Origin of the sequence: Thalassotalea algicola, from assembly GCF_012932965.1 — a bacterium.
Taxonomy (GTDB): Bacteria; Pseudomonadota; Gammaproteobacteria; order Enterobacterales; family Alteromonadaceae; genus Thalassotalea_F; species Thalassotalea_F algicola.
The window spans coordinates 1-86,283 of record NZ_JABBXH010000010.1 but is presented as its reverse complement, the minus strand read 5'-3'; the positions used below and the strand labels follow the sequence as shown (position 1 = coordinate 86,283).

Here is an 86,283-nt window from a genome sequence, read left to right as displayed (position 1 = left end):
TCTTTAACAATTTGGAAAGCTGATATATATCCCGAATATAATTACTTTATCAGTAATATATTCGAACGATGTTTATCTGGTGAGTGCGGTGTCGCGCTGTTACTCACATAACGATAAACATCACCGAGCATTTATTCTCCTCGAATAAATGTTCAACCTTGAAATAAGACTTCCTTATCTTATTTCATCTAATTCAAGTAGCTCACTATTAACACTTGTTGTTAATAAGAGTACGTGAAAATGTCAGACATGCATTTGATTGTGGATTTGTCTCCACAATACTTAAGACTACTTAGGGTTGTATGGTTAAGTGACTAAGCGTATGTGGTGGATGCCTTGGCAGTTAGAGGCGATGAAAGACGTGTTAATCTGCGATAAGCGTAGTTAAGGTGATAAAAACCGTTATAGACTACGATTTCTGAATGGGGAAACCCAGTGTCATAAGACACTATCACTGTGTGAATACATAGCACAGTGAGGCAAACCGGGAGAACTGAAACATCTAAGTACCCCGAGGAAAAGAAATCAACCGAGATTTCCTTAGTAGCGGCGAGCGAACGGGAATTAGCCCTTAAGCGGCATGGCGTCAGTGGAATGTTCTGGAAAGGACAACGATACAGGGTGATAGTCCCGTACACGAAGACAAAATGTTTGTGAAATCGAGTAGGTCGGCACACGTGAAATGTTGACTGAACATGGGGGGACCATCCTCCAAGGCTAAATACTCCTAACTGACCGATAGTGAACCAGTACCGTGAGGGAAAGGCGAAAAGAACCCCTGTGAGGGGAGTGAAATAGAACCTGAAACCGCATACGTACAAGCAGTGGAAGCCTTCGGGTGACTGCGTACCTTTTGTATAATGGGTCAGCGACTTATTTTTTGTAGCAAGGTTAACCGATTAGGGGAGCCGTAGCGAAAGCGAGTGTTAACTGCGCGTTTAGTTGCAAGGAATAGACCCGAAACCCGGCGATCTACCCATGGGCAGGTTGAAGGTTGAGTAACATCAACTGGAGGACCGAACACACGTATGTTGAAAAATGCGGTGATGACTTGTGGGTCGGAGTGAAAGGCTAATCAAGCCGGGAGATAGCTGGTTCTCCCCGAAATCTATTTAGGTAGAGCCTCGGACGAACACCATTGGGGGTAGAGCACTGTTAAGGCTAGGGGGTCATCCCGACTTACCAACCCTTTGCAAACTCCGAATACCAATGAGTGATATCCGGGAGACACACGGTGGGTGCTAACGTCCGTCGTGAAGAGGGAAACAACCCAGACCGCCAGCTAAGGTCCCAAAGTCATAGTTAAGTGGGAAACGATGTGGAAAGGCCCAGACAGCTAGGAGGTTGGCTTAGAAGCAGCCATCCTTTAAAGAAAGCGTAATAGCTCACTAGTCGAGTCGGTCTGCGCGGAAGATGTAACGGGGCTAAACTATGCACCGAAGCTGCGGATTCAAAATTTATTTTGAGTGGTAGGGGAGCGTTCTGTAAGCCGTTGAAGGTGAGTTGAGAAGCTTGCTGGAGGTATCAGAAGTGCGAATGCTGACATGAGTAACGATAATGGGGGTGAAAAACCCCCACGCCGAAAGACCAAGGTTTCCTGTCCCATGTTAATCAGGGCAGGGTAAGTCGGCCCCTAAGGCGAGGCGGAAACGCGTAGTCGATGGGAAACAGATTAATATTTCTGTACTTCTTTATATTGCGACGGAGGGACGGAGAAGGCTAAGCAAGCACGGTGTTGGTTATCCGTGTGAAAGTATGTAGGTTGAGAACTTAGGCAAATCCGGGTTCTTAAGACTGAGATACGAGACGAGACTCTACGGAGTTGAAGTTGTTGATGCCATGCTTCCAGGAAAATCTTCTAAGCTTCAGATATAAAGGAACCGTACCCCAAACCGACACAGGTGGTTAGGTAGAGAATACTAAGGCGCTTGAGAGAACTCGGGTGAAGGAACTAGGCAAAATAGTACCGTAACTTCGGGAGAAGGTACGCTGGCTCTTGTGAAGGACTTGCTCCGTAAGCATAGGTCAGTCGAAGTAACCAGGTGGCTGGAACTGTTTATTAAAAACACAGCACTGTGCAAAATCGAAAGATGACGTATACGGTGTGACGCCTGCCCGGTGCCGGAAGGTTAATTGATTGGGTTAGCTCTGCGAAGCTCATGATCGAAGCCCCGGTAAACGGCGGCCGTAACTATAACGGTCCTAAGGTAGCGAAATTCCTTGTCGGGTAAGTTCCGACCTGCACGAATGGCGTAATCATGGCCACACTGTCTCCACCCGAGACTCAGTGAAATTGAAATTGCGGTTAAGATGCCGTATACCCGCGGCTAGACGGAAAGACCCCGTGAACCTTTACTATAGCTTGACAGTGAACATTGCTCCTACATGTGTAGGATAGGTGGGAGGCTTTGAAACTTTGTCGCCAGATAGAGTGGAGCCAATCTTGAAATACCACCCTTGTATGCGTGATGTTCTAACCTAGGGCCCTTATCGGGCTTGGGGACACTGTCTGGTGGGTAGTTTGACTGGGGCGGTCTCCTCCCAAAGAGTAACGGAGGAGCACGAAGGTTGGCTAAGTACGGTCGGACATCGTACGGTTAGTGCAATGGCATAAGCCAGCTTAACTGCGAGACAGACACGTCGAGCAGGTGCGAAAGCAGGTCATAGTGATCCGGTGGTTCTGTATGGAAGGGCCATCGCTCAACGGATAAAAGGTACTCCGGGGATAACAGGCTGATACCGCCCAAGAGTTCATATCGACGGCGGTGTTTGGCACCTCGATGTCGGCTCATCACATCCTGGGGCTGAAGTCGGTCCCAAGGGTATGGCTGTTCGCCATTTAAAGTGGTACGCGAGCTGGGTTTAGAACGTCGTGAGACAGTTCGGTCCCTATCTGCCGTGGGCGTTTGAGAATTGAAGAGGGCTGCTCCTAGTACGAGAGGACCGGAGTGGACGAACCTCTGGTGTTCCGGTTGTATCGCCAGATGCATTGCCGGGTAGCTACGTTCGGAACTGATAACCGCTGAAAGCATCTAAGCGGGAAGCAGGCTTTGAGATGAGTTCTCACTGGGAATTTAATTCCCCTAAAGGGTCGTTGGAGACTACAACGTTGATAGGTCAGGTGTGTAAGGGTTGCGAGGCCTTGAGCTAACTGATACTAATTGCCCGTGAGGCTTAACCATACAACACCCAAGTGGTTTTGTTGTATGCTGACATGAATCGGTGAATAACATCGACATGAGTGCATTCATGCACGACATCACGTACTTGTGATACTTGAATTAACGGATACATCAGCCTTCTAAATTGTAATCAATTCGCCTAGCGACAATAGCGTTGTAGAACCACCTGAACCCATGCCGAACTCAGAAGTGAAATGCAACTGCGCCGATGGTAGTGTGGGAGTTCCCATGTGAGAGTAGGACATTGCTAGGCACCTATTACTGAAAAGCCCGCTCTATTGAGCGGGCTTTTTACTTTAAGCTCTTATTGCTTAGTAATTAAATACTAACCAATGACAGTTTATTGCTGGCAACCATAGCATTGTAGAACCACCTGAACCCATGCCGAACTCAGAAGTGAAATGCAATTGCGCCGATGGTAGTGTGGGAGTTCCCATGTGAGAGTAGGACATTGCCAGCAGCTCTTTTATAAGCCTAGCGTTAATGCTAGGCTTTTTTTATGTCTTTTTATAAGGGTTTATTATGAGTTGGCAGCCAAGCATGGATTGGGAAGCGGCAAAAAAGAGAGCCAAATTGCTGTCTACAATTCGACGTTTCTTTGAAGAAAGGGATGTTGTTGAGGTCGAGACACCATTGCTATCACAAGCCACAGTGACGGATGTCCATCTTGACGCTATACAAGCTAAGTATTCCTGGTCAGCCGAAGGAGAACAGCAGCTCTATCTACAAACGTCACCTGAATTCGCTATGAAGCGTCTATTAGCGGCAGGTTATCAATCGATTTATCAAATTTCAAAAGCATTTAGGGATGAAGCACAGGGCAGACTACACAATCCTGAGTTTACAATGCTCGAGTGGTACAGAATCGGTTTTACAATGGAAATGCTAATGGATGAAGTACAAGATCTCATCTGTCTAGTTTTAGGTATTAGTAAAACTGAGACTTTATCTTATCAAGCGTCCTTTATTCGCTATACACAGTTAGATCCATTAGAAGTAAAAATTGATGATTGTTTAACGTTTATTAGATGTCACGGAAAGTTAGAGCCTTGGCTTGAAGAAGTAAATGACCTTGATACTTTATTACAGTTTATATTTTGTGAGTTTGTCGAAGTAAATATAGGTAAGGAAATACCATGTTTTATTCACAGTTTTCCAGCTAGTCAGGCATCGTTAGCAGAAATTTGCGGTAATGATTCACGTGTCGCTCTGCGCTTTGAATGTTATTTTAAAGGCGTCGAGTTGGTGAACGGTTTTTATGAACTAACTGACTCAAAACAGCAAAAAACGAGATTTGAACAAGATAATTCTTCTCGTAATGCGAAAGGTTTACCGAGTAGAGAGGTGGACCATCGTTTTATAAAAGCGTTAGAAAGCGGATTGCCAAAATGTGCAGGTGTTGCTTTGGGGATAGATCGACTAATTATGTTAGCTCTGGAACAGAATACTATTGCTAATATAATGACATATACAATAGATAAAGCTTAGTTATATTTAAAAGAGATATTATCACAATTTATTTATGTGATAATATCTCTTTTATGCTATAGTAGCAAAACGTTAATTAATAAGGCTCCGTTAAGTGTTAGATCGAATAGGAATAGCAGCAACATCTTTATGTGCATTGCACTGCATTTTGCTCCCTATTTTACTGCCTGCCTTACCATTATTAGGCTTGAGTTTTTTAGCTGATCATACGTGGGAGCATGTGTTTTTAATTATTACTGCAGTACTAGGTACTGTTGCGCTTTTCTCTGGTTTTAAACGTTACCATAAGAAACTTTATCCTTTTTATCTCTTATATTTAGGTGTCGCTATATATTGGATAAAGCATGACTTTAGCATAGAACATCAGCCATTTTTTATTGTAACTGGTGCCTTATTAATTGTGGCAGCACACTTTATCAATATGAAATTATGTAATAGTTGTAAGCAGTGTACCAACGATGATTGTGCTGCGTAACGAGTGCAGCACAACTGATATCATTTGACATTAATCTACATATCAAAATCTTTAAGTTTCCTTGTTAACGTATTACGCCCCCAACCTAACTTTTTAGCCGCTTCTTGTTTATGACCGCCAGTGAATGACAATGCTCGTTGTAGCATTATCTTTTCAAATTCAGGTGTTGCATCATCTAAAATAGCGCTGCGACCTTTGGCAAGTTGTTCGTCCATCCAATTACTTAACAGTGCTTGCCAATTTTCACCTTGTTGACCTTCTGAAGCTGGAGTTTCATATAGCTCTTGAGGTAAGTCTTCTGCAAGGATTTCTTTACCACTTGCCATCACGGTTAGGAATCGACAAATATTTTCTAACTGTCTAACGTTTCCAGGCCAATTACTTTGCTTTAATTGTGCTACTGCAGACTTGTTTAATATTTTTGGCTCAACGCTTAGCTCTTCAGCAGCTAACTTCAAAAAGTGATTTGCTAATTGCTCTATATCTTCTTTTCGTTCCCTTAGAGATGGTAAGTGAATGCGAATAACATTTAACCGGTGAAATAAGTCTTCTCGGAAATCACCTGTACGTACTTTTTCTTCTAGATTTTGGTGCGTAGCTGCAATAATACGTACATCGACTTTAATCGGTGAATGGCCACCAACTCGATAAAATTGTCCATCGGCCAACACTCGTAACAATCGTGTTTGAACGTCTAGTGGCATGTCACCAATTTCATCAAGAAATAGAGTGCCATTGTGTGCCTGCTCAAAACGGCCTTGTCTTACTGAATTTGCACCAGTAAATGCGCCTTTTTCGTGTCCGAATAATTCGGACTCAATGAGATCTTTAGGTATGGCAGCCATATTAAGTGGGATAAAAGTTTCCGAAGATCGTGGACTATGCATGTGAAGAGCATGTGCCACTAGCTCTTTACCAGTACCAGATTCACCATTAATTAGCACACTAATACTTGAACGAGATAGTCGGCCAATAGCTCTAAATACTTCCTGCATAGCAGGAGCTTCACCGATAATACCAACCGTTGTCGAATTAGACTGTACCTGCTTAGCTTTTGCACTTTGCTCTCGAGCATGAGTAAGTGCTCTTTGTGTTAAGGTTACGGCATCGTCAATATCAAAAGGTTTCGGTAAATATTCAAACGCACCGCCTTGATAGGCATTCACAGCGCTATCTAAATCAGAATGAGCCGTCATGATGATAACAGGGATGTCTGGGTATTGTTGGCTAATTTTGTTAAGTAGTGCCATACCATCCATATTAGGCATTCTTATGTCAGATACAATAACTTCAGGTTGGCCATGATCTAGCGCGGTTAAAAGGTTTGCGGCATTTTCAAATGAGGCTGAAGTGATATCTGCACTTTTAAATGCTTTTTCTAATACCCAGCGAATAGAGCTGTCGTCATCTACTATCCATACTTGTTCAGCTATCATAATTTTGTCTCATCGGAAATTGGTAATAAAATGGTAAATTCGGTTCTACCTGGTCGGCTTTTACAAGATAGTTTTCCATGGTGCTGGTGAATTAAGGTTTGAGATATGGACAATCCAAGCCCTGTACCGTTTGAGCGGCCTGACACCATTGGATAAAAGAGTGTGTCTTGTATATCTTCTGGGATGCCAGGACCTCGGTCTATGATACTGAGCATTATAGATAATTTAACGCGTTGACCATTAATGGTCTGGTTACTCGCTACCCTTGTTTTCAAGGTTATTTCACTTTCAGGCTCTATGGCTTGTATCGCATTGTTAACTATATTCAGAATAGCTTGTTGTACTTTGTCAGCATCGAATGCGATATCTGGTATTGAAGGATCGTAATCTCTTATAACTTGAATGTTTTTTTCATTATCAAAGCTAACTAATTGAGTTACCTTCTCTAGGACGATATGGATGTTTTGAACTTCCATTTTTGGAAGTTGGTTTGGTCCTAATAGGCGATCAACTAGGTTTCTTAAGCGATCAGCTTGTTCAATAATCATTGAAGTATATTCTTGTTGTTCGCTATTCAGTTCTTTTGTTAATAGCTGGGCAGCACCTCTTAATCCACCAAGTGGATTCTTAATTTCATGCGCTAACCCCCTGATTAGGTCACGAGCTGACTCCCATTGTTGCTGCTGAAAAGCTTCTGCACTAATTTGTTTTTGTTGATCGATTTGCTTTAATTCCAACAATATGTGTGGTTGTTGATTGAACTCCGTGGCAGATGCGGTTACTTCTGCTGTAAACGTATAGTGATCGCCTAATTGGATGCTTACGTCACTGTCGTTAAACTCTTGACCACTTTCAATAACTTGCTGCAATCGAATCGCGCCAATTGTGCTATTTGGGAATACATCATCAAAGGCTAAATTAAATAGTCTTCTATAGCTCTTTCCTAGTAACGCTTCTGCAGAAGGGTTCAAGTACTGAATGGTGAGCTTTTCGTCGAGGACTATTACTGCAGTAACTAGCTGATTAGCTAATTGTTGCTGATAAATTGCCTTATGTTTGAATAAATCAGTTCGGTTATACAACAGATGACTCCGTTTGCACCATAGTTGTGCATTATGTCTGTAACTATAAATTCAAACCGTTTTATTTGCACGTTAAAGCGCTAGTTTACTGAGGCTCTATGCATATAAAAGGTTACTGGCTCTGATGATGCAATAACCTTGCCTTTCTCGTTGATAAGTTCAATTTTAATTTGATGCTCGCCGCGGTCTATATTTCTAAGGGCAAACATGGAGTGGGTTTGGGGTTTGTTGTATGGCTTACCATCTAAAAATAGCTGTACACGAAAGCCACGTTTAAATACAGGTCTTATACCACCGGCAACATACACTGAACCGCTATTATCTCTAATAGTGGCATTCTGTTCTGGTTGTGTAACGACAACTTCGTATTTGTCTTCTAATACTTGAGGTTTAATATCGAGAATTGAGGTGTCAATTGAAGGTAAAACTGCTGCTTCGTCTTTGACTTTCACTTCCTCAGCACCAGGTCTAGGGCTGTCGGAAAATACTAGCACACCGTTTTCATCACGCCATACGTACACTTTTGCTTGTCCAGCCCACACGGGGAATGACAAGGTCGTGGCGAGTAATAAAAATAGTAAGTGCTTCATATGCTTGAAAGTTGCTCCTGCAATTGTCTATTAGATAATCTAAACAAAATATACAATTTGTGCCACAAAAAAAGCTCACCGAAGTGAGCTTTTTTGTACATATTTGTTACGTTAACTAAATATTAACGATTAAACGCTGTAGTACATTTGGAATTCTACCGGGTGAGTAGTTGAATTTAATGTTTCAACTTCGTCACGCTTAAGGCCAATGTATGCATCAATCATATCTGCATCCATAACACCACCAGCCATTAAGAATTCTTTATCTGCTTCTAATGCATCAAGTGCTTCTTCGAAAGAGGCTGCAACTTGTGGAATAGCTGCTGCTTCTTCCGCAGGTAGGTCATATAAATCTTTATCCATAGCATCGCCAGGGTGGATTTTGTTTTTGATACCGTCAAGGCCAGCCATTAACATTGCAGAGAATGCTAAGTATGGGTTAGCTGTCGGGTCAGGGAAACGTACTTCGATACGACGTGCTTTCGGAGAAGGAACTACTGGAATACGGATTGAAGCTGAACGGTTACGTGCAGAGTAAGCAAGCATAACTGGTGCTTCAAAACCTGGTACAAGACGCTTGTATGAGTTAGTTGAAGCGTTAGTAAACGCGTTTAATGCTTTGGCGTGCTTAATGATACCGCCGATGTAGTAAAGTGCAGTTTCTGATAAACCACCGTACTTGTCACCAGCAAATAAGTTAACACCATCTTTTGCTAAAGATTGGTGAACGTGCATTCCTGTACCGTTGTCTCCAACAATTGGTTTAGGCATGAAAGTCGCTGTTTTTCCGTAAGCGTGCGCTACGTTGTGAACAACATACTTGTAGATTTGTACTTCATCAGCTTTCTTTACCATAGTGTTGAAGCGACAAGCAATTTCGTTTTGACCAGCCGTAGCTACTTCATGGTGATGTGCTTCAACGACTAAGCCCATTTCTTCCATGACTAAACACATAGCTGAACGAAGGTCTTGTGAAGAATCAACTGGAGCTACTGGGAAATAACCACCTTTAACGCCAGGACGGTGACCGTGGTTACCATCTTCATAATCTGTTGCACCATTCCATGCTGCTTCTTTATCATCAATTTTGTACATTGAACCAGACATATCTGTGTGGAATTTCACATCGTCAAATACGAAGAACTCTGGCTCAGGACCAATTAATACTGTGTCAGCAATACCCGTAGAGCGCATGTACTCTTCAGCACGATGAGCAACTGAGCGAGGGTCACGGCTGTAGCCTTGCATTGTAGAAGGTTCAACGATGTCACAACGAATATTCAACGTTACTTCTTCAGTGAACGGGTCTAATACTGCAGTATCAGCGTCTGGCATTAAAACCATGTCTGATTCATTAATACCTTTCCAACCAGCGATAGATGAACCATCGAACATTTTACCTTCTTCGAAGAAATCTTCATCGACCTGATGGTAAGGAAGAGAAACGTGCTGCTCTTTACCTTTAGAATCAGTGAAACGTAAATCAACGAACTTAACGTCGTTTTCTTTGATTAAATCTAAAACTGCTTGTGACATTAGTGTCTCCAGTGAAGTTATCTATAAATTAAAAAATGCGCTGCATTCTGCTTGGGTCATTACTAGCTAAAATTATGCCAACACAAAAATGCAGTAAAATCAGGCACTGCCCGATAGCATAGAAATTTTTTTGCACTATATTGGTGCTTATATGTGATCATGATGGTGCAACAAGAGTGTAGAAAACATTTTTGCCTTATACCAGTGCAAATATCAAATCGTCAGCGGTTAAATATGAACTCGATCACTAAAGTGCGATTTATTTTATTTGTCACACTGACTCCTGTATAATCCGCGCCCAATTATAGCCTTATGAGCAAAAGCCCGTGTTAGATAAATTACGTAATATCGCCATCATCGCTCACGTTGATCATGGTAAAACCACATTAGTGGATAAATTGTTAGAACAATCAGGCACTTTAGGTGACCGTTCGGATCATGATGAACGTGTTATGGATTCAAACGATATTGAAAAAGAACGCGGTATCACTATTTTAGCTAAGAACACGGCTATTAACTGGAACGACTACCGAGTAAATATTGTAGATACTCCAGGTCACGCCGACTTTGGTGGTGAGGTTGAGCGCGTAATGTCAATGGTAGATTCAGTGCTATTGATTGTTGATGCGCAAGAAGGCCCAATGCCTCAAACGCGTTTTGTTACGCAGAAAGCATTCGCTCAAGGCTTAAAGCCAATTGTAGTTATCAACAAAATTGATAAGCCAGGTTCTCGTCCTGATTGGGTAATGGATCAAGTATTCGATTTATTCGACAATCTAGGCGCTACCGATGAACAGTTAGACTTCCAAGTAGTTTACGCATCAGCGATTAATGGTTGGGCAACTAAGGAAGAAGGCGAAACTGGTACGGATATGACTCCGTTATTTGAGACAATTATCGATCAAGTGCCAGCACCAGATGCAGATCCTGAAGGTGCATTCCAAATGCAGATTTCACAATTAGACTATAGCTCTTACCTAGGTGTAATTGGTGTTGGTCGTGTTACTAGAGGTTCTGTAAAACCAAATCAGCAAGTGACTATTCAGACTGCTGCTGGTCAAGTTCATAATGGTAAAGTAGGTAAAGTATTCGGTTACTTAGGTCTAGATCGTCATGAAGTTGACAAGGCTGAAGCAGGTGACATTATTGCTATTACTGGTTTAGGTGAACTTAAAATTTCAGACACAATTTGTTGTCCAAATGAAGTAGCACCATTACCAGCGTTATCTGTTGATGAACCAACAGTAACCATGACATTCCAAGTAAATACATCACCGTTTTCTGGCCAAGAAGGTAAGTATGTTACCTCACGAAACATTAAAGATCGCTTAGATCAAGAACTGATTCACAACGTTGCTTTACGTGTTGAACAATTAGACGACCCAGACAAATTTAAAGTATCTGGTCGTGGTGAGCTTCACTTAGGTATTTTAATTGAGAATATGCGCCGTGAAGGATATGAAATTGCCGTTTCTCGTCCTGAAGTAATCATGCGTGAAGTTGATGGGCAAATTGAAGAACCATACGAAACGGTAACAATTGATGTTGAAGAAGAGCATCAAGGTTCGATTATGGAGAAAATGGGTCTGCGTAAAGCGGAACTTACTGATATGGCGCCAGATGGCAAAGGCCGTATACGTATGGACTTTATCATGCCAAGTCGTGGCTTAATTGGTTTCCAAACTGAGTTTATGACGCTAACGTCTGGTTCTGGTTTGATTTACCATACTTTTCTTCAATATGGTCCACACAAAGGTGGTGAAATTGGTCAGCGCCTTAATGGTGTGCTTATTTCAAATGCTCAAGGTAAAGCACTAACCAATGCACTATTTAACTTACAAGAGCGTGGTCGCTTGATGATAGGCCATGGTGTTGAAGTATACGAAGGTATGATCATTGGTATTCATAGCCGTGATAATGACTTAACAGTTAATGCCCTTAAAGGTAAGCAACTTACTAACGTTCGAGCGTCTGGTACTGATGATGCACAAGTATTAACACCACCTATTAACATGTCGTTAGAGCAAGCTTTAGAGTTTATCGATGATGATGAATTAGTAGAAGTGACTCCTGAGAATATTCGAATTCGTAAGAAATGGCTGAAAGAGTCAGACCGTAAACGCGAAAGTCGCACGAAAAAATAAGCACTTTATAAGTTACTAATAAAAAACCGCACCTTTATGTGCGGTTTTTTTTGGGGGAGGTGTTCTTAACGCGTTAAGTTTTAATATGGAGTTTATCCACGCCTTTAATTAGGTGGCCTCGCGGATGTTTATGTTACATGTGTTACAAAATTGTAAGTTGAGTAAATGTCGGAATATCAAATTTGTCATTTCCTTGTAAGACATGTCTTAAAATCATGCCGGAGATATAGTGCTTCTCCATAGTGCTAAATATGTAAAGTTATGTTTTATTTATAAAAAAAACAAATTAAGGCTAAAAGTAATATTTCAAAAATAAAGATTTACACCTTAGCAACTGGTGAAGTGAGTGATGACTGCTAAAATTTATACATAGGTTATATGTAATGGACTAAGTTGAAATAGGAAATTATTGTCATGGAAAGTCGTAAAGTGTGCCGTATGAGCATATTGTTTGAAAAAATGATGTCTGAAAGTGCAAACCGCCAAGAGCAGTTTGAACTAAAGTCGTTATATGAAGAATTTATTGATGATGGAAGAAGTAGTTCGATGCTTCTTAAACGTCATAAGCAAGCAGTAAATAAACGTCTAACTCATTAGCATTATTTTAGATTATTAAAAGGATTTATTATGTCTCCAGAGCAATTAAAAAAGCTACATGAATTAAGCCAATTCTTTGAAGAAGGTGAAGCGAGTCATGCTCACATTCGCCAACTTAATGAAATACTTACTTTGGTAAACGGCCAGCAAGATACGGTAAATTTATCTAAAGAATTGAAGGCAACGGTTACCCCAGAGCCTTCATTAAAATAAAACTAATGCAGTAACGCTTACTCGTCTGCATTAGTTAGTAATGATAAGAAGTATTCAGATTCTTTTATTGCAACATTCATTTCTTTTATCAGGCTATTAATATTAGCTTTAATATCTTGATATTCACCTTCTAAAGCACCAATAGCTCTCGCATTTAAGTTATGCTTCAAATACAAGGTATTATCTTTTAATGCCGATAAAACGGGTGTCATCTTGCTTTCGGCTTTATGCATTGCTTTTACAAGTCTAAGGTATTTACGTTCAGTATCCCTGAATTTGACACGGCTTTGGCTTTTTAGCTTAGCATTTGAATATTGCTCGATTTCATCTTGCCACTCATCAAATAGAGCTTGACCTACTTTTTCAATATCACCTATACGTAAGCGTACTTCGTGAGCTGCTTCTTCGCTGGCATCATATTGTGCCTGAGTCTCTTCGTACTGCTCTTGTAAGTCGCCACCATCAAAAGCAATTAAACTAGAAAGTTGCTCTAACGCACTAGTGAATTGTTCTTGGGCGTCTTGCTGTGCTTCTTGCGCGTTTTCAACTTCATCTGCCAATAAGTCTCGCTTGTGTTTTCCAAAACTTTCCATTGCCGAGTAATACGCAGATTGGCAACCTTGCAACAGAAAGATGATACAAAATAGCTTAATGAATTGAGGTAGCTTCATGGTGTTTCTCAGCCCTTATATTTTGCTGCGTCTATTATTGCCCAGACATGAAAAATAAAGCCTGGCAACGCCATAAAGAATAATATGCCGGTTGCAGCTAATGTATAGTTAACCCAAGTGAGTAAGAAAAATACGATTGCGGCGAGAATTCTGCCTTGAACGAGCTGGCCTAAACCAGCAATAAAGAAACTACAAATAGCAGCAAGTACGTTACCGCCTGAACCTTGACCTGACATAGTGGTATCCTATTAATTATGTTATATTTTTGTTAGTAATCTAATTGTTTAAGCATAGTATAAAGCAGTTAGGGTTTAAACCTATAATCGGTAATTTAATATGTCTAATGAATGGAAGCATTCTATTCTTGATAAGCTTCGCCTAAGCGCCTCGTTCCTTAACTACCTATTTCATCGAATGAAAGAGGACAATATTCCTGTTGTTGCAGGCTACCTTTCATATGTCACATTAATGTCGTTAGTGCCGCTTGTGGTTGTGATGTTATCCGTGATGACGGCATTTCCTATTTTTAGTGATATTCGAGTTGTTATTGAGGATTTTGTTTATTCTAATTTTCTACCCGCAGCCGGAGACACAGTACAACTTTACTTGACTGACTTTGTCGCTAATGCTTCAAAAATGTCCGCAGTCGCTATTATTTTCCTATTTATTTTTGCATTGTTGTTAATTTCTGCAATCGATAGCAGTTTGAATCGGATATGGCGTGTCAAAGAGAAACGACGCATGGTTACATCATTTTCAATGTATTGGATGGTATTAACTTTAGGGCCGGTCTTAGTCGGTGGAAGTATTGCCGCTACGACGTATATCGTCTCATTAGTTTCTTTAGGCGATTATGACTTCTTAGGCATAAGTAATTTATTCATTCGTGGCTTGCCATTGTTTATCTCTGTCGCTGGCTTTCTTGTTCTGTATTTGATGGTGCCTAATAAAAATATTTCTATTAAGCATGCGATAGCAGGTGCCGTTTTAGCCGCAATATTGTTTGAACTAGCTAAAAAAGGCTTTGCTATTTACATAACACAAGTTCCGTCATATCAGGCCATTTATGGCGCTTTAGCTGGTATTCCAATCTTATTTCTATGGGTTTATTTGTCCTGGTTAGTCGTGTTACTTGGTGCACTTTTTACCGCTAGCCTAGAATCATTTTTTAAACAAAATATTCAGCTGGAAAATGGTGTAAAAGGCACTACTATTAATGAAATAACAAGCGAGTAAACTCATGTCACGCTGCCTTTACCCTAAAATCGCTCCTTATTTCACAGACTGGATAACAGTTGATGAACATCATCAGCTCTATATAGAGCAATCGGGCAATAAAGACGGAATTCCTGTACTTTATCTCCATGGTGGTCCTGGAGCAGGGTGCAGTGAAAACTATAGGCGTTATTTTGACCCTGAAAAGTATCGTATTGTATTGATAGACCAGCGAGGGTGTGGCCGCTCGAAGCCTTCACCTTCGCTTACCCACAATACCATGTGGGATTTAGTTAATGATTTGGAGAAAGTAAGAACACATTTGAATATTGACCGTTGGCTAGTATCGGGAGGTTCTTGGGGAACAACACTAGCGCTTGCTTATGGTATTTCTCATCCAGAAAAAGTACTCGCTTTCATTTTACGTGGTGTTTTCTTAGGAAGCCAACAAGAATTAGACTGGTTATATCAACCCGAAGGTGCTGCTAAGTTCTTTCCTGAATATTACCAAGAGTTTATCGAGCCACTAAGTGAAGAAGCCAGAAAAGACCCGCTAAGCGGTTATTATCAATTACTTAATTCAGAAAACGAACTTGCGATGATTGCGGCAAGTCAGTCTTGGTTTTTATGGGAATTAAGGTTATCGACAATAGAGCATCATCACCTAGATAAAAGGCATATAGAAGATAAACATCAAGCTCTGTGCATGGCTAAAATTTCTGCTCATTATTTTGTTAATCAGTGTGATTTATCGCCTAATTATATTCTAGAACAGATCAGTAAAATCGAATCGATTCCTGCAACGATAATTCATGGCAGGTACGATATGGTGTGCCAAATAGATGTAGCATACCAACTAGCAAAACAATGGAAGAATGCTTCATTGCAAATTCTCCCTTATGCAGGGCACAGCGGCTTTGAACAACAAACCATTGATGCATTTTGTAAGGCAACTGATATTATGGCGCTATTTCTTGAGCAATAAAATTAATAAGTCATGATTGCATTAATTCAGCGCGTTTCATTCGCTAAAGTTGAAGTAGATAATGAGGTAGTTGGTGAAATAACCAATGGTCTACTCGTGTTGCTCGCTATTGAACCTGATGACAATGAAGCAAAGGCTAAACGATTAGCTGAACGTGTGGCAGGGTATAGGGTTTTTGAAGATGCAGAAGGTAAGATGAACCTAAATGTACAACAAGCTGGTGGAGATGTTCTGGTAGTATCCCAATTTACTCTTGCAGCAGATACATCAAAAGGAATGCGCCCTAGCTTTACAAGTGCAGCTTCACCTGACATGAGTAAGGACCTTTATAAGTTTTTTACACAGCAATTAAGAGCTAAAGGGTTCAAAGCACCTACAGGTATATTTGGCGCCGATATGAAAGTGTCATTACTCAATGATGGCCCTGTAACATTTCAATTAACTATTTAGCTTTCATCATCTGATTTATTCGATTACAAATTAAAACACTCTATAGATACACTTGAGTGTATGATCGCGCCACAATTTTTAGTTGGAAAGCAATGTGGCAGTTTTTACGATTTTAATTCTAAGTCTAATCGCTAGCATATTTTTTACTTTGCATAAGCGAGAACAAAAGAAATTAGAAGCGATCGTCTATTTATTAATAAAAGAGCAGCGTAAATCTGCGAGTGTTTCGATTTGGAATCAAGAGACAAAACGAATTTGTGCACAATCACGAGCAGAAATCTTATCGTTCATATCTAATACTAACTCAGACAAACTAAACTCCGATGGCTATATCGCCGTATTTCACGCCAAATGTGCAGGGATGAATTTGAAAGGTCATTCTATAGCCATGAAACAATAGTCAATTTACTTTTTCTTTAGGCAATAAAAAAGCCTTACCAAAGGTAAGGCCTGAAATGCTCGCTGTGTGGTCTTGTTATAACAAGCTTCTTATTAGTTATTTTCTTAACTAGCGCGGGACATTTTATAACAAAGCCATTTTTTGAATGCAACACAATATTACAACTTTAATAGAGTATATATACTACGAAAGTTAGGGTATTTATTAAAAATCAATGCTCTATTCACAGTTCCTTAACCTAAATCAATTTATCAATTTGAAATAGAAGACGGCAATAGATCTCCTAATTGTGCAGTGTTAGAATGCGCGCACTAAAGTAGGAGAGCTGACATTAATGACAACTTTAAAAAATGATACTTATTTACGCGCGCTAATGCGTGAGCCTGTAGATTATACACCTGTATGGATGATGCGTCAGGCAGGTAGATATCTTCCTGAATATAAGGAAACGCGTAAAGATGCAGGCGATTTCATGTCGTTATGTCGCAATACTGAATTGGCTACTGAAGTTACAATTCAGCCATTACGTAGATTTCCATTAGATGCTGCTATTTTATTTAGTGACATTTTAACTATCCCAGATGCAATGGGATTAGGTTTGTACTTTGAAACAGGCGAAGGCCCTAAGTTTGAACGCCCAATTACCTGTAAAGCTGATGTTGATAAAATTGGCCATCCAGATCCGGAAGGTGAATTGCAGTACGTAATGAATGCAGTGCGTTCAATTCGTAAAGCATTAGATGGACAAGTACCGTTAATTGGTTTTTCTGGTAGCCCATGGACACTTGCAACTTACATGGTTGAAGGTGGCAGCTCTAAGGCATTTACCAAAATCAAAAAGATGATGTATGCAGAGCCGCAAACTTTGCACTTATTATTAGATAAATTAGCTGACTCGGTAATAAGCTATTTAAATGCACAAATTGCTGCTGGTGCACAATCTGTGATGGTATTTGATACATGGGGCGGTGTACTTTCACCTCGTGATTACAAAGACTTTTCATTGCAATACATGCATAAAATTGTAGACGGTTTAACACGCCATAATGACGGCCGCAAAGTACCAGTGACATTATTTACAAAAAATGGTGGTATGTGGCTAGAGAGCATTGCAGCAACAGGTTGTGATGGTGTTGGTCTTGATTGGACAATTAATATCGAAGACGCGAAAGCACGCGTTGGCGATAAAGTTGCTTTACAAGGAAATATGGACCCGTCAATGCTTTACGCGCCAAAAGAGCGTATTGAAGAAGAAGTAGCGACCATCTTAAAAGGTTTTGGTGATGGTGGTACTGGGCATGTGTTTAACTTAGGCCATGGTATTCACCCAGATGTGAACCCTGAGCATGCAGGCCACTTTATTGAAGCTGTGCATCGCTTAAGTAAACAATACCATAATAAGTAAGCTGCAGGGCTTTTCGTGGTTTAATAAAAAAGGCGCTAACAGCGCCTTTTTTGATCTTAATGGGAGCTATTAGATACCGTAATCTTCTCGGTATTGCTTTATTGCAGCTAAAGCTTCACCCATGTCTGATTTTTCTTCTAAATAGCTAATAAGGTCGCCTAAGGTAACAATTGAAATGACTTTAGTACCAAAGTCTCGTTCAACTTCTTGAATTGCTGAAAGTTCGCCTTTACCTTTTTCTTGGCGATCTAATGCGATAAGCACACCTGATAACTCGGCACCATTCGCTTTGATAATTTCCATCGACTCACGAATAGCCGTTCCTGCCGTGATTACATCGTCGACTAGCATCACTTTACCTTCAAGTGCTGAGCCTACTAAGTTACCACCTTCACCATGTGTTTTAGCTTCTTTACGGTTAAAACAGTATGGCATATCCATATTATGATGATCGGCTAATGCGACGGCGGTGGTAGTGGCAATAGGAATGCCTTTATATGCAGGACCAAATAGCAAATCAAAATCAATACCGCTATCGGCTAACGCAGCAGCATAAAAACGACCTAAACGCGCTAAATCGCCACCAGTGTTAAATAAGCCTGCATTAAAAAAGTATGGACTTGTGCGGCCTGATTTTAAGGTGAACTCACCGAAACGTAATACTTGTTTGCTAAGGGCAAATTCAATAAATTCGCGTTGATAATCTTTCATAATCGCCCCTATTAACTTAATGATGCTTTTTGAATGTCGAATAATTCATTGATGCTATTTTTTGCCAATTGCATCATTTCATTCATTTCGTCGAAACTAAATGGTTCTTCTTCCGCAGTACCTTGTACTTCGATCAGTTTACCGGTTTCAGTCATCACTACATTCATGTCTGTTTCAGCTTCAGAGTCTTCTAAGTATTCTAAGTCTGAAATTGGTTGACCTTTATAGATACCAACAGAAACCGCTGCAATCATGTGCTTTAATGGGTTCGTTTTAATTATTTCTTTGGCACGCATATAGTTAATAGCATCTACTAAAGCCACACAAGCCCCTGTAATAGAAGCAGTACGAGTACCACCGTCTGCTTGAATAACGTCACAGTCAATAGTCACGGTATTTTCGCCTAGTGCTTTTAAATCAACAGCAGCTCTTAATGCACGAGCAATAAGACGTTGAATCTCCATTGTTCGGCCACCTTGCTTGCCGCCAGCAGCTTCGCGACGCATTCTAGTATGCGTAGAGCGCGGTAACATGCCGTATTCAGCGGTTACCCAACCTTTACCTTGGCCTTTAAGGAAACGCGGTACACCTTCTTCAACAGTTGCAGTGCAAATAACTTTGGTTTCACCAAATTCTACTAAAATAGAACCTTCAGCATGAGCAGTGAATTGGCGGGTAATGGTTACAGGGCGAATTTGGCCCGGCGTTCTGCCGCTTGGTCGCATAGTATTTCCTCGAAAAGCTAAAATTGCTGCGCATTATATAGTCTTATAAATCGTTTTGACATAATGACGCATTAAAGAATTTGAAATATAGTTAGTTGATATCAGGTCAATTTGGATATCGAATAAAAAAGGATAGTCCATGAATAAGTTTTTTCTTTCTTTTTTACTGTTTTTTATCGTCACAATAAATTGCTATGCAAAAGAGAGTTTACCAATATACAGCAAGGTATTTGATGACAAGCGCGACCCGTTCAAGGATGCAGTAGCGGCAATAGAGTTGGCTAAATCAAGTAACCGAAATGTGTTAATTGAAATTGGCGGCAACTGGTGCACTTGGTGCCATAAAATGGATGCGTTTTTAGCAAAAAACCCAGATATTTATCAAACACTTCATGAAGAGTTTGTTTTGTTAAAGATAAGTGTTAGTGACAGTAACGAGAATGCTGAGTTCATGAAAGGGTTACCGCCAGTACTTGGTTATCCTCATATGTATGTATCGACGAGCGCAGGAAAAATGATTTTGTCTAAAGACACGGCAGAATTCTTAGAAAGCGGTGAATACTCACGCGAGCAATGGCTTGCATTTATCAACAAATGGAAAGTTAAAGCGTAATTCATGTCCTTTTTTAATAACGATTATCAAACACCTGACTGGCTTAAAGCCAAGCTATCACGCAGAGCTATGTTAAAGGCCGCCGCAGGCGTTACCGCGACAAGCGCTATCCCTATAGTGTGGTCAGCTGAAAAAAGTGAAGCATTAAATCAATTAAAGCGCCAAGATCCATGGCTAACTTTAGACGCGGTGTTGTCTCATTTACTTCCTCAATCCGAATCTGGGCCGGGCGCAAAAGATATTCAAGCGCTAGCGTATTTATTCAATGTGGTTGACGAGCAGCCTATTGATTCCGAAGAAAAGGCCTTTATTTTTAAAGGTGTAGGCTGGCTCAATGGCTTTAGCCAGAGTCAGTTAAATAGCAACTTTGTCGTGTTAAACACTGAACAAAAAGAGCAACTGCTAAGAAAAATTTCTGGTTCTCAAGCAGGTAATAATTGGATAAATACTTTAATTAATTATCTATATGAAGCCATGTTGTCGCCACCAAGTTATGGAGGAAACCCCGATGGAATAGGCTGGAAGTGGCTCAATCATCAGGCAGGATTTCCGTTACCACCTAAAGGCAAACGCTTTTATGAAATACCTGGTAAGTACCAAATTTCCATCAAAAATATTGCTACCGAGGACAAACGAAAAGCATGAAATATGACATTTGTATCGTAGGTAGTGGTGCTGGCGCTTCACCTGTAGCTTATACCTTAGCGAAAGCTGGGGCGAAAGTTTTAGTGTTAGAAAAAGGCCCGTGGCTGACAGAAAAAGAATTCTATAAAGATGAATTGGCTATTAGTTTACGTGATGCTTACAATCCATCGCTTAGTGATGAACGCCATGTCATTGAAGAAGAGTACGAAAGAGAAAACGGCACAAGCTTTTGGCAAGGAGAATCCACAGAAAACTCTGGTTGGAGTTTTTGGAATGGTAATGTTGTTGGCGGCTCTTCAAATTTTATGAGTGGTTATTTTCATCGCCTAAAGCCGGTTGATTTCAAACTTAAGTCTACTTTTGGTGAAGTAGATGGTGCTAATGTTGAAGATTGGCCAATCAGCTATGAAGAAATGGAGCCGTTTTATACCATGGTTGATGAACAAGTGGGTGTCTCCGGTAAGGTTGTTGATCACCCGCATCAAGAGCCAAGGTCAAACCCCTTTCCTTATCCGCCAATTGCTGAGCATCCTGTTTCGAGTTGGATAGATAAAGCTGCTACAGAGTTGGGCTACCATCCAATGCCAGTGCCTAGAGCAGTACTCTCTCAGCCAGCAATGGGTAGAAGAAGCTGTGAATATTCTGGCTATTGCAGTAGCTATGGTTGTTCTTCAGGTGCGAAGGGTAGTGCGAGAGCAGCACTACTCAATCATGCGGTGGCAACCGGTAACCTGACCATTAAACCGAATGCTAAAGTTTTCAATATTGCCTCAAATGCTACAGGTGAAATTACGGGTATTGAGTTTTACGATACCAAAGGGAATAAACAAAAAGCGCTAGCTGATATTTATGTAGTTGCTTGCCAAGCGGTTGAAACATCACGGTTATTATTGGCATCTAAAGGTCCTAAATTTCCTAATGGCTTAGCAAATAATAACGGGCAAGTTGGTAAAAATTTAGTATTTAGTGCTGGCGGTACGGGAAGTGGCGACTTTGATTTTGGCCAATTGAGTGAAGCTCAAATTGCACAATTAACTGCCGTTGGCCCGTTTGTGAATAGAGCATTACAAGACTGGTATGAAATAGAAGATACAGCATTTAACGGTATCAATAAAAAAGGTAGAGCCAAAGGCGGCACCATAGATTTTCTTTTCCATCAAAATCCTATTGCGCGGGCCATGGGCTCACAATACGGCGACGATGATGAATTGGTGTGGGGTGAGGAATTAAAAGCAAACCTAACACAAGAATTTACCACCTATCGCACTTTGCGTTTTGAAGTATTCAATGACTGGATGCCAACAGATGATTGCTTTGTTGCACTTGATGATGAAGTGACAGATAAGTGGGGCGATCCGGTAGCAAAAGTACGTATTGGTTATCATGAGCAAGATTTAAAAGTAGGTGAATATTTAGCAGCAAAGGCTGAAACCGTGTTAACCCAACTAGGTGCAACCAATGTGTCTTCTTCTGTGAGTAGCTATCCGCCAACAAATTTAATGGCTGGAGGCTGCAGGTTTGGTAATGACCCTGCGACCTCTGTATTAAATAAAAACTGCCAAGCACACGAAGTAGATAATTTGTATGTTACCGACGGCTCATTCATGCCGACAGGTGGCAGCGTTCCTTATACCTATACTATTTACGCCAATAGCTTTAGGGTTGCCGAGCACATTAAGCAGCGTTGGCAACGTTCTGTAAAAGTATAGAAGGAGAGGGCAATGTTATACTTTTGTGAGGATTTAACGCCAAGAACGCTTCATATTGTTCAAAAAAGAAAACAGGATCGAATATTATGAACAAAGTACTTTATTTAGTATTGGCTTTCACTCTCACTCTCACTGCGTGTGGTGGTGGCTCTGGTAGTAAATCAACCACGGTAAACGAACAGCCGACAGAGCCACCGGTATTCACAGGAGTGTTTGTCGATGCTGCAGTATCGGGTTTATCGTTTGAAACTAATACGCAAAGTGGCTTTACCAATGAGTTAGGCGAATTTACCTTTCAGCAAGGAGAAGCTATTCGCTTTTCAATAGGTGATATTGAATTTCCCCAGATTGTTGCAGCTGAACTGATTACACCGCTTGAAATATTCACTAGTCAAGATGTAGCAGACATTCGCGTCATCAATATGATTAGGTTGTTGCAGTCGTTAGATGCTGATGGTGAACCTTCAAATGGCATTGAAATTCCAGCGCAAGCCCACGATTTAGCGCAAGGCTTAATGGTTGATTTTTCAAGTGATAATCTTGAAGCGGAAGTAAATGAGTACCTATTAGATGTCGCGTTAGTACATCAATCGCTTATTCCAGCAGAGCAAGCAAGTTTTCATTTTCGTCAAACCTTAGAAAGCATTGGTTATGATTTAGCGTCGGGATGTGAGAGTACTCATGCGAAAGTAGGCTATTCAGGCGATTTTCAAACAATTGCTCACAACGTTTCTGGCACGGCAAGAATCATTGATGATTGTACCATTGAAATAACTAACTTCAGTTATGACGGGCAAGGCCCTGTCGTATATTTCTATGGTTCATTAAACCAAGAATTTTCTGGTGAAGATGCATATGCAATGGGAAGTGCTCTGCATGGTACCGTTTATGAAAATGCAAATTTGCTTATTAAATTGCCTGAAGGTAAAACGCTAAACGATATTAATTCTTTAAGTGTTTGGTGCGTTGAGTTTAGCGCTGACTTTGGCAACCTAACATTTTCACCCTAACATTTTCACCCGAGTAACCATATGGCACGCCTTTAGATTCATTACTGCAAATGTTAAGTTGACTTAGGAGTAAGTCACAGCTTTATAGTTTGCTTAACATTTCAAATAAAGTGAACCGCCATGAAAGTTAATCAGCTTGCCAAAAACTGCCAAGTTAATCCGGATACTGTGCGTTATTACACAAAAATCGGACTATTAACACCACATAGAAATGCGCAAAATGGCTACCGAGAATATGGTGCGGCCGATATTAAGCGCTTGAAGTTTATTCTGCAGGCAAAGTCGTTAGGATTCTCGCTGCGTGATATTGAGGTGTTCATCACTCAGTCCCAGTCTGGGCTAGCTCCTTGCCCTAAAGTGCGGGAAATAATGAAATCGCACATCGATGAGATTGAGCAAAAAATTAATGACATGGTGGCGACACACCAAAAAATGAAAAAAGCCATGGTCGAGTGGCAATCTTTACCTGATTGCACCCCAAGTGGTGATCAAGTTTGTCATTTAATCGAAACATTCGTTCAGGAGGAAAGCTCCAATGAATAATTGTTGCCCATCGAAACAACAAAAGAAAACTGATTGGTTACTGCTCATTTCAACAAGCATTGTCGCCATTTCATTTGTTAGCTATTGGTTTCAATCAGCTTCAACCAGTAAATTTTTTATCATCAGTGCTACCACAGTAGAAATGCTCGATGCAATGTGGATAGGTATGGCGTTAGGTGTATTTATTGTTGGCTGGTTGGGGCGTCTACCTCGAGAAATTATCTTAGCAACAATAGGTGAAGGGCATACCGTTAATGGCCTTATACGAGCAACGTTTGCTGGGTTACTTTTTGATTTATGTAATCATGGCATTTTAATGGTGGGTATGAAGCTGTATGAACGTGGCGCAAGTCTAGGACAAGTGATGGCGTTTATTATTGCAAGCCCATGGAATTCCTTCACTTTAACCTTCATCCTGTTTGGCTTAATTGGCTGGCAATTGACGCTATTGTTTATTTTATTGTCTTTAGTGGTCGCTTGGATCAGTGGATATATATTTGATCGTTTAGAGCAAAAAGGAACGCTTCCTAAAAACCCTAATAGCCAATCGTTCGACGAAGATTTCAAAATTATGCCCGCGTTAAAACAGCTTCTTAAGCAGGCGGACTATTCACCAAACGCAACTTTTAGCATGTTCATTAACGGGTTAAAAGATTCGCAAATGATATTTCGATGGGTAATGGTAGGTATTGTTTTGATCGCAATGATCAGAGCCTTTGTACCCCCAGAAAGTTTTAGTCAGTGGTATGGTGCTACTACGAGTGGACTTTTACTGACATTACTTGCTGCAACCATTATTGAAGTATGCTCGGAAGGTTCAACGCCCATAGCAGCTGATTTAATTACTCGCGCGAATGCGCCGGGCAATGCTTTTACATTTTTAATGGCAGGCGCGTCAACCGATTACACCGAAGTGATGGTGCTAAAAGATACAACGAAAAGCTGGAAAATAGCACTATTCTTGCCGCTAATTACCGTGCCACAAATTTTGCTGATCGGTTGGTTAATCAATATTAATTAACCTCAGATGTGGATAACTAATGTGCTTCTAGTGGTTATTTTCACCGACTTCTGCGTTAACATTTACTTGCAATAGGCTAGCTATTGCAAGTAAATCCGCCTTGTATTCAGCAAAAATTCCTCACTAGCAGCAAAATGATTCGATATGGCTATAAAAATTAGTAACTTTCACTATTTCTTATCCAAACCTGAGGTTAGTTAACCTGGTTGTTATTAGCAGTATTAGCTAAATGCGCTTTGCTCAGGCATAATCTTCCCGATTCATTCTTATAAAAAAGTTAATAGGAAAGATTATGTCTATTCATTCAATGACTGCCTTTGCTCGTAATGAAGTAAAAGGTGATTGGGGTAACGCTGTGTGGGAAATTCGCTCGGTAAACCAACGGTTTTTAGAAACCTACTTTCGCTTACCCGAACAATTTCGTGGCATAGAGCCAGTTTTAAGAGAACGCTTTCGCAAAGCACTTAATCGAGGAAAAGTCGAGTGTGCACTGCGCTTTACGGCAAACCCTGCCGCAAAAAGTGAGCTAATTCTAAATGAAAAACTCGCAGAACAATTAGTAAACCACGCCAATACCATTAGTAAGCTTGCTGCGAATCCCGCGCTTAACCCTGTAGAAATAATGCGCTGGCCAGGTGTGATGGAAGCTGAAGAAGCTGACATGGACACCATTCAAGCCGAAATACTTGCTGGGTTTGACCAAGCATTAAAAGACTTCATTGCAGCACGTGCGAGTGAAGGCACGAATATGAAAGCGCTAATAGAACAGCGCTTAGAAGGAATTTCTGAACAAGCAGAAAAAGTAAAAGCTCATATGCCGGAAATTATTCAGTGGCAAAAAGAGCGTATTGTTGAAAAATTCAATGATGCAGGTGTTGAGCCTGACTCTGGCCGTGTAGAACAAGAACTTGTATTGCTTGCACAAAAAATGGATGTTGATGAAGAAATCGATCGTCTTCATTCACATGTAAAAGAAACACGCGGTATTCTGAAAAAAGGTGGCCCACAGGGGCGCCGTTTAGACTTCATGATGCAAGAATTTAATCGCGAAGCGAATACATTAGGTTCTAAGTCGATTAATGCAGATATCACCAACGCTGCCGTAGAGCTGAAAGTGCTAATTGAGCAGATGCGAGAGCAGATCCAGAATATTGAGTAGGTTAAGTAAGGCTTTTGCGGTGAAATAAGACGAAAAGGTCCTTCTTTTCGTCTTCGTCACTGAAGGGTTAGTGAACAAAAATAGTTAGTTCTACATCGCTAAAGTCACTGAACTGGCTTAGTGAGATTACCCATTCACCAGCTTCTGGCGCTTCTATAATGATAGTTTCATCATTACCTTGGGTTTCCGAAGAGAAAAAACTTACCGGCATATCCCAGTAATCCCCCCAGTCATCCCAGTTATCCCAGCGGTTGGTCTTTTTACCTGCTCGGCCTTCATCGTTAAATTCAGGTGCTGATGCGGTTCTCTCTGCGGTAATATCTACGTCGCCTTCACCTCCGGTTGTTGCAATGTACATTACTTTTACGCCTTCTGGCACATCTAATACAAGTTGCAGTTGCTCTTCATCAACTGTGTAGCTTACTTGCTCTTGGAACGCGATAAATGTCGCGTCGGCATAGTCACCACCACCATTATTATCGCCGCCAGCTAATCCTGAAACTGGTTCATTGCCACTCATTGCGCTGTCAATCCATGTACGTAGTTTGGCAACGTCGCCATAAACCCCGTATTTGTTTTCTGCTGCGCATCCGTCTCCCCAGCTCACAACACCCACTTGGTAGTATTCATTGTTTTTTTCAAATACCAATGGGCCGCCACTGTCACCTTGACATGAATCTTTGCCGCCTTCTTTTAAACCAGCACACATTTCTGTGTCTTGTACTTGGCCACCATATGCTTCGCTACTGTTACATACTTCGTTAGTGACAAATGGAACGCTAACTTCCATTAGTTTGTCAGGGGACTGGCCGCCAGAGCTTAATGTTCCCCAGCCGGAAACCGTTAATGCGGTGCCCGCTTGAATATTGGCATCGACGAACGATTGGTCAACTAAGTTAACTATTTGAGTATTCTGGTGGGTTATTGCTTTTTCTAGCTTCAAAATAGCCACATCTTTAGAAAGGTTAGGATATTCTTGGTTAGTATAAGTTTTGGCTACTGCAATCGTTTCCCCTTCATTCCCAGAGAGCTTGTTAGTACCTACGCGTACTTGCATATTTGGGTTTTCACCATTAACACCTTCTAAACAGTGTGCAGCGGTTAAAATCATATCTGAAGCGACAATTGAACCACCACAGAAATGATAACCGTCTGTACCTTGTACCGAGGCTTGGTATGGCCTGCCGTTTTGTGATGACTCTTGTCCGCCGACAATCCTAGCAGTGTCAGATACATTAATTGATTTAATTTTGGTTGTTGGTTGCGCCGCATAAGTCGACGTACTCAATAAAATTGCTGTCGTTAATAACGTTAGTCTTAACATGTTCGTTACCTCTTATCCTTGTTTGTAATATGTTTGGTATTCACCATTGCTGTGAAGCAAGTTCATTATTAAAAGGTGAGAGGTCCTTAAATAGTGGTAAAAATCATCAAGATGTATCGTTATGTACTTATGGGAACTACTAGGGAAATTGAAGAAATGAGCGGTGCTTTATAGCTTGTGGACCTTTCTATATGTTATGGCAGCGTTCAACACGTGCTACATTTGGATACATTAGGTTACCTAGCGCTAAATAAATATGCTGGCGTTGTAGTGTGGTTCATACCACAATAAGCATAGGGTAAATTTCAGTGTTAACGACTAAGTTAGATAATTAGATGCAAAGTATTTTTTTCAGAATTTATATGGGCATGTTATTGGCTATTTTGCTAATAACATGCCTTGTTGCGCTTGCAACATATTCTCTAAGTAAATATCGCATCACCGAACATATCTACCATAACTATAGCGGTACATTTCGCCTTGTCGGAGAAGGCATTTCTCGACATAAGGGGGCTAATAGAGAACAGTGGCTTTCTGCAATTGAACGCTTGAGTGATTTAAATTTTGAATCGCATAAATTTAGTGAACGTGCCTTAACTGAACATCAAATTGGTCGGTTATTGCGTGATAAATTCTTGTACCAAGTTAATACCAATCTTTCTACCAGCCAAGTTTATATATTACTACCGGAAGAACAGGCTTATTTATCTGTGCAATTAAATGATTACGGTACATCACTGGTGCGAATTAGTGCGTTTTTAATGTTGAACGAACTTGGCCGCCATAAAGGTGAGGCAAGAGTTAAAGCGTTAGTGAAACTCAGATCGTTATTTGACTACCCTATACAATTACAAAAGCTTGAAGCACTTACAATTGCGACTTCACATAAGCGCACGGTAAAAAAAGGAGATATTGCCGTTGTCTTAAATGTTTCTGGAACTAATACGCCTACATTGAAAGCTTATGCCCCATTAGGCAATAGTTCATACACGCTTGTATTGGGCAGCATTCCTTTTTTTGATTGGTTCCCATTGCCGTTAATAGTCGCAATAGTCTTAACTATTTTGGTGCTAATGGCAGCAGCCAGTTTTTATTTGGTGCGTCCGCTAGAGCATCGCCTTGCTAGTGTTGATAAACAAATAGAACAAATTGCTCAAGATAAAGAAATTACCGTAACGCCTCAAACTGGATACGATGCGATTAGCAAATTATCAAATACGGTGACCCATATGGCAACGCGCATACACAAGTTGATCAATGCACAAACCGATATGATACGTGCAATTTCTCATGAGTTAAGAGCGCCAATTACACGTGTAAGGTTTCAGCTGGCTGTTCTAGAGCCAAATGAAAAACTCACGTCGAACATTGGTGGCATTGAGCGAAACCTAGATGAACTCGAAAATTTAATCGATGAAGTGCTGACCTTTTCAAAGCTAAAAGCCGAAAAGCCATTACTGCATCAAGAGCATCTCCCTGTAGATGAATTTTTAGCTAATATCGTTGCTTTGCATAAGCATGCGGCAGGAGCAATAGCGGTGTCTATTAGTGCAATCGATAGCGATATAGTTTGGGCTGATCCAAAATACCTGCAGCGTGCGATTAGTAATTTACTGTTGAACGCTTATAAGTATGCCAACCATCAAGTTCGTTTAGGTTTTGATTGCCAAGCGTCCAATTATTTTATTTGGGTGGAAGATGACGGCCCAGGCATTCCGAAAGAAAACCGACAACAGGTACTAACAGCTTTTGCACGAGTAGATGAAAGCCGTGATCGTAAAACAGGTGGCTATGGATTAGGACTTGCTATCGTGCAGCAAATTGCTCGCTGGCATCAAGGGCAGGTACTTGTTGAGTCTAGTGAGTTGGGAGGCTCCAAAATTAGCTTAGTTTGGCCTAAGAATAACGTGTTGCCTGTGGAGTCGACACTATGAAGTTGATGATACTGCTATTGATCTGTGTGTTATGTAGTGCTGCATTTGCCAGCAGTACTACTGATGAGGCACTACTTGAGATAGAGGCAGAAACACGAGCCAATGCGTTGCTAAATGAAAAAGCCAGAGAAGCAAAAATACTGCAGTCTTTTGATCAGCAAAATCTTGACTTACTTGACTCAGAGCTTGAACTATTACAAAGAATGGATTCGAATCAGCATATTGAATCTACTCTTCAAGGTGAATTCTTCGACTCTCAATTTGACAGAGAAACCAAAGACACGTTAACGCCTAAAGACGAGTTTGAAGATGTTATTTTTGATGACGGCTTTGATTTTTTGGATGATGAATTAAACGAACTTGATAAAGAAATCGAACAAGGTGCGATTAAAAGCAGTGTGGTGAATCCCAGTATTCCTACTAAAGAGCAATTAACAGATCAACAAGGTGTCGGCATTAAGGGAAAAGAAGAGGCGCTAATTAATAAATTAGACAATAGCGATCTAACCGACTTCGACATTGAAATTGATAATTGGGGTGACGAGGTGCCACTGGTAACAGATGAAGACGACGATATTGATGATATTGAACTTTAGACTACCTTTGATTGCACTATTGTTTTTAGCAGGATCTTTGTTTCCCTCACAAGGGTGGTCTAAAACTAAAAGCAACGTTCAATTAAAGCAGGCCATTGAAAGCCGAAAGGCAGGGGAACATTGGAAGGCTGTTGATATACTTTTTAAATTACGCGACAAACATGCTACGCATAAACGTATAAACTTAGAGTTGGTCCTGAACTTTATCAAGCTAAGAGAGTACGAACGAGCAGAGTCTGTTTTATTGTATATCGAGTCTCTACAGCTGAATGAGTTAGAGCAGCAGAAACTAGAGAAATTAAAACAAATTTTAGTGCGCAAAATGCGCAAACCACTTTCAGCGCATCGTTGGGTATTTGATGTTGGAGCGTCGTTAGGTCACGACGTCGTGAATAGTCACTTTCCGGTATTAATTGTTGAAGACTATCAATTTGAAGATGGTTCATGGCTAAGTGATGATTTAGATGACCAACTTTGGGAAGACGCCGAATTTGGTGACTTTGAATATACCGATGGCTATGACATTGTTAGCCGCGAAAACGAAACTAGCCGCAAAGAATCAAGTTATTTAAGCGAGTTTGTAAATGCTAACTATCGCTATCGGCCTTTAGATTCTCTTTCTTGGTTTGAACAACCAACGTTTTTTATTTGGGACAGTGATCTATCGACAGAATTTCGTCAGATTGACGATGATAAAAAGAGTAAATATAACCGAATTAGTGCCGACACTTCTATTTATCTATTGCGAGTAAATCACTGGTTAGTAGAAGCAGGAGCAAAAGTAAGTATTCATTACAATGACGGTCGTCGATTGTTAACTGATACCAGAGAGCGTATTGCAATAACGCTGCCATTTCATCAACATAAGTTTAAGTTTGCGGTAGATTTTGCACAAAAACATTATCAATCAGCGTTATCTTATAGCAATGCAAAAACCACCATGCCTTGGTTTGAGTACTCATATTCGTTATCAGATAAACTTAGAGCGTCGGTAGGGTTACGGCATAAACAGCTGCGAGCAAACGATGCATTTCTCTCATATAACAATAATACTGTCTTTGCTGCACTTTATTACTATCCATTCACTCAGTTAAGTGCATACATCTCACTAAACAATTATGCGCTAACCTATAAAATTGATGATCCAGAACTCGTTAACTGGTCAAAGGAAGATAAAACTTCTTTTGGGGCGGGCGTGAAATACCATTTTAATGACAATGTTAGCTTGAGTTTAAATGGCCATTATTCCAAAAATACAATCGAGCTAGGTTTTGGAGAAGATGACTGGCGACGCATCGAAGCATCGTTGACTTACCGGTTTTAATTTCCATTGCTACATTTGGATACAATACGCTAAATAACATCACTGTTAGTCGCTTGGCGAATTATATTTAATTGAAGTGAATGAATAGACAGGGGGTAACGTGATGCGTATAGGTTGGTCGGGTATCTTAATTATGGGTTTAGTCTTTTGGACAGCGGAAACTCATGCGAGTAGCGAGCTAAAAGTGCATGGGGTAGAGATTAGTAATCAGAAAATCAATGTTCGAGTAACGTCTAACGGCTGTACTAACAATGATTCTCTTAACTTGCAATTTTCGGCAGGTAAGCTCACGATTACTAGGGTTAAACCCGATAAGTGCCGGCGGTTACCGCATAAAATATGGCTAGCATTTGACTTGCCGCCACTAAGAACTGACTTTGTTTTAACGAATAAAATTTCGCTTTGATTAGCCATTAATTTTACGGAGCCGGCGTGAATAAAAATACCGTACTTATCATTGATGATGATGTTGAGTTGACTCAACTTATTGAGCAATACTTGTCGACCAACGGCTATCAGGTGTTTGCTTATCACAATGGTAAGCATATTAATGAGCATATCGATCTTCACCAGCCTGACGTTATTGTGCTCGATCTAATGTTACCTGATATTGATGGTTTAACTATTTGTAAAAATATTCGTTCATCATTTAATGGTGCGATCGTAATGTTAACGGCTCTAGGTGATGATATTGACGAAGTAACGGGGTTGGAAGTAGGGGCGGACGATTACTTAGCCAAACCGGTAAAGCCTAGGGTTTTATTGGCACATTTGCGGGCTCAAATTCGACGTCAGACTAAAATTCAGCAAGTTACCCAAGAGTCTTGTATCTTTTGTTTTGAAGGGAAAATAAAGTTAGACGCAGGCAATCGTACGGTATTGAATGGCAATGAAAACGTCTCACTGTCAAGTGCTGAATTCGATTTGCTATGGTTATTGGCTAAGCAAGTGGGCCATATCGTAAAAAGAGAAACGCTTCACGAAAAAATATTTCGCCTCCCATACGATGGCATAGATAGATCAATCGATTTACGCATTTCTCGGATTCGAAAAAAGCTAGGAGATGACTCAAAGGTGCCAGCAATTATCAAAACAGTGCGTAATGTCGGTTATCAATTAGCGACCTAGTCTCTCCTTGATTAAATACATGCTGTGATACTGCTATTTTTTCTTTTTTAAAGCATTGTTTTTAGGTTAATTTTAACTCCATAGATAGATGGGAAACAGACTCGTCTATCACGTCGAATTCAAAGGCACGATATAAGTTAACTGCATGATTTTCTTTTGCTACAGATAGTTGAACAGTCGAACACTGTCTTTCAGACGCTAAAGCGATAGCCTGTTCTAGCGTCGACTTTGCAATTCCTTGGTTTTGAAATTGTGTTAGTACAATAAGGTCGATAATGTGGAGCACATCATTTTCCGCAGCGATCAATATGCAGCCTGTACTTTCACCTTGGCGAATTATTGTATAGGTGTTTAGATTGGGCCAACGATTAAAGTAGTCCCGAACTTTAGCTTTTACTTGTAAAGCGCTTAGTTGAGAGGCTACTTGTATTGGCATAGCTGAAAATTGTTGCTCAAAATACGGCAGCCAATTTTGTTCAATACAGCTAGGAGACTGTTTTGGCTCAACTAATTTAAAACTGACTACCATAAAATAACTATTAATTTTGCAATAAAAAAGAGGAGCTCAAGGCTCCTCTAAATGATCGTATAAACTAATTCCTTGAAGGAAATACACCAACCAATGCAATGATGAAGTTAACGACTTGATAGGGAGGCAAATTGGTTTGTGATTGACCTCCCCCCATAGTGTTTTCAGTCACGTTTATCGCTTGGTTAGCCATCGGGGCTAAGCTATCGGTATCGGAGGAATATGTTGCAGAATAGTAACCGGCATCATTTGACCAAACATTACCTACTGCGGTATTCGCATTTCCTCCAGTGCTATTTGCTTGCGCGACTGCAGTGACGCCATGGTTATGCGGTGGCATTTGATTGGTAGTCATTGTCACGTTTTCAGTTCCACTTTTTTGTCCTAGTGACTTAGGAGTAAGACCTGGCCCATTGCCAGCGTGCATTGGAACTCTACTTCTTAAGTCGGGTAATCCAAAAGTGGATCTTCCGTCACCACCATACATAGTGCCTAGGATGGAAAATAAAGCCGAGTTGCTTGCAATTGATAGTAGTTGACCGTCACATAGTGCCCAGCCTCTTGGGGCGAAGTTGCCGCCAAACATCATAATTTGGCCAATAAATGGTTCAGACATAATAATTCCTCTTTTCCTTGTGGCTTAGCAATTCCTTTTTGACTTCGTAAAGAATACTGCGACTAACTGCAGCCGTTTATATTTAGTTGTTAATTATTTACTTTAATAAACAAAATCTACTTTTAACGAGTCGATTATCGGTATCACTTTTATCAAGTCGTAATAGGCTCGAATTAAACGATTTTACATGGGTAACCTTGTAAAGCTCGTCTGCGCAAGAATTTCCTTGAGTATCAAAAACCAGCACAAATTGTTGATATATATCGTTTTCGTATTGATCTTCAATATCAACAAGAGTTAAAGCAAGCGTGCCATGTTCGGCTCTTGCATAGAACGTGTCGCCAATTTTTTCTCGGTAGTGTGTTAGCTGAGAAACAGCCTCACGCTCTAACGAAGAAAATTTAGGAAGTGCAAATACGCTTGAGCTTGCACTTGCGGCAAATAGAGCGCCAGCACTGTGTAAAAAATGTCGTCGGCTAATCATTTTGAATCCTTATTTTTTAGCAAGTTTTAATCTTAGTGCTAACAACGACAGCAAAAACATAGCAATGATATTAGGTTCTGGTATTTGTCCAGGTGGCGGTGGAGGGGTAGAGTCCTGCGTATTAATTGTCAATGTAGAGTAGATAAGCGCAAAGCCATTACCAGGGGTTTGAATTGTTTGTCCAGCAAATGGACCGAACAGAGGACTCACCAAGCCACTTCCACCTATATCCAAAGAAGCACCAAATGAACCTGTGGCAAGAGCGGCAAATTGAGCTGCATCAATAGCAATATTAAATACACTATATTGGCTATCAACGGTTGCAGCACCTTCAAATAGTCCGTCGAGTGGTGCGGTGTGATCTAGACCGCCCATAGAGAAGGCTTGCAATTGTGACCCCGATGATGCTGAATCTAAATCCCAGATGCCAAACGACAGCGTAGCGCTTAAAATTGTGTCAGTAATAATACCGTAATTAAACAACCAACTGACAGGACCTGGATCTAATGGCTCAGGCAGAACATCTGGTGGTGGTGGAAGCAATGGGGGTTCATCGGCACCATTAATTTTATCGAATGGCAGTGGCTGGCCGAGCTGTGCGTTATTAATATCTGGTAAGGCAACTAAGCTACCATCGAGCAAGCCAGATAAGTGATTTCCTACATTGGCTTCAATTAAGCCAGCATGAACATGACTTGCAAATGGTATTAGCAAGGTCAGTACTAAAACTCTTAATTTTCTATTCAATTTATCAATCATAGCTATCCTTACTTTATTCGTTTGTCTTTTTATATCAGGACTCACCAGTGCATAAAGCATGCCGATGTATAAAAAACAATCACTTACGGTTGGTTATATTATAATCAATAAACAGTTTGTAAAATATTTAGACAAAAATGTATGCTTTGTAGAGTAACAAATAGATTTTTAAGGAATTTTAAATGAATAGGGTGGGGCTATGTTTTGCCTTTTTACTCGGGACATTAGTTGGTTGGCTCGCTAATTTGTTGCTTCATACAGAAAGTCCTGAAAAAGAAGTAAGCGAAACTAAGCATATTGAGGCATTAGTAACTAGTAACATTGATTTGCCAGAAAATTCACTAATGGAAGTTGAAGTAGATAATGTGTCTTTACCTAAGAATTCTCAACGGCAGGATATTCCATCAACAAGGTCATTACTTGCTGAAAACCCAGAAGCTATGTATATGGATGCGAATGATTTTTCTAGAGCGATTCTTAATTCTGAAAGTGATGACGATGAAAAGTTAGTAGCGATAGAGCATTTTGTAATGCAAGGTGCTTCGACAAATATTGCGATTGGGCTAGGAGATAGAAGTAACGTTGTTAAACTGGCTTCTATAGAAGGTTTAGCGCAAGTCGGTAACGAAGAGTCTGCAATAATCTTAGGGCAAGTAATAATGTCAGCTCAGTCAAGTGAAATAAAGAAAGAAGCGCTAATGGCATTAGCTAGGTTGAGCTATCACGATGTTGCATTAATTTTTATACAACATGCCGCGACCCAAGACCCGAATCAAGAGGTTAGAGACTTCGGTGCAAGCCTGCTATAACTTTCATTATTGAAAGTCGAAATAAGGATGTTCGCACAAGTAGTATTTGGCAGAAACTTTATTGTCTGCGCCGGCGGTGAATTGGTGAGGAATTATTCTAAGGCTAGTTAATCCCGACTCGTTATCTTTAAGTGATATATCATCGTAAATCTTAATTTCTGTTTTCAGCATTGCTGTATAATTGTCGGCTAAGACTTGTGGTACATAGATATCTTTACATTCTATATATGTTGCTTTAGTTGGTAAGTTAAGCAGCAAATCTTTATCTACCGCTAAGATATTTTGTGAATGGGTTCTTTTAAGTCGCTTCTCTTCTATATCTGCCGTACTGAATTCTATTTTTGGATCGACCCATATAGCATCAACTTCTATTTTCTGCGGAATTATAGTTGCTTCAGGTGCTTGCTTTAATAGGTGCTTGCTAAGCGCGACCTGTGCTTCGTTTTCTAATCCAGCTTGCATTATTTCTAGCAATATTACGTCTGGTTGTGCGTTTGCTTTAATGATGAACCTATCAATGTCATTACAAAGAAAGTCATTAATTAACTGTGTTTTATCTAAACTTTCGATAATCGATTGTACTGAGTCAATTGAGGCCTTATGAATGTCGATTACCGTTAATTTGATGGGTATTTTATTCAAAAGAATTATTGGCATAGCTATAATAGCTAAAGGTCCGCAGCCTGCATAAATCACTTCAACTGGCTTAGTGTTTGTTGGTTTCGACTTATTAACTATTGCGCTGCTCAATCCCCTCATAAATTTAATTGTTCGAATAAAGTCTTTAGCACATTCAAATGCATTTTCAGGAGATAATGCAACGCCCAGTGTTGTTTGCGTATTCTGATGTGTATTTGAATTTAAGTTTTCAGGGGTTAAGCTCAATAGCAATGTTACAAATAATGAAAGCTCTTTTTCTAAAGTATCTGGCTGCAAATTTTGATTTAACAAAGTTTTAGCCAAGTCTGAAAGTTTTTGTTGTGTAGGGGTGTCATTGTTTTGTACTTTCTCTGTCATGAGAGAACTTAACCAGTCATTCACTTTGACATCAATGACTAAGTGAATTCTATCGAGAGGACTGAAATTTTCGACATAGTGTTTTTTCGCAAGATTTAAGTACCAGCATTCACCTGCTTTCATTTCAGTCTTTTGATTATTCACTACGAAATTGACATCAGGGTGGGTTACTAGTGGAATATGCAGTCGTGCGTTACCTTGACTAATTTCTAAGTCATAGTCGCTGTGTTCCTTGATGATTGATTTACTAGTGAGTTTCATTAGTCGTACTGAGTTAACTGTACAGTTAAACTGCTCTAGTAGGGCACGGATATTAGGAGTGAAATTTATTAGAGGTGTGTATTCAAACTCTGTCTGATTGGGATTTGAATAGGCTAGACGAATTGGGTGAGTTTCTCCTTTAGGGCCGCGCAATGTTAATATTTGCCATTCGCCTGAGTAGTTATCAGGTACAAAATGATCAAGCCAGTCTTCTCGCTCTATGTTTTTAAGGTCTTCTAATAACGCATCGATACTGCAGCGAATAGGTAACTTTTTTGCATCCATTCTTTCAGCTACTCACTTTCTATTAGTTACCGCTACCAAGCTTGAATTCTTAATAGTAAGCTTAGCGCTTATTTCTTATAGTGATATCGGACTAAAATACAAAACTAAACATTACGGTATACATATTGGCGTCACTGTCTTGTGGTGTTTCAACAAATGAACCTCGTTGCCCGCCAAAACTTTTGAAGCTTTGCCATTCTACATTCACCGACAAGTTATAGCGTATGTCATATCGCAGGCCAGCAACAAAGCTGCTTCCAGATTTGCCATCAAAGTCAGTTATATCTGTTCGTTTGGTCTTCGTTTCGCCATATAAAATATAAGGAGACAGTTGGTTATATCGATAAGAAGCGCTGGCATACCAAGTTGACCTTACATTTCCAAGCTGGCGTTCAGCCGCTAATGTCCATTGGCCAAGTTCATACTCTGCACCAAACGAATATAGTTCAAAGTTGCGGTTTGGCTGATCAATTTCTAAGTAAGGAATACCAGGAATAGCATTTCTCAGAATGAATTTTTGATCGTAGTTGGCATCGAAATACGCAAAGTTCCACTTAAAATTATCACCATTAACAGAGGCTGATACGCCGACAATATCTTCTACATCAACAGCGACATCAAACGTTTTACTGATATCGAATGTATTGTCATCTTCAAATGCAATAAAGGGAGAAATTGAGACCTGATATTCATCGTATACATCGAAGTTCCATACTGCGTTAAAGCCGTTATATGCGGTAATACCTAGTATAGAGTTATACAGCTCTTCAGGCGGGCGCGCATATTTATAGGCATGGCTCACATAATAATATTCGGATGCTAAAAAAACCGGTAATCGTAATCGACCTGCCCTAAATTCAACTTCACCAATCGCATAGCCTAAATACGCCCATTCGAGTTCGGGGTCGCTCCAGTCGTCTTGAGGGCGTTTTACTATTTGCGTAGATGCTTTAAAAGCATCGTTAAAGTAATCAAGCTGTAAACCAAATGTCGTGTCGCAGTCCCAACAGTTATCGTCACTTATACTTCGGTTGATGATTAGTGGCGTATCATTGTCACTTTTAGCCCAAGATGTAGAGCCAAACCCGCTTAATGTTAAATCTTCGGTGATTTCAACTGCAGCATTAGCACCGAAGGAAACCACTAATAAATATGCCTTAATAAAATCCATTTTCATTATAACCCTTCCCCTTGAACAACATAGAGCACGTTAGCATGCTTAGGCAGCGCATCAACTGGCGCGTACCCAATGCGGTTTTGATTGGCCTCTAACCAAAGTAATAGTACCTCCATAGAGTCTTGTTTAATTTCTTTTGGCGGACGTGCTTTTCCTGAGAATGATAAACTGGCCCAATGTGCGTTCATTTGTGCTTTGTCTTTTCCTAATAATTTTTGATAGAACTCGTTGCGAATCTTGTGATCACTTGGCCAGTCACTTAATTCAATACGAGTGCCTTGCAAAGATTTAACTCTGCCTCTAAACAGCATTCTGGCTTTACTTTTTGATAACTTAGGTAGATCTTGGTTTAGGGTAAATACAGCGTAAGAGTGGCCTGTTTGTGCGTAACTAGTGTTGCTGAGAAAAGAGATAAAAATAAGCAATACTAGAAATTGCATTGGTTTAAGATGCAATTTTTCAAGAAGAGGTAAAAGGCGGTTTAGAAAGAACATCCAGTACTTGTGATTCAAATTCCATTAGTAGTAACTCAAAGGGTAGTTGATTTAAAAAAATAAGCAAACTAATGAATTAACACGATTATTTTCTTACAAAAATAGTAAATATTTTCACTGAATTGATAGGATATTTATAAATATATGTTCTAAGCTAACAGGGTAGTAGTAATAAAGTGGAAAGGGACACCCATTTTGACTTTTTGGACAAAGCTTTCGATCAGGCAAAAAATATGGTGGATGGTAATCATCCCAGCCATCGTTATCGTGATTTTGGCTGGACGCCAAATTAACGATGTAAACACACAAGTTGAAGCGTTAGAAAAATCAAAACAAACCGCGCAGTTTCTGCAGTCACTTACGCAGCTAAGTGAAATTTCTTATCTTGATACCTTCGAGTCACCCAAAGAACGCCACGGTGAATTGGTTGACGATTTAAAGCGAAGCGCAAATGTTATATTTTCAGGTGATGATCTCGAACCACATTTAATGCTTTTAGAGCAATATCAAGAAATTGTGTGGTCAGTTTTAACTGCAGAAAATATTGAAACACGAAATGACAATATTTTGTGGCAAATTGAAGCCTATCAAGAGTTATTATTAGACATTGAAAAAAGCGCTTCAAACAATTCAACGTCGACTATTGATAGCCACTTAAAAGCGCTATTTCAATTGAAATGGATGGTGTTTTGGGCAGTAGAAGAAGCTTGGCAAAGTAAGCGCCTTATTGCGTACGCTAGTACAGATGCAGATTTGGCTTTACAGGTCAGAGAAGACATTCAAGGGCTAATGCAAAACCAACAGCTTTTTGTTGAGCGTTTTGTGATCATGAATGCAAATGAACATCAAGTAAACTTACTGTTAAAAGCATTTTCAGATCCAGCGTTTGAGCAAACTGCTTTATACAGAGAGCAATTGCTTGCGCAACATTTAACGGGAAAATTACAACCACAAGATATTGCTCAAGGAAATGCTGCTTTTGCCGCTCGACTTGCGCTCTTTAAAGCTGTCGCGAATGAGATTTCTCAACAATTTCTTTTAGTTGTAAATAAAGAAGTAGAAAGCTTTTTACAAAGTAGAGTTATTTTATTTTCGGTAATTGTTGTTGTTATCATGCTGGTATTGATTGCCGGTATTAATGTCGCCAGACGAGTGGCGAATAAGCTAACCTTGGTGTTGGAATATCTTCAAGAAGACAATATTAAGGCTCAATCGCTTGTGAGCAAAGTTGAAGGAGATGATGAGTTAAGTCGATTTGCAAAAGAGGTTGAACGGCTGATGTTAGAACGCCGGACTCAGCAAGAAAACCTAGTTCAAGCCAAAAATACTGCAGAATTAGCAAAAGAAGAAGCTATTACGGCAAGTAGGGCGAAAAGTAGCTTTTTAGCCAATATGTCTCATGAAATTCGTACGCCGTTAAACGGTGTTATAGGTATGTCTGAAGTCTTAGCTGGAACCCAGTTGACCGCAGCTCAAAAAGATTATGTTGATACCATAGACACCTCTTCGCAATTGCTATTGAGTCTGATAAATGACGTGTTGGATTTTTCAAAAATTGAGTCTGGCAAACTTAGTCTTAGCGAACATTCAACATCACTTAGAGAATCGGTGTATGACATAGCGGCGATTGTCAGCCCTAAAATAAAAGAAAAGTCTTTGGCTCTGAGCCTAACTATTGATGAGAAAGTGCCTAATAGAGTAATGGCTGATGATCATCGTATTCGACAAGTGCTTATGAATTTGTTGTCAAACGCTGTTAAATTCACGAGCAACGGCAGCGTTAAGATCAAACTGGCCTATTTAGGAGAACAACAAGGGAAGGTGCAATTATTGTTTGAAGTGACTGATACGGGGGTCGGTATCAGTGACGAGCAACAACACAATATATTTCTCGCATTTGCACAAGAAGATGCATCGATTACTAAGCAGTTTTCTGGCACAGGCTTAGGGCTAACAATTAGTCGTCAACTAATAGAGTTGATGGGCGGCGAAATTGGCGTTGAATCGATCAAAAATAAAGGTAGCCGTTTCTATTTTTCGTTATCGCTTAAGGATATTGAAAACTCTGAACGTAATAAGAGTAAACATCAATATAGCGATATTTTCTTAGTATGCGAAAGAACTGAGATGCAAGAGAGTTTCATTAAAGAAATGCATTTTCTTGGCGTTCATTTAACCGGAAAGTTTGACTCTTTAGCGTCATATAAAGCATGCAATGTTCAGCAACAACACATCATTATTTACGTAGAAAATCAAGTTCAATTAACGCCTGAAACACTATCACAGCTTGAGCAGTTAAATAGAAGTTCGAGCGCACTTTGTTTAGTTAAACACTTAAACAATGACAATGCAGATTTCGATATTGAAATATCGTCGATAGTGACCTATCCACTACTAGGTAACCGCTTAATACGCGCTTTAGATAGTTGTCAACGAACTTTAATTCAAAATTGTAAGCCCAACGAAGTCATAGGAAAACCAGAAGAGCCATCTAATAATAAGTTGTTGTCGAGCCATTCAAATGAGCAAATTATATCGCAAAATGTGACACGACAAGCAAAGCAGACAATACCTGAAAAAAATTCGGGTGAAGCCATTAAAGTGCTGTTAGTGGAAGACAATAAAATAAATCAGAAAGTTGCTATTTTATTGTTGGAAAAGGCGGGGTATCAATACCAGGTGGCTAATGATGGGCAAGAAGCGCTGGATATATATTGTGATGATCACAATTTTGATGTCATATTAATGGACTTGATGATGCCTGTTAAAGATGGTTTTGCTGCAACTATTGAACTGCGTGAATTTGAAAAAGCACAGCAGCTGAATCAAACGCCAATTATTGCTTTAACGGCGAGCGTAATTGATGATGATATCCAACGTTGTTTTGACACAGGAATGAACGCTTATATTCCTAAGCCAGTTAAAGGCGATAAGCTCTACAGTGAAATCGAATCTTTAACTTAGAAGTGGCAAACAGTATTAGCCAAAAAATTCTGACATTATAGTAATTTTTGGCATTAAGCATAAAAACACCGTCTATAGCTATGACGGTGTTTTTGTCAATTTGTATGTTTAATGGGAGCTAATTAATCTTTGTCACTGGCAGGTTTATCAAGTAGTTGATTTATTTCTAGCCAATAGCCGTCAGGGTCTCTGATCATTGAAACATTTACCGCTATTTTTCCACCATTTGCGCGTGGGTAGTGCACTACATCGGGGGCGTCAATGACTTTTACTCCGGGTGATTTTTCAATAGTTGGCCAGCGCTTGTCTAAATCTTTGGCATTAATCACAATAATTGGGTCGCCAGGTACAGGCTCACTAAAGGTTTCGTTACGCTGAGGTTTCAGCGGGTTAATGTATTCGAGTATGCCAATAGCGCCAATAAAATCATCGTTAGCGCGAAGTAAAACTAAACGACGTTTTCTTGTCTCGCCATTTGACATAGGAGATTCGATCATTTGATCGTAAATTACCTTTAGGCCCAATGCATCTCTATAAAGTTTTAATGATTTTTCCGCATCATTCACGATAAATGTAGTACGACGAATATCGACAGGAATACGCTCTTCCTCAGGTACTTGCTTTGCTAGTAACGTTGTCGAAAACACTAACCCGTGAAATAAGGTCAACATACAAAAAAAAGCGATTTTGTTCATTTCTTTTCCTTAAACCGAATACATTATTTGATTAACTACCTGCACAGTTATCGCCTGCAATTAACTAGTTAAGTTAGTTACCATGCGTTGGATTGAGAACCAATGCTTTATCATTTGTCAAAAAGCCTTTGTAGAGCGTGTTTAACTTGCAACTAGGCCAAACTGAAGTTGATATCGCCGCCAGTAGTGCTGTAGCCGATTAGGCAAGTGTGATTTTTGCTGCAGGCTATTATTAGGTGATGTTGGGATTAGGTGAAGAACAATATTTTTATAGCGAGGTACGGTGTAGCATTGTAACTTATGCGACTTTTTCTGCCCTGCGATTGCGAGCCAAAACATGAGTTCCTTCTGAGTAACTTCTGGAAAATTAATCGACAAAATACTGCCGTAAGGTAAGTAGTCAATAAATTGTTTGAGTAATTCATTGTAAGACGTATCATGAAACTTAGCTTTTTGATAAATATCGAAAATATACCAGTCATCACTTAATGTCTTTTCATTGACCAACCATTGTTTTGCGTCGTTTAATACTAAGTTTTCTTTAACGTCACTTATGGGAAAGTAGCGCAGGGCAATATCAATAACGTTAGGGTTTGCTTCAATTACCTTGTGATTGATATCAGCAGTTAGCCATTGACTAAATAAAATATGATTACCAGCACCAAGGCCCAGCTCGACAATATTGCTAGGCGTAAAAGATAACAAAGGCATTAACAGTGCCCACTGATGGGGAAAAGTAAGTTGGTGTGGTTTTTTAAGCCGTACAGCACTTTGCACGACATCATCAAAAGCTAGCCAGCGCATATGATCATTTTCATAAACACTGATTGCATCTGCACCTTGAGTAAAATACAGTAAGCGGCCTTGATTAAAGTGTCGACTAAGTGGCATTAACTACTAATTCAAATTTATTGTTATAAAGTAAGCATAGCGAATGTATCAAGTTAAAGCACCTGAAAACAAAGCAGATTTTAAACGTTACTATCAATTTCGGTGGCAATGGCTTCGTGCACCTTGGCAACAACCTATAGGCAGTGAAATTGATGATCTTGAAAATCAAGCTATCCATAGGTTTATTGAAAATGAGCAAGGGCAAATTATTGCTGTTGGACGTTTACATAAAACCTCGCAAAATCAAGCGCAAATACGTTACATGGCAGTTGACGAACAATATCAAGGACAAGGCCTAGGTAAATTAGTTATTCAGTCATTAGAACAGGAAGCTGTTAAACATGGCGTAACTCAAATCACGCTTAATGCGCGAGAAGTTGCTTTGGTATTTTATCAAAGGCTAGGGTATCAGTTGGCTGAGAAGTCGCATGTACTTTATGGTGAAATACAACACTTTTTAATGACTAAGTCGCTAAATACTTTAGACGACAATAAAACATTGTTAAGCCAAGCGTTAACCTGTACATGGCACAATACCATTCCAATGAGCGCCGCTATGAATATGAAGGTGAATTACTTTAATGGTGAGCAGCTTTTTACTAGCAGTGATTTAGCGTTCAATAAAAACCTTCACAATACGATGTTCGCTGGCAGCATATATACACAAGCAACGCTAACCGGCTGGGGGTGGGTTTATTTTTTGTTAGCCGAAAATAAACTTGAAGGCGATATTGTTTTAGCGAATGCTGAAATAAAATATTTAGCACCAGTTGCCGGTGCTGGCGTTGGGTTTACTAACGTTGCGCTAACCGAAGGCGATATCACCACTCTTTCCCAAAAAGGCAAAGCACGAATCCGCGTCGAAGTTCATATTTTAAGTGGTGACAAGGTCGCGGCTAAATTCATTGGTCAATATGCTGTAATTGCAGCAAAGGATTAAACATTGAACAAGTTACTCACACTATGTTTGTTTTTTTGGCTATCTGCTAACGCAATAGCTAATGACGCCATTAATACGGTGTTAGATAATTATCATCAAGCTGCAGCGAAAGCTGACTTTGATGGCTATTTAGGCGCTATGGCGAATGAGAGTGTTTTTATAGGAACTGATGCCAGTGAGCGCTGGACAAAAAAAGCTTTTGCATCATTTGTTCAGCCATATTTTGACAAAGGCATTGGTTGGGAGTATCAACCATTTGACCGTAATTTAACGCTGTTAGCCGATGGTAAAACCGCATATTTTGATGAGTTGCTGAATAATTCAAGTTATGGGGTGTGCCGCGGAACAGGTGTGGTTATTTTTGCACAAGAGCGTTGGCAGATAGTGCAATATAGTTTGTCTATCCCCATTCCTAATAGTATTGCTAAATCTGTAGTCAAACTTATCGCTGAATCTGCGCAGAAGGTTAATATCAATGAATAATTTGGATAATAAACATATTGCTATTGTCGGTTGTGGATGGGTTGGACGAGCACTGGCTGATCAGTTGGTTTCTCAGCATATTAAAGTAACCGCTACGACAACGTCAGATGAAAAGCTATCTGAACTCAGGTCACTTGGTTGTATTGCGCAAAAGTTGTTGTTACCCGAAAGTCAGTCGCAAGCATTTGAATGGTTAAGTGGTGTTGATACATTAATGATCAGCATTACGCCAAGGTTTAAACGCGGGGAAACAAACTATCCTGAAAAAGTAGCACAGCTAGTCGCTAATGCAGAGCAACATGGCGTTGAAAACATTATTTTATTAAGTAGTTCTGGGGTATATAACGGCCTAGTAGGCGAGGTAGACGAAACAACGCGATTAGCGATTACGGAACAAAAAGTGGGGCTATTACATCAAGCTGAGCACATTGTGTTGAACGCTAATACTCGAGGCGCCGTTTTAAGACTTGCAGGTTTGGTGGGCCCTAAACGTCACCCAGCAAGGTTTATGGCAGGAAAAACGAATTTAGCAAATGCAAATACACCGACAAATTTAGTGCATCTAAATGATGTCTTAGCTGCAATTAACTTAATGTTATCTGACACTAGCTTAACTGGTATATACAATGTGGTTAGTGATACTCACCCTAGTAGAGAACAGTTTTATACATTGGCTTGCCAGCAACAGTCGCTAGAATTACCTCAATTTAATGAGCAGCAAGAAAGTGCATTGCGCGTAGTAAAAAATGATAAAATAAAGCAAGCAGGCTTGTCGTTTGAATACCCTGATCTTATTACTTGGTTACAAACAACATAAATTTGTAAAAATAACTCTGTTATAATTGTTAAGCCAATTACTTTAAAACACTGAAACCACATAGTAACGAAATGAAAATTCGCAGTTTTACCCGCTCTTTATTTTTCTTTATTATTCTACTGCATGTTACCTTGCTTGATTTTATGTTCGTTAATCATTCAGGGTTAGTATTTCTTCCAAAAGAAAATAGTGAACTGCTAACTATTTCTGTGCATTTGCTTATAGCGTTTGTCAGTTTATTAAGTTTGATTATGGCAGAAGAATTTAGAAAAGCTTATAAAGCGGGGCGCTTTTCAGTAAGAGAGCCATTACTTATTGCTGCGTCTATAGCAATGGCTAGTTCGATAGGTTATTTATTAATAAGTTAGTCGTTACTCATCGCTATTTTGAGTTAGTTCTACCGTTAGTTTTGCTGATTCCAACTTTGCTGTAAGCGGACGTAACACACCTTCAGCGGCAACCGCCGCGTAGAAAACAATCAAAATATTCACTGCCCATGCTGCGTTAAAGTGGGCAACTGAGGTTATGCTAGCCTGGTTAGATAGTATAGAAACACTACCTACGGCAAACGCTATCAATGCACCGGCATATATAAAACTTATTTGTTTCTTATAAATATAAGTGAGATGTTTGGTGTTACTTGTTGGGGTAACTTCACTCGAAAACAAATACTTTAATCCTGATATCGATTTAACTAGACCGTGTGAGCCAAAAGCAATAACACTGCACGCGTACATGAATAATAATAAAAACAATGCGCCGTAGAAGTCGGCAAACATGCCTAGGTCACCACCTAACATTAGTAGCATAATTATTGCTCCAGCGACGATAAGTATTGCGATAAGGTTCTGCATAATATTTCTCCATTTCCAAAAAACTTCAATTTGTTCGGAAGTATGAAATAACTCTTTCGTTGTTTTATTTAATGCGGCAGCCAAAGCAAGTTGCGTTTCAGATGAAGCGTTACCATCTTTTTCTACTCGTTGAATTGTGCGTAAGCTAAGACCTGATGCTTTAGCTAACACTTCTTGCGACCAACCATTATCTTTACGGAAGTATTTTATTTTTTCCGGTGAAATTTGCATTAATAAGACTCCAATTAAGCAACGTCAATTTCCAAATGCAGAATGAGCGCTGGTAGAAAAAAAAGAAAGAATATCCTTACGACATTATAGCGACAAATTTACGACAGACTATATTATTAAAGGCTTACAGATTAATCTTGCTATAAGCTAAATACGGAAGAAGTTTGTTTGAACATCCTTTTATTTGCTAATGAAAGGCTTGTTATTGTTCAATAATGATATGACCACCTAACCTGTACTTGTCGCCAGGTGATGTCAAAATAGCTGCACTAACCACCCCTTGGCGTGCCCAGGTACGACGTTTTACTTGTAAGCACGGCTGAGTTTCTTTGATGTTTAAATACTGACAGACTTCAGGTGCTGCAATCACTGCTTCTATTTCATGTGTTGCTTCAGTTAATGGTGCGACGGACGAAAGATATTCATGAGGCGTAATTTGGTTAAAGTTCTGAGCTAAATAGGTAGGGACTAATTCGCTATTCACGTAACGTTGTTCAAGCTGAATAGGTTGCTTGTTCTCATAGTGCAACACTTCAGAATAATACACAGTATCGCTTGGTCTACAACTGAGTAAAATGGCAATTTCATCATTTACGTTGATAGCTTCAAGTCTTAGCTGCTTAGATTGATATTCATGACCGCGATCTTGAACTTCATCTGCAATATTACGGATTTCGAGTAAAGAAGATTGCGATTTAAATGTAGCGACGAAGGTACCAGACCCTTGAGAACGCACTAAAACCCCTTGCTCAGTGAGTTCTTGCAATGCTCGGCGAGCAGTCATCCTGCTTACATTAAATTGTTCAGCAAGTTCATTCTCTGAGGGAACTTTGTGGTGCTGTGGCCAGTAACCAGATTCTATTTTATTAAAGATAAACTGTTTAATAATGCCAAATTTGGTTAATGCCATAATAGTAAGCGCCGTATGAATATGTTTATTGTATATACAATCACATGTCAGTGAATAAAAACCAATAGTTGTATATACAACTATTGATTGTGAAAGCATGATCAAGTACATTATTTGGTTAATAAACTATAGTGTAACAAGCACTTCTGATGCATGTAATTAGTTAGGTGGAACCATGGGAAATTCGGTTAATTGGCATACTCTTTTTATCAACATAAATATCGCAACCATGACAGATGGTAGTAATAGTTACGGTGAATTAACTGATGCGGCGTTAGCGATCAGTGAAGGAAAGATAGCTTGGATTGGACAAATGGCAGACTTACCTGATTACAACGGGAGCATACTTGAAGTGATTGACGGACAAGGTTGCTGGATGACTCCTGGTCTTGTCGATTGTCATACTCACATAGTTTATGGAGGAAATCGCGCGAATGAATTTGAAATGCGCTTGCAAGGAAAAAGCTATGAAGAGATTGCTAAAGCTGGCGGCGGCATTGTGTCAACAGTTTCTGCAACAAAAGAAGCCTCTCTCGAAGATTTAGTTAAAAGTGCATTACCGCGATTAGAAACACTGCATAACCAAGGTGTTAGCACCTTGGAAATAAAATCAGGCTATGGTTTAGATACTGAAAATGAACTGAAAATGCTAAAAGCAGCGGGTAAATTAGCCACATTGTCGCCAGTAACTATTCAACGCACATTTCTTGGTGCTCATGCCCTACCTATAGAATATAAAGATCGGCCCAATGATTACATAACGCTTGTTTGTCAAGAGATGATGCCCGCAGTTGCCGAACAAAAATTAGCAAATGCGGTAGATGTATTTTGTGAAGGTATCGGTTTTAATCTAGATCAGACTAGAGCAGTCTTTGAGGCGGCTAAAGCAAATGGGTTGCCTGTAAAGGTGCATGCAGAGCAGCTCTCTAATTTGGGAGGTACGGCACTAGCGGCCAACTATAATGCCTTATCTTCAGATCATGTAGAGTTTTTAGATGAAGCTGGCGTTAAAGCTATGTCTGAAAGTGACATGACAGCGGTATTGTTACCAGGAGCATTTTACTTTCTAAGAGAAACTCAATTGCCGCCAATTGACTTACTACGAAAGCACAATGTCCCTATGGCAATCGCCACAGACGCAAACCCCGGTTCTTCTCCGCTAAACTCTATACAGCTGATGCTTAATATGGCGTGTACGTTATTTAGGTTGACGCCAGCAGAAGCTATTGCTGGTGTAACTTGTCATGGTGCTAAGGCACTTGGTTTAGAAAGCACTAAGGGGCAACTAAAAGTGGGTTACGATGCCGATATTGCATTGTGGCAAATTCAACAACCTGCAGAGTTGTGCTATCAATTTGGAGTAAATCCATTAAAGTCTTTATATATCAATGGTAAAGAGACTATTTTTTAGTCTAAAACTTTGTTTTACGAGCAATTTTACTGGCTGTACAAATTGCTCACTTTTGATTAGTCTAATAGTATCTACAAGGCTTAGGTGTATTAGACAGAATATGGAATTCTTGAATCCTCGAAGTTGGTGTTTTAGCAAATACTTCTCGCTAATTACTATTTTTTTTGGCTTTAGCTTTTCGGCGCAAGCCTCAGAAAGTATATTCTCATTTGTCGATTTTAATATTGCCTTTGTCTTAGGTCTTAGCCTTCCAATCTTGTTGCTGTCTGTTTTAATTCGCCGAATTATTCCTAATCCTTGGTGGTATTTTGCTGGTCTTACACTCAGTGCGCTAGGCTTCTTGTATTCATTACTATATCTTTCGCAATATCAAGCCCCTGCTTTACTGTCATCATCTACAATTATGCTTACTTTAGTTGGCCTGTGGGCATTTGCGACAACGAAAATGCACTTACTTGACAAGGAAAGTGAATTTTTCAATTCCATTAATCTGGGTCAGAAAATACTAGTTGTTGTTGGATTAGCAAACATTGCAATGCTATGGCTATTACCTCAAATAGATGCTTATTTAATATGGCTTGTTTTTGGCGGGGCTTTGCTATTTATTTACGCGGCTTATATTGCAATTTTAGCAAAATTGGCTCCAGAGCAAGTTGTTCGCTCGGTTTGCTTATGGCTAGTGCTTGGAGTTTTTGTTGGTGTGATGTTTTTCTACTTACACGCAAGAGTAGAGCAAGATTGGCTGATCATTAGCTTTATTGCCTGTTATATGATGACATTGGTTAATGGTAACTGGGGCTTAACCCAACAGGTATATCAACTGATCAACGATAAAAATGTCGATGGAAATGAACAGTTAACCCCAGAACAGTTATTTTCGTTTACTCATGACCCTGCCACAAACCTGCCATCTTATCAGCAGGCGATAATGCGCTTTGAACAACTAATTAAGCAAAACAGCAATCAGTCTTTTGCTGTAGTGGTGATAAAGCCACGTAACTTTGAACATGTGAATCGAGTATTAGGGCATCAAAATTCAGATATTTTACTTTTACAATTAGCTTATTGTCTTAAACGAGCAGTAAGCCAGCATGATTACTTAATGAATTTCGATTTTTCAGATGTCACCGCGAAACTTGCTCGATTGCCTAGTTTACACTTTATGTTGGCAATTGACTTAAATCGAATTGATCATGATAAAGAGTCCGTGATCAGTGAACTGTGCAGGCAATTAACTATAGCAGTACCTCCAGCCATGAGTTTTAAAAGCTTTTCGTTGAAGTTTGAATTGTGCTTTGGTGTCGCTTATACATCAGAGCACGGTCAATCATTACACGAGGTTATAGCGCACGCTGGTGATGCGGTAATGGAAGCTGAAAAAAATAATCTTCAATGGTCGTTATTTAATAATCAAGTATCACTGTATACCGAACAACAATTGCTTCGAATGGAAAGACTTAAGCAAGATATTCAAAATGACGGTCTTATTTGGCAGCTTGCTCCTCAGATAAATATTGAAAACAAACAAATTAGCGGCTTTTCTTTATTGGCCAAATGGCGTGATAGCGGCTCATTGCTAGAACTTGATGACTTTATTGAAGTGGCTGAACAAAGTGGCGAAGTACATTCGTTAAGTAAGAAAATGTTAGTGCAGGCATTTAAGGCGCTATTTGAACTGAAGAAGCTTAATATTTATCAGCCCATAGGAATTCGTTTAAGTAGCCAAGAGTTATTAGAGCCAGATCTTGCTGACTTTATTGAACTACAAATTGCCAAATATAATATTTCAGCTCGCTATCTGATTATTCAAATGAGTGAAAATGTCATGCAAGTAGCTTGTGACAGAGCCAAACATATGATTGATCAGTTAAAGTCTCTGGAAGTACGTATTTGTATAAGTGACTTTGATGGTAGTTATGAATCGTTAAGATATATACGCAAGCTTTCTGTTGATCAACTTAACATCACTTGCGATGTCTTAAGCAAGGCAGAGTCAGGGAGTGCAGAAAAAGCGATAATTAATTCACTTATCAGTTTAGCAAGAACCATGAAAATGTCGTTTATTGGCACCAACATCCACACTAAAGAAGCACTAAATCATTACCAGTTGATGGGCGGCTTAATTGGTGAAGGTGACGTAATGGCACCAAATATCAACATAAGTGAAATTGAAGACTGGGTAGATAACTGGTTTAAGTCGAACCCGAGTGCCGATACCCGTAATTCACTACTCGATATCTAATGGTTCTGGCGACAAAATAATGCCTGTGTTGTCGGCATAAATATGGTCGTCCGGTAAAAATGTTACCCCGGCAAAATTAATTGCTAAGTCACTTTCACCAGTGTCAGTAGTGCTTGCACCTACTGGTATAGAAACTAGCCCTTGAATGCCTATATCTAATTCTTCAATTAAATCGACGTCACGAACACTGCCATAACAAACAATACCTTCCCAGTTATTGGTGTTTGCCAGCTCTGCAATATCAATATCGATAAGTGCACGGCGAGTTGAACCTCCACCGTCAATTACTAGCACCTTGCCTTCGCCATCATGTGTCAGCGTTTCGCGTATTAAACCATTATTTTCGAAGCATTTAACGGTGACAACTTTGCCACCAAATGAATTTCTACCACCATAATTACTAAATATAGGCTCTAAAACGTCAATTAAATCAGCATAAATATTACATAACTCTGAAGTGTTATATTCCATGTTGCTCTCTCATTTAGTTGTTTGTTAGGTGATATTCTAGATTGATCAATTCGTAGAATGTTAAGTTCATACGCTATGGTTATTCTAGTATATTGAGTATAGGCGTCTAGTGATAATATTCATTTGCCGTTAATTCGACGCATTGTTGCTTGAAATCAAAGAAAAAACACTATTAAATGTGAAGATTAGTCGTTAAACGTGTCATGGCGAAAATGAGCGAGCAGTTAATCGCAAATACATTTCTTTACCTTACAAATGCGATTGTTTTTGGCACTCTTTCCTTTTTTCTTTGGCAATTCTTCCGAGGATTTGGCAGGCAGTATGTAAAGCTTTGGTTATTGAGCTTATGCTCGTTGTCTATTAGTCAGTTAGCATTAGCTTTTAAAGCCTATTCAATTCTTACACCTGAAACCCATCTTATCCAGGTGATTAATCAGGGGGTTTACCTTTCTAGCTATTTCTTATTTGTAGCGTTGTTTATAACGGGTATTTTTTCGGCCCAACAGCAAATTATTATCAGTAGAAATAGAATTATCTTCATTGTTATATTGAACTTTGTATTGGCTTGGGCATTTACCTTAACTTGTGCCTTTGCTAGCGCTCATGTTTACGATAGATTCTTTATGCGAGAAACGTTACCGGCCTTTTTATTTGCGGTTGGTTATTTGTCGACGGCGTATTATTTATTGCAAAGCCAAGTAAGGCATTTTTCTAATCGAATTATGCTGTGGCTAAGTGCAATATTAGGTCTAAGGTTTTTCTTTTTCTCGATGATCTCAACTTTGGCATTGTCAGAATCTTGGTTTAGCCTGGTGGCACACCTAATACCATATTTTGATATCGGCACACATGCAGTAATAGGGTTTGTTATTTTAATATGGATGCAAGGCGCAGAAAGAAGTGCTGCAATTTCCGCCCGCAATAAAGCAAATTACTTAGGTAAACATGATCCTCTTACTGGGTCACTAAACCGTGAACAAGTGATGGAGAAAATGCCGGGTGTCATGGAAAGTGCAGTTGCAAATGATAAGCAGCTTTGTATCTTTTTAATGGATATTAAACGTTTTAAGTTTGTTAACGATACCTACGGCCTAAAGACCGGAGATTACATTTTGGGCGCGATTGCTAAGCGGTTGAAGGAAAGTCTATTTCAACCCAAAATTGTTGGCCGTTTAAGTGGTGACTCATTCGTTTACGTTTTTGAGTTCGATAAAAAAGAGCAAATACCTAAAGCATTAACTCACTTACACGAATTAATTGCTCGTCCCTATCAGCATCAAGGCCAAGACATCTCATTACAGTGCAGCATTGGTTATAGTTACTACCCTGAGCATGGGAGTAGTGCTGAAGAGCTCTTACAGCTAGCTAATTTAGCTTTATTTCATGCTGAGTCTCGTAACGAAATAAGTAAGCAATTCAGTCATGATATGCAAGTGCAAGGCCGCCATTTGTTAGCGATGGAAAAAGCGATTAAGTCGGCGATGAAGCACGATGAGTTTGAGCTTTATTATCAACCACAACTTAATTTGCTTAATAATAAATTAGAAGGTGTTGAAGCCTTAATCCGTTGGAACCACCCAACAGACGGTTTTCTAACACCAGACAAATTTTTAGATGATGTTGAAGCGTTGGCTCTTAATAGCGAGTTTGATAACTATGTTTTAGATAAAGCCTGCCAGGCAATAGCTCGTTGGCATAAAGAATATAATCGCTGGGTTGCTGTGGCAGTGAATATCACCGCGGTAGAATTTCAAGACCCTCAGCTTATCGCTAAAATTCAAGCATTATTGCTTAAGTACGATGTGCCTCCAAGCTATTTGGAATTAGAAATTACCGAAAATGTCGTAATGACTGATTTGGAATCTGCAATGAATACTATTGTCGTGCTGCAAAGTATGGGAATTAAGGTGTCAATAGATGACTTTGGAACCGGGTACTCATCGCTTGCCTATTTGCGTAACCTACCGATTGATAAGATCAAAATTGATCGCAGTTTTGTTCAAGAAATGGCAGAAAATGATTCTGATTTAACGATAGTAAAGTCTATGATCAAGCTTTCTCATGGCCTAGGTAAAAGAGTGCTGGCGGAAGGGGTCGAAACTCAAACCCAACTTGATATCTTACGTAAACTTGATTGTGATGCTATTCAAGGCTACTTCATTAGTAAGCCTATTAGTGAAATAGACCTAGTTAAGTACTTTTCTCGTAAATCTTAAGGTCTGTCCTTAATCTCAATAAATCATTATTTTAATTTACAATTTTTCAACTTTAGAAATCCTTGACTATACTGAAATAAGGTTCAACTTACAGTCTTGGAATTAGAGTAAATGTTAATCAAGCAAAAACTGATAATAACTACGGTAATTTCCGTCGTTAGTATGCTAATTATGTTGGTATTATTGACCTATGCAGTCTCTGCACTAGAGAGCGATATCGATGTTGCGCGAGAAATTGGCAAAGTAGAAGCAGACATTTTGCAATTGCGTCGTAATGAAAAAGACTTTATTGCGCGTAAAGATTTAAAGTACCAAGAAAAATTCGCAAAGAATTTTCAGGCATTAAACGCTGAGGTCAATTTGTTGGAGCAAGCGTTTAATGAGATTGGTCTTGATGTGCCGGAGATACAATCTATTAAATCGGTGATCAGTGCTTACAATAAGTCGTTTAATGACTTGGTAGCTTCGCAGCAAAATATTGGTTTACACCCTAAAGATGGTCTTTATGGTACATTGCGTTCAGCGGTTCATGATGTTGAAACGTTAATAGGGAAGGATGATTATCAATTACTAAGTGGTATGCTGCAGTTAAGGCGCAACGAAAAAGACTTTATGTTGCGTTTGGATGAGAAATACGTCACTCGACTACAAAATAATACAGCCAAGTTGATTGAAGAGACACAAACTAGCAGTCTTGACGGTAGTCGAAAGTCAGAAATTGTTAACTTACTTGGCGCTTATGAAGGCGCATTTCTTAATTTAGTTGCCGAACAGAAAAAACTAGGCCTTACTCATAACGAAGGCTTACAAGGTAGTATGCGAGAAAATATTCACAAGGTGGATAAGGCGCTTGCTAGCTTACAGAAAGTTAGCAACGAAGCGGTTGAATCACATACCAGCACGGTCCAATTTGTGGCATATACAGTATTTATCATAGTCATTGCGGCCTCTGTTGGCTTTGCGTTATTTATTGCAAAAAGTATTCTGTCCAGCATTAATCGTTTGCAAGAAACGATGTTAGAGATTTCAAGTACTAATGACTTAACCATTCCTGTAGACACCTCAGGTAGCGATGAATTGGCTGAAATGGCCCAAGTGTTTGATGACATGGTGGCGAATTTTAGGAACTTGATTCATGAAGTGAATCACTCTGTGACTACATTGAATGAGGCAACACAGCAAGTTGCAGAAAACATTCATCTCACTAGTGAGGGGGTTGATTCACAAATTCAAGAAACCGATATGGTGGCAACTGCGGTAACTGAGATGGTGGCCACGGTTGATGAAATTGCTAAAAATACCCAAGCAGCTGCTAAGAAAGCTGAAGTAACAAACGACAATGCAGAGCAAGGTAAAGAGGGTGTTAATCAAACCATTGCCCAAATTGACAATTTGTCAGGTAAGTTAATTGATTCAGAACAGGTAGTGCAAGAACTTGCCAAAGATAGTGAAACGATTGGCTCAGTATTGGATGTTATACGAGGTATTGCTGAGCAAACTAATTTGCTTGCCCTCAATGCCGCCATTGAAGCGGCACGTGCTGGTGAACAAGGTCGAGGCTTTGCAGTCGTAGCTGATGAAGTAAGAACGTTGGCAAGTAGAACGCAAGATTCGACACAAGAAATTGAATCAATTATTACTGCACTTCAAAGCCGAACTCGTGAAATAGTGGACCACATGGCAACTTGTCGTACACAAGGCGATCAAAGTTCTGATCGTGCTGGTACTGCAGGTCAAATGTTGGAGCAAATAACGTTTGATGTCTCGACAATAATGGAGATGAATACCGCAATTGCTACCGCCATTCAAGAACAGAGCGCAGTGGCTTCTGAAGTTAATCAGCATGTGGTATCAATTCGCGATGTTGCTGAACAGTCCGGAAAAATGGCAGTACAAAATGCTCAAATGAGTGAAGAACTTTCGCAACAGGCTGAAGTGCTTACAAATGAAGTTAACCGCTTTGTTGTATAGCGGCGTTAGGCCTTGGGAATTAGCTAAAGTTGTTTGATTTCGATACTAGTTTCACGGCTATGGCCGGTTTGAGCTAATGCGATGAGGTATTGTTGCCAAAGTGTATCGGATTGCTGATGCAAAAGTGCAAGTTCTGACGTGCTATAAATAACTTCATGTTGGTCATCAAAGCAAAAGCGATAGCCATGCTTGGCTACCGCTTCTATTCTTAATAATTTTACATGCTTTTTATGGGTTGGGATGGCTTGCTTGGTATTAAACCCTTGTAATGAAACCACACGTAAATACTCAACACTAAATGGCCACTGTTCTGATAATTCACTGTCATCACTAGCCAATGCTATGTTGAGTGACTCACCTGATTGGCCAATTTCAAATTGTTTAATGTTGAGCATGTATCACCTACTTTATAGAATAAAACGGCTTAAATCTTCGTTTTGAACGACTTCGTTTAGTGTTTCTTCTACGTATGCTGTATCTATCGTAATTTGTTCACCGTCGCGATCATTGGCGCTAAATGAAATCTCTTCCATTAGACGCTCCATCATTGTGTGTAAACGACGCGCACCAATGTTTTCAGTGGTTTCATTCACTTGCCAAGCTGCATTAGCAATAGCATTAATGCCGTCTTCGGTAAATGAAATATCAACACCTTCGGTTTTCATTAAAGCAATATATTGCTCTGTTAGCGAGGCACTTGGCTCGGTAAGAATACGAACAAAGTCTTCTGTTGTTAATGCTTTTAATTCAACACGAATTGGTAAACGACCTTGCAGCTCAGGAATTAAGTCTGATGGTTTGGCCATTTGGAACGCACCAGAGGCGATAAACAATATGTGATCAGTTTTTACCATACCGTGCTTAGTGCTTACCGTTGAACCTTCCACTAACGGTAGCAAGTCACGTTGCACACCTTCACGTGAAACGTCAGGTCCAGAGCTATCCCCACGCTTACAAATCTTGTCAATTTCATCAACAAAAACAATACCATTTTGCTCTACCGCTTCTAATGCTTTTGCTTTGATATCATCTTGATTAACAATTTTTGCCGCTTCTTCTTCTTGTAAAGCCTTTAAAGCGTCTTTGATCTTCAATTTACGTTTATTGGTTTTGTCACCAGAGATATTTTGGAACATGTTTTGAAGTTGCGATGTCATGTCTTCCATGCCTGGAGGTGCCATGATCTCAACGCCCATTTGCGGCGCAGCAATGTCGATTTCAATTTCTTTGTCGTCTAGTTTACCTTCACGTAATTTCTTGCGAAATACTTGGCGAGTACTAGCATTGTCGGTGGTTTCTTCATTACCAAAGGTGTCACGAGGGTTTGGCAGTAGAACATCAAGCACTCGCTCTTCAGCAGCTTCTTCTGCCAAATGTTGAACGCGTGCCATTTCCTGTTCTTTGGTCATTTTAATTGCCATGTCTGCTAAATCGCGGATAATCGTTTCCACTTCTTTACCCACGTAGCCAACTTCAGTGAACTTTGTTGCTTCCACTTTGATAAAAGGTGCATTTGCAAGCTTAGCCAAGCGACGAGCAATTTCAGTTTTACCAACGCCTGTTGGGCCAATCATTAGAATATTCTTTGGGGTTACTTCGGTGCGCAACTCTTCATTTAGTTGCATACGACGCCAGCGATTTCTTAGGGCTATGGCTACGGCACGTTTAGCATCGGCTTGACCAACAATATGGCTATCTAATTCGTGAACTATTTCACGTGGTGTCATATTCGACATAATGATTCCTTACTTCTTGATCTGCTTAAATTTCGTCAATCGTGTGGTGCTGGTTGGTAAAGACACAAATGTCGCCAGCGATAGTGAGCGATTTGTCGACGATTTCACGAGCAGATAACTCGGTATTCTGTAAAAGGGCTAATGCAGACGCTTGTGCATAGTTGCCACCACTACCTATTGCAATAAGGTCGTGCTCTGGCTGCACTACATCACCATTACCGGTAATGATTAATGATGCAGTTTCATCTGCAACAACTAACATGGCTTCAAGCTTTCTTAATGCACGATCACTGCGCCAATCTTTAGCTAATTCTACCGCTGCTTTAGTCAAGTGGCCTTGATGCATTTCTAGTTTGCTTTCAAAGCGTTCAAACAGAGTAAACGCATCAGCAGTGCCACCAGCAAAACCGGCAAGTACTTTTTCATTATATAAGCGACGTACTTTGCGGGCGTTACCTTTCATTACGGTATTGCCTAAGGAAACTTGGCCGTCACCACCAATGGCAACTTTGCCGTTACGTCTTACTGAAACAATTGTAGTCACACTACACCTCAAACTCATGGCCGCTATTGATTAGCAGCGAAATATACATGAGTTTAAAATGGGTGTGATATAGGAAAATTCAAGAGTCAGGTATTAATTAATTCATCAATAAAATTTGGCAGGTGGTAATATTATTGCGTTTTAATTTATGTTTGTCTTTTTCCGCCATACGTTTACGTGGATAGGGGCCTAATATCACTCGATACCAAGTTCCATTACTTCCAACACTTTCAGAAATATTGGCGACTAAGCCGGTAAAGGCGATTTGCGCCTTCATTGATTCAGCTTTTTTCCTATCTCTAAATGAACCACATGGCATTCTATACGGGCCCTTTTCTACTACTTCGTAGTGGCCGCCTTCAATTTCTTCGCCATTCTTTAATTTATCAATATAGTCCCACTTTTCATCCGGCGGTGTTGGCAAGTCAGATGATGAGTGAGTTGATTGCTTAGTAGGTGTCACTGTTTGTTCTACAGGCTCCACCCCCTTTAAAAACCATAAAAAATAACCGGCGCCAGCGATTGCTACTATCGTTAATAGTATGATTATTTTAAGCTTTATTGACATCCCCTCCGGTTGCTGGGCTTGCTTTTTATAAGGGCTTTTCTTTTTGTTGCTTGAACGAGAAACGTAATCCTGAGGCGCCATAGAATGCAATGAGTATGGGAATAATTTTCCGGTATTGTAACGAAACCCTGTGAAAATTAAACCCTATTACCAACTAAAATCTACAGGGTCGACGTCAATTGACCAACGGACTTTGTTACTCAGCTCGTGTGATTGCATTAAAGACAATATTTGTAGCGTTGCTTGATGTAAACTTTTTCGTTGTGCACTTTGGACAATTAAATGATAGCGATATTTTCCTGCCTTTTTTTCCATTGCTGCAGGAATAGGCCCTGCTAGCTCACAATCTTGATATTGGTATTGGCAAAGTGCAGATAAAAATTTGGCAGGATACGAAGGATAATTAGCCTCAGCACGCAGTAATATTTGATAGCCAAAAGGCGGGAGTCGTGCAAATTTTCTTTCAGTGAGTGCTTGTTGGGCAAAGTGTCGATAACCGTTGTTGACTAAATCTTGTAATAACGGGTGCTGTGGGTATTGCGTTTGAATAAGCACTTTACCTGGTTTGCTAGCGCGTCCAGCTCGCCCTGCCACTTGTACTAATAGTTGGGCCATTTGTTCTGGCGCCCGAAAGTCATAGCTAAATAACGCGCCATCAACATCCAAAATAACCACTAACGTCACATCAGGAAAGTGATGGCCTTTTGCTAACATTTGAGTGCCGAGTAGAATATCGTGCTCTTTATTATGTATCGCTTGTAATAGTTTAGTTAGCTCACCTTTGCGACGTGTGGAATCGCGATCTATTCGGACGACACTTTTATCACTAAACCATTGTGACAAATGCTGCTCTAACTGTTCTGTTCCTTGACCAACTGGCGATAATCGTGAACTGCCGCACTGTTGGCATTGTTTAATAATACGTTTTTGACTGCCACAGTGATGACATATCAGCAACTGATCATTTTGGTGGAACGTATAAGGTTTATTGCAACGCTGACAGTCGACCACCCAGTGGCATTCTTTGCAGTTAATTGCTGGAGCGAAACCACGACGATTGAGAAAGATTAACACTTGCTCTTTACGTTGCAATGTTGCTGAAATTGCTTGTTTGACTGACTCTCCAATACCATGATCAAGATGTTCTTGGTTTAAGTCGACTAAGGATAATTGTGATTGAACACTATTACCTGCGCGTCTAGTTAGTTGATGATAATGGAATTTATGACTAAACGCGTTTTGTAGCGACTCTAAGCTAGGCGTTGCGCTTCCAAGAATAATGGGGATGTTAAGTTGCTGTGCTCGTAATATGGCACAATCTCTACCTTGGTATCGAAAGGTGTCTTGCTGCTTTAACGAATTATCGTGTTCTTCATCAACAATTATCAGCCCTAATGCTTGTGCTGGTGTAAATATAGACGAACGAGTACCTATTATAATTGCTGCATGGCCTATGTATGCGGCGCGCCAAGTGTCTAGCCTTTCCTTATCATTTAAACCTGAATGGTGCAGATAGATAGGTACATCAAATCGTTGTTCAAAACGAGCAAGGGTTTGAGGGGTTAAACCTATTTCAGGTACTAATACCAACACTTGTTTATTGGCGGCTAGTACGTTTTCCATTGCTTGCAGATAAACTTCAGTTTTACCACTACCAGTTATGCCATCGACTAAGTGGCAACTGAATGATTGGTTGCTTTGATTAACAGCAGATACAATAACTGCTTGCTCTGTTGATAACGAGAGCCGGTTGTCTTCAAAGAGCGCGCCTTCTTGCCACTCAAACTCAGAGGGTTCTATTTCTTTTTCTTTTATATAGGCTTTATCTACCAAAGCATTAAGCTGGGCTTTACTAAAACCTAATGTTCTTAGTTCAGGCCAACTACTTCCTTGACTATGGGCGATAGTGGCATATAACTCTGCTTGTTTCTTTGCACGCTTACTTAATTCTTCAATGTCTGTATCTGCATTATCTTCTCGAGCAAACCAACGTGTCTGAAAGGATAAATCTGGTTGTTCTATTTGCCTTAATAAAACGGGCAGTGCTTGCTGACAAATATCGCCGATTGGGTGGTGATAATATCGACTTAAGGTAATTAAAAATTTTAACAAGGCAGGCGGTAATGGATATTTATCGGTAACTCTAGCGATAATAGGTTTTATTTTTTCACTAGCAATATCGGTAGCTGCAGCAGTTTTAATGACAATACCCACTAATTGTCGGCCAGAAAACGGTACTAAAACGCGCTCGCCAACAATTATATTGGGAGTGTTTAGTGCCTCTGATATGGCATAAGTAAACAGTTGACGCATCGGAACAGGTAATGCGACTTCAACAAAGTGCTGGCTCAAGTTTTTCTACACAATAATTTTTATTTTATTGTGACCTGCTGATGCTGAACTGCCAAGCGTTGAAACGGCTTTCTTAACATAATTTTTCATATTGGTTATTTTTTTAGCGATTTTAATCAAATATGGTTGCAGTTGAGGTAGTGATCCAATACAATTCGCCACCATTATTTTTAACTCGTATGGTGCTTAGCGGTAAAATGCTGACTAAGTGGCGATACGGCCTGATACAGAGGTTATCCATGAAAGACGGTATTCACCCAAATTACCAAGAGATCAAGGCAACTTGTTCTTGTGGTAACGTAATCACAACTCGTTCAACTGTAGGTAAAGACTTACACTTAGACGTATGTTCAGAATGTCACCCATTCTACACTGGTAAGCAAAAAGCTGCTGAGACTGGTGGTCGTGTTGACAAATTCAACAAGCGCTTTGCTGTGCTTGGCAAGAAGTAAGAACGAACTTACTTTGATAAAAAGCGCCTTTATGGCGCTTTTTTTGTGCCTAAAAAATTTTTTATATATTTTTTAAACCCTTTTCCTGCATACTGCATCTAACCTTATAAAACCACCGATTTAAATTAAATCGATAACGGATAAACGAGAATTTTCATTGGATAGTCATCAAGTTATTGAAGCGAGTGCTCGCTTTGCACAAGATGAAGAACAGCAATTGATTGCACAGGCAAAAGCTGGCGATCAGCAAGCGTTTTATCAATTATATGAGCTACACCATAAACGCGTGTATGGCTTATGTTGGAGAATGCTGGCTGACAAAAGTAGTGCAGAAGATGTTTGTCAGGAGGTTTTTGTTCAGGTTTGGCAAAAGCTTTCTAGCTTTCAGGGTAACAGCAAATTTAGTACCTGGTTGCATAGTGTTGCGTCAAATATTGTATTGAGTCACTTACGCAAACATAAAAATTGGCTACAACGTGTGTTTAGTATTGAAGACCAAGTTGTTGAAGAGGCAGGTGAAGAAATGGCTGAAGTTTCTGAACTGGATAAGCATATTATGCGACTGCCTGAACGTGCGCGATTGGTTTTTGTTTTGTTTGCGGTTGAAGGATATCGCCATGAAGAGATTAGTAAAATGTTAAATATGGCAGTAGGTAGCAGTAAGTCGCAGTACCATCGAGCGAAGACCTTATTAAAAGAATGGATAGAGGAGGAGTAATGATGACGATGTCAGATGAGCAGCTACAGCATCGTGTAGCGCAATTGAATAAAGAAATTTCGCCTTCTCGTGATCTGTGGCAAGGCATTGAGAAAGCCATTCATCAACAAGATGAACAATCTTCGTCAGTTAAAAAAGCTGTAGTGCCAATGGCCTGGGCGGCATCAGTAGTTGCTGCGGTGTTGTTGACTTGGATGAATTTGGGCCCTGCTAATAACGGGAATCAGGAACTTGGTTTAATAGCGGCAATTAATCAGGACTTTAACGCGCAAAAACAATTAATGTTAACTAGCTTTGGTACGCCTGACTTAACGCAGTTACCTGCAGATATGCAAGCTGAGCTAGCAAAACTAGCAAAAGCGAGAACATCGATAGCAGCGGCGCTCGAAAATGATGAAAATAATACAGATTTAATAGAGTTATTACAGTGGACTCAGCAACAAGAGTTGGATTTGATTAAGCGTTTGTATACCCCACAGTGGCAGACAATTTAAAGCAAACGTATTAACGCTAAGGTTTAGAGGTAGTTATGAAAGGTTTAAGTTTATTATTAGCACTTACTACAATGGGTTTGTCAGCAGTTTCTTGGGCTGGTGAGCAAATAGATGAGAGCATGTCGGCAGATGGTATTTCAGTGGTTAATATTGAAAACATGCGAGGTAAAGTCACTATTATTGGCACTGATGACGACCAAGTGTCAGCAAAAGGTGAATTAGGTGAAAATGCCGAGCGTTTCGTCTTTAAAAAAAGCGGCAATATGCTTAAGGTAAAAGTGGTGGTTAAAGATCGCCATAACCATCGAAACGATTACAAAAAAGGGTCGGTGTTCACTGTGAGAATGCCAAGTGACATTCGTATGAACCTTGATGGTGTATCAACCGATGTTAAAGTAAGTAATCTATCTGAAAATACTGAAGTTAAAACAGTAAGCGGTGATATTGATGCGGAGAAGCTGGCAGAAAACATTGAATTAACTACAGTAAGCGGTGATATCAATAGTAATAATTTAAAAGGTAAAGTGCGTCTTTCATCGGTAAGTGGCAGCATAGTGGATAAGAATTCGTCGGGTCGTCTTCAGTTAAAGTCAGTTAGTGGTAGTGTTAAAACGCGTTCAAGTGCTCAAGAGTTGGCATTATCAGCAGTGTCAGGTGATATCGACTTTGTATTAAAAGAAGTTGAAGAGTTAGTAATATCTATCGTTAGTGGCGATGTCGATGGTTCACTTACATTATTAGATAACGGCGAACTTAAAGTATCAGGGGTAAGTTCTGATATTGAGTTAGAATTTCAAGATAACGTTAATGCTGACTTTAGATTAAGAGCTAGTGCGGGCGGAGATATCGTTAATCGCATTACTGATAAAAAAGCGACACGCGCTAAGTATGGACCAAGTTCAAAGCTAGACTTCATTACTGGTCATGGCAATGCGTCAGTAAGAGCAAGTGTCGTCAGTGGTGAAATTAAAGTCTCTAGCCGTTAAATGCTGATTTTTTGCTAACCTTTTGATAGAGTAAGCAAACTGAAAAAACTAAAGAAAGTAGCGCTTGTCGCTACTTTTTCGTCTGCGCAAGGTAGTAGTCATGGCTGAAGCCAAGGTAAGTAAATTCAATAAAGGTAATAAAGAGCGTAAAGATAAACAGCTCGATGAATTAAAAATGCCGCCTCATTCCCTCGAAGCTGAGCAATCAGTACTAGGTGGATTACTTTTGGATAACGACACTTTCGATAGAGTAGGTGAACGCGTCGTCGCCCAGGACTTCTACAGCCGTGGACATCGAATTATCTTTGAAACGATAGGCGCGCGCATTGAATTAGGCGAGCCAGTTGATTTAATTACTCTTTCCGAAGCACTAGAAAACGAACAAAAACTTGATGATTGTGGGGGCTTTGTCTATCTCGCAGAGATGATGAAGAACACCCCAAGTGCAGCCAATATCTGTGCTTATGCTGACATTGTTCGAGAGCGTGCTGTAACGCGCGATATGATCAGCGTTGCTAATGAAATTTCTGAAGCTGGATATGATACACAAGGTCGTACAAGTGCCGATCTTCTAGACTTTGCTGAAACTAAAGTTTTTGCTATTGCTGAAGCTAGAGCAAATAAATCAGAAGGACCTGAGAATATTCATACGGTTTTAGAAAAAACTGTCGATCGTATTGAAAAACTTTATCAACAACCACACGACGGTGTTACAGGTGTTTCGTCAGGCTATGCTGATCTTGATAAAATGACAGCAGGCTTCCAGGATTCTGATTTGATAATTGTCGCGGCGCGTCCTTCAATGGGTAAAACCACATTCGCGATGAACTTGGCAGAACATGCGGCGATGAATGAAGAGCACCCTGCGTTAATTTTCTCTCTAGAGATGCCGTCAGAACAAATTATGATGAGGATGTTGGCATCACTAGGCAGAATTGATCAAACTAAAATTCGTACAGGTCAACTTGATGACGAAGATTGGGCTCGATTATCAACGACCATGGGGAATATGATTGAAAGCGGTAAGATGTACATTGACGATGCCGCAGGTCTAACGCCTACTGAAGTTCGTTCGCGTGCGAGACGAATTTATCGTGATCATGGCGGTATCAGTATGATCATGATTGATTACCTTCAGCTGATGCGCGCTCCGCAATTTGCTGATAATCGTACTTTAGAAATTGCTGAAATTTCACGTTCTCTTAAAGCTTTAGCGAAAGAGCTTAATGTACCAGTTGTTGCACTATCACAGCTAAACCGTAGCTTGGAGCAACGCTCTGATAAACGTCCGGTCAACTCAGATTTGAGGGAATCGGGCTCGATTGAGCAGGATGCTGATTTAATTATGTTCATCTATCGTGATGAGGTGTATCACGACGATTCAGAATTTAAAGGTATGGCTGAAATTATTATCGGTAAACAGCGTAATGGTCCTATAGGTCGAGTGCCATTAACCTTTAATGGTCAATGGTCGCGATTCGATAATTATGCTGGCCCACACGTATTAGAAGAAGATTAATTGCTATGCCAATTAAGACAGCAACTGCGAATATAGATTTGAATGCGCTTGCACATAATCTATCTGTAATTAAATATAAAGCTGAAAACAGCAAGGTGCTAGCGGTTTTAAAAGCTAACGCTTATGGCCATGGCTTAGCGCGAATTGCTAAGGCGTTATCTCAATACAAGGTACAAGCCGATGCCTTTGGTGTCGCTCGTATAGATGAAGCACTAGAATTAAGATCGGAAGGGGTTTCAAAACCGATTGTTTTGCTTGAGGGCTTTTTCTCTGAACTCGACCTACCTGTGCTCGCTGTCAATAACTTACAAACGGTTGTTCATAATCGTGAACAACTTAATGCCATCCTTGACGCCGAATTAACCGAACCGTTAAAAATTTGGCTTAAAGTGGATACTGGCATGCACCGTTTAGGGGTTAATGCTGAAGAGTTTGATGAGTTCTATCACGCTTTGAATCAAAGCGAAAATGTGCATAAAGATATTATTATCATGAGTCATTTTAGTTGTGCTGATGACCTGACTAGTGAACGAACCAATGCACAGTTACGCGTGTTTTCTTCAATTACCAAGTCCTTGCCTAATGAAAAAACCTTAGCCAATTCGGCAGCTATTTGTGCATGGCCTGAAAGTCATTATGACTGGATTCGTCCAGGTTTAATGCTCTATGGCGTGTCGCCGATGCAAAATGCTGATCGCGATGACCTAGCAATTCAGCCAGTGATGAACCTGCAATCTAGTGTAATTGCTATTCGCCAAATCAAAAAAAATGAAGCCGTTGGTTATGGAGCTGCATGGGTTGCTAAAGAAGATACCACGATTGGTGTAATAGCAATTGGTTATGGTGATGGCTACCCAAGACACGCACAAAATGGTACACCGGTGTTACTCAATGGTCGAATAGTACCTTTGGTTGGTCGTGTATCAATGGATATGATCACTGTCGATTTAGGTAACAGCTGCCAAGATAAAATAGGTGATATTGCAACGCTTTGGGGTCAAGGGCTTCCGGTTGAAGAGGTAGCTAAACACTCCACGACCATCCCGTATGAATTACTATGTAATATAACTCGCCGTGTACATATGGGAATTTTATAGTAACGGTTTAAATAGATTACTCACCCTGTATTGTGGCTAAGATTGTTCGGTTGCCGCCATAGTCACGATGTTCCCCCAAATAAATGCCCTGCCAAGTGCCTAGGTTTAAGCGGCCGTTGGTAATAGGAATACTTACACTTGAACCTAAAGTACTCGCTTTTATGTGAGCTGGCATATCATCGGGTCCTTCATAAGTATGCTGATAATAGTGGGCATTTTCCGGGACAAACTCATTAAAGTGAGCTTCCATATCACTCCTTACTGTCGGATCAGCATTTTCATTAATGGTTAAAGATGCAGATGAATGTTTAATAAATAAATGTAATAAACCGCACTTTATCTTACCAAGAGAGACAAGGTTGCTATTTATTTCATCGGTTATTAAGTGAAAGCCTCTTGAGCGAGATCTTATAGAAAACTCTATTTGTTGCCACATACATTAAGGGGATTGAATAGTTGATTCCAATAGATTAGCGAATTTGACACGAGATTCAACCACCAGCTTTTTAACACACTCCAAACTAGCGACTTCTTGTTTTAAACGAATGTACAGAGTTTTCTTAATTGTCGGGTTAAGGTTTAAAGTGGTTAATTCCGTAAAGGGGGTGTATGCACTAACTAACCAGTTAGGTAATACAGCGACTCCTAGGTTGCTATTGATCATTTGAAGCATGGTATGTGAGTTGTTTACTGATTTAATTTTTTTTGGTGTAACATTCATGGGACTAAGAATGTGCTTAAACAGGTCAAGGCGATTGTGCTCGATAGGGTAAGTTAATAATATTTGTTCTTCAAAATCTTTAGCTAAAATTTCTCCTTTGGAGACAAGAGGATTGTTTCGATTAACGACGGCGACTTGTTCGAATGAACCCAGTGCTATTTCTATGTATCGACTACTATTTGTATGCTCATCAACTAGCAGAACATCCAAATCTACAGATTCTTCAAATACGTCATCATGATAGTCAAAATGAATATTTGGATACTCATTATTCAAACGTTGGCAAATAGGGATGAGCCATTGAAAACATGCGTGGCAGGCAAACCCTAGAGAGAGAGACAAAGACTGTGGCACTTTAGCTAGTTCCGTATTCAATTGATCAATCTTAGGTAGTATCTCATTTGCCAGTGCTAGTAGTTTTTCACCATGTAATGTAAAAGAAATTGGCTGACGATGCCTGATATAGATTTTTTGTGCCAACCTTAATTCCAACTCTTTTATCTGATGCGAGAGCGCAGATTGACTCGTTGCTAATGCATTAGCAGCCTTTGTTAGGCTCTCAAACTCGCTGAGTGCTCTTATTGTGCGTAGGTGCTTCAATTCAAGCATATTGAATTTTCCTCATACCCATATGAAATTAATGACATTGCTAATTGTCGCCGGCCAGATAATTATAAACACCTAAACATCTAGACGTCTATAAGGAATTTAAAATGAAAGTTCATAATCTCGGTTTTCCACGAATTGGTAGTAAAAGGGAGTTAAAGTTTGCTTTGGAGTCGTTTTGGCAAGGTAATAGCTCACAAAACGCATTAGAAAAAACAGCGAGTAATATTCGCAGAGATAATTGGCAGTTACAGGTAAACGCCGGTATAGATTTAGCTCCAGTGGGAGATTTTGCTTTTTATGATCACGTATTAAATACCACTTTACTACTTGGCTTAGTTCCCAAGCGTTTCAGAGATATTGAAAATGACATTGACAGAGAATTTGCTATTGCCAGAGGTAAGCAAACAGCTTGTTCTAGTTGTGCAGCTAGCGATATGACTAAATGGTTTGATACTAACTATCATTACTTAGTACCTGAATTAGATGCAGAAACAGAAGTGAAGGTTAATACTCAGCGGCTTATATCACAGATCAACGAAGCAAAGTCTCAAGCGGTTAACACTAAGCCTGTCATTATTGGCCCATTAACGTATTTATATTTAAGTGATTATAAAAATGGTAATAAACTAGATTTACTAGACGCTCTAATACCAGCATACCAACAAATTATTGCGGATATTGCAAAAACAGGCTGTGAATGGCTGCAAATCGATGAGCCTATTTTTGCATTAGAACTAGAAAAACAATGGCTTGACGCTTTTAAGACCTGTTATCAGGCATTTGAAACAGACGACATTCGCATACTGTTAGCGACTTATTTTGGCGATATAAGCCAACATATAGAGTGCATTAAGCGTTTACCTGTAGCTGGCTTGCATATAGATACAGTTACTGAACCCTTTGATTGGCAATCTATTGTTACTCAATTACCAGGGCATTGGATTATTTCACTTGGCGTAATAGATGGTCGCAATATATGGAAGACCGATTTAGTTTCTGTTTACCAGCAAGTTAATCCAGTCTATAGAATACTAAATGAGCGGCTTTGGTTAGGTCCGAGTTGCTCATTGTTACATAGTCCTATAGATCTAATGCTTGAAACTGAGCTTGATAAAGAGTTGAACTCTTGGTTAGCGTTTGCAAAGCAAAAGTGTCAAGAGCTCGACTTGCTTAAAGACGCCATTATTAGTCAAAATACCGAGACAATTACTCGCTACTCTGCACCAGTATTAACGCGTTTGACTTCACCTCGTATAAGTAACGTGAAAGTGAGACAGCGAATAGATTCGTTAAAGCCAACAGACTTTAAACGCTCACAAACCTTCTCTGATCGAAAGATAGTTCAACAGCAGGCGCTTAATCTGCCTCTATTTCCTACAACAACCATAGGTTCATTTCCTCAAACAGGAGACATTAGAGCGATTAGAGCTCAGCATAAACAAGGGCGACTATCATCGTTGGATTACCAGTCAGAAATTCGAAAAGAAATCGCTCACGTGATTACTGAACAAGAGAATATTGGGTTAGATGTCCTTGTTCATGGGGAACCGGAGCGTACTGATATGGTTGAATATTTTGGTGAGCAGCTTTCTGGCTGTGCAATAACTCAATTTGCTTGGGTACAAAGCTATGGTTCTCGTTGCGTAAAGCCGCCAATTATTTATGGTGATGTTTCTAGGGAAAAACCAATAACAGTTGAATGGCTCAAATATGCTCAATCACTTACTAGAAAACCAGTTAAAGGCATGCTCACAGGACCGATAACAATATTATCTTGGTCGTTTGTGCGTAACGATATTGAACGGTCAGTAGTGTCTAATCAAATCGCATTAGCAATTAAAGATGAAGTCGCGGATTTAGAAAAAGCGGGTATTGGTGTGATTCAAATAGATGAACCAGCGATCAAGGAAGCGATGCCGTTGAAAAAAAGCCGACAAGCTAAATATAGCGAATGGGCGACGAAAGCATTTCGGCTTTGTAGTTCGTCAGTGAAGGGGAGTACTCAAATTCATAGTCATATGTGTTACTCAGAATTCAACGATATTTTGCCTGTCATCATCGCATTAGATGCTGATGTATTAACGATTGAAACATCACGGTCAAATATGGCTATTTTAAGTGTTTTCGACGAGCAACCTTATCCAAATGATTTAGGACCTGGAGTCTATGATATACACTCACCCAATGTGCCAGAGCAGAGATGGATCAAACAGTTGTTAGACAAGGCAATTGAGACGATCCCAATCGATAATATTTGGGTTAATCCAGATTGTGGACTAAAGACTCGCCAATGGTCTGAGACTAAATTAGCATTGTCTAATATGGTGTCTTCAGCAAAAGAATTGAGGGCGCGTTATTCAAGTATCAGTGCCAGTAACTAAACGGCCGTACTTATTTAACTTACCGCTATGTAATAAGAGCATTACCAATTAAAATGTAATGCTCTATCTATCAATTATCAGAATTTCGTTCGATTGGTATATCAGATAAGTATTCGACAAACTCAATTTCATAGCCTGCGGGATCTATGTAGTAGATATTCTTTCTATACTGGTTCTCGGCACCAGGTTTTGCAATTTCAAAGCCCGCTTCAGTTAGTCGCATAATGACAGCTTCAATGTTATTAGTGACAAAGCCAAAATGAGCGAGACCGACTTGATGCCCTGTGAGCTCCCTGTTTACACCTTCACCATCATCATTAAAAGATATGTATTGATAGTCATCACCAAAATGCAACCAGTTGCGTGCCTTACCAAACCATTCTCCTGAGCCTTCTGTGCGTATCTTCCAATGAGGAAAGGCTGCTTGATAAAATTTTAAGCTGGCAGGAATATCGCTTACTACTAGGTTTAAATGTTCTAAATGCATATTGCTTCCTTACTTGTGTTGCATAGTTTGATTGATTAGCTCGATAAACTTCAAAATGTAAGCTTTGCTAATTTGAAAGTTTAATTTGTTTAAGGTGTCGATAGGTAATGTTAGTGAAGTCATTTTTTCTCTCCATTTGTTTAATTGTTTGCTATGCTAAAACCTCAAGTTAGCTTGAGGTAAAGTCTTTTTTAACTTTTTTTAATTAGTCTTAGGAGGTGGGTATGGAAGAAGCAAACTGGAGTGTCGGCAGGGTGGCAAAACGTTGTGGAGTAAAAGTATCGACACTTCACTACTATGAGCAATTAGGTTTAATTCGTAGTTGGCGAAATAATGGTAATCAAAGACGTTATAAAGCTGAAGTACTTAGACGAATATCGGTAATTAAAGCAGCTCAGAAAATGGGGGTTAGTTTAGATAGCATTAAACGAGCCTTTGCAGGCTTACCGGACAATCGCACGCCAAACAAAGAAGATTGGCAATTATTGGCAAGCAATTGGCAGGCTGAACTGGATGAGCGAATTAATTATTTAATCGCTTTACGTGATTCGCTAGACGGTTGTATCGGCTGTGGTTGCTTGTCATTGAAAAACTGTCCAATTTACAACCCTGAAGACATGCTGGCTGAGCTAGGCGATGGCCCTGTTCTTTTAGAGAAAAAGCGACAGAAGGAAAATTAACGGTATAAAAAAAGCCCCAAGATTTGGAGCTTCATTCGCACAAATTTTTTAACTAATCGAAGCTGAACTCAATATAAGCTTTACCATGCTCAGAGCTAAGAGGGATAATGACAATCGGCCCTTCAGCTTTGTGGTTAATGGTATGATTAGTACCTGATACTACCATAGGTGTCGCCATATCGAATTCAAAGCCTTTTTCACTTAGCATGCGTTTAGCACCACCAGTAACCATATTGGTTATCTCACCGACTAAGTCAGTAATTTCCTCATTAATTTCGTCAGGACCTTCGCCAACCATATTTTTCATAGTCGCAATGGCTAATGAACCCTCAAACGTAATAGATAGAGAACCTTTTGCTTGGTCACTGACCATACCAATTAAACCTGATACGTCGCCTTTAGCAACTTCACCTTGCTTTAACTTTGGTTTTTCCGGTGTTAGTTCCATCATTGCCATAGTCGACATGACATTTAACATCGAAGATAAAAAAGGGTTTATAAACTCTACATTCATGAAAATTACCGAGCCTTTTATTACTCTGTGCGAGACTTAGCTACTAATTTAGCATAATTTTTTGATTTCGCACTAGTTATTGTTTGCAATTGTGGCAATACGATTCATTTCATTGAAGGTTAAACTGAATTTAGTATCGCCAATCTCAATATTAACTGTATTGATCTGCTTAACGTAAGTATCGACGAGTAAATCGTTTTTTACCACTAATCTTGGCAAAAAGTTTTTACCGCTCACTTCTTGATAAATATAAACTTTATCTCAATCATTTTCGATACCTACCCATGTTATCGGCAGATTTTGGTTATCTTTAGCTAACTGAAAGTGTGGTTCGGCAAATTGTTTTATTAATGCTTCAAATTCTGGGTGGGTAGGAGTGAAGTGATATTTAGCTATTCTTTATTCACATTTTTATCGTCATTGGAGTGATTACAGGAATACATTAGTCAATTTTAGCCAAAGCCTTACTAGACAAGAATACATCAAGGCCTTAATTTTATGCTTAGTTGTATTCTTGAGTATCGGATGTGCAATTACAGTTATTTAACATTAATGTAAAAGGATCGATTAAACGTTAACTTTCCCGCTAGCATTTAGCCAGAGCTATCTAGATAAACTTAGGTAGTTGTATTTTAGTGACAATTTTGACAACGGCCATGAGCTTCGACAATTTGGTGGCTAATGTCGAAGCCACTGGCATCAGCCATAGCACGTATTGCCAGATCTAGGTTATTCGATTGAATTTCTTCAACGTGGCCGCAATCGTCACAAATTAGGAGTTGCACTGGGTGGTTACAGTCGCTGATATGGTGGCACATTACAAAGGCATTTATTGATTCAATTTTATGAACAAAGCCTTGCTTACTTAAAAAATCTAGTGCGCGATAAATAGTTGCTGGTTTGGCATTAGCATCTGATTTTTGCAATTGGGCTAGTAGATCATAAGCACCAACAGCTCCCTCGTGTTGGGCTAATAACTTCAGCACGTCACTACGTGCTTTAGTTAAACGTGCACCACGTTTTTCGCAGACTTTTTGTGCTTGGTCAATCAAATTATCGAGGTTCATAGGTATAGAATTTAAACTTTTTTTTCAGTCTAGCATAGGCCTTAATAGCAGGACAATGTTGGTCGGTAGGAAATAAAGCCCCTTGTGGAGCTTTATTTGGGACTTATTTATTGGACATAATTATTTGAGAGTATTTAAACAGAATAATTACTGCTGGGTTAGCTCTTGCTATCTAAGTAAGTGTTTAAATGTATCGAGTAACTTATCTGCTTGATAATTGTCCTCATGTTCAACAGTTTCCATGATTGAAAGTCCAAGCTGGTGTGTACACCCTTGATAAAGATTGGTCGTTGTTTTGGCACTAGACTGTGTGATACCAGCACCTTCGGTAGAAATTATCTCATCACTGCAGCCATTTTTTATAGCCCACAATGCTATTGTGTCATCTACTGATGCAATTTCACCGAACGCCCTGCCACCATATGGTACATCTTTATCAAAAGGACTGTGCAGATGGTGAATATTCATTGGCGTAGATGTTGGGCATGCGTCTAAATCACCACGATACTGGCCAGCTAGAGAGACAATCGCAGTAATTGATTCTGGGACTTTACAAGCAAGCTTGTATGCCATGAAACCACCTGCTGAATAGCCAAATACATATACTTTTTCCGAAGATAAGTTATAGTTCGCTCGCACTTCATCGATGAGTTTAACTAAGTAGTTAATGTCCAAATTTGTATTGTTAGCATCTATATTTTGACTATCCCACTCATAGTCAGATGCGTTCCCTTTTGGCCCAAGCGCAATCATATCGTATGAATTAGCAAGATTCTCAGCATCAAATATGTTCATAACTTTACTTGGAGAACCAGGGGCACCGTGTAGGAATATTGCTATGCTTGTCTCTGCGGAGATAGTAGACGGGACAAATGCTAATGAATCTCTACTGTCTACACGTATACAATTATATGAATCATTTAAGTTGACCCCAGCACAAGTCTTAGTGGTAATTGTATTGTCTGGTTTTTGGGTTTTATTACTGCTACTTCCACCACCGCCACACGCGAATAATAAAGTTGTTGATAACACTACTGCAGATATTTGCAGGAGTTTATAGGTTCTTTGATGCATGAGAAATCCCCTTGTTTTGCATTGAAAATAAAGCATGGAAAATCAACGAGTAACAAGCAATAATGGGTAAGTAATGAAATGATAATGAATTGATAATGCACAATAAAACAAGGGGTTATATATAGGTGTCTCGCTTCGTATTTGGAGAATTTCTCTTGGACTCGACTTCTTTTACTTTATATCGGAACAACGAAAAAGTCGCAATTGAACCTAAGTTATTTCGCTTGTTACTGCATTTTTGTCAACACGCGAATCAAGTTTTTAGCCGAGAAGCGTTAATGGCGTCGGTATGGGAAGAGAGAATAGTCAGTTTTGCCGCTATAAATCGAGCGGTAAGTGAGCTAAGAAAAATTATCGAGGAAGACCCAAGTACCCCAAAATTACTTATTACAGTCAGTAAAGTTGGCTATAAGTTTACCGCTTGTGTTGAACAAGCAAAGTTACCAGAATCAAAAGAATATTTAGCTGTTAATCATAAATATATAGCGTTAATTGTAGGGGTAATGTTGATTGTGTTGAGTTGCGCTTATTGGTTGACCTTTAAAGCAGATAAGCCTATTTCTACTCAATTTGTGTGGCAGGACTTCCCGGTTACTACAAAGAAAGGCATTTCATTTAAACCCAACGGAAATTTTGTTAGTGATGATATTGTTTTTTTGCATAAGGAAACTGATGATGATATCGCTCAATTGTGGTTGCAACCAGCTGATGGAGAAGCCTTTCCGCTAACTGAGGATGAATATTATTACACTTTTGCCATGATAGCGGCTGATAATACAGTTTTTGCCAGCCGCTTTAATAACCTTGTACAAAGAGATTGTGAAATAGTGAAAATAGATCGAGCATCTAAGGAGGTCTCGTTTGTTAGTTCATGTTCTCGTAGAGCGGTGACCAACTTAGAATTGGACCCTGCCTCTAATAAATTGTATTTCAATCAACGAGAGGATGTTAATCAGCCTTTTTCGATCGTAAGCCTACAACTAGATACTGGTAGAAAACAGCAAGTAACAATGGCTAATTCGAAGGGGAATTTGCGCGGTGACTATTTACTTAGTTTGTCGCCTAATGCGTCAAAACTGGCGGTTGTTGAATATCAATCAAATGGTGATGGTCTAGTTAAGTTGATTGAAGTTAATAAAGTGGCTCAGCCAAACTACCTAACAGGATTTAAAAGTGTTTCTTCGATTGCTTGGCTAGATCACGAACGTTTAGTTATATCCGAAAAATCGGGATTGAAGGTGTTAAATGTTAAAACCAGCGAAGTAAGTGACTTAAGTACGCAACCTTACGTTAGCCAAGCCAAAACGAATAAGCGTGGAGTAGTATATGTTTACTCAAACAATAGCCAGAATATTTACAATCACTCAGTAAATGATAATGGTGAAATCCAAGCTATTACTGATACTCGGCATCGCACTGTCTTGCCCTTTTACGCGAGTCACAATAATGACCTCGTTTTTTTGTCTAATGATTCAGGAGAATGGCAATTTTATTTAAAACCTGAATATGGCAAACCACACGCACTGTTATTTCCAGAAACAATCAAACACATTAACAACATAAGTTGGGCTAACGATGGTTCCTTTATCGTCGCCTCTGTGAACGGACTGCTTTACAAATATCACTTCTCACAGACAAGATGGCAGTTGATTCAAAGTGACATCAATAATGTTCACTTTGTTGATATAAAGGACTCAGAAACTTTACTTGTAAGTAGTGATGACTCTGGAGATTGGCAGCTATGGTTAGTAAATATGCGCACCGGCAAAAGTGAGCTACTGACTAAATTTGGAGGGTATAGCGCACAAGTTTCTGCAGATAAACGATATATATATTTGACGAAATATACGAAATCAGGCTTATACAAATTAGATTTGACGACAGGTAGTGAATACTTGGTACTTCCAGATCTAGACATAACTTATTGGAATAGGTGGCACATTAAAAATAGTAATTTGTATTTCGTTAAAGATAAAGGAATTGAAATTCGAAGCCTTGAAAATGTGGTTAAAAAAGGCAAATGGATATCGTTAGATAACATAGTACCAAGTAGTTTTTCGATAACCGCAGATGAAAGCTGGGTTTCGGTAAGTCGAGTCGAAGACTCGTCAGCAGAAATTAGGCTATTGAATAAACGTCAATAAAAAAGCCCCTTGCGGGGCTTTAATTCATTATATTCGACTTTCAAATGTTTTGGTTTTATTTTTGCCATCACTTTGTGTGAATTGAACATTTGATTTTTTGCTTTTAACCGTTTTTAAATTGTCGATGTATTGGTTCCAACGACGTTCGCTTAAATAACCAATATGTATATCTGCATCTTGACGAACACCGCTAATCATTGGTCCTTCGACAATGGTTGCAACTATATAGTCTTGGAAGTTTTTACAGTACATATTTTTCACTGAACGTGTACCGTTTTCTTCAAAGCTAGCTTCAATTCCAATGTTAATATCACTGTCACATTTTTCTAATAGTGTCTGAGTTAAGCGACGCTCTATTGCATCAAGCTTACGGATATTCGGTAGGTTAATTGTTTTCTCGTATAACACTAAAGAATCATCATCGTTTAGGAACCAAAGGTCGTAACGTGCATCTTCACACTTCATTTCATACTTTGAAATGACTTGACGATCTAAACCAGGCATTACCGTAAAGTTCATGCTGTAAAGGTTTAAGCCGAAATGACTATTTTTTTGCGTTTCAGGAAAGAAATGGCTGATATGTGCTTCACTTCTTGGAGCTAACGATTTCGTTACCGGGAAAGTGTAATCTGGAATTTGAGAAATTTTACAGTTATATATTGTAGATAATAATTCGCTTTTCTTAACACCTAAAGGCACATTATCAATATTGTAGTCGCCTTCTAGGCTAACAATACCTGCCATTTTCTGAATCAGTGATTGTTTTTCTCTATCTATAATGTAGTCGTCAAAGTTGGTAAAGTTTTTAGCATCTGCTTCTGCTTTGGCGTCCGTATATACATATAGCGGCAAACCATATTTTTGAGCGGCATTTAAGTCGGCTTGGTAAGAATCAAAATCACTATATCCATAATCTTGTGCTTCCAGTAAATTTACATAATCTTGGTAATTATGTAGACCTAACTTGGCAGCTTTTACCATTTCACGTTGGTAAGCTTGCAGCGGTAACCCGGCTTTTTCTGCTTTTCCTAACTCTGCTCTGTAAACTTTATAGTCGTCATAACCGTTTTGCTGGGCAATAGACAGTTTATTGTCATAATCAGCATAGAAGTATAGAGGAACGTAGCAAAGCATCACGGCGAACATGTACACCATAGATTTGCCACGACTATTAATTTTTAGCGTGTTATTAATTTTGTTTGTTAAAGGTACATAACTATTTACTAATAAATAAATAATCAGTGCTAATAAAATAGATGCGATGGTAACTACAATAATACTCATTCTTTAACCCTGTATAATTTTTACAACTAATACAGATCCTTGTCGCTAGTTGGGGTAGCAATTGTCTATATCAATACTATGTTCTACTTGCTGTCAGCCGCACGCTTAGGTTGGTGGCTTAAGCTTTATCGTTATTATTATTGTTCAGCAAATATCGACAAACAGGTCGATTTATACACATAAGCGGCTTATCTTAACAATAAATTACAAATTGGCAAGTTAAGGAGGGTTAGGGGCTTATATGTATAATTTATACGGTAACGTTAAATGTACAGTGTGTTAGCTACCACAAACGTAAGTTATTTTATTTACAGCACTTTGTGTAAGTGCTTGATTCGGAGGTAATGGTTCATAACCATCTAAAAAATATATTACTTTATGTCCAGATTCTGCTAATTCTATCGCGTGTTGATAGTTCACGCTGATGTTGGACTCGATTTGCTGAGGATATTTTTCTGCATCGCGTCGGACATATTCTAAAAACTCTTCATTGACTTGATGATCATAAAAAACAGCATCGGCAAATTGCAACGCACGATGAGCTGCTAAGGTCAGGCCATCTGGGTTGCCAGTCATTGTATGAATAAATGTGATGTTTCCTTCGGCAGGTGGCACTTCTGTCTTTAAGCTTGCAATAAGCTGCTGCTCAGCTTCGGTCACTTTACCATTCAATATGTTGTTGCCTATGTTTCCTCTAAGTGTTCCTTCCCAAAACGAACGGCGATTAGATACTCCTTTAATTCGGGCTTTGACATGATCTCTAAATTTGAATGAGAATTCGGCTAGTTTGCCATAGGCTTTTGGCATAGAACGTTCTATTTGTTCCCGTAGCATGCGCACTAAAACGGGCGCACTACCAGAACTAGAGATAGCCACTAACATAGGGTCTCGATCAATAATTGCTGGTGTAATATAGCTACATAATTCTGGTTGGTCGACGACATTGACTAATAAATTATGTTGGCTAGCTTCCTGCTGAACGGCTTGGTTCACTTGTGCATTGTCAGTGGCGGCAATAACTAGCGTCATTCCTGACATATGACCCGGCTGGTATGGATGGGTAAGCCAAGTTAAGTCGTTTTCTTTTATTAATCGATGAACACTAGGGCCAAGTTGCTCAGTCATTATGGTGATATCTTTTGTCGACTTTAACAGAAGCTCAATTTTACGAGCTGCTACTTCTCCGCCACCGATCACCAATGCTTTGATATGTCTTGCATCTAAAAAAATAGGAAAGTATTTCATTTAATCGCTAGGTATCTTTTATTTTTAGTAGCTAGATATTGTCGACTTTGCTTTCACATTTCCAGTGCTAATTTTAACATACTTATATTTTGCTCGAGTTTTTCTACTTTTAGTTAATATAGGTCAAAGATGTATTCGTTCTGCAGAGGGTGATAAACTTGTGCCCAAGTTAATTTAACAACAAATATACCATTAACGAGATCCCAAATGCCTTGGATTCAACTACGGTTACAAGCCAATGAAGAAAACGCAGAAAAATATAGTGATTGGTTAAGTGCGTCTGGCGCGCAAGCAGTCACGTTTATAGATGCAAAAGATACACCTATTTATGAGCCTTTACCGGGTGATGAAGTCATTTATTGGTCCAATACAATTGTAATGGGTCTTTATGATGCGGCTCACGATATGGACAAAGTCATTGGCTATTTAAAGTCTATTCATCCAGATAAAGCGCAAATGCAATATAAGCTAGAGCAATTGGAAGATAAAGACTGGGAAAGAGAATGGATGGATAACTTTCATCCAATGAAGTTCGGTAAGCGTTTATGGATATGCCCTAGCTGGCGAGAGGTACCTGACCCTGAAGCGGTTAACGTTATGTTAGACCCTGGACTTGCTTTTGGTACTGGTACTCACCCAACCACAGCGCTTTGCTTGACTTGGCTAGACAGTCTAGATTTAACGGATAAAACTGTTGTCGATTTTGGCTGTGGTTCCGGCATATTAAGCTTGGCTGCATTAAAGCTAGGTGCGAAAAAAGTTATTGGTATAGACATTGATCCCCAAGCACTGCAAGCGTCTAAAGAAAATGCCAAGCGAAATGGTTGTGAACAGCGGTTGGAACTTTATTTACCTAAAGATCAACCGCAATTTAAAGCTGATGTTGTGGTCGCCAATATCTTAGCTGGCCCGCTAAAGGAGTTAGCACCAACTATCATAGAATATGTTGCCCCAATTGGGTTGTTGGCTCTTTCTGGTGTGTTAGAAAACCAAGCTCCAGAGTTACAAACAATTTACGGTCAATGGTGCGATATGGACAACTATGTTGTTCAGGAAGAGTGGGTAAGGCTATCAGGCAAACGCAAGCCAGATTAGACCGGTGAATTTGACCAAAATGTCAAGCAGAAAATTGTACTAGTTGTGCAATTTCTGCTCAGACGAAAATTAAATAAAAAGTCAATATTAAAAAGTCAAAAAAAATACAAATTTGTTCAATTTATATCCTTTTCAATCCGAAAAAAAACACGTAAACTGTGCGCCCTTTTGACCAGTAGCTCAAAAAAGCACCAGTGAAGATCGGTTCATACCAGCTAAAGAGTAATGTAATGCTTGCGCCAATGGCGGGTATTACTGATAAACCATTCAGACAACTTTGTTGTCAAATGGGAGCAGGCTTAGCTGTATCTGAAATGGTGTCGGCCAATCCAAAGGTTTGGAATACCGAAAAATCTAAACTTCGAATGATTCATAGCAGTGATGCTGGTATTCGTTCAGTACAGATTGCCGGTTCTGATCCAGAAGAGATGGCGTTTGCGGCACAGGTTAATGTGAAAAGCGGTGCACAGATTATTGATATCAATATGGGGTGCCCGGCTAAAAAAGTGAATAAAAAGCTAGCGGGTTCTGCGTTACTAAAAGAACCATCTCAAGTAGAGGCCATTGTAAAGTCAGTGGTTGAAGCGGTCGATGTGCCTGTAACGTTAAAAATAAGAACTGGTTGGTGCGAAAACACACGCAACGGTGTAGAAATAGCAAAAATTGCTGAGCATAACGGGATTCAGTCGTTAGCAGTGCATGGCCGTACAAGAAGTGACTTCTATAAGGGAGATGCTGAGTACCAAACCATCAAAGCAATTAAACAAGCAATTGCTATACCTGTTGTCGCTAATGGTGATATTTCATCGGCAAAGAAAGCGGCAGACGTTTTAGATTTCACTAATGCAGATGCGATCATGATTGGTCGAGCTGCGCAAGGAAGGCCATGGATTTTTCGAGAAATAAATCATTTTCTTGAGACGGGTCAACTATTAGATGAACCTTCAATGGACGAAGTACGCTCAATTCTAATTGGGCATGTAAATGAATTGCACCAATTTTATGGTGATTTTATGGGTGTGAGAATCGCTCGTAAACACGTGTCTTGGTATATGCAAACGCATGAACAAGGTAAACAATTTCGATCAAGTTTTAATGCACTCGAGTCGACCAGCGAGCAACTCGACGCATTAAGCGTGTATTTTGATAATTTAACTAGATAAGAGTCTGAACTTTATGTTTGAACAAAATATTTCTTCTCCTTTCATTACAAATGTTAATGATATTCAGCAACAAACTAAGGCGTCTCCATTACGCACTCAAGCTAAAATCGCTATTAAAAATTACTTGTCACAATTAAATGGCAACGACGTTGATGATATGTATGAATTAGTGCTTTCTGAAATAGAAGCACCAATGTTAGAAGAAGTAATGACTTATACTCGTGGTAACCAAACACGTGCAGCTAACTTACTAGGTATCAATCGCGGTACTTTACGTAAGAAGCTTAAAAAATACGGTATGAACTAATACTGCGCAGGTTTAGCCTGCACTAAAAAGCACCTTAGGGTGCTTTTTGTTTTTTAGGACGTTAAAAATTTAGTCCAAATGGTCAACTTTTAAATCTGACCTACACTGTATCAACAAGGATCGATACAGAATATATTGCCAAGGATATATGTCACAGGCCAGGCCAAATTTATTAATTTTATAGGTAATCAATAAACAATGGATACCCCACGCCCAATCAAACGCGCACTACTTAGTGTTTCTGATAAAACTGGTATTGTTGAATTCGCCCGTGCATTAGCACAAAAAGGTGTAGATATTCTTTCTACTGGTGGCACTGCAAAGTTACTAGCAGAAAATGGTATTAACGTCACTGAAGTTTCAGACTATACAGGTCACCCAGAAATCATGGACGGCCGTGTAAAAACATTACACCCGAAAGTTCACGGTGGCATCTTAGCACGTCGCGGTACAGATGAAGTGGTAATGGATGAAAATAATATCAGTGCAATTGATATGGTTGTTGTTAACTTATATCCATTTGCTAATACTGTGGCTAATGAAGACTGTAGCTTAGAAGATGCGATTGAAAATATCGATATCGGTGGACCTACTATGGTGCGAGCGGCAGCGAAAAACCATAAAGATGTAACTATTGTTGTTAATGCTTCAGACTATGATCGTGTCTTAGCTGAAATGGATGGCAATCAAGATTCTTTAACCTATAAAACTCGCTTCGATTTAGCAATTGCGGCATACGAGCACACGGCGAGCTACGATGGCATGATCGCAAACTACTTTGGCCAAATGCTTCCTGCATACGGTGAAGAAGGCGAAGCAGATTTTGATAGCAAAAACAAATTCCCGCGTACGGTAAATAGCCAGTTTATTAAAAAGCAAGATTTACGTTACGGTGAAAATTCACACCAAGATGCTGCATTCTACGTTGAAGCTAGCCCAGAAGAAGCATCAGTATCTACGGCGAATCAGCTTCAAGGTAAAGCACTTTCTTATAACAACATTGCTGATACTGACGCAGCACTTGAATGTGTTAAAGAATTTGAAGAACCAGCATGTGTCATTGTAAAACATGCAAACCCTTGTGGTGTTGCAATTGGTGACAATATTTTAGCTGCATATGAAAGTGCATACACCACTGACCCAACATCAGCATTTGGCGGTATAATCGCCTTTAACCGTGAATTAGACGCAGACACGGCAGAAGCCATTATTTCTCGTCAATTTGTTGAAGTTATTATTGCACCTTCAGTGTCTGAAGCAGCAGCACAAATTGTTGCCGCTAAGCCAAATGTTCGTGTTTTAGAATGTGGTCAATGGAATACACAAACTACAGGTTTAGACTATAAGCGCGTAAATGGTGGTTTATTGGTGCAAGACCGTGACCAAGGTCGTGTATCAGATGACGAATTAAAAGTAGTCACTAAGCGTCAGCCAACTGAAGAAGAAATGCGTGATCTTAAGTTCTGTTGGAAAGTCGCTAAGTTTGTTAAATCAAACGCTATTGTTTATGTAAAAAACTCGATGACAATCGGTGTTGGGGCTGGTCAAATGAGCCGAGTATATTCAGCTAAAGTTGCTGGTATTAAAGCGGCAGACGAGAATTTAGAAGTTGCAGGTTCAGTAATGGCCTCAGATGCTTTCTTCCCGTTCCGTGACGGTTTAGATGCGGCTGCTGAAGCAGGTATCACTGCGGTAATTCAGCCGGGTGGTTCAATGCGTGATGATGAAGTTATTGCTGCAGCGGACGAACACGGCATTGCGATGGTGTTTACGGGAATGCGTCACTTCCGCCATTAATTTACTAATGTTTTTGTGGGTGAGTCTTACTTCTTTGTTGAAAGTGCTCATCTAGTTTACTAGGCTGCGCCCTTTCGCCTCGATTAAAAACTCACTCACTGCAACAAAAGTAAATTAACTGTTGGCTTGGAGATTGGTTAATTAATGCCAATTCACATGAGCTAACAAATTTATCGGTTAAAGTGCTGTTAAATTCCGATGAACGGATCGTTACAGCGCTGTTTCTTTTTAGGAATTCTGCTATAACTTTACGGGTCTATTTAAAAACCTTTTAATTAGTTATGGAAGAGCTATGAAAACAATAAAAACAATTCTTGTTGCTTCAGTTTTGGCAACGTCATTTACTTCATCGTTAGCGCTAGCGTACGATAATAAGCAAGCTGTCAACAAAGCATCTAAGAATTTCGCTCTGATGAAAGCGGTATCTGGTGATCATCGCAGCGATAAAAATAAAGCGCGTGATGTTTACCGTCACCCAAAGGAAACACTAACATTTTTTGGCTTTGAGCCAACCATGACAGTTGTTGAAATGGCGCCAGGCGGTGGCTGGTACACTGAGATTTTAGCACCAGCACTTAAAGGTAAAGGTAAGCTCTACGGCGCACATTACCCAGATACAGGTGCGGATGATTACTATAGTAAATCTCGTCGTCGCCTAGAAGAAAAGATGAAAAGCCACGAAGTATTCAGTGAAGTTGAATTGACTAATTTCACAAAAAACGTTGCTTCTGATATTGCTCCTGCTGGTACAGCAGACATGGTATTAACTTTCCGAAACCTGCACAACTGGGGTGAAGAAGGTGTATTGCAAATGTTTAAAGATGCTCATAAGGCCCTTAAGTCAGGCGGTGTGCTAGGTGTTGTAGAACATAGAATGCCAGCATCACAAAAGTGGGAAGAAAATAAGCGTAGTGGTTACTTCCCAGAAGCGATGACAATTGCATTGGCAGAAAAAGCGGGTTTTAAGTTAGCTGCTAAGAGTGAAGTTAATGCGAATCCAAAAGATACGGCTGATTACCCTAAAGGTGTTTGGACGTTACCACCTGTTTTACGGTTGAAAGAGCAGGACAAAGAAAAATATTTAGCGATAGGCGAAAGTGATCGTATGACGCTTAAGTTTGTCAAAAAATAACTCTGTGTATGAGTTAAACAATATAAGAGAAAGCACCTAAGTGTTTTCTCTATTATTTTATTTAGGAAAAGTTATAAATGAATGTATTAGTTATTGGTAGTGGCGGTCGTGAACATGCATTAGCATGGAAAGCTGCTCAATCTTCTCAAGTCGAGAAAGTGTTTGTAGCACCAGGCAATGCCGGTACTTGCACGGAAGAAAAACTTGAAAATGTTGCAATATCTGTAGGTGAAATCCCTGCACTTGTATCTTTTGCTAAAGAAAATAATGTTCAGTTAACCATCGTTGGCCCAGAGCAACCATTAGTGGATGGTGTGGTAGATGCATTCCAAGCTGAAGGTTTAGTATGTTTTGGCCCAAGTGCTAAAGCGGCGCAACTCGAAGGTTCAAAAGCATTTACTAAAGACTTCTTAGCACGTCACAACATACCAACTGCAGCGTATGCAAACTTTACAGAAATTGAACCAGCACTTACTTATGTGCGTGAACAAGGCGCACCAATTGTGGTTAAAGCCGACGGCTTAGCTGCTGGTAAAGGTGTTATTGTTGCGATGACATTAACAGAAGCTGAAGATGCAATAAAAGACATGCTTGCCGGTAATGCATTTGGTGACGCTGGCCATAGGGTTGTTATTGAAGAATTCCTTACTGGTGAAGAAGCAAGCTTTATTGTTATGGTTGATGGTAAGAATGTTGTCCCTTTTGCAACTAGTCAAGATCACAAACGCGCATACAATAATGATGAAGGACCGAACACAGGTGGTATGGGAGCCTACTCTCCAGCACCAGTTGTTACACCTGAAATTCATAATCGTATTATGGATGAAGTGATCATGCCTACCGTAGAAGGTATGGCAAATGAAGATGCACCTTATACTGGCTTCTTATATGCTGGATTAATGATTTCAGAAGATGGTACGCCAAAAGTCATCGAATATAATTGTCGCTTTGGCGATCCTGAAACTCAACCGATAATGATGCGTTTGCAGTCTGACTTAGTAGAATTATGTATTGCTGCATGTAAAGGTGAACTAGCCGGAAGAACGATAGATTTTGATGCACGGGCTGCGGTTGGGGTTGTGTTGGCTGCAGCTGGATACCCTGGAAACTATCCTAAAGGCGATGTTATTTCTGGTTTAAAAATAAATACTGCGAATGACCGTAAAACTTTCCATGCAGGTACAGCATTGCAAGGTGATGATATTGTAACGGCTGGTGGTCGTGTCTTATGTGCGACGGCATTAGGTGAAAACGTTACAACTGCTCAAAAAGCGGCGTACGAATTACTACATCAAATTAGTTGGCAGGGTGTAGAGTTTAGAACAGATATTGCGTATCGAGCAATTGCGAGAGAGCAAGGCTAATTATTAGCAAAAAAATTAAAAAAAAGCCCTGCAATGCAGGGCTTTTTCGTTTTGACTGTAATTATTCAGCTTCTGTTTTTTCAGGACGCTCTTTGGCTTCCCTTACTTTCAATGTACGTTGTTGGAACTCCGAATCGTTGAGTGCCGAAATGGCAGATTCTGAATCGGCGGCTGCCATTTCGACGAATCCAAAACCGCGTCGCTTTCCTGTGTGTTTATCTTTCATTAGTCGTACAGAGTGCACTACACCGTGTGTTGAAAAAAGTGTCCGTACTGCTGCTTCGTTGGCGCGATACGGTAAGTTACCTACATAAAGCGTTTTTACTTCGTTATTATTACTACTTGTAGTATTTTTACTAAGTATAGTTGCAGCTACATTTGCGAAGAGCGCACCAAGAGACGCACCAAGTGCGATAGTTGTTGCATCTTTACCAAGAGAATTGGAAATTATATAGGCGACAACGCCGGTAACTAAGGCAAGAACAATTGCCATGATAAATTGAGAGGACTTCATAAGTTATACCTAATTATTATTGTAAAAAATCGTATAAATACAAAGCTATGTTACCCAGCTTATTAAAGAGTGCAACAGTAAGTTAAAAATTTGACTAATAATATATAAAGATCATTTAGTAAAACACTTGCTTTTACAACTTTTCATGAAAACTGTCAGCATTTATACAAACTTTATATATTAACTAAATTAAATAGCTATTATTAATAGTAATAGATTGAAGATATTAATTAGATCGTTGAATTACTGTTATTGCTTTAAAGATCGTTTAAAGATCACTCGAACTGCCCTTTAAATACACTGCACTGTTCAATAAATCGTCGAACAGTAAAAAAGTTGCAAATAGTGCTTGATCCTTTCTCAAAAATCCCTAAAATGCGCTCCACTTCTTCAGGGAGACC

Annotated in this window: 83 protein-coding genes and 3 rRNA genes; 50 read left to right on the top strand and 36 right to left on the bottom strand. The window is 39.7% G+C overall.

Annotated elements, in window-relative coordinates:
- The first annotated feature begins 304 nt into the window (after nt 1-304).
- From HII17_RS18775 to HII17_RS18755, 5 genes are all read left to right on the top strand, one after another.
- A 23S ribosomal RNA gene (locus HII17_RS18775) occupies nt 305-3,182 on the top strand.
- A gap of 138 nt (nt 3,183-3,320) precedes the next feature.
- Nucleotides 3,321-3,435: ribosomal RNA gene (rrf, locus tag HII17_RS18770) — 5S ribosomal RNA — on the top strand.
- 92 nt (nt 3,436-3,527) lie between these two features.
- Nucleotides 3,528-3,642, top strand: a 5S ribosomal RNA gene (rrf, locus tag HII17_RS18765).
- A gap of 62 nt (nt 3,643-3,704) precedes the next feature.
- Complete coding sequence (gene epmA / locus HII17_RS18760; protein WP_169076911.1) at nt 3,705-4,670, top strand: elongation factor P--(R)-beta-lysine ligase; 966 nt, start codon at nt 3,705-3,707, stop codon at nt 4,668-4,670.
- Nucleotides 4,671-4,764: 94 nt separating this feature from the next.
- Nucleotides 4,765-5,145, top strand: coding sequence for a MerC domain-containing protein (locus HII17_RS18755; RefSeq protein WP_169076910.1), 381 nt, complete (start codon nt 4,765-4,767; stop codon nt 5,143-5,145).
- A gap of 35 nt (nt 5,146-5,180) precedes the next feature.
- Here the strand turns inward: HII17_RS18755 and glnG are convergent, their stop codons facing one another.
- The 4 genes from glnG to glnA all read right to left on the bottom strand — a co-directional run bounded on the left by glnG (nt 5,181) and on the right by glnA (nt 9,789).
- The gene (gene glnG, locus HII17_RS18750) at nt 5,181-6,581 is read right to left on the bottom strand and encodes a nitrogen regulation protein NR(I) (RefSeq protein WP_169076909.1); all 1,401 of its coding nucleotides are present in this window, start codon (nt 6,579-6,581) and stop codon (nt 5,181-5,183) included.
- Nucleotides 6,578-7,663, bottom strand: a complete 1,086-nt coding sequence (gene glnL / locus HII17_RS18745; protein WP_169076908.1) for a nitrogen regulation protein NR(II) — start codon at nt 7,661-7,663, stop codon at nt 6,578-6,580. Before glnL ends, glnG begins: the two co-directional genes overlap by 4 nt.
- An 80-nt stretch (nt 7,664-7,743) precedes the next feature.
- The gene (locus HII17_RS18740) at nt 7,744-8,253 is read right to left on the bottom strand and encodes a DUF4124 domain-containing protein (protein ID WP_169076907.1); all 510 of its coding nucleotides are present in this window, start codon (nt 8,251-8,253) and stop codon (nt 7,744-7,746) included.
- Nucleotides 8,254-8,382: 129 nt separating this feature from the next.
- On the bottom strand, nt 8,383-9,789 hold the full coding sequence (glnA, locus tag HII17_RS18735; RefSeq protein ID WP_169076906.1) for a glutamate--ammonia ligase: 1,407 nt from the start codon (nt 9,787-9,789) through the stop codon (nt 8,383-8,385).
- Between the two features lie 326 nt (nt 9,790-10,115).
- Here glnA and typA point away from each other — a divergent pair, with 326 nt between their 5' ends.
- The 3 genes from typA to HII17_RS18720 all read left to right on the top strand — a co-directional run bounded on the left by typA (nt 10,116) and on the right by HII17_RS18720 (nt 12,743).
- Entirely contained in the window at nt 10,116-11,933 is a 1,818-nt protein-coding gene (gene typA / locus HII17_RS18730) for a translational GTPase TypA (protein ID WP_169076905.1), read from the top strand.
- 414 nt (nt 11,934-12,347) lie between these two features.
- Entirely contained in the window at nt 12,348-12,530 is a 183-nt protein-coding gene (locus HII17_RS18725; protein WP_169076904.1) for a hypothetical protein, read from the top strand.
- A 30-nt stretch (nt 12,531-12,560) separates the two neighbouring features.
- Complete coding sequence (locus HII17_RS18720) at nt 12,561-12,743, top strand: hypothetical protein (protein ID WP_169076903.1); 183 nt, start codon at nt 12,561-12,563, stop codon at nt 12,741-12,743.
- Nucleotides 12,744-12,760: 17 nt separating this feature from the next.
- Here the strand turns inward: HII17_RS18720 and HII17_RS18715 are convergent, their stop codons facing one another.
- Complete coding sequence (locus tag HII17_RS18715; RefSeq protein WP_169076902.1) at nt 12,761-13,414, bottom strand: DUF2959 family protein; 654 nt, start codon at nt 13,412-13,414, stop codon at nt 12,761-12,763.
- Nucleotides 13,415-13,422: 8 nt separating this feature from the next.
- A complete protein-coding gene (locus tag HII17_RS18710; protein WP_169076901.1) occupies nt 13,423-13,650 on the bottom strand; it encodes a hypothetical protein in 228 nt (75 codons plus the stop codon).
- Between the two features lie 100 nt (nt 13,651-13,750).
- On the opposite strand from HII17_RS18710, the gene HII17_RS18705 reads away from it, so the two are divergent.
- The 5 genes from HII17_RS18705 (at nt 13,751) to hemE (ending at nt 17,869) form a co-directional block, all read left to right on the top strand.
- Nucleotides 13,751-14,650 (top strand): virulence factor BrkB family protein, encoded by a 900-nt coding sequence (locus HII17_RS18705; RefSeq protein WP_169076900.1) that lies wholly within the window; start codon nt 13,751-13,753, stop codon nt 14,648-14,650.
- A 4-nt stretch (nt 14,651-14,654) separates the two neighbouring features.
- On the top strand, nt 14,655-15,614 hold the full coding sequence (pip, locus tag HII17_RS18700) for a prolyl aminopeptidase (RefSeq protein WP_169076899.1): 960 nt from the start codon (nt 14,655-14,657) through the stop codon (nt 15,612-15,614).
- Nucleotides 15,615-15,626: 12 nt separating this feature from the next.
- Nucleotides 15,627-16,064 carry a D-aminoacyl-tRNA deacylase gene (gene dtd / locus HII17_RS18695; protein ID WP_169076898.1) on the top strand — a complete coding sequence of 146 codons (438 nt, stop codon included), beginning with the start codon at nt 15,627-15,629 and terminating at the stop codon, nt 16,062-16,064.
- A gap of 94 nt (nt 16,065-16,158) precedes the next feature.
- Nucleotides 16,159-16,464, top strand: coding sequence for a hypothetical protein (locus HII17_RS18690; protein ID WP_169076897.1), 306 nt, complete (start codon nt 16,159-16,161; stop codon nt 16,462-16,464).
- A 334-nt stretch (nt 16,465-16,798) separates the two neighbouring features.
- The gene (gene hemE / locus HII17_RS18685) at nt 16,799-17,869 is read left to right on the top strand and encodes a uroporphyrinogen decarboxylase (protein WP_169076896.1); all 1,071 of its coding nucleotides are present in this window, start codon (nt 16,799-16,801) and stop codon (nt 17,867-17,869) included.
- Nucleotides 17,870-17,938: 69 nt separating this feature from the next.
- On the opposite strand, the gene pyrE is transcribed toward hemE, so the two are convergent.
- Both pyrE and rph read right to left on the bottom strand, forming a co-directional pair.
- Nucleotides 17,939-18,580, bottom strand: coding sequence for an orotate phosphoribosyltransferase (pyrE, locus tag HII17_RS18680; protein ID WP_169076895.1), 642 nt, complete (start codon nt 18,578-18,580; stop codon nt 17,939-17,941).
- 11 nt (nt 18,581-18,591) lie between these two features.
- Complete coding sequence (gene rph, locus HII17_RS18675; protein ID WP_169076894.1) at nt 18,592-19,305, bottom strand: ribonuclease PH; 714 nt, start codon at nt 19,303-19,305, stop codon at nt 18,592-18,594.
- Nucleotides 19,306-19,444: 139 nt separating this feature from the next.
- On the opposite strand from rph, the gene HII17_RS18670 reads away from it, so the two are divergent.
- The 7 genes from HII17_RS18670 (at nt 19,445) to HII17_RS18640 (ending at nt 26,005) form a co-directional block, all read left to right on the top strand.
- On the top strand, nt 19,445-19,918 hold the full coding sequence (locus HII17_RS18670; RefSeq protein WP_169076893.1) for a thioredoxin family protein: 474 nt from the start codon (nt 19,445-19,447) through the stop codon (nt 19,916-19,918).
- A gap of 3 nt (nt 19,919-19,921) precedes the next feature.
- Nucleotides 19,922-20,563: a gluconate 2-dehydrogenase subunit 3 family protein gene (locus HII17_RS18665; RefSeq protein ID WP_169076892.1), complete on the top strand. Its 642-nt coding sequence runs from the start codon at nt 19,922-19,924 to the stop codon at nt 20,561-20,563.
- Nucleotides 20,560-22,272 carry a GMC family oxidoreductase gene (locus HII17_RS18660; RefSeq protein ID WP_169076891.1) on the top strand — a complete coding sequence of 571 codons (1,713 nt, stop codon included), beginning with the start codon at nt 20,560-20,562 and terminating at the stop codon, nt 22,270-22,272. Before HII17_RS18665 ends, HII17_RS18660 begins: the two co-directional genes overlap by 4 nt.
- Before the next feature lie 86 nt (nt 22,273-22,358).
- The gene (locus tag HII17_RS18655; protein ID WP_169076890.1) at nt 22,359-23,282 is read left to right on the top strand and encodes a DM13 domain-containing protein; all 924 of its coding nucleotides are present in this window, start codon (nt 22,359-22,361) and stop codon (nt 23,280-23,282) included.
- Between the two features lie 120 nt (nt 23,283-23,402).
- Nucleotides 23,403-23,825: a MerR family transcriptional regulator gene (locus HII17_RS18650; RefSeq protein ID WP_169076889.1), complete on the top strand. Its 423-nt coding sequence runs from the start codon at nt 23,403-23,405 to the stop codon at nt 23,823-23,825.
- Complete coding sequence (locus tag HII17_RS18645; protein ID WP_169076888.1) at nt 23,818-24,846, top strand: permease; 1,029 nt, start codon at nt 23,818-23,820, stop codon at nt 24,844-24,846. Before HII17_RS18650 ends, HII17_RS18645 begins: the two co-directional genes overlap by 8 nt.
- 292 nt (nt 24,847-25,138) lie before the next feature.
- Complete coding sequence (locus tag HII17_RS18640; protein ID WP_169076887.1) at nt 25,139-26,005, top strand: YicC/YloC family endoribonuclease; 867 nt, start codon at nt 25,139-25,141, stop codon at nt 26,003-26,005.
- Between the two features lie 67 nt (nt 26,006-26,072).
- Here HII17_RS18640 and HII17_RS18635 read toward each other — a convergent pair whose 3' ends face one another.
- Nucleotides 26,073-27,329 (bottom strand): serine protease, encoded by a 1,257-nt coding sequence (locus tag HII17_RS18635; protein ID WP_169076886.1) that lies wholly within the window; start codon nt 27,327-27,329, stop codon nt 26,073-26,075.
- A 335-nt stretch (nt 27,330-27,664) separates the two neighbouring features.
- On the opposite strand from HII17_RS18635, the gene HII17_RS18630 reads away from it, so the two are divergent.
- From HII17_RS18630 to HII17_RS19360, 5 genes are all read left to right on the top strand, one after another.
- The gene (locus HII17_RS18630; protein ID WP_169076885.1) at nt 27,665-29,263 is read left to right on the top strand and encodes an ATP-binding protein; all 1,599 of its coding nucleotides are present in this window, start codon (nt 27,665-27,667) and stop codon (nt 29,261-29,263) included.
- Complete coding sequence (locus tag HII17_RS18625; protein ID WP_169076884.1) at nt 29,260-29,859, top strand: hypothetical protein; 600 nt, start codon at nt 29,260-29,262, stop codon at nt 29,857-29,859. Before HII17_RS18630 ends, HII17_RS18625 begins: the two co-directional genes overlap by 4 nt.
- On the top strand, nt 29,825-31,183 hold the full coding sequence (locus HII17_RS18620) for a porin family protein (protein ID WP_169076883.1): 1,359 nt from the start codon (nt 29,825-29,827) through the stop codon (nt 31,181-31,183). The genes HII17_RS18625 and HII17_RS18620 overlap by 35 nt, the downstream gene beginning before the upstream one ends.
- Before the next feature lie 103 nt (nt 31,184-31,286).
- Nucleotides 31,287-31,589 (top strand): hypothetical protein, encoded by a 303-nt coding sequence (locus HII17_RS18615; RefSeq protein ID WP_169076882.1) that lies wholly within the window; start codon nt 31,287-31,289, stop codon nt 31,587-31,589.
- 26 nt (nt 31,590-31,615) lie between these two features.
- Complete coding sequence (locus HII17_RS19360; RefSeq protein ID WP_169076881.1) at nt 31,616-32,311, top strand: response regulator; 696 nt, start codon at nt 31,616-31,618, stop codon at nt 32,309-32,311.
- Between the two features lie 61 nt (nt 32,312-32,372).
- Here HII17_RS19360 and HII17_RS18605 read toward each other — a convergent pair whose 3' ends face one another.
- From HII17_RS18605 to HII17_RS18590, 4 genes are all read right to left on the bottom strand, one after another.
- Nucleotides 32,373-32,840 carry a GNAT family N-acetyltransferase gene (locus HII17_RS18605; RefSeq protein WP_169076880.1) on the bottom strand — a complete coding sequence of 156 codons (468 nt, stop codon included), beginning with the start codon at nt 32,838-32,840 and terminating at the stop codon, nt 32,373-32,375.
- A 64-nt stretch (nt 32,841-32,904) separates the two neighbouring features.
- Nucleotides 32,905-33,456, bottom strand: a complete 552-nt coding sequence (locus tag HII17_RS18600) for a phage tail protein (RefSeq protein WP_169076879.1) — start codon at nt 33,454-33,456, stop codon at nt 32,905-32,907.
- 97 nt (nt 33,457-33,553) lie between these two features.
- A complete protein-coding gene (locus tag HII17_RS18595; RefSeq protein WP_169076878.1) occupies nt 33,554-33,940 on the bottom strand; it encodes a hypothetical protein in 387 nt (128 codons plus the stop codon).
- Between the two features lie 9 nt (nt 33,941-33,949).
- Nucleotides 33,950-34,699 carry a hypothetical protein gene (locus tag HII17_RS18590; protein WP_169076877.1) on the bottom strand — a complete coding sequence of 250 codons (750 nt, stop codon included), beginning with the start codon at nt 34,697-34,699 and terminating at the stop codon, nt 33,950-33,952.
- A 182-nt stretch (nt 34,700-34,881) separates the two neighbouring features.
- Between HII17_RS18590 and HII17_RS18585 the strand changes: the two genes are divergently transcribed.
- Entirely contained in the window at nt 34,882-35,508 is a 627-nt protein-coding gene (locus tag HII17_RS18585) for a HEAT repeat domain-containing protein (RefSeq protein ID WP_169076876.1), read from the top strand.
- 6 nt (nt 35,509-35,514) lie between these two features.
- Here the strand turns inward: HII17_RS18585 and HII17_RS18580 are convergent, their stop codons facing one another.
- The 3 genes from HII17_RS18580 to HII17_RS18570 form a co-directional block, all read right to left on the bottom strand.
- The gene (locus HII17_RS18580) at nt 35,515-37,071 is read right to left on the bottom strand and encodes an aspartyl/asparaginyl beta-hydroxylase domain-containing protein (protein WP_169076875.1); all 1,557 of its coding nucleotides are present in this window, start codon (nt 37,069-37,071) and stop codon (nt 35,515-35,517) included.
- Nucleotides 37,072-37,162: 91 nt separating this feature from the next.
- The gene (locus tag HII17_RS18575; protein WP_169076874.1) at nt 37,163-38,248 is read right to left on the bottom strand and encodes a porin family protein; all 1,086 of its coding nucleotides are present in this window, start codon (nt 38,246-38,248) and stop codon (nt 37,163-37,165) included.
- On the bottom strand, nt 38,248-38,688 hold the full coding sequence (locus HII17_RS18570; RefSeq protein ID WP_169076873.1) for a hypothetical protein: 441 nt from the start codon (nt 38,686-38,688) through the stop codon (nt 38,248-38,250). The genes HII17_RS18575 and HII17_RS18570 overlap by 1 nt, the downstream gene beginning before the upstream one ends.
- A gap of 294 nt (nt 38,689-38,982) precedes the next feature.
- On the opposite strand from HII17_RS18570, the gene HII17_RS18565 reads away from it, so the two are divergent.
- A complete protein-coding gene (locus HII17_RS18565; protein ID WP_211185424.1) occupies nt 38,983-41,706 on the top strand; it encodes a hybrid sensor histidine kinase/response regulator in 2,724 nt (907 codons plus the stop codon).
- A gap of 122 nt (nt 41,707-41,828) precedes the next feature.
- On the opposite strand, the gene HII17_RS18560 is transcribed toward HII17_RS18565, so the two are convergent.
- A complete protein-coding gene (locus tag HII17_RS18560; protein ID WP_235938956.1) occupies nt 41,829-42,401 on the bottom strand; it encodes a VOC family protein in 573 nt (190 codons plus the stop codon).
- A gap of 141 nt (nt 42,402-42,542) precedes the next feature.
- Nucleotides 42,543-43,292, bottom strand: coding sequence for a class I SAM-dependent methyltransferase (locus tag HII17_RS18555; protein WP_169076871.1), 750 nt, complete (start codon nt 43,290-43,292; stop codon nt 42,543-42,545).
- Between the two features lie 43 nt (nt 43,293-43,335).
- Between HII17_RS18555 and HII17_RS18550 the strand changes: the two genes are divergently transcribed.
- The 4 genes from HII17_RS18550 (at nt 43,336) to HII17_RS18535 (ending at nt 45,900) form a co-directional block, all read left to right on the top strand.
- Complete coding sequence (locus HII17_RS18550) at nt 43,336-44,232, top strand: bifunctional GNAT family N-acetyltransferase/hotdog fold thioesterase (protein ID WP_169076870.1); 897 nt, start codon at nt 43,336-43,338, stop codon at nt 44,230-44,232.
- Nucleotides 44,233-44,235: 3 nt separating this feature from the next.
- Nucleotides 44,236-44,715 carry a nuclear transport factor 2 family protein gene (locus HII17_RS18545; RefSeq protein ID WP_169076869.1) on the top strand — a complete coding sequence of 160 codons (480 nt, stop codon included), beginning with the start codon at nt 44,236-44,238 and terminating at the stop codon, nt 44,713-44,715.
- Nucleotides 44,708-45,532, top strand: coding sequence for an SDR family oxidoreductase (locus HII17_RS18540; protein ID WP_169076868.1), 825 nt, complete (start codon nt 44,708-44,710; stop codon nt 45,530-45,532). Before HII17_RS18545 ends, HII17_RS18540 begins: the two co-directional genes overlap by 8 nt.
- Nucleotides 45,533-45,603: 71 nt before the next feature.
- Nucleotides 45,604-45,900, top strand: coding sequence for a hypothetical protein (locus HII17_RS18535; RefSeq protein ID WP_169076867.1), 297 nt, complete (start codon nt 45,604-45,606; stop codon nt 45,898-45,900).
- A gap of 3 nt (nt 45,901-45,903) precedes the next feature.
- On the opposite strand, the gene HII17_RS18530 is transcribed toward HII17_RS18535, so the two are convergent.
- Nucleotides 45,904-46,617: a helix-turn-helix domain-containing protein gene (locus HII17_RS18530; protein ID WP_169076866.1), complete on the bottom strand. Its 714-nt coding sequence runs from the start codon at nt 46,615-46,617 to the stop codon at nt 45,904-45,906.
- 202 nt (nt 46,618-46,819) lie between these two features.
- A complete protein-coding gene (gene hutC, locus HII17_RS18525) occupies nt 46,820-47,527 on the bottom strand; it encodes a histidine utilization repressor (RefSeq protein ID WP_169076865.1) in 708 nt (235 codons plus the stop codon).
- A 175-nt stretch (nt 47,528-47,702) separates the two neighbouring features.
- Here hutC and hutI point away from each other — a divergent pair, with 175 nt between their 5' ends.
- Nucleotides 47,703-48,938, top strand: coding sequence for an imidazolonepropionase (hutI, locus tag HII17_RS18520; RefSeq protein ID WP_169076864.1), 1,236 nt, complete (start codon nt 47,703-47,705; stop codon nt 48,936-48,938).
- A 100-nt stretch (nt 48,939-49,038) separates the two neighbouring features.
- A complete protein-coding gene (locus HII17_RS18515; protein ID WP_169076863.1) occupies nt 49,039-51,180 on the top strand; it encodes an EAL domain-containing protein in 2,142 nt (713 codons plus the stop codon).
- Here HII17_RS18515 and rraA read toward each other — a convergent pair.
- The gene (rraA, locus tag HII17_RS18510; protein ID WP_169076862.1) at nt 51,166-51,651 is read right to left on the bottom strand and encodes a ribonuclease E activity regulator RraA; all 486 of its coding nucleotides are present in this window, start codon (nt 51,649-51,651) and stop codon (nt 51,166-51,168) included. The two genes, HII17_RS18515 and rraA, sit on opposite strands and share 15 nt — an antisense overlap.
- Before the next feature lie 212 nt (nt 51,652-51,863).
- Here rraA and HII17_RS18505 point away from each other — a divergent pair, with 212 nt between their 5' ends.
- Entirely contained in the window at nt 51,864-53,867 is a 2,004-nt protein-coding gene (locus HII17_RS18505; RefSeq protein ID WP_169076861.1) for a putative bifunctional diguanylate cyclase/phosphodiesterase, read from the top strand.
- Between the two features lie 111 nt (nt 53,868-53,978).
- Nucleotides 53,979-55,838 (top strand): methyl-accepting chemotaxis protein, encoded by a 1,860-nt coding sequence (locus HII17_RS18500; RefSeq protein WP_169076860.1) that lies wholly within the window; start codon nt 53,979-53,981, stop codon nt 55,836-55,838.
- Between the two features lie 23 nt (nt 55,839-55,861).
- Here HII17_RS18500 and HII17_RS18495 read toward each other — a convergent pair whose 3' ends face one another.
- The 5 genes from HII17_RS18495 to priA form a co-directional block, all read right to left on the bottom strand.
- On the bottom strand, nt 55,862-56,233 hold the full coding sequence (locus HII17_RS18495; protein WP_169076859.1) for a gamma-butyrobetaine hydroxylase-like domain-containing protein: 372 nt from the start codon (nt 56,231-56,233) through the stop codon (nt 55,862-55,864).
- 12 nt (nt 56,234-56,245) lie between these two features.
- A complete protein-coding gene (gene hslU / locus HII17_RS18490; protein ID WP_169076858.1) occupies nt 56,246-57,574 on the bottom strand; it encodes an HslU--HslV peptidase ATPase subunit in 1,329 nt (442 codons plus the stop codon).
- Nucleotides 57,575-57,599: 25 nt separating this feature from the next.
- Nucleotides 57,600-58,118, bottom strand: coding sequence for an ATP-dependent protease subunit HslV (hslV, locus tag HII17_RS18485; protein ID WP_169076857.1), 519 nt, complete (start codon nt 58,116-58,118; stop codon nt 57,600-57,602).
- A gap of 97 nt (nt 58,119-58,215) precedes the next feature.
- Entirely contained in the window at nt 58,216-58,767 is a 552-nt protein-coding gene (locus HII17_RS18480; RefSeq protein WP_169076856.1) for an SPOR domain-containing protein, read from the bottom strand.
- A 66-nt stretch (nt 58,768-58,833) separates the two neighbouring features.
- Nucleotides 58,834-61,038: a primosomal protein N' gene (priA, locus tag HII17_RS18475; RefSeq protein ID WP_169076855.1), complete on the bottom strand. Its 2,205-nt coding sequence runs from the start codon at nt 61,036-61,038 to the stop codon at nt 58,834-58,836.
- A gap of 239 nt (nt 61,039-61,277) precedes the next feature.
- Here priA and rpmE point away from each other — a divergent pair, with 239 nt between their 5' ends.
- The 6 genes from rpmE (at nt 61,278) to alr (ending at nt 66,304) form a co-directional block, all read left to right on the top strand.
- Nucleotides 61,278-61,490, top strand: coding sequence for a 50S ribosomal protein L31 (gene rpmE, locus HII17_RS18470; protein WP_169076914.1), 213 nt, complete (start codon nt 61,278-61,280; stop codon nt 61,488-61,490).
- A 157-nt stretch (nt 61,491-61,647) separates the two neighbouring features.
- Complete coding sequence (locus HII17_RS18465) at nt 61,648-62,208, top strand: RNA polymerase sigma factor (protein ID WP_211185422.1); 561 nt, start codon at nt 61,648-61,650, stop codon at nt 62,206-62,208.
- Nucleotides 62,208-62,702, top strand: coding sequence for a hypothetical protein (locus HII17_RS18460; protein ID WP_169076854.1), 495 nt, complete (start codon nt 62,208-62,210; stop codon nt 62,700-62,702). The genes HII17_RS18465 and HII17_RS18460 overlap by 1 nt, the downstream gene beginning before the upstream one ends.
- A gap of 35 nt (nt 62,703-62,737) precedes the next feature.
- A complete protein-coding gene (locus HII17_RS18455) occupies nt 62,738-63,688 on the top strand; it encodes a DUF4097 family beta strand repeat-containing protein (protein ID WP_169076853.1) in 951 nt (316 codons plus the stop codon).
- Between the two features lie 100 nt (nt 63,689-63,788).
- Nucleotides 63,789-65,207 (top strand): replicative DNA helicase, encoded by a 1,419-nt coding sequence (gene dnaB / locus HII17_RS18450; protein ID WP_169076852.1) that lies wholly within the window; start codon nt 63,789-63,791, stop codon nt 65,205-65,207.
- An 11-nt stretch (nt 65,208-65,218) separates the two neighbouring features.
- A complete protein-coding gene (alr, locus tag HII17_RS18445) occupies nt 65,219-66,304 on the top strand; it encodes an alanine racemase (protein WP_169076912.1) in 1,086 nt (361 codons plus the stop codon).
- A 16-nt stretch (nt 66,305-66,320) separates the two neighbouring features.
- Here alr and HII17_RS18440 read toward each other — a convergent pair whose 3' ends face one another.
- Complete coding sequence (locus tag HII17_RS18440) at nt 66,321-66,740, bottom strand: secondary thiamine-phosphate synthase enzyme YjbQ (RefSeq protein WP_169076851.1); 420 nt, start codon at nt 66,738-66,740, stop codon at nt 66,321-66,323.
- Between the two features lie 3 nt (nt 66,741-66,743).
- On the bottom strand, nt 66,744-67,634 hold the full coding sequence (locus HII17_RS18435; RefSeq protein WP_169076850.1) for a LysR substrate-binding domain-containing protein: 891 nt from the start codon (nt 67,632-67,634) through the stop codon (nt 66,744-66,746).
- Between the two features lie 104 nt (nt 67,635-67,738).
- Here HII17_RS18435 and metE point away from each other — a divergent pair, with 104 nt between their 5' ends.
- The gene (metE, locus tag HII17_RS18430; protein WP_169076849.1) at nt 67,739-70,015 is read left to right on the top strand and encodes a 5-methyltetrahydropteroyltriglutamate--homocysteine S-methyltransferase; all 2,277 of its coding nucleotides are present in this window, start codon (nt 67,739-67,741) and stop codon (nt 70,013-70,015) included.
- A 70-nt stretch (nt 70,016-70,085) separates the two neighbouring features.
- Here the strand turns inward: metE and HII17_RS18425 are convergent, their stop codons facing one another.
- Complete coding sequence (locus HII17_RS18425) at nt 70,086-70,502, bottom strand: VOC family protein (RefSeq protein WP_169076848.1); 417 nt, start codon at nt 70,500-70,502, stop codon at nt 70,086-70,088.
- A gap of 224 nt (nt 70,503-70,726) precedes the next feature.
- On the opposite strand from HII17_RS18425, the gene soxR reads away from it, so the two are divergent.
- A complete protein-coding gene (gene soxR / locus HII17_RS18420; protein ID WP_169076847.1) occupies nt 70,727-71,182 on the top strand; it encodes a redox-sensitive transcriptional activator SoxR in 456 nt (151 codons plus the stop codon).
- A gap of 52 nt (nt 71,183-71,234) precedes the next feature.
- Here the strand turns inward: soxR and HII17_RS18415 are convergent, their stop codons facing one another.
- From HII17_RS18415 to HII17_RS18405, 4 genes are all read right to left on the bottom strand, one after another.
- Complete coding sequence (locus tag HII17_RS18415) at nt 71,235-71,696, bottom strand: chemotaxis protein CheX (RefSeq protein ID WP_169076846.1); 462 nt, start codon at nt 71,694-71,696, stop codon at nt 71,235-71,237.
- Between the two features lie 72 nt (nt 71,697-71,768).
- Nucleotides 71,769-71,945 (bottom strand): DUF6702 family protein, encoded by a 177-nt coding sequence (locus HII17_RS19415; RefSeq protein ID WP_408033894.1) that lies wholly within the window; start codon nt 71,943-71,945, stop codon nt 71,769-71,771.
- 383 nt (nt 71,946-72,328) lie between these two features.
- Entirely contained in the window at nt 72,329-72,763 is a 435-nt protein-coding gene (gene zur / locus HII17_RS18410; protein ID WP_169076845.1) for a zinc uptake transcriptional repressor Zur, read from the bottom strand.
- 168 nt (nt 72,764-72,931) lie between these two features.
- Nucleotides 72,932-73,837 (bottom strand): alpha/beta hydrolase family esterase, encoded by a 906-nt coding sequence (locus tag HII17_RS18405; protein ID WP_169076844.1) that lies wholly within the window; start codon nt 73,835-73,837, stop codon nt 72,932-72,934.
- Between the two features lie 125 nt (nt 73,838-73,962).
- Between HII17_RS18405 and HII17_RS18400 the strand changes: the two genes are divergently transcribed.
- Nucleotides 73,963-75,981, top strand: coding sequence for a winged helix-turn-helix domain-containing protein (locus tag HII17_RS18400; protein ID WP_169076843.1), 2,019 nt, complete (start codon nt 73,963-73,965; stop codon nt 75,979-75,981).
- Between the two features lie 27 nt (nt 75,982-76,008).
- Here HII17_RS18400 and HII17_RS18395 read toward each other — a convergent pair whose 3' ends face one another.
- Together HII17_RS18395 and HII17_RS18390 are read right to left on the bottom strand one after the other, a co-directional pair.
- On the bottom strand, nt 76,009-77,265 hold the full coding sequence (locus tag HII17_RS18395) for a hypothetical protein (RefSeq protein WP_169076842.1): 1,257 nt from the start codon (nt 77,263-77,265) through the stop codon (nt 76,009-76,011).
- 279 nt (nt 77,266-77,544) lie between these two features.
- Nucleotides 77,545-78,510: a precorrin-2 dehydrogenase/sirohydrochlorin ferrochelatase family protein gene (locus HII17_RS18390; protein WP_169076841.1), complete on the bottom strand. Its 966-nt coding sequence runs from the start codon at nt 78,508-78,510 to the stop codon at nt 77,545-77,547.
- A gap of 207 nt (nt 78,511-78,717) precedes the next feature.
- Between HII17_RS18390 and prmA the strand changes: the two genes are divergently transcribed.
- The 6 genes from prmA to purD all read left to right on the top strand — a co-directional run bounded on the left by prmA (nt 78,718) and on the right by purD (nt 85,368).
- Nucleotides 78,718-79,605, top strand: coding sequence for a 50S ribosomal protein L11 methyltransferase (gene prmA, locus HII17_RS18385; RefSeq protein ID WP_169076840.1), 888 nt, complete (start codon nt 78,718-78,720; stop codon nt 79,603-79,605).
- Between the two features lie 194 nt (nt 79,606-79,799).
- Nucleotides 79,800-80,768, top strand: a complete 969-nt coding sequence (gene dusB / locus HII17_RS18380) for a tRNA dihydrouridine synthase DusB (protein WP_169076839.1) — start codon at nt 79,800-79,802, stop codon at nt 80,766-80,768.
- A gap of 13 nt (nt 80,769-80,781) precedes the next feature.
- Nucleotides 80,782-81,075, top strand: a complete 294-nt coding sequence (fis, locus tag HII17_RS18375) for a DNA-binding transcriptional regulator Fis (RefSeq protein WP_169076838.1) — start codon at nt 80,782-80,784, stop codon at nt 81,073-81,075.
- Nucleotides 81,076-81,273: 198 nt separating this feature from the next.
- On the top strand, nt 81,274-82,872 hold the full coding sequence (purH, locus tag HII17_RS18370) for a bifunctional phosphoribosylaminoimidazolecarboxamide formyltransferase/IMP cyclohydrolase (RefSeq protein ID WP_169076837.1): 1,599 nt from the start codon (nt 81,274-81,276) through the stop codon (nt 82,870-82,872).
- Nucleotides 82,873-83,164: 292 nt separating this feature from the next.
- The gene (locus tag HII17_RS18365) at nt 83,165-84,004 is read left to right on the top strand and encodes a class I SAM-dependent methyltransferase (protein WP_169076836.1); all 840 of its coding nucleotides are present in this window, start codon (nt 83,165-83,167) and stop codon (nt 84,002-84,004) included.
- A 77-nt stretch (nt 84,005-84,081) separates the two neighbouring features.
- Nucleotides 84,082-85,368, top strand: coding sequence for a phosphoribosylamine--glycine ligase (purD, locus tag HII17_RS18360; RefSeq protein ID WP_169076835.1), 1,287 nt, complete (start codon nt 84,082-84,084; stop codon nt 85,366-85,368).
- Between the two features lie 61 nt (nt 85,369-85,429).
- On the opposite strand, the gene HII17_RS18355 is transcribed toward purD, so the two are convergent.
- Entirely contained in the window at nt 85,430-85,882 is a 453-nt protein-coding gene (locus tag HII17_RS18355) for an RNA recognition motif domain-containing protein (RefSeq protein ID WP_169076834.1), read from the bottom strand.
- Nucleotides 85,883-86,283: the final 401 nt, after the last annotated feature.

What these genes read in the sequence shown, in the direction of transcription:
- HII17_RS18605 (WP_169076880.1), bottom strand. Translation starts at nt 32,840, where the DNA reads ATGGTAGTCAGTTTTAAATTAGTTGAGCCAAAACAGTCTCCTAGCTGT.
- HII17_RS18535 (WP_169076867.1), top strand. Translation starts at nt 45,604, where the DNA reads ATGAAAATTCGCAGTTTTACCCGCTCTTTATTTTTCTTTATTATTCTA.
- rph (WP_169076894.1), bottom strand. Translation starts at nt 19,305, where the DNA reads ATGCGACCAAGCGGCAGAACGCCGGGCCAAATTCGCCCTGTAACCATT.
- fis (WP_169076838.1), top strand. Translation starts at nt 80,782, where the DNA reads ATGTTTGAACAAAATATTTCTTCTCCTTTCATTACAAATGTTAATGAT.
- rraA (WP_169076862.1), bottom strand. Translation starts at nt 51,651, where the DNA reads ATGGAATATAACACTTCAGAGTTATGTAATATTTATGCTGATTTAATT.
- HII17_RS18580 (WP_169076875.1), bottom strand. Translation starts at nt 37,071, where the DNA reads ATGGATGCAAAAAAGTTACCTATTCGCTGCAGTATCGATGCGTTATTA.
- HII17_RS18460 (WP_169076854.1), top strand. Translation starts at nt 62,208, where the DNA reads ATGATGACGATGTCAGATGAGCAGCTACAGCATCGTGTAGCGCAATTG.
- HII17_RS18715 (WP_169076902.1), bottom strand. Translation starts at nt 13,414, where the DNA reads ATGAAGCTACCTCAATTCATTAAGCTATTTTGTATCATCTTTCTGTTG.
- dtd (WP_169076898.1), top strand. Translation starts at nt 15,627, where the DNA reads ATGATTGCATTAATTCAGCGCGTTTCATTCGCTAAAGTTGAAGTAGAT.
- hslU (WP_169076858.1), bottom strand. Translation starts at nt 57,574, where the DNA reads ATGTCGAATATGACACCACGTGAAATAGTTCACGAATTAGATAGCCAT.
- pyrE (WP_169076895.1), bottom strand. Translation starts at nt 18,580, where the DNA reads ATGAAAGATTATCAACGCGAATTTATTGAATTTGCCCTTAGCAAACAA.
- HII17_RS18705 (WP_169076900.1), top strand. Translation starts at nt 13,751, where the DNA reads ATGTCTAATGAATGGAAGCATTCTATTCTTGATAAGCTTCGCCTAAGC.
- HII17_RS18645 (WP_169076888.1), top strand. Translation starts at nt 23,818, where the DNA reads ATGAATAATTGTTGCCCATCGAAACAACAAAAGAAAACTGATTGGTTA.
- HII17_RS18515 (WP_169076863.1), top strand. Translation starts at nt 49,039, where the DNA reads ATGGAATTCTTGAATCCTCGAAGTTGGTGTTTTAGCAAATACTTCTCG.
- soxR (WP_169076847.1), top strand. Translation starts at nt 70,727, where the DNA reads ATGGAAGAAGCAAACTGGAGTGTCGGCAGGGTGGCAAAACGTTGTGGA.
- epmA (WP_169076911.1), top strand. Translation starts at nt 3,705, where the DNA reads ATGAGTTGGCAGCCAAGCATGGATTGGGAAGCGGCAAAAAAGAGAGCC.
- HII17_RS18435 (WP_169076850.1), bottom strand. Translation starts at nt 67,634, where the DNA reads ATGCTTGAATTGAAGCACCTACGCACAATAAGAGCACTCAGCGAGTTT.
- HII17_RS18560 (WP_235938956.1), bottom strand. Translation starts at nt 42,401, where the DNA reads ATGAACAAAATCGCTTTTTTTTGTATGTTGACCTTATTTCACGGGTTA.
- HII17_RS18550 (WP_169076870.1), top strand. Translation starts at nt 43,336, where the DNA reads ATGTATCAAGTTAAAGCACCTGAAAACAAAGCAGATTTTAAACGTTAC.
- HII17_RS18455 (WP_169076853.1), top strand. Translation starts at nt 62,738, where the DNA reads ATGAAAGGTTTAAGTTTATTATTAGCACTTACTACAATGGGTTTGTCA.
- HII17_RS18740 (WP_169076907.1), bottom strand. Translation starts at nt 8,253, where the DNA reads ATGAAGCACTTACTATTTTTATTACTCGCCACGACCTTGTCATTCCCC.
- HII17_RS18615 (WP_169076882.1), top strand. Translation starts at nt 31,287, where the DNA reads ATGCGTATAGGTTGGTCGGGTATCTTAATTATGGGTTTAGTCTTTTGG.
- HII17_RS18425 (WP_169076848.1), bottom strand. Translation starts at nt 70,502, where the DNA reads ATGCATTTAGAACATTTAAACCTAGTAGTAAGCGATATTCCTGCCAGC.
- HII17_RS18565 (WP_211185424.1), top strand. Translation starts at nt 38,983, where the DNA reads ATGGTAATCATCCCAGCCATCGTTATCGTGATTTTGGCTGGACGCCAA.
- zur (WP_169076845.1), bottom strand. Translation starts at nt 72,763, where the DNA reads ATGAACCTCGATAATTTGATTGACCAAGCACAAAAAGTCTGCGAAAAA.
- metE (WP_169076849.1), top strand. Translation starts at nt 67,739, where the DNA reads ATGAAAGTTCATAATCTCGGTTTTCCACGAATTGGTAGTAAAAGGGAG.
- HII17_RS18655 (WP_169076890.1), top strand. Translation starts at nt 22,359, where the DNA reads ATGAACAAAGTACTTTATTTAGTATTGGCTTTCACTCTCACTCTCACT.
- HII17_RS18665 (WP_169076892.1), top strand. Translation starts at nt 19,922, where the DNA reads ATGTCCTTTTTTAATAACGATTATCAAACACCTGACTGGCTTAAAGCC.
- HII17_RS18650 (WP_169076889.1), top strand. Translation starts at nt 23,403, where the DNA reads ATGAAAGTTAATCAGCTTGCCAAAAACTGCCAAGTTAATCCGGATACT.
- glnG (WP_169076909.1), bottom strand. Translation starts at nt 6,581, where the DNA reads ATGATAGCTGAACAAGTATGGATAGTAGATGACGACAGCTCTATTCGC.
- HII17_RS18505 (WP_169076861.1), top strand. Translation starts at nt 51,864, where the DNA reads ATGAGCGAGCAGTTAATCGCAAATACATTTCTTTACCTTACAAATGCG.
- HII17_RS18710 (WP_169076901.1), bottom strand. Translation starts at nt 13,650, where the DNA reads ATGTCAGGTCAAGGTTCAGGCGGTAACGTACTTGCTGCTATTTGTAGT.
- HII17_RS18405 (WP_169076844.1), bottom strand. Translation starts at nt 73,837, where the DNA reads ATGCATCAAAGAACCTATAAACTCCTGCAAATATCTGCAGTAGTGTTA.
- HII17_RS18390 (WP_169076841.1), bottom strand. Translation starts at nt 78,510, where the DNA reads ATGAAATACTTTCCTATTTTTTTAGATGCAAGACATATCAAAGCATTG.
- prmA (WP_169076840.1), top strand. Translation starts at nt 78,718, where the DNA reads ATGCCTTGGATTCAACTACGGTTACAAGCCAATGAAGAAAACGCAGAA.
- pip (WP_169076899.1), top strand. Translation starts at nt 14,655, where the DNA reads ATGTCACGCTGCCTTTACCCTAAAATCGCTCCTTATTTCACAGACTGG.
- HII17_RS18585 (WP_169076876.1), top strand. Translation starts at nt 34,882, where the DNA reads ATGAATAGGGTGGGGCTATGTTTTGCCTTTTTACTCGGGACATTAGTT.
- HII17_RS18600 (WP_169076879.1), bottom strand. Translation starts at nt 33,456, where the DNA reads ATGTCTGAACCATTTATTGGCCAAATTATGATGTTTGGCGGCAACTTC.
- hemE (WP_169076896.1), top strand. Translation starts at nt 16,799, where the DNA reads ATGACAACTTTAAAAAATGATACTTATTTACGCGCGCTAATGCGTGAG.
- HII17_RS18555 (WP_169076871.1), bottom strand. Translation starts at nt 43,292, where the DNA reads ATGCCACTTAGTCGACACTTTAATCAAGGCCGCTTACTGTATTTTACT.
- HII17_RS18595 (WP_169076878.1), bottom strand. Translation starts at nt 33,940, where the DNA reads ATGATTAGCCGACGACATTTTTTACACAGTGCTGGCGCTCTATTTGCC.
- hutC (WP_169076865.1), bottom strand. Translation starts at nt 47,527, where the DNA reads ATGGCATTAACCAAATTTGGCATTATTAAACAGTTTATCTTTAATAAA.
- HII17_RS18415 (WP_169076846.1), bottom strand. Translation starts at nt 71,696, where the DNA reads ATGAATGTAGAGTTTATAAACCCTTTTTTATCTTCGATGTTAAATGTC.
- HII17_RS18355 (WP_169076834.1), bottom strand. Translation starts at nt 85,882, where the DNA reads ATGAAGTCCTCTCAATTTATCATGGCAATTGTTCTTGCCTTAGTTACC.
- HII17_RS18620 (WP_169076883.1), top strand. Translation starts at nt 29,825, where the DNA reads ATGAAGACGACGATATTGATGATATTGAACTTTAGACTACCTTTGATT.
- HII17_RS18495 (WP_169076859.1), bottom strand. Translation starts at nt 56,233, where the DNA reads ATGCTCAACATTAAACAATTTGAAATTGGCCAATCAGGTGAGTCACTC.
- HII17_RS18720 (WP_169076903.1), top strand. Translation starts at nt 12,561, where the DNA reads ATGTCTCCAGAGCAATTAAAAAAGCTACATGAATTAAGCCAATTCTTT.
- purD (WP_169076835.1), top strand. Translation starts at nt 84,082, where the DNA reads ATGAATGTATTAGTTATTGGTAGTGGCGGTCGTGAACATGCATTAGCA.
- HII17_RS18570 (WP_169076873.1), bottom strand. Translation starts at nt 38,688, where the DNA reads ATGCAATTTCTAGTATTGCTTATTTTTATCTCTTTTCTCAGCAACACT.
- dnaB (WP_169076852.1), top strand. Translation starts at nt 63,789, where the DNA reads ATGGCTGAAGCCAAGGTAAGTAAATTCAATAAAGGTAATAAAGAGCGT.
- HII17_RS18590 (WP_169076877.1), bottom strand. Translation starts at nt 34,699, where the DNA reads ATGATTGATAAATTGAATAGAAAATTAAGAGTTTTAGTACTGACCTTG.
- rpmE (WP_169076914.1), top strand. Translation starts at nt 61,278, where the DNA reads ATGAAAGACGGTATTCACCCAAATTACCAAGAGATCAAGGCAACTTGT.
- HII17_RS18725 (WP_169076904.1), top strand. Translation starts at nt 12,348, where the DNA reads ATGGAAAGTCGTAAAGTGTGCCGTATGAGCATATTGTTTGAAAAAATG.
- HII17_RS18635 (WP_169076886.1), bottom strand. Translation starts at nt 27,329, where the DNA reads ATGTTAAGACTAACGTTATTAACGACAGCAATTTTATTGAGTACGTCG.
- HII17_RS18395 (WP_169076842.1), bottom strand. Translation starts at nt 77,265, where the DNA reads ATGAGTATTATTGTAGTTACCATCGCATCTATTTTATTAGCACTGATT.
- HII17_RS18530 (WP_169076866.1), bottom strand. Translation starts at nt 46,617, where the DNA reads ATGCAAATTTCACCGGAAAAAATAAAATACTTCCGTAAAGATAATGGT.
- HII17_RS18625 (WP_169076884.1), top strand. Translation starts at nt 29,260, where the DNA reads ATGAAGTTGATGATACTGCTATTGATCTGTGTGTTATGTAGTGCTGCA.
- HII17_RS18440 (WP_169076851.1), bottom strand. Translation starts at nt 66,740, where the DNA reads ATGTGGCAACAAATAGAGTTTTCTATAAGATCTCGCTCAAGAGGCTTT.
- glnA (WP_169076906.1), bottom strand. Translation starts at nt 9,789, where the DNA reads ATGTCACAAGCAGTTTTAGATTTAATCAAAGAAAACGACGTTAAGTTC.
- purH (WP_169076837.1), top strand. Translation starts at nt 81,274, where the DNA reads ATGGATACCCCACGCCCAATCAAACGCGCACTACTTAGTGTTTCTGAT.
- HII17_RS18500 (WP_169076860.1), top strand. Translation starts at nt 53,979, where the DNA reads ATGTTAATCAAGCAAAAACTGATAATAACTACGGTAATTTCCGTCGTT.
- HII17_RS18640 (WP_169076887.1), top strand. Translation starts at nt 25,139, where the DNA reads ATGTCTATTCATTCAATGACTGCCTTTGCTCGTAATGAAGTAAAAGGT.
- HII17_RS18670 (WP_169076893.1), top strand. Translation starts at nt 19,445, where the DNA reads ATGAATAAGTTTTTTCTTTCTTTTTTACTGTTTTTTATCGTCACAATA.
- hutI (WP_169076864.1), top strand. Translation starts at nt 47,703, where the DNA reads ATGGGAAATTCGGTTAATTGGCATACTCTTTTTATCAACATAAATATC.
- HII17_RS18540 (WP_169076868.1), top strand. Translation starts at nt 44,708, where the DNA reads ATGAATAATTTGGATAATAAACATATTGCTATTGTCGGTTGTGGATGG.
- HII17_RS18575 (WP_169076874.1), bottom strand. Translation starts at nt 38,248, where the DNA reads ATGAAAATGGATTTTATTAAGGCATATTTATTAGTGGTTTCCTTCGGT.
- HII17_RS18660 (WP_169076891.1), top strand. Translation starts at nt 20,560, where the DNA reads ATGAAATATGACATTTGTATCGTAGGTAGTGGTGCTGGCGCTTCACCT.
- HII17_RS18480 (WP_169076856.1), bottom strand. Translation starts at nt 58,767, where the DNA reads ATGGCGCCTCAGGATTACGTTTCTCGTTCAAGCAACAAAAAGAAAAGC.
- HII17_RS18630 (WP_169076885.1), top strand. Translation starts at nt 27,665, where the DNA reads ATGCAAAGTATTTTTTTCAGAATTTATATGGGCATGTTATTGGCTATT.
- HII17_RS18365 (WP_169076836.1), top strand. Translation starts at nt 83,165, where the DNA reads ATGAAAACAATAAAAACAATTCTTGTTGCTTCAGTTTTGGCAACGTCA.